The organism is Streptomyces tropicalis, assembly GCF_029269835.1.
GTDB classification, from domain to species: domain Bacteria; phylum Actinomycetota; class Actinomycetes; order Streptomycetales; family Streptomycetaceae; genus Streptomyces; species Streptomyces tropicalis.
Map to the genome: position 1 here is coordinate 1 of NZ_JARJBB010000021.1, position 98,359 is coordinate 98,359.

The following is a 98,359-nucleotide window of genomic DNA, read 5'->3' on the forward strand; positions in this document are numbered from 1 at the left end:
CTTTTGGCACGCTGTTGAGTTCTCAAGGAACGGACGCTTCCTTTGTACTCACCCTCTCGGGCTTTCCTCCGGGCGCTTCCCTTCGGTCTTGCGTTTCCGACTCTATCAGATCTTTCCGATCCGATTTTCTCGGTGCTTTCCAGGTTCCCGCTTCCGCGTTTCCCTTTCCAGCGGTTCCGACTTTATCAGTATTTCCGCGGCTCCCTGACCACCGTCCTGCGGGCATGCAGAAGACGATCCCGGGATAGGATCTACGACAAGTTGGTTGCTGCCAGGCCAAGAACACGAGACTGTGTCACTCGGTGTGAGGCAGGAGTACGACAGTACACGGGGTAGCGGAGCGGGTGCAAATCGCTGGCAGATGTGGTCTAGACCACCATTCATGCGTTCTCGTGCGAACCCGCACTTAACGTGACATACGCTGCTGCTCAGCGCGCCGTCCACGGGCACGGAGCGACGGCAGCCCGTACATCTCCATCACTGGGAGGCTTCCCATGACCACCGTGACGTCCCCGCTCGCCGGCCGAGCCATCGGACTGGCGGCAGTGCCGGACCCCGTCTTCTCCGGGGCCATGGTCGGCCCCGGGACCGCGATCGACCCGGTGCGTGAGCCCTCCGAGGCCGTCGCCCCCGTCGATGGAGTCATCGTTTCGCTGCACCCCCACGCCTTCGTCGTCGTCGACGGCGAGGGCCACGGTGTGCTCACCCACCTCGGTATCGACACCGTGCAGCTCAACGGCGAGGGCTTCGAACTGCTCGTGAACAAGGGCGACACCGTGGCGCGCGGGCAGGCCGTGGTGCGCTGGAACCCGTCCGCCGTCGAGGCCGCAGGCAAGTCGCCCGTGTGCCCGGTCGTCGCGCTGGAGGCCACCGCCGAGTGCCTCGCCGAACTCCGGACCGACGGCGACGTGAAGGCCGGCGACAGCCTCTTCCTCTGGAACTGACACCGGCGCCGTCCCAGGACGGCGGCCGGGACAACCATCACGGCGGCTGCTGCCGCCGCACTAGCGGAGACGGGTGAGATGGACACAACGCTGCGAGGCGTCGGTGTGAGCCACGGGGTGGCGATCGGCGAGGTTCGGCACATGGGGACGGCGGTGCTCGAACCGCCGGCCAAGCAGATCCCGGAGCAGGACGCGGAGCGTGAGCAGGGACGTGCCCGCAAGGCCGTGGGGGCGGTGGCGGCCGATCTGACCGCGCGCGGCAACCTCGCCGGCGGTGAGGCCCAGGCGGTGCTCGAGGCGCAGGCCATGATGGCCCAGGACCCGGAACTGATCGCCGACGTGGACCGCCGCATCGCGGTCGGCAGCACGGCGGAGCGCGCCGTCTACGACGCGTTCGCCGCGTACCGGGATCTGCTCGCGGGTGCCGGTGAGTACCTCGCGGGCCGGGTCGCCGACCTCGACGACGTGCGGAACCGTATCGTCGCGCGACTGCTCGGTGTGCCCATGCCGGGCGTGCCGGACAGCGACGAGCCGTACGTCCTGGTCGCGCGGGACCTGGCGCCGGCCGACACGGCACTGCTGGACCCGGCCCTGGTGCTCGGCTTCGTCACCGAGGAGGGCGGTCCGACGAGCCACAGCGCGATCCTGGCGCGGGCGCTCGGAGTACCGGCCGTGGTGGCGCTGCCGGGCGCGGGTGAGCTGGCCGAGGGCACGGTGATCGCCGTGGACGGCAGCACCGGCGAGATCTTCGTGAACCCGAGCGAGGAGAAGAAGGCCCGGATGGAGGCCGCGGCCGCGGAGCGCCGGGCGGCGCTGGCGGCGTCGATCGGTCCGGGCGCCACCTCGGACGGGCACAAGGTGCCGCTGCTCGCCAATGTCGGGGGCCCGTCGGACGTGGCGGCGGCGGTCGAGGCCGGTGCGGAGGGTGTCGGTCTGTTCCGGACCGAGTTCCTCTTCCTGGACGACAGCAAGAGCGCTCCTTCCGAGCAGAAGCAGGTCGAGGCGTACCGGCAGGTGCTGGAGGCCTTCCCCGAGGGCCGGGTGGTCGTGCGGGTGCTGGACGCGGGTGCGGACAAGCCGCTGGACTTCCTGACGCCGGCCGACGAACCGAACCCGGCACTCGGTGTCCGGGGTCTGCGCACCCTGCTGGACCACCCGGAGGTGCTGCGCACCCAGTTGACGGCGCTGGCCAAGGCCGCCGAGGGCCTGCCCGTCTATCTCGAGGTCATGGCCCCGATGGTCGCGGACCGCATCGACGCGAAGGCGTTCGCCGACGCGTGCCGTGAGGCGGGGCTGCGGGCCAAGTTCGGTGCGATGGTCGAGATCCCGTCGGCCGCGCTGCGAGCGCGTTCGATCCTGCAGGAGGTCGAGTTCCTCTCGCTGGGGACGAACGACCTGGCGCAGTACACGTTCGCCGCCGACCGGCAGGTGGGCGCGGTGGCCCGGCTGCAGGATCCGTGGCAGCCGGCGCTGCTGGACCTGGTCGCCCTGGCCGCCGAGTCGGCCAAGGCCGAGGGCAAGAGCTGCGGCGTGTGCGGCGAGGCCGCCTCCGATCCGCTCCTGGCGTGTGTGCTGGCCGGCCTGGGGGTCACCTCCCTGTCCATGGGGGCCGCGTCGATTCCGTACGTCCGGACGGCCCTGGCGAAGTACACGCTCGCGCAGTGCGAGCGGGCCGCGGCGGCCGCGCGGGCGGCGGACAGTGCCGATGAGGCCCGTCACGCCGCTCACGCGGTGCTGTCCGGGGAGTAGCCGGTCCGGCCCGGTCGGCCGGCGTCGGCCGTGGCTCCGGGGGGCGCTCCACCTGCGGGTGAAGCGCCCCCTTCGGCGTTCAGCGGCGATGTCCCGGTGCCGGTCCGTCGTCACCGAGGTCGGGCGGCGCTCCGTAGTCGACTCCCGGCTCCGGGGAGATGGGGTCGCCGGTTTCGACGTCGGTGCAGTAGGCGTCGAAGACCTCGCCGGCGGTGAGGGGGGCGAGGGCGTCGCCGCGCAGGCGCCAGCCGTAGACGCGGTCGGGGATGCCCGGGGTGCTGGCGCGCAGGACGAGTCCGCCGGGGCTGGAGGTGGCGAGGCCGAGCGCGAGGACGGTGGTGAACTCGAGGACTTCGGCTTCGTCGAGCTGGGCGGTCCTGGTGGCCTCCGTGTCCGCGTGCAGCACGGCCAGCAGGCTCTCGGGGGTGCTCCGGATGCTGCACACCAGGTGTCGTTCGCCGGGCGGCGCGGTGGCGAGGATGCGGGTGAGCAGGTCGGAGGCTCGGGTGAAGGCGGCGCGGCCGATGTCCTCGCCGCAGGCCGCGCACGGTCCGAGGCGGGTGAGGAGGGTGGCGGCGTACTCCCAGGTGGCCTGGCGGACCGCCTCGTCGACGAGGTCGGGGACGATCTCGCCGAGGGGGCGTCCGTCGTAGGGGAGGTTGGGGCCGGTGGCCGCGAGTTCGGCGGTGTAGCGGCTGCGGCTGGCCGGAGTGTCGGGGTCGAGGCCGGTGCCGGCGCAGAACGCGGCGAACTCCTCGGGGTCGAAGAGGGCGACCGTGGTGTGGCCGCCCTGGGCCGCGCGGGTCCGTAGCAGGGCCTCCACCTGCTGGAGGTAGGCGGTGTGGTCGTCGAAGGTGAAGCTGCGGTAGCGCCGCATGGTGCGGAAGTCCTGGTCGTCGGTCAGCAGGCCGATGGTGCAGGCGATTTCGCGGCGCAGGACGCGTCGCATGGCCAGGTGGTCGGTGTGCGCCATGTTTCCCCCTGTGTGCGCAGTCGATCAATGCTCACTCACAGTAATCGGTGCCACTGACAGTGGGGTCGGGACGAGGGGGGAGCGGACCAGGCGGTGCTGGAGGAGGCAGGTCGCGCCGAGGGCGGCGCCGAAGGCGGTCCAGCCGAGGGGCCTGGTGGCGATGGCCGCGTGAGGGCGAGGGGGCCGATGCTGCGTTGGGCCGACTGGGCCAGTCCGTGCACGCCGAGGTAGGCGCCCTGGGCGGTGTCGGGTGCGAGGGCGGCGGAGGGTTCCCAGGAGAGGGTGGCGTGGAGCATCTCGGCGAGAGTGAACAGGACGGCGGGGCCTTCTCCGCGGCGCGCCGACGCGCTGCTCGACGTGCTGGAGGACCACCCCGAGGTGCTGGTCGTGGAGAACGACCACGCCTCCGCGGTGACGCAGGCGCCGCTGCGGCCCCTGTATGCCGGGGGGGCCGGCGCGATGGGTGCACGTGCGGACGGCGAGCAAGTTCCTGGGAGCGGACCTGCGGTGGGCCGCGGCCGCCTGCGACGCCACGACGCTGTCCCGGCACGACGGCCGCCTGCTGCCGGCGTCGGGCTGGATGAGCCATCTGCTGCAGGAGACGGTGCACGGGCTGCTGACGGACCCGGTCACGCGCGCGACGCCGTCGCGTGCCCGCGAGGCGTACATGCTGCGGCGGTCCGCGCTCCTGGGCGAGCTGGCTGCGCTCGGGATCCCCGCGCACGGGGCGAGCGGGCTGAACGTGCGGGTGCCGGTGGCGGACGAGTCCGCGGTGGTCAACGGGCTGCGGTCGTACGGCTGGTGGGTGGCCGCCGGGGCCCGGTTCGGGCTGGTGTCGGGGCCGGGGGCGCGGATCTCCGTGGCCGACCTGGAGCCGGCCGACGCGGCACGGCTGGCCTCGGACTTCGCCGCGGTCCTGGGCGAGTCCGAGGCCACCTACGGCGGCTGAGCCCGCCTCAGGCGCGCTTGCGGGCCAGGTCCTCGTAGAGGCGGAGCAGTTCGAGGTCGTCGATCGAGCCGGGGTTGACCGCCTTCTCCAGGGGGGTGCCCTGCAGGAGACGCTTGACCGGGACCTCGATGCGCTTTCCGGTCAGGGTGTGCGGGATGCCCGGGACCTCGATGACCTCGTCGGGCACATGGCGCGGGGAGAGCTGCTCGCGGATGGCCTGCTTGATGCGGCCCAGCAGCGCGTCGTCGAGGGCGGCGTCCGGGGCGAGGTGCACGAAGAGCGGCATCCAGTAGCCGCCGTCGGCCTGTTCGATGCCGACGACGAGGGACTCCTTGATCTCCGGGAGCCGTTCGACGACCTCGTAGATGTCCGCGGAGCCCATCCGCACGCCCTGGCGGTTGAGCGTGGAGTCGGAGCGGCCGTGGATGACGACCGAGCCGCGGGAGGTGAGTGTGATCCAGTCGCCGTGCCGCCACACGCCGGGGTACATGGCGAAGTAGCTGTCGTGGTAGCGGCTGCCGTCGGGGTCGTTCCAGAAGTGGATCGGCATCGACGGCATGGGGTTGGTGACGACCAGCTCGCCCACTTCGTCGACCAGCGGCTTCCCGCTGGGGTCCCAGGACTGCAGGTCGGTGCCGAGGCAGGGCGCCTGGAGCTCGCCGATGTGGACGGGCAGGGTCGGCACCGCTCCCGCGAAGCAGGAGCAGACGTCGGTGCCGCCGCTGACGGAGGCGATCCACAGGTCGTCGCGGACCTCGTCGTGCAGCCACTGGAAGCCGTCCGGGGGCAGCGGGGAGCCGGTGGTGGCGACGCACTGGATCCGGGACAGGTCGAAGTCGCGCGACGGGTGGACGTCCGCCTTGCGGCAGGCCATCACGTACGCCGCGGAGGTGCCGTAGAGCGTGGCCCCGGTGCGTTCCGCGACCCGCCACTGGGCGCCTGTGTCGGGGAAGCCGGGGCTGCCGTCGTACAGCACGATCGTCGTGCCGGTGAGGAGACCGGAGACGAGGAAGTTCCACATCATCCAGCCGGTCGAGGTGTACCAGAAGAAACGGTCCTCGGGGCCGAGGTCGCAGTGCAGGCCGAGCTGCTTCAGGTGTTCGACGAGGATGCCGCCCTGGGACTGGACGATGGCCTTGGGCAGGCCCGTCGTGCCGGAGGAGTACAGCACCCACAGCGGGTGGTCGAAGGGCACCGCCTCGAAGACGGGGGCCGTGTCCGCCGAGGTGAGGGCCGACCACTCCAGGACGCCGTCGGGCGCCTCGGTGCCGAGGAGCGGGATGTGGACGACCGCGCGCAGGGTGGGCAGCTCGCGGCGCAGTTCCGCGACGACGTCCCGGCGGTCGTGCTCCTTGCCGCCGTAGCGGTAGCCGTCGACGGTGAACAGGACCACCGGTTCGACCTGCTGGAAGCGGTCGAGGACGCTGCGGGCGCCGAAGTCGGGGGCGCAGGAGGTCCAGACGGCGCCGACCGCGGCGGTGGCCAGCAGCGCCACCACGGCCTGGGGGATGTTGGGCAGGTAGCCGCTGATCCGGTCCCCCGGGCGGACACCGAGGGCGCGCAGCTCGGCGGCGAGGGAGCCGACCTGGCGGCGCAGCTCGGCCCAGCTCACCGGGCGGGGGTCGTGCGTCTCGTCGACGTGCAGGAGGGCCGGTTCGTCCGGTCGGGTGGCCGCGGCACGCAGGGCGTGCTCGGCGTAGTTCAGGCTCGCGCCGGGGAACCACTCGGCTCCGGGCATCGAGCGATCGCCCAGCACGCGCGCGTAGGGGTGCGTGAACCGGACGTCGAACCACTCGGCGACGGCCGTCCAGAAGGTGTCCAGCTCGTCGACGGACCAGCGGTGCAGGGCCGCGTAGCCGCCCTGTGCCGGGGCTCCGTGGTGCTCGGCCGCCCAGGCCTGGAACCTGGTGACCTGTGCCTGGGCGATGCGTTCCGGAGTGGGCTGCCAGAGCGGCAGGGGGTTCACGGTCGACATGGGGCGGCTCCCGGACTGTGCGCGTCGTGTGCGTCGGTCGCGCACGAGCTGGGGTGTGCGCGTGACGCGGCTGACAGGGACGATGCCATGTGATCGACTTCCGCACCAGGGTGCGCCCCACATAGTCCGTGTCGTGAAGATGTGCGCGAGGCACGGGTGAACGGCAGTTGAACGAGGCCCGCGGGCGGGGCGGTCAGTGGCAGGGTGAGCAGCATGGACGGTCGTGACCTGGTGCGTTCGGTGAAGGCGGTCGGTTCCGCGGGGGCGGCGCAGACGGCGCGGGCCGTACGGGCCGCCTGGCGCAGGCGGCGTGCCGACGCCAGAGCGCTGCCCTCCCGGGGTGCGGAGCGGGCACGGGTGCCGGGCGCGGTGCGGAGCGCGGAACCGGGGCCGGGCGGCGGCCTGGTCCGTTTCGACCGCTCGGAGCTGCGGATCGCCGTCACCGCGAGCGGGGCCGTGTTCTGGGGCTGGGACGGGGCCGCGCCCGAACCGTCGTACGCGCTGGCGGGCCGCTGCCCCGAGCCGGACCCCCGCGCGGTGCTCGAGCCGGACAAGGACGGCGGCTGGCGGGTGGTGGCCGAGCGGGTGACGGTCACGGTGTCGCGGCACGGTGCGGTCGCGGTGTGCACGCCTGGCGGTGTGCCGCTGCGCCGGGACGCGCCTCCACGCTGGTGGGAGCCGGCCGGCGGGGGCCCGGCGCGCTGGGTGCAGCGGTCGGAGGTGGCGGCGGACGCACGGTTCTTCGGCCTGGGCGGCCGGGCCTCGGGGCCGCGCCTGCGGGACGGCTCGTACCGCTTGTGGAACACCGCACCCGGGCTCGCCTCCGGTACCGGGGACGACACGCTCTCCCTCACCATGCCCGTACAGCTGGTGGTGGCGGACGCGGGGACACACCTGGTGTTCCACGACAGCACATGGGACGGCACGGTGCTGCTGCGGGAGGGCGCGGAGGGCGCCGGGTCGGGTCACGACCGGCCCGGGACGGCCGAGGTGCGGATGGACGGAGGCCCGCTGCGGTGCTGGGTCGCGGTGGGCACCCCCGCGCGCGTGCTGCTCACCTGGGCCTCGCTCACCGGGGCTGCCGCGCTGCCGCCGGCCTGGGCGCTGGGGCACCACCACGCGCGGTGGGACTTCGGCAGCGAGCATGAGGTGCGCCGGATCGTCGTGGGCTATCAGGAGCGTGATCTGCCGCTGGACGCGGTGCACCTGGCGGGCGACCACCTCCACGAGCACCGCGCGTTCACCGTCGACCACGACCGCTATCCCAAGCTGCCGGTGCTCGCCGACGAGCTGCGCCGGGACGGGATCCGGCTGGTGTCGGCCGTCGCCCCGGCCGTCGCGGGCGGAGCCGTCCACGCTGCGGGGACCGCGGCGGACGCCTTCGTGCGCGACGCCGCCGGGGAGGTCGTGCGGGGCGTGGTGCGGGCCGGCGAGGCGGCGTTCCCGGACTTCACGCACGCGCGCGTGCGCGCGTGGTGGGGCGGTCTGTACGAGGAGCTGCGGTCGCAAGGGTTCTCCGGGTTCTGGCACGACGGGAACGAGCCGACGTCGTGCGCCGCCTTCGGCGAGCAGACGCTGCCCCGCTCGGCGCGGCACGCCCTGGACGGCAGTGGAGGGGACCACCGCGAGGCCCACAACGTGTACGCCCTCTGCATGGCGCGCGCCGCCCATGAGGGGCTGCGCGGGCAGGACGCCGGGGAACGGCCGTTCCTGATGTCCCGCTCCGGGTGGGCCGGACTGCAGCGCTACGGCGGAGCCTGGTCGGGGGGCGTGGTCACCGGCTGGCCGGGGCTGCGGGCGTCGCTGTCGCTGGTGGTGGGGCTCGGGCTGTGCGGGGTGCCGTACTCGGGGCCGGACGTGGGCGGGTTCGACGGCGTTCCCTCGCCGGAGCTGTATCTGCGCTGGTTCCAGCTCGGTGCCCACCTGCCGCTGTTCCGCACCTACGCGGGCCCGCGGGCGGGTCGCAGGGAGCCGTGGGAGTTCGGGCCGGAGGTGCTGGGGCACGCGCGCGTGGCGCTCGCCGGGCGTCGGCGGCTGCTGCCGTACCTCCTGACGCTGGCGCATCTGGCGCGGCGTACGGGGGCGCCCTATGTGCGGCCGGTGTGGTGGGGTGCGCCGGAGGACCGGGCCCTGAGGGACTGCGAGGACGCCTTCCTGCTGGGTGACGCGCTGCTGGTGGCGCCGGTGCTCGAACCCGGGGTGGAGCGGCGGGCGGTCCGGCTGCCGGGGGGACGCTGGTACGACACGGCGACGGGCCGCGCCCACGAGGGGCCGGGGCGGGTCGTGGTGGACGCTCCGCTGTCACGGATACCCGTCCTGGCACGGGCGGGGGCGGTCATACCCGTGCACGGCGAGGACGGCGGGCTGGAGCTGGAGGTGTGGGCGCCCGAGGCGGGGCGCACCGGTGGCGGCCTGGTGGTGGCGGACCCGGGCGACGGCCCGGACGAGCCGGACTTCGAGCGGTACACGGTCCGCTGGGAGGGCGGACGTGTGGTGGTGCGGAGCGAGGGGGAGGACGGTGCGGCGGTGCCGCCGCACCGGCTGCGCGTCCGCGGCACCGGGGAGGGCTGAGCTCAGGTGTAGCGGCCGTCGAACCAGGCGCGGACCGCCACGGTGTGCAGCGGGAAGGCGAGTTCCTCCGGCCGGCGCAGCAGGTGCCAGCCCTCTGTCTCGTCGGTGGCCGTGGACCGCGGCAGGCTTTCCGCCGGGCGTTCGGGCAGCATGCCGAAGAGGATGAGGTGCCCGTCGGGCGAGCTGAGGGCGTCGGCGAGCCGCACGTCGCGGCTCTGCGCTGCGATGCCGGTCTCCTCCGCGAGCTCGCGGACGACGGCGTCGCGCCAGTCCTCGCGGTCGTCGACGTAGCCGCCGGGCAGTGCGGTGCCCCCGCGCGCAGGAGCGATGGTGCGGGTGATCACGACGAGGCCGGTACCCCGGGCGTCGTACGCGGGCTGGAGGGCCACGGCCACCGGAAGGGGGTTGCGGTAGGCCACCGCTCCGCAGGCCGGACAGGTACGGGGCCAGCTCGCGACGCCGGTCCCGTAGGGCGCTCCGCAGCTCGAACAGTGTGAGCCCGGTACGGAGTTGACTGCTGAGTGATGGATTTCGGACACGCGCGGACTGTATCCGATCACCGGAGTCACGTCCCTGCGTTCGCCGCAGGAGCGCCCCGCCCGGACCTCAGTGCCCGCGGGTCAGGGACTTCCGGGAGACCGGGAAGTCGAAGGAGGTGTCGGGGTAGGGCTCAGGCTTGTAGGTGTAGTGCCACCACTCCTCGGCCAGGTTCACGAACCCCAGGTTCTCCAGGGTGCTCTTCAGCAGCAGCCGGTTGGCGCGCTGCCTGCCCCGGATACGCGGGTCGAGGGTGTGGGCGAGGGTGTCGAAGCAGTCGAAGCCGGTGCCCATGTCGATGGAGTTGTCCGGAAAGCGTTGCTCCTTGGGCGCGAAGCAGGGAACGAGCGGCGTGCCCGGGACGTAGGGGCGGGTGGGCCGGGCGGGGAGCCGGACGAGGGTGAGGTCCATGGTCGAGCCGCGGCTGTGTCCGGACTTCTCGGCGATGTAGCCGTCGGCGAACAGCCGGGTCTTGTCGACGCCGGGGTAGAACTCGCCCTTCATGTCCTGGTCGTCGAGGTCCTGGGCCCAGCGCACGAAATGGTCGACGGCACGTTGGGGGCGGTAGCAGTCGTAGACCTTGAGGGTGTAGCCCCGGCGCAGCAGGCGCTGCTGTGCGCGGTGCAGCGCGAGCGCGGCGGGCCGGGTGAGGATGCACATGGGCTGTTCGTAGCCGTCGATGCGTTCGCCGACGAAGTTGTGCGGGGTGAAGTAGCGGATCTCCTGGAGGATGGTCGGATCGACGCTGCTCAGCGCGACGAAGTCCGCCGGCGCCTTGGGCTCGGGTGCGGCACGTGGGGCGGCGGAGGCATCGGTGACGGTTCCGGTGACGGCCAGCAGGGCGGCGACGGCGGTGATCAGGCCGCGCACGGCACGGGAGATACGTGTCATGCCCCCTGCATCTATCAGGATCGGCGGCGCGGGGGAAGAACCGGTCCGCCGAAGGGGCGCACGCCGCGGTACCGGGGGCCCGCGACGGCAGCGCGTCGAGGGGCACCGACCATCGCCGTCACGCTGTGTGAACGTTCGGGAACTATGACGGAGCGCGCGGCGTTGATCGCTGTGAACGGGGGCCGCCTGTCGCCGAAGCCGTCGGCGACCTTGACGCTCCCTGTGTCCGGGTGAACACTTCCCGTGTTGTCCGGCCGAGCGGGGTGGCTGCCGTCGGCCGCACGGGACGCACACCTCCGCACGCGCAGGGAGCACCGGGGCCGCACTCCCCTCGGGCCGGGCCCAGGAGCCGCCATGAGCAACGCCGTAGCCCCGCCGGGGCACCGGGTCATCGCGCGCAGTTTCCGGACCTAGTGGTCCAAACTGTTACCACCGAGGGCCCGGCGGCCTCACCCGGCCCCACCGTCCGGTGCCCTCTCCCCCGCCCACGACGAGCCCGTGCCGGACGGCCCGGGCGCTCCGCCCCCTGTCCCCGGCGCGACCACGGAGATCACCGCACCGATCGTGCGTCGACCACACCTCATCCTTCTGACCTCGCCCACCAAGGGGTAGCCATGACGGACAAAGCCGAGAAGTACGTGGCCGCAATCGACCAGGGCACCACCTCCAGCCGCTGCATCGTCTTCGATCACAGCGGCTCCATCGTCGCCGTGGACCAGCGCGAGCACCGCCAGATCTTCCCCAAGCCGGGCTGGGTGGAGCACGACGCCACGGAGATCTGGTCGAAGGTGCAGGCCGTGGTCGCGGGCGCGATCGCGAAGGCGGGGCTGCGCGCCGACCAGCTCAGCGCACTGGGCATCACCAACCAGCGCGAGACGACGGTGCTCTGGGACCGCGCCACCGGCAAACCCGTCCACAACGCGATCGTCTGGCAGGACACGCGCACCTCGGCCCTCTGCCACGAACTGGGCGGCTCCGACGGGCAGGACCGGTTCCGGGAGCAGACCGGACTGCCGCTGGCCAGCTACTTCTCCGGGCCGAAGACCGCCTGGCTGCTGGACAACGTCCCCGGACTGCGCGACCGCGCCGAGCGCGGCGAGATCGCCTTCGGCACGATCGACTCCTGGCTCATCTGGAACCTCACCGGCGGCACCTCCGGCGGACGCCACGTCACGGACGTCACCAACGCCGGGCGCACCATGCTGATGAACCTGGAGACCCTCCAGTGGGATCCGGCCATCCTCGCCGCCATGAACGTCCCGGAGGTGATGCTGCCCGAGATCAGGTCCTCCTCCGAGGTGTACGGCACCGCCGTCGGCCGGCTCAACGGCGTGCCCGTGGCCTCCGCGCTCGGCGACCAGCAGGCGGCCGTGTTCGGGCAGGCGTGCTATGACGTGGGCGACGCCAAGAACACCTACGGCACCGGCAGCTTCCTGCTGCTGAACACCGGCAACCGCCCGGTGCCCTCCAAGAGCGGGCTGCTCACCACCATGGGCTACAAGATCGGTGACGAGGCGCCGGTCTACTGCCTGGAAGGCGCCATCGCCATCACGGGCGCCCTGGTGCAGTGGTTCCGCGACCAGCTCGGCATCATCCGCTCCGCGGACGAGATCGAGTCGCTGGCCGGGAGCGTCGAGGACAACGGCGGCGCGTACATCGTGCCCGCCTTCTCCGGCCTGTTCGCGCCGTACTGGCGCTCGGACGCACGCGGCGTGATCACGGGTCTGACGCGGTACGTCACCAAGGCGCACCTGGCGCGGGCGGTACTGGAGGCCACCAGCTGGCAGACCCGCGAGGTCGTGGACGCGATGTTCCAGGACTCGGGGGTCGAGCTGACGACCCTGAAGGTCGACGGCGGCATGACGAAGAACAACCTGCTCATGCAGCACCAGGCGGACGTCCTGGGCGTCCCGGCGATCCGCCCCCGGGTCTCGGAGACCACCTGCCTCGGCGCGGCGTACGCGGCCGGTCTCGCCACCGGGGTGTGGGACGGCCTGGACGAACTGAAGTCGCACTGGCAGAAGGACGCCGAGTGGACGCCCTCCATGGAGCCCTCGGTACGGGACCGGGAGTACCGCAACTGGAAGAAGGCCGTGGAGAAGAGCTTCGGCTGGCTGGAGGACGGGGACGAGTAGCCGGCCCCGCGCCCGGCGGCCCCGTCTGTCCGGCGGCCCGGAGGGGCCTGAGCCGCCGGAGGGGCGCGGGTCGTGCGCCGGGGTCAGATGGCCACGGTCCGGCGCCGGCCGGAGGCCCGGGCCATCGCGTGCTGGACGACGCCCACGAGGACCTCCTTCACCGACCCTCGGTCCCGGGCGTCGCACAGCACCACCGGGGTGCCGTCGTCCAGGTCGAGGGCGCGCCGGACGTCGTCCACGGGATGGCGGGCGGCGTCCTCGAAGCAGTTGACGGCGACCAGGAAGGGGATGTCGCGCCGCTCGAAGTAGTCGATGGCGGCGAAGCAGTCCTCCAGGCGGCGGGTGTCGGCCAGCACCACGGCGCCGAGCGCGCCCTCGGACAGCTCGTCCCACATGAACCAGAAGCGCTCCTGCCCGGGGGTCCCGAAGAGGTAGAGCACCAGGTCCTCGCGGAGCGTGATGCGGCCGAAGTCCATGGCCACGGTCGTGGTGTGCTTGGCCTCGACGCCGGAGAGGTCGTCGACGGGACGGCCCACCTCGGTCAGCAGCTCCTCGGTGCGCAGCGGCCTGATCTCGCTGACCGCGGCGACCAGGGTCGTCTTGCCCACGCCGAAGCCGCCGGCCACCAGGATCTTGAGCGTGACGGGCTCGGTCGCGGGCTTGCCACGCTCAGAACGGCCGAAGATCATCGGTCTCTACTCCTGCTCGGTGTGGTTCGGGCGACGGAGGGCCGTAGCCCCCGCCGCCGGGTGTCTCGACGACGAGTACGTCGCCCGGGGCGACGTCCGCGGCATCGCTTCCGGCCAGTTCCTCGACGGTGCCGTCGGCACGCAGCACACGGTTGGCACCCAGCGCGCCGGGCTCGCCGCCGGCCATGCCGTACGGCGCCACCCTGCGGTGCTGCGACAGCGTGGAGACGGTCATGGGTTCGAGGAACCGGATCCGGCGGACCGCGCCGTCACCACCCCGCCAACGCCCGGCGCCCCCGCTGCCGTGCCGCACGGCGAACTCCTCGAGCCGGACGGGCAGCCGCCATTCGAGGACCTCGGGGTCGGTGAGCCGGGAGTTGGTCATGTGGGTCTGGACGACGTCCGCGCCGGGGAAGCCGTCGCCCGCGCCGGACCCGGAGGCGACGGTTTCGTAGTACTGGTGGTGCTCGTTGCCGAAGGTGACGTTGTTCATCGTCCCGGAGCCCTCGGCCTGGACGCCGAGCGCCGCGTACAGCGCACCGGTGACCGCCTGGGAGGTCTCCACGTTCCCGGCCACCACGGCGGCCGGCGGTGCCGGGCTGAGCATCGAGCCGGGCGGCACGACGACGGTGAGGGGGCGCAGACAGCCGTCGTTGAGCGGGATGTCGTCGGCGACGAGGGTCCGGAAGACGTACAGGACGGCCGCGTTGACCACGGAGAAGGGGGCGTTGAAGTTGGTGGTCAGCTGCGCGGAGGTACCGGTGAAGTCGAGCGTCGCCGCACGGCGGTCGCGGTCCACCCGGACGCGGACGCGGATGACGGCGCCCGCGTCCGTCTCGTAGGCGTACTCGCCGTCGTCGAGAGCGTCGATGACGCGGCGGACGGCTTCCTCGGCGTTGTCCTGGACGTGCCGCATGTAGGCCTGGACGGCGTCGAGGCCGAAGTCGCCGATCATGCGGCCGACCTCGTCGACGCCCTTCTGGTTGGCGGCGATCTGGGCGCGCAGGTCGGCGAGGTTGGTGTCCGGGTTGCGGGAGGGGTAGGGCGCCTCGGTGAGCAGCCGGCGGGTCTCCGCCTCCCGGAACCGGCCGTCCTCGGCGAGGAGCCAGTTGTCGAAGAGGACGCCCTCCTCGTCGATGGTGATGCTGCGCGCGGGCATGGAGCCGGGGGCGATGCCGCCGATCTCGGCATGGTGGCCGCGCGAGGCGACGTAGAACAGGAGGCGGTCACCCTCCGTGCCGAAGACCGGGGTGATGACGGTGACGTCCGGGAGGTGCGTCCCGCCGTGGTACGGGTCGTTGACGGCGTAGGTGTCGCCGGGGCGCATCGTGGCGCCCCGGCGCCGGACGACCTCCTTGACACTGGTGCCCATCGACCCCAGGTGCACGGGGATGTGCGGGGCGTTGGCCACCAGGTTTCCGTCAGGGTCGAACAGGGCGCAGGAGAAGTCCAGGCGTTCCTTGATGTTGACCGACTGGGCGGTGGACTCCAGGCGGGCGCCCATCTGCTCGGCGATGGACATGAACAGGTTGTTGAAGACCTCCAGGAGCACCGGATCCGCCTGGGTGCTCGCACGGGAACTCTGCGTGACCACCGCGCGTTCCATGAGCAGATGCCCGCCGTCGGTGGCGGCGGCCCGCCAGCCGTCGTCGATGACGGTGGTCGCGCCGTCCTCCGTGATGATCGCGGGGCCGGTGACGCTCTCGCCGGGAGGGAGTTCCTCGCGGTGGTGCAGGGGGACCTCGCGCCAGACGCCGCCGGTGTGGAGGCGGACGGGCTCGGGGCCGGTGCGTCGTTCGGCGCGGCCGGGCGGGCAGGGGGCGAGGGCGGAGAGATCGGGGGGTGCGGTGAGGCCGGTGGCTTCCACGGAGAGGGCTTCGACGACGACGGGGCGGTCGAGGGTGAAGGAGTACGTGGCGCGATGACGTTCTTCGAAGGAGTGGCGCATGCCGTCGGGGTCGGTGAGGTCGACGGTGAGGGGAGTGTCCGTGCCGTCGTAGCGCAGCTGGGCCCGCCGGGCGACGCGGATGCTCTCACCGGGCACGTCCTCGGCGAGGAGTTCGGCGCGGGCCGCGCTCTCCAGGTCCTCCGCGGTCTTCAGCACGCCCGGCATGGAGACGGGTTCCAGGGGTGCCTCGACGGACTGCTCCCGCATGGCGGTGGTGTCGGCGAGCCCGATGCCGAGGGCGGACAGCACGCCGGCCATGGGCGGCACGAGGACGGTGCGGATGCCGAGTGCGTCGGCGACCTTGCACGCGTGCTGCCCGCCGGCCCCGCCGAAGGTGGTCAGGGCGTACCGGGTCACGTCGTGGCCCTTCTGCACGGAGATCCGCTTCACGGCGTTGGCGATGTTGGCGACGGCGATCCTGAGGTAGCCCTCGGCGACCTGCTCGGGGGTGCGGTCGTCGCCGGTTCCGGCGCGGATGTCGCGGGCGAGGTCGGTGAAGCGCTCGCGGACGACGGCCGCATCGAGCGGCTCGTCGGCTCCGGGTCCGAAGACGTGCGGGAAGTGCGCGGGCTGGATCCGGCCGAGCATGAGGTTGGCGTCGGTGACGGTGAGCGGTCCGCCTCCCCGGTAGCAGGCGGGGCCCGGGACCGCGCCTGCGGAGTCGGGGCCGACGCGGTACCGGGAGCCGTCGAAGTGGAGGACGGAGCCGCCGCCGGCGGCGACCGTGTGGATGTCGAGCATGGGGGCCCGCAGCCGCACCCCGGCGATCCGGGTGGTGAAGACCCGTTCGTAGGCGCCCGCGAAGTGGGACACGTCGGTGGACGTGCCGCCCATGTCGAAGCCGATGACGCGGTCGAAGCCGGCGAGCTCGGACATGCGGGCCATGCCGACGATGCCGCCGGCGGGCCCGGACAGGACGGCGTCCTTCCCGCGGAACTGCCCGGCCTCGGCGAGTCCGCCGTTGGACTGCATGAACATCAGGCGCACCCCGGGCAGTTCGTCGGCGACCTGCTGGACGTAGCGGCGCAGCACCGGGGAGAGGTAGGCGTCGACGACGGCGGTGTCGCCGCGCGGGACGAGTTTCATCAGCGGGCTGACCTCGCTGGACAGCGAGATCTGAGGGAATCCGATGCGGGCCGCCAGTTCACCGACGGCCTGCTCGTGCCCGGGGTGGAGGTGGCTGTGCAGGCACACCACCGCGACGGCGCGGATTCCGTCGTCGTAGGCCTCCTGCAGCGGGCCGGTGAGCGCGTCCAGGTCGGGGGCGCGCAGGACGGTGCCGTCCGCGGCGATGCGCTCGTCGATCTCCACCACGCGCTCGTGGAGCAGTTCCGGCAGTTCGATGCGGCGGGCGAAGATGTGGGGGCGGTTCTGGTAGGCGATGCGCAGCGCGTCGCGGAAGCCGCGGGTGATCAGGAGGAGAGTGCGCTCCCCGGTGCGTTCCAGCAGGGCGTTGGTGGCGACCGTGGTGCCCATGCGGACGGCCTCGATCGGCTCCCCGGAGCCGTCGAGGAGGGCGCGCACACCGGCCACGGCCGCGTCGGCGTAGTGGGCCGGGTCGTCGGACAGCAGTTTGTGCGTGACCAGGCCGCCGTCCGGACGTCTGGCGACGATGTCGGTGAAGGTGCCGCCCCGGTCGACCCAGAACTGCCAGCCTGTCACGTCAGTACCCCGCTTCCGCGCCGCTCACAGCGCCCGCAGGCCGTTGATCACGTCGCGCAGAATACTCTCGTCGGGCAGCTCCGCCGGGGGCACCGGGCGGTTCACATGGACGTACCGCTGGTCCACGAGGTCTCCGACGAGCACCCGCACCACGCCCACGGGCAGGTCCAGCTCCGCGGCGAGTTCGGCGACCGACTGGGCGGTGCCGCGGCACAGCCGGACGATGTCCACGTGCTCCGGCGACAGGGTGTGGTCCGTCTCCGGATCGTCCACGTGGGGTTCCGCCACGACGACCGCGATCAGGTCGAGCCGGTGCTGGGCCGCATGGGTGGTGCGGCCCCGAGTCATGGCGTAGGGCCGGACCACCGGTCCGGCCTCGTCGTCGAACCAGTGGCTGCGCGCCTGACCGTCTCCGCTCATGCCATCTCACTACCCGCCTGCGGGCACGTCGGTGCGCGGGGCGGCACCCAGATGGACGCCGACCCGCTTCACGAGCAGGGTCATCTCGTAGGCGACCAGGCCGACGTCGGAGTCGGCGTCGGAGAGCACCGCGAGACAGCTTCCGTCACCTGCGGCGGTCACGAACAGGAAGGCCTCGTCGAGCTCCACGACGGTCTGCCGGACGCTGCCCGCCTCGAAATGGCGGCCGACGCCCTTGGCGAGGCTGTGGAAGCCGGACGCGACGGCGGCGAGATGTTCGCTGTCCTCGCGGGTCAGGTCCCTGGACACTCCGGTCGGCAGGCCGTCGCCGGAGAGCACGAGAGCCTTGCGGATACTGGCGACCCGGTCCACGAGATCGTCGAGGAGCCAGTTGAGCGTTCCCTGGCCGGTCGGTGTCTGGCCGGTGGCCTTCGGTGCGGTCATCGACCGTCCCCCTTAGTCGTTCCTTGTGCTGTGCCGTTCTGGGCGTCGTGGCCCTCGGCGTTCTCGTCACGGCCACGCTGCCAGCCGCGCTGGAGCGAGGCCATCCGGCTGCGTACCTCGTCGGCGTCGCGGTCGGCGAGGTCGGACCGGGTCTCGGTGCGCTGCTCGGAGTCCTGTTTCAGCTGCGGGGCGAGGCTCGCCTGCCGCACACGGCGGGGCAGTGCTCCCGCCGTGGCGGTGGGCGCGCCGGATGCGGCGTCGGGGCTGACCGCAGCGGTGTCCGGGGTGCCGGCCTCCGGAGCGGGCCTGCGGGTGCGCTGCGGCAGTGCGGGCAGTTGCTCCGGCTGCCGGCCGCCGGAGCGGGCGGCGTCCCCGGAGCGCTCACCGGGTGCGGTGGCGCGGCCGAGGGGCGATGCGCCGCGGCGGCGGGACGGCAGCGGTGCGGCTGCCTCCGGCCCGGAGTGGCGGAGGTCCGCCCGGTCCGCCCGGTCCTCGTCGGCCGGCTCCTCACGCCGGGGGCGCTGGTCGCCGACGGGGCGGCCGTGGGAGCTGACCAGCTTCGGCGTCCGGCGCGGGGACGGCGGGACGGGGGCGCCACGGTCCTCGTCCGCGGGCTCGGGGGCGCCGGGCAGGTCGGTGGGACGGGGCTCGCCGCCGGGGCGGTGCGCGGGGTCCGCGCCGTCGGACGTGCTCCGGGTGCGGCGCGGGCGGAAGAGACCTCCGCGTTCGCTCTCCGGGTCGTCCAGGGCTCCGGGGAAGTCCGTGAGGGCGTCCAGGTCGACGGCGGGTTCCAGCTCCACGGGGCCGTCCAGCAGGGACGTCGGCAGTCCGGGGAGGCGCACGGGCGACTGTGTGAGGGCGGCGCGGCGGTGGGCGTCACGCTCGGCCGGTGTGCCGGCCCGGTCCCGGTCCAGGCGGAAGCCGAGGCCGTTGGTGTCGGGGACGTCGTCGGTCAGGAGCGTGTCGGGGACGAAGACGACCGCGGTGGTGCCGCCGTACGGGGAGGGCTGCAGGGAGACCCGGACGTTCTGCCGCTGGGCAAGACGACTGACGACGAAGAGGCCGAGCCGGTCGGTGTCGGAGAGCTCGAACTCGGGGGTCTCCGCGAGGCGGAGGTTGGCGTCGAGCAGTGCCTCGGCGGCCATGCCGAGGCCCCGGTCGTGGATCTCCAGGGTGAAGCCGTTGGCGACGTGCGCGCCGACGACCTGCACGGCCGTGTGCGGCGGGGAGAACACCGTGGCGTTCTCCAGGAGTTCGGCGACGAGGTGGGTGAGGTCGGCGACGGCCGGGCCGGTGACCGCGATGCGCGGGAGCCGGCGGACCTCGACACGTTCGTAGTCCTCGACCTCCGCGACGGCCGCGCGGACGACGTCCATCAGCTGCACCGGTTTGCGCCACTGCCGGGACGGCGCGGCACCGGAGAGGATGACCAGGCCCTCGGCATGGCGGCGCATGCGCGTGGTGAGGTGGTCGAGGCGGAAGAGGTCGGCGAGTTCCTCGGTGTCCTCGGTCCGGCGTTCCATGGTGTCGAGGAGCGTGAGCTGCTTGTGCAGCAGGACCTGGCTGCGGCGGGCGAGGTTGACGAAGACCTCGGACACACCGGCACGCAGTTCGGCCTGTTTGACGGCGGCTTCGACGGCGGCACGCTGGAGGGTGTTCAGGGCCTGCCCGACTTCGCCGATCTCGTTCTTGTCGTACTCCAGGCGCGGTGCCTCGGTCTCGACGTCGACCTCCTCGCCGGCGGAGAGGCGGCGCATCACGCTGGGCAGGCGGACACCGGACGCCTCGTGGGCCTCCAGCCGCAGCTGCCTGAGGTCGCGGATGAGGCTCCGGGCGATGCGCACGGACAGGAAGAGCGAGACCACGAGCGCGACCAGGCCGAGGGCGCCGGCGACGGCGGCCTGGAGGATGACGTTCATGGCCACCGGGCGCACGCGGTGCTGCTGGCGGTCGTTCGCCTGGTCGTCGAGGTCGCGCAGTTCGTCGAGCGCGTTCCCGGCGGCGGTGTCCCAGCTCCGGGCGGTCACCTCCAGGTGCGTGCCCGTGCGGGCGGAGGTCACGGCGCGCTCGGCGGCGCGCAGCGGTGCGGTGGTGGCGCCCTTCCAGAAGCGGTCGTAGCGGTCGCCCTCGGCGGCGGGCAGCAGCGGCAGGCTGATGTCGTACAGGAGGGTGCGCTGGGCGACGAGGTCGGAGATCTCGTGGGCCTCGGTGCGGGAGACCTTCCCGACGACGAGGGCCGAGCCGAGCAGGGCGTCCTCGCGGGAGAGCAGTTCCCGGGCCCGGGAGACGTTGACGAGGCCGCGGGACTGTTCCTCCAGCTCCACGTCGTCGACGCCGTGCAGTCCGGCGAGCAGCGTGTAGCAGGGTTCGACCAGGCGGTTGTAGAGGTCGAAGGCCTGGGCCCGGGTGAGGGTGCCTCCGGACACGCTTCGGCGCAGGGCGGCGGTGCCGTCGAGGGCGTCCAGGACCGCGGTGAGGTGATCGCGGTCGGCGTCGTCCAGTCCGGCGCGGGGGCTGGACCGTGCGGCGTTGCGCCGCATCGCGGCGATGGCTCCGTCGGCGACGGCCCGGGTGCGGCGGAGCGCGGTGAGGGCGTCGGAGGCGCGGGGGTCGGCGAGGTAGACGAGGGTCTGGCGGCGTTCCTGCTGGAGCGCGCGGACGGTGTCCTCGGCGGGGTAGCCGATCTTCTCCACCACGTCGGTGACCTGGAACAGGCGGGTCGCCTCGCGTCCGGTGATCACGGTGGCGAAGGCCCAGACCGCGGTGAGGGACAGCAGCGGCACGAGCAGAAGCGCCACGATCTTCCTGCGGATGGATTTCCCGCGAAAGCGCATGGCCTCCCCCAGCTCGACCCCCTCCGACGGGGGGTACACCTGTGCGTCAACAAACGGCGCGAGCCTACTACCGACACGCAGATAAACCGAAGACCTGTCCGGAGGCAGAACTTCCGCATCGACGACAGGAGATGGCGAGTTGTCGGGGAATTGCGGGAGATGATCGCCGGAATCGGAGGGCACCGGCCCTGCCGGAACGGCTCGTCCGACCGGGACGGTTGGCCGAAATTTTTCGCCGACAGGGAATCTTCGGGGCGCCTCGTTCGTCCTGCTCCATGGGAAATGAGGGCGGAATCGGCCGCTGAGGCCGTGTCCCGCACCTGGGGCGGCGTAAAGCGGCGCGAGCAGGGCAGCCAGAGGGGAGCCGGTTCTTCGGACACCGGGGCCGAGCGGTCTGCTGGCGGTGGGGAGTGACACGTTGATGGGCACGGCGGGGCGGCGCGAGTCGGTCGTGGACAGCGGAACGGCGTACGGGAGGAGAACGGGCCAGCGGACGGCGCATGAGGCGCAGGATCCCGCTCCGGCCGGAGCAGCGGTGGCCGGGGCCGTGAGGGCCCGACAGCAGCCCTCCTGCCGGCCGTTGTGGGTCGAGGAGCCCGCCGGGCGGTCGCGGCTGCCGGATCCGGTGCGGGTCGCGGCGGTGCGGGCGGTGCTGATCATCTCGGTGACGCTCATCCAGGCGGTGACGGCGTTCCTGTGCACGATGGCGGGATCGTGGCTGGCGTTCCCGATGGTGCTGAGCAGCGTCGCCAGCACGGTGGTGGCCACCTGGTCCGTGCTGGACGTGTGGGTGACCCGTCAGGTCTGGAGCCAGCGCCACGGCGTGGTGTCCGCACCGAGCAGCACGGCCCGGGCGCTGCGGCGGGAGCGCCGGAGGGTCCGGCGGCAGGAGCGGGCCGTCGAGCGCACGCAGGAGCGCATACGCCGGCGCGGCGGCCGGGGTCAGCTGTCGCATCCCTGACCGGGCGCGCCGCGCGGACGCGTTCGCTTGCGAACCCGGCCACTCCGGCCCCGGCCGGCCCGGACTCCGCCCGGTCCGCCCCGGCACACGGGCGGGCCCGGGACGGCGGACGGGATCCGGGACGGAGGCCGACAGCCGGCGCGGCGCCTACGAGCCGCTCGGCACGGGCCGCTTGAACATCCGCGTGGCAGTGATCTCGCTGTGCACGGCCTCACCGGCGGACGGCTCGGAGGGCAGGCCGGGGCGCAGGTGCTCCTCCACGCTGATGTACTTCAGGCCCGCCCGGAGGTCGGCGTCGTTGCGCAGCCGGATGACCAGCGGGAACTCCGCGAGCGCCGTCGTGTCGAACAGCCCGGTGGTGTAGAGCAGCTGGACGCCGAGGGCGTCGGACACGGCCCGCTGGAGCTCCAGCAGATAGGTGGCGTTGGCGCGGCCGATGGGGTTGTCGAGGAACAGGGTGCCCGCGTGCCGGTGCCTGTCGCGGCCGCGGTCGTTGGACCGCAGGGCCGCCATCGTGCAGTACAGGGCGATGGCGGCGGTGAGCAGCTGGCCGCCGGAGAACACGTCGCCCATCTGCCCCACCGGGACGCGTTCGGCGCGCAGCACGGCGTCCGGCTTCAGGATCTCCACGGCCACGCCGCGCGGCTGGAGGGCGGCGGCCACGCCCCGCAGCAGCAGCGACATGCCGTCGCGCCGCAGGTCGGAGTTCTTCTTCAGGGCGGAGCGGGTCGCCTCGTCGACGACCTCGCCGAGCCGTTCCGTGAGGCTGGCCTGGTCGGGCTCCTCGAAGCGGATCCGGAGGAATTCCTGCCCGGACCACTCGCCCAGCCCCTCGGGCAGGCGGGACAGCCGCTGTGCGGAGCGCAGGGTGGCGAGCGCCGACTCGACCAGTCCGCGCAGCCGGTCCACGATCGAGTCGCGGTTGCGTTCCAGCTGCGCCAGCTCGTCGGTGAGGACGCGCAGCCGGGGCGCGAAGGCGTCCGCCCACTTCTGCGCGTGGTCGGGCAGCGCGGACGCGGGCAGCTCGCGGATCTGCTGCCGGGCAGGGGTGCGGACCTGCTCGTAGCGGGTGGCGTTGGCGTGGCGGACGAGGACGTCGCTCGCCTCCCGGACGCCGGCCTCGGCGGCGGACAGGTCGGCGGCGCAGCCGCGCAGTGAGCGGCGCGCCTCCGCGGCCGTGTGCCGGGCCTCCTCCGTGCTGCCCGGGTACGGCTCCGGCTCCTCCCGGTCCTCGTCGGCGGCGTGCTCGCGCAGCAGGTCGCGGAGCATGGCGGCGATCTCGTCGAAGCCGCCGGCCGCGTCCTCGGCGGCCCGGTGCTCCTGGAGGAGCGCGGTGTGCGCCTCGCGGGCCCGGTCCAGCGCCTCGGTGCGGGAGGTGAGTTCGGCGGTGGCCGTGCGCAGCAGCGTCTGCGCGTGCTCGGCGTCGCGCGGCAGCAGGTCCCCGGGCAGGTCGGTGTGGGCCTCGGCGTCCTCGGGCGCCAGCCGTTCGGCCTCGCCGCGCAGCCGGCCGAGCTGCTCGCTGGCGGTGGACATCCGGGTCTCCAGGAGCTGGACGAGCTCCTCGGCGCGGGCGGCGGCGGCCTGGCGGGACGGCCCGTCGGAGCCGTCCGGCGACTCGAGCAGCTGCTCGGCCCGGGTGCGGACCTTGTTGCTGAGCCGGTCCAGCTCGGCGCGGGCGGCGCTCTCGTCGCTCTCCGCGTGGGCCTGCTCGGCCCGCAGATCGGCCCCGACGCCGACCTTCTCGTACAGCTGGGACGCGGCGCGGTAGGCCTCGCGGAGTGCGGGCAGCGACGCCTTCGGCGCCTCCTCCGCGGACTCCGGTACGTCGTCGGGCGCACCGGCGATCTCGGACCGCTCGGCGCGCAGGGCGCGTGCGGTGCGGCGGGCGTCGTCGGCGGCGCGCTGGGCGGCGCGCCGGTCCTCGTCGGCAGCCCTGGCCCGGTCCAGGCAGGCCTGGGCGCGGGCCTCGGACTCGGCCGCCTCGTCGGCGAGTTCACGCAGTTTGACCTGCCAGCCGGCGCGCTCGCGCAGCCGGAAGGCGAGCCCGGCGAGGGCGTCGGCGGCGCGCCGGGCACGCTGTGCGGCCTCCTGGCGTTCGTCGCGGGCCTGCGCGGCCTCGGCGGCCGTCTCGTCGGACTCGGCCCGTACGGTCCGCGCCTCGGCCAGCTCGGCCTCGGCCTCCTCGGCGAAGGCGCGCGCGTCCTGGGCGGCCAGGGCGAGTTCGGCGAGCCGTCCGGCGGGGCAGCCGGTGCGCCAGGACGCCAGCCGCGCGGCGAGTTCGCGGTCCTTGCCGAGGCGGGTCGCGCGGGTGCGGATGGCGGTGTCGCGTTCGGCCGCCCGGGCGCGCAGTGCCTGACGCTCCTCGTCGGCTGCGTGCTCGTCGTGCATGGCCGGGTTAGGCGGGACGAGGAAGACGTCGCCGGGAGCGGTGTCGGCGGCCGGGGTCGGGGCCAGCAGAGCGGCCGCGGTACCGACGGCGACGGCGGACCGGGGCAGCAGGGCCGCCTCGGCGAGGGCCGCGCGGGCGCGGGCGTGGGTGTCGGGGTCGGTGATGACGACGCCGTCGACGAGTTCGGGCCGGGCCGCGAGGACGCGGGCGTGGTCGGCCGGGTCGACGGCCTGGGCGAGGTAGCGCCAGCCGGGCAGCGCGGGGATGCCGTGCTCGCCGAGGAACTCGACGGTGGCCAGCACGTCCGGGCCGGGCGGCAGCAGCCCGCCGTCGCCGAGCGCGCCGAGGATCCGGGCGTCGTCGGCGGCGGCCGTCCGCAGCTCGAACAGCTGCCGCTCGGCGGTGGAGACGGCGTCGTCGAGGAGGCCGCGCAGTTCGTCGGCCCAGCGGTCGAGGTCCTCGGGGGTGAGGGGGCCGGCGAGGGCCGGTACGGCAAGGTCGCCGGCAGGGTCCTCCGGTCCGTCTCCGTCCGCGTCCTCGGGGGCGGAACCGTCGCGGTCCGGTGCCGCGCCCCGGGATCCCAGGGGCCCGTCGGAGCCGGTCCGGGGGGCGGGCACTCCGGCCCGGCCCGGGGCGGCGGTGGCGGTGGCGGCCGGCAGGCTCAGCAGTTCCGCGAGGCGTTCCTCGGCGGCCAGTGCTCCGGCGGTGCGGTGCTCCGCCTCGTGGGCCCGCTCGGCGGACGCGGCCGCGTCCGCGGCGCGGGCCGCGGTGAGTTCGGCGCGGGATTCGGCGGAGGCCGCTTCCCGGGCGTGCTCGGTGGTCTTCCGCGCGGCTTCGCGGGCGGTGTCCCAGGCGGCGACGGCCGTCTTCTCGGCGTCGCTGGCGGCGAGGGCGGCGCGGGCCGGGTCGGCGTCGGGGGCGCTGTCGTCGAGCCAGCCGGCGCGGACGGCCTCGGTGGTCTCCTGCTCGACCTCGGCGAGCCGCTGGCGCAGGTGGCCGGTCTCGCTGCGGGCGCGCTGCGCCTCGGTGGCCGCCGCGGTGGAGTCGCGGTACGCGGCCTCGCCGGCCTCCTGGAGTCCGGCCGAGCGCTCCTCCTCCTCGTTGGCGAGGCTCTCGGCCCGTCCGGCGGCGGCGTGCAGGGCCCGCACGAGGTCCACGGCGGCCCGGGCGCGGGCGGCGAGCGCCGGGGCGGCGTCCCGCTCGGCCTCCTGGATCGCGGCGGAGACCCGGGCGGCGCGGTCGGCGGCGGCGCGGTGGCGCAGCACGACCTCGGCGGCCTGCCAGGCGGAGTGCAGGGTGCGCGCGTCGGCCAGCTCACGCTTCTGCGCGGCGGCGGACTTCTCGGCGGCGGCGAGTGCCAGGGAGGCGTGCCGGTAGGCCAGTTCGGCGGAGACGAGGGCGCTGCGCTCGCGGGCGCCCTCGGAGTGGGTGGCGGCGTAGGCGGCGGCGGTGACGCGCTGGGCGAGGTCGCCGGCCCGCACCCGCTCCTGGACGGCGCGGGCGGACAGCCGCCGGGCCAGGGTGCGGGTGCGCCGCTCGGCTCCGGCGTGGACGTCGCGCGCGCGGCTGCGGGCCGCGGTGGCCTCGACGATCCGTCCGAGGAGGTCCACCGAGCCGGCGGTGAAGTCGCGTTCGGCGATGAGTTCGGCGCGGCGGCCGAGTTTGCTGCCGAAGCCGCCGACGAGGTCGGCGAGGCCGTCGGTGTCGCGGGTGTCGGTGACGGCGCGCAGCAGCAGGTCGGCGAAGTCGGAGTCCTTCTTCACCGCGAACAGGCCGGCCGCCTCGCCCTCGTCGGCGTTCATCTCGCGCTGGTAGCGGAAGAGTTCGGGGTCGAGGCCGAGGTCGCCGAGGTGCTCGGTCCAGCGCTCGTGGATCTCCTCCCAGTGCACCTCCAGGTGCGGGTAGGTCCTGCCGGCCTCGGTGAGGGCGTCGCGGAAGCCCTTCATGGTGCGGCGGCGGCCCCGGGCGCCGGACCGGCCCTCGGCGGCCGGGCGGACGGCGGTGCCCTCGGCGACGGGGAGGTTGTCCAGGCTGAGGCCGGGACCGGGCCGGAAGGAGTACCAGGCTTCGGCGAACTTGCGCGGGTCGTTGGACACCTGGCGTCCGCGCCACTCGCTCACCTTGCCGACGACGACGCACTCGCCGGTCTGCACGTGCTGCCATTCGAGCGCCACGTGCCCGCAGTCGTCGGCCAGGAGGAACTTGCGCAGCACGCCGGAGCTAGCGCCGCCGAGCGTGTTGCGGTGGCCGGGCAGCATGACGGAGAAGATCAGCTTGAGCAGGACGGACTTGCCGCCGCCGTTCTCCAGGAAGAGCACGCCGGCGGGCGCCGGGCGGCGCGGCGGGCCGACCGGCTCCTCCTGGAAGAACTCCGCCTGGGCGGGCGCCGGGTCGGGCACGGGTTCGCCCACTCCTCGCAGGTCAAGCACGGTGTCGGCGTAGCGCGCACCGGCGGGCCCGATGGAGTGGAGGCGGACCCGGGACAGCTCGTACATGGCGGACTCTCGTCAGTCTTCTTGCGGTTCGGCGGTTCGGCGGTGGGCGGGGCGGCTCAGGAGTGGAACGGCAGCCCCGCGTCGGCAACCAGGTCCAGGTCGTCGGTCTCCTCGGCGGGCAGCAGGCTGGCCGTGCCGTCGGTGACGGGGACGACGCCGAGGTCGAGGAGCTCGGCCAGGGCGGCGCTGCTCGCCATGTCGCGGACCTGGAGCTGGTAGCGCGCGGTGGTGCGGTAGGTGCCGCCGCCGTCGTCGCCGGTGCGCTGGAGGAATCCGGAGTCGGTGAGGAAGCCGACGGCCTTGGCCACGATGCCGGTGGTGGAGGCGGCGGGACGGCGGGCGTCCTTGGTGGCGCCGGTCGCGCTGCGCCGGGCCCAGATCCGCCAGGCGGCCTCGAGTCCGGGGGCGTCGGTGACCGGGTCGGTGTTCTCGCCCTGCTCGGCGGCCCGCTCCTCCAGCCGGCGGCATGCCTGGCGGACGAAGGCGTCGACGCCGTTGACGCTGACGCGGCCGATGTAGCCGTCGTCGGCGAGGTCCTCGGGGCGCGGGAACGCCAGCGTGGCGACGGCGAGATGGGCGAGGCCGTGCAGGAACCGGTCACCCGAGTCGGCGGCGGTGCGGCGCGCGTAGTCGCCCATGCGGACGGCGAACACCGAGTCCTCGGCGGCCGCCACCGCCATGCCCGCGCGCGGGGACACCTCCAGGACGACCAAGCCGAGGCCGGCGGCGACGGCGTCGGCGAGCCGCGCGAACGCGGGGTCCTCGCGGTGGCGGCGCAGCAGCTCGGCGTACTCCTGGTCGCGTGCGGGCTGCAGTCTGGGCTGCAGGCCGAAGGCGACGAGCCGGGCCGCGTCGGCAGCGTCGGCGGGCGTGACGGCGGCGGCCGACGGCGCGGCGGCGGGCTCGGGCTCGCTCCACTCGGCGTGCTCGGTCACGGCGGGGACTCCTCGGGTGGGGGGCGGTCGTGGGAAGGGGCGGCTCCGGAGGGGCCGATGTCTGCGGGGGCGTGGGCGGCGGGCCGGGCGGTCGCGCCCGGGCCGCCGGGTGCCGGCGGCGGCCCGGTCACACGGCCTCCGTGCGGCCGGCCGCCATGCCGGCCGCGTCCAGCAGGGCCGTCCCGACCACGAGGTCGGCACCGCCGAACTCGGCGTCGTCCAGGTCGGTCCCGTCGTCCACGGCGAACAACAGCCGCTGCTCGCCCTGGCGGTAGGCCGTGCCGACCGGGGGGCTCGCCGCGTGCACGGCCAGCAGGGCGACCAGGTAGGGCAGGTCGGGGTCCTTGCGCCGGGCCTCGGCGAGAAGGCCCGACAGACGCCGCGGGGCGTCCGCCGGGAGGTCCAGCAGCTCCGTCGCGGCCGCGAGCTGCTCCTCGCTGAACCGGCTGTCGTCCGGCGTGGCGATCAGGTCGGGCTCGGGCATCTCGGCGCCGAGGTGCTCGCGCTCCACGGGCGGCGTCAGGAGTATGTCGACGAGGTCGCCGATCCGTACGGACACCGGCGTGCGCAGACCCGTCCCGCGGGCGAAGAAGACGTCCGTGACGCGGGTCGCCCGCTCCAGCGGCAGCGGCAGCGTGGGGGCGAGCAGATGGCCGTAGAGGTCGGTGCCGGAGGTGGTCAGGGGGGCGGAGAAGGCCTGCCGGTCCTGCTCGGCGCGGAACAGCGGGCCGGCCTCCAGCAGGCGGGACTGGAGCTGGGTGTGCCGGCGGATGCAGTCCTTGACGATGTCGACCAGCTCGGCGGCGCGCCGCTTGTTCTCCGGGTCCTCGGACTCGTCGCGGGCCTTGCGGATGTTGGTGAGGATCGCGTTCTCGTGGCGGTAGCGGTCGGCGACGTGGTCGAGGGCCTCGGTGATCATGTCGGGGACGGCGTGCAGCCAGTCCACCGCCCGGACGTTGCGCCGGGTGGCGTCGAGGGCGCGACGCAGGGTCTCGGAGTACTGCACGGTGCGGTAGCGGGCCTGCTCGGCGGCGAGTTGGGCGTCGGCGAGGCGGCCGCGGCTGACGAGCACCTCGAGTTTGACCTCGGCGGCGATCTGCGCGCTGGTCACGTCGGTGTCGAGGGCGCCGACGAGGACGTTGACCGCTTCGTCCGTGGTCCTCAGGTAGACGCTGCCCCCGGGGCCGGGGACCTCCTCGACGAGCTTGAAGTCGTAGTCCCGGCGGACGTAGCTGCCGTCGGGCGCGAAGGTGCCGTAGACGGCGCGGAATCCGCGGTCGACGCTGCCGACGTTGATCAGGTTCTCCAGGACCCAGCGGGCCACGCGCTCGTGCTCGGCGGCGGGCCGCTGCGGAGCCTGTGCGTGGACGCGCGGGACGAGGCGGGCGACGACCTGGTCGTGGTCGGCGCCGGTGTCGAAGTCCATGTGGAGGGTGACCAGGTCGATGGCGGCGAGCGCCACCTCGGCCATGCCGTACACCGAGTACTCGCCGGCGAGGTTGGCCTTGCGTGCGTCGAGGTCGTGCAGCGGCGCCGTGCAGGCGAGCGCGCGCAGCCGCCGCGCCAGCCCCTCGTCGGCGGCCGGCCCCGGGGCGGGGCGCACCGCCGCGCTGAGCTGGGGCGGAACACGGTCCGTCGATGCAGGCGAAGTCACGGTGCACAGACTAGGTCCTCCGTCCGACAACCACCCAAACGACGCAGACGCGGCCCCGGTGCCCGGGCCGGTCAGTGCCGCAGGGCCGTGTCGAGCTGGTGGCGGAGCGCGTCGAGCCGGCTGCGCCCGGGGCTGAAGACCGGCATCTGCCGCACGATGCCGCGCACGGCGGGGCCGGCGGTGGCGATCGCCCGGCGGATCTCCGCGTCGCCGACGCGGGTGTCGCCGCCCGCCACGAGCTCCGCCGCACGGGCGGCCTGCATCGCCGGTCCGAGGGCGTGCTTGGCCTGGTGGGGGGTGGCCAGCGGGTGGATGTAGGGGGCCGCCGCCGCGTAGCCCGCGGCGCGGGCGGCCGCGGTCGCGGCCGGATCCCCCACCTCCCGGGCGGCGGCGAGGGCCGCGAGGGCGAGCGGGCGCAGCGGCCCGATCCGCAGCTCCGCGCGCGCGTAGGCGCGGATGCCGTCGAGGGCCTCGCGGGGGCGGGTGTCGCCGGGGGCCCTCTCCTCGAACAGTGCCAGCGCCCGCGCGGCGCAGTCGGCGGCCCACGCCCCCAGCCGGCGGCGGTCCTCCTCGCTGATCATCACCTCGTCCACCCGCACATCCTGCCGGTTCCGGCCCGCGCCGTCACCGAGGCGCGGCGTTCCCCCCGGGGGCCGGGCCCGGCTCGCACGTCCCGATCCCGTCCGCGTCGGACGTCCCGATCCCGTCCGCCCCGGACGGACCGATCCCTACCTCCGCCTCAGGCGTCCCGATCCCGTCCCGCTCGGGCGTCTCAGGCGTCCTGGCCCACCCGCCGCCGGTACACCTCGACCACGCGGTCGAGCGAGTCGTCGAGGTAGACGGTGAGGACGTGTTCGGCCTCGTCGCGGTCGCCGGCCCGGAGCGCGTCGAGGAGTTGGCGGTTGCGGACGAGGTACGGCTCGTGCAGCCGCCGCGGGTCGTCCACGACGTGGAAGGCGAGCCGGAGTTCGGCGAAGACGCTGCGCATCAGCTCGTCGGTGCGGTCGCTGCCGGCCAGCGCGACCAGTTCCCGGTGGAAGTGGATGTTGGCGGTGCCCAGCTCTTTCCAGTCACCTTCGCGGGACGCCCGCTGCCCCTCGGCGACGGCCTGTTCGAGGCCGTCCACGGCGTAGGGCGGCTCGCCCAGCCCGCGCACCACGGCGCACTCCACCAGGCGGCGGGTGCGGTAGATGTCCTCGACGTCCTCGACGGTGAGCACCCGCACGAACACGCCGCGGTTCAGTTCGTGCACGAGGAGCCGCTCGTGGGTGAGCAGCCGGAACGCCTCGCGCAGTGTGTTCCGCGACACACCGAGTGCCCCGCCGATGCCGTCCTCGGACAGCCGGGTGCCGGGCGGGAAGAACCCGTCGGCGATCCGGCTGCGGAGGATGTCCGACACGCGCTCGGCGGTGCTGGTGCGGCCCAGCAGGGCCCGGTCGCCGGCCAGTCCCGTCAGCTCCTCTGCCATGCCCGGAATTCAATCGTAGAGAGGGGATCGAATCAACAGGGGTATTGAAGGATCGTTCAACGATCCTCTACCTTGCTGCGCATGGCTCCGCCTCCCCCACGTCCGGCGGCGCCGCGAAGCTCGGTACGGCCCGGCTCGACTCCCCGCACCCTCCCGTCCCCCCGAAGCGAGGTGCCCATGAGCACGACCCCGACCCCTCCGCCTCAGGCCACGGCCTCCGGTACCCCCGCCCCGCAGGGCGAACATCCCGGCGACGACGGCGCGCTGGGCTGGCTGCGGGCGCTGGACCCGCGGGGCCGCCGCGCCTTTGCGGGAGCCTTCGGCGGCTACGCCCTCGACTCCTACGACTACTTCACGCTGCCGCTGAGCATGGTCGCGCTGTCGGCGTACTTCGGCCTGGACGACGGACGGACGGGGCTCTTCACCACCGTCACACTGGTCGTCTCGGCGGTCGGCGGGGCGCTCGCGGGCATGGTCGCGGACCGGGTCGGCCGGGTCCGGGCGCTGCTGGTCACCGTGATCACCTACGCGGTGTTCACCGTGGCCTGCGGTTTCGCGCCCAACTACGAGACGCTGCTGGTCTTCCGCGCACTGCAGGGCCTCGGGTTCGGCGGCGAGTGGGCGGTCGGCGCCATCCTCGTCGCCGAGTACGCGAGCGCCCGGCACCGGGGCCGCACACTCGGCGCGGTCCAGAGTTCCTGGGCGATCGGCTGGGCGCTGGCCGCGATCGTCTACACCCTGGTGTTCTCCTTCGTCGGCGCCGACCTGGCCTGGCGCGTGATGTTCTGGACGGGCGCGCTGCCCGCCCTGTTCGTGCTGTGGGTGCGACGCCGGGTGCACGACGCCCCGGAGGCGGCGGCCGCGCGCGAACAGAGCACCGAGAAGGGGTCGTTCGCCGCCATCTTCAGGCCGGGCACGGCGGACTCGCCGGGCCTGCTGCGCACCACGGTCTTCGCGAGCCTGCTCTCCACCGGCGTCCAGGGCGGCTACTACACCCTGGCGACCTGGGTGCCCACCTACCTGAAGACCGAGCGGGGCCTGTCGGTCGTGGGCACCGGCTCCTACCTCACCCTCCTCATCTCCGGCGCGTTCATCGGCTACCTGGCCGGCGGCTACCTCACCGACCTGCTCGGCCGGCGGCGCACCATCTGGCTCTTCGCCCTGCTGTCCGCGGTCTGCGTCCTCGCGTACGCGAACATCCCGAGCGGCGCCAACACGCTGCTGCTGGTGCTGGGTTTCCCCCTCGGCTTCTGCATGTCGGCCATCTTCAGCGGCTTCGGCTCCTACCTGAGCGAGCTGTACCCGACGGCGGTCCGCGGCACCGGCCAGGGCTTCACGTACAACACCGGCCGCGCCGTGGGCGCCGTCTTCCCGACCGTGGTCGGCTTCCTCGCCGGGAGCTGGGGCGTGGGGGGCGCGCTGGTCTTCGGCGCCCTGGGGTACGCCCTCGCGGCGCTCGCCCTGCTCGGGCTGCCCGAGACGCGCGGGAAGGAACTGGCGTGAGCGCCCCGGACCTGACCGACCGGCGGGACCCGGAGGGCCGGGCCCGGGCCTCCGGCCCGCGCGTCCCGGCGGCCCGCGGAGAGTCGGCCGGGCACCCGGACCCGGTTCCGGCCGGCGCGCCCGCTCCGGGTCCGGCGGGGGACCGCCCGGTCGTGCTCGCCGACGCGCACGCGCGCGCGTGGAGCCCGGCCGCGGCCCGCGCCCGCTTCCGCGCGGGGCTGACCGGCCCCACGGCCGGAGTCGCGGCCGGCCACACCCAGGTGAACCTGATCTCGGTCCCGGCCGACTGGGCGTACGAGATGCTGCTGTTCTGCCAGCGCAACCCCAAGCCCTGCCCGGTCCTCGACGTCACCGACGCCGGATCCTGGAGCACGGTCCTGGCCGAGGGCGCCGACCTGCGCACCGATCTGCCGCGCTACCGGGTGTGGCGGGACGGCGAGCTGGTGGACGAACCGACGGACGTGCGCGGCCACTGGCGCGGCGACCTGGTCTCCTTCCTGCTCGGGTGCAGCTTCACCTTCGAGTGGGCGCTGTCCGGGGCGGGCGTGCCGATCCGCCACGTCGAGCAGGGCCGCAACGTGCCCATGTACGTGACGAGCCGTCAGTGCCGCCCCGCCGGACGGCTGCACGGGCCGCTGGTCGTGTCGATGCGCCCGGTGCCGCCGGAGCACCTCGCGGCGGCCATCCGGGAGAGCAGCCTGCTCCCGGCGGTGCACGGCAGCCCCGTGCACTGCGGCGACCCCTCGGGCCTGGGCGTCGCGGACCTCTCCCGCCCCGACTTCGGCGACGCGGTGGACGCCGAGCCCGACGACATCCCGGTGTTCTGGGCCTGCGGGGTCACCCCGCAGGCGGCGGTCATGGCCTCCCGGCCGCCCTTCGCCATCACCCACGCACCGGGGCAGATGTTCCTGACCGACGCCCGCGACGAGCAGTACCGCGTCGCCTGAGGAGAGACCCGAGGGACCCATGACCTCGATCGACCTGAACGCCGACCTCGGCGAGGGCTTCGGCCGCTGGACGCTGACCGACGACGAGCGGCTGCTGTCCGTCGTCACCAGCGCCAATGTGGCGTGCGGCTTCCACGCGGGCGACGCCGTCACCATGCAGCGGGTGTGCGAGCTGGCGGCCGGCCGCGGCGTACGCGTCGGCGCGCAGGTCTCCTACCGGGACCTCGCCGGATTCGGGCGGCGCGCGATGGACGTGCCGCCCGCCGAGCTGGCGGCCGAGGTGGCCTACCAGATCGGCGCCCTGGAGGTCTTCGCCCGGGCGGCGGGCACGCGCGTGTCGTACGTCAAGCCGCACGGCGCGCTCTACAACCGGGTGGTGCACGACCAGGAGCAGGCCGAGGCCGTCGTCGCGGGGGTGCGCCTGGCCGGCGCGGCGCTGCCGGTGCTCGGGCTGCCCGGCTCCCGGTTGCTGGAGCGGGCCGCCGAGGCCGGACTCCCCGCCGTCACCGAGGCGTTCGCGGACCGCGCCTACACCGACGGCGGCACCCTCGTGCCGCGCGGCCGGGACGGCGCGGTGGTCACCGACGCGGAGGCCGTCGTGGAGCGCTCGCTGGGTCTGGCGCACACCGGGCAGGTCGTGTCGCACACCGGCGCGCCGGTCGCGGTGCGGGCCCGCTCGCTGTGCCTGCACGGCGACACCCCGGGCGCGGTGGAGCTGGCACGGCGCGTCCGGGAGCGCCTGACGGCGTCCGGGGTGCGGGTGGAGGCCTTCGCATGAGGGCACTGCCCGTCGGCGAGCGGGCCCTGCTCCTGGAGGTCGCCTCGGGCGAGGAGGCGCAGTCCCTGCATGCGGAGTTGGTGCGCCGCCGCGCGGAGGGCCTGCTGAGCGCCGCCGAGATCGTGCCGGCGGCGCGCACGGTCCTCCTCGACGGCCTCGCCGACCCGGCGCGGCTGGCCCGCGAACTGACGTCGTGGCGGGTGCCGCCGGTGCCGCCGCGCGAGGAGCGGGTCGTCGAACTCCCCGTGCGTTACGACGGCCCGGACCTCGACGCCGTCGCCGCCGCCTGGGACGTCACCGCCCGGGAGGCGGCCCGCCTGCACGCGGCCACCGAGTTCCGCGTCGCCTTCTGCGGGTTCGCCCCCGGCTTCGGCTACCTCACCGGGCTGCCCGCGCACCGCCACGTACCGCGCCGCGCCACTCCGCGCACCGCCGTCCCGGCCGGCTCGGTGGCGCTCGCGGGCCCGTACACCGGGGTCTACCCGCGCTCCTCGCCGGGCGGCTGGCAGCTGATCGGCACCACCGACGCGGTGCTGTGGCACCACGCGCGCGTGCCCGCCGCGCTGCTCTCGCCCGGCACCCGGGTGCGCTTCGTACCGGAGGGCGCCGGATGACGGACCACGCCTTCTGTGTCGTGCGCGCCGGGGCGCTCACCACCGTCCAGGACGAGGGCCGCCCCGGCCACGCCCACCTCGGTGTCCCCCGCTCGGGGGCGCTGGACGCCCCGGCCGCCGCACTCGTGAACCGGCTGGTCGGCAATGCGCCCGGCGCCGCCGTGCTGGAGACCACCCTCAGCGGCTGTGCGCTGCGCCCCCGTTCGGAGGTGACCGTGGCGGTCGGCGGCGCGCCCTGCCCCGTGACGGTGGACGGCCGGGCGGTGGCCTGGGGCGCGCCGGTACGGGTGCCGGGCGGGGCCCTGCTCGACGTGGGCCCGGCCTCCGCAGGAGTGCGCGCCTACGTGGGCGTGTCGGGCGGGGTCGCCGTCGAGCCGGTGCTCGGCAGCCGCTCCACCGACCTGCTGTCGGGACTGGGTCCGGCGCCGCTCACCGACGGGGCCGTGCTGCCGCTGGGGCCTCCGGCCGGTGTCCCCGCGCGCGTGGACGGTGCTCCGCAGCCGCGCCCGCCCGCGGAGCTGGTGCTGCGGGTGGCGCTCGGGCCGCGCGACGACTGGTTCGCCCCGGCGGCCCTGCGCGTCTTCACCCGGGGCACCTACCGGGTGTCGTCGGCGAGCAACCGTATCGGACTGCGCACCGAGGGCCCCGCCCTGGAGCGCGCCCGCACCGGCGAACTGCCCAGCGAGGGCATGGTGCTGGGAGCGGTGCAGGTCCCGCCCGACGGCCGCCCGGTGGTGTTCCTGGCCGACCATCCGACGACCGGGGGCTACCCCGTGATCGGGGTCGTGCGCACCGCCGACCTCGCGGCCGCGGCGCAGGCGGTGCCGGGCACGCCACTGCGCTTCGTGCCGGCGGGGCGCCGCTGAGGACACGGGCGGCGCCGGTGGACGTCCCCGGGCCGCACCCGGCACGGCGTGGACACGGGCCGCGTCCGCCCGCCCGGTTGCCCGTGTGCCCGGTTGCCGGCCCGCCCGTCCGCCCGCGGCCGGCATCCGTGCCTGAGAGCGACGCCCGACGGACCGCGCCCCGCGCGCGGAGCCGCCCGCGGCCGGGATCCGCGGGTCCGGCACGGGCACTGCGCGGGCGCGGAGCCCACCCGCACGTGCCCGGCGGCCTCGCGCAGGCCGGGCGTCGACCGCACCCCGTACGCGTCGAGCGGCGCACATCGGACGGCGCGGGTCCGGGATGCGGCCCGGCACCGGGCGGCCGGCACGGGCGGACGAGGACCGCATGCGACGCGCCCCGCACCCCCGTACGCCGAAGGCCGCACGGAAGCCGGCCATGCCCCCGTTCGCCCCGGCCGCCTGCACCCGGCGTGCGCGGCACCGCACCGCCCCGCCGAGACCCCCGCGCCCCGCACGGCCGGGCCCCCGCAGCCACCGTCCAGGCAGCGCACCGCTGTGTCCGTGCCCGGTCACGCCGCCCTGGGTCCGGCGGGCTCCGGCAGGGACAGGGCGGCCAGGGCCGCGGACGCGGCGGCGGACGCCCTCAGGTCGAGGCGGGAACTGGTCCCGCGGGCCCGGTGGCGCAGTTCGTCGGCGGCCAGGGTGAGCAGATGCGGCAGCAGGTCGGTGCAGCGGCGGGCCACCCAGCCGGTACCCGCCGTGGCCAGCCACCTCAGGCTCGCCGCCCGGGTGGGCGCCGGGAACTCGGGGTCGGCCGAGGGCGCGGGACCGGTCGCCAGGCCGGCCCCGGCGAGCAGGGCGTGGAAGTGGACCGCGAGCCGGCGGTGCCCGCGCTCGCCGGGGTGGAGCCGGTCGGCGCTCCACATCGCACGGTCGGCGACCCACTCCCCCGCGTCGGCGTGCAGGTGCACCGCGCCGTACCGGTCGGACAGGGCGTGCACGACGGCGTTGACCGCGCGCTGCCGCCGTGCCAGGGGGAGGGCCAGCGCTCCGGGCAGGCCGAGCATCGCGCCCGGGTCGGGCAGGCATGCCGTGAGCAGGACGGCGCCCTGTCCGGCGAGTGCCGCGTAGACCCGGTCGAGCCGGGCGGCCACGGCCTGGATGTCGAAGGTGCGGCGCAGCGTGTCGTTGACGCCGACGACCACGGACGCGAGGTCCGGGCGCAGGGTGAGGGCGGCGGGCAACTGCCGCTCCCCGACGTCGCCGCTCTGGGCGCCGCTGACGGCCAGGTTGGTGAACTCCACCGGCCCCGGGGCGAGTCCGCCGGACAGCAGGGCGGCCCAGCCCCGCCACCCGTCGCCCGCGGGGTCGCCCACCCCCTCGGTCAGCGAGTCGCCGAGGGCGACGAACCGGACGGGTCTCATGCCACGCCCTGCCGCACGGTGCGGGCGGCGGGCAGCGGCGCGTCGTGGGCGCCGAGGAACGCCTCCACGGAGGCGGCCCATCCGAAGCACTCGGCACGCGCGCGTGCCGCCTCGCGCCGCCCGTGCTCCGGCCGGTCCAGCAGCGACTCCACGGCGTCCGCGAAGGCCGCGCCGTGGTCGGCGGCGACCGCGCCGGCCGGTCCGACGACCTCCGGCAGCGCCGAGGAGGCGCTCGCCACGACGGGTGTGCCGCAGGCCATCGCCTCCAGCGCGGCGAGCCCGAAGGTCTCGGCGGGCCCCGGTGCCAGGCACACGTCCGCGGAGGCCTGCAGGGCGCCCAGCAACTCGCGGTCGGCGACATGGCCGAGGAAGCGGACCGGCAGCCCCTGCTCGCCGGCGCGCTGCTCCAGGCGGGCCCGCAGCGGGCCGTCGCCGGCGACCACCAGCACCGCGGGCCGCCCGCGGCGCCGCAGTGCCGCCAGCGCGTCGAGCGCCGTCCCGGGCCGCTTCTCCACGGACAGCCGCGAGCACATCACCAGCAGCGTCTCGCCGGTACGGGCGTGCCGGGCCCGCAGGGCGCCGTCCCGCAGCGCGGGGTGGCGGGCCGCGAGGTCGACGCCGAGCGGGGCGCGCACGACGTTGCGCGCCCCGATGCGCACGAACTCGCGCTCGGCGAACTCGGTGGTGCACACGACGCGCGCGTAGGTGTGCGCGGTACGGGTGTTGAGGGCGTCGGCGGTCCGGCGCGACAGGCCCTCGGGCAGGCCCCAGGTGCGCAGGACGCCGTCGGCCGTCTCGTGGGACACCATCGCGGCCGGGACCCGCGCCCGCCGGGCCCACACCCCGGTCCATCGCAGCGTGGTGCGGTCGGAGACCTCCAGGCGGTCCGGGCCGAGCTCCTCCAGCAGGGCGGTCAGGCGGCGGCGGTCGGTGAGGACGCGGTATCCGCCGGTGCCCGGCAGCAGGCGTCCGGGCAGCGTGAGCACGCGGCCCTGGTCGGTCTCCCGGTCGGAGTACCGGTCGGCGGGCACGACCAGGACCGGTTCGTGGCCGGCCGCCCGGTAGCCGCGGCCCAGTTCGCGCAGGGCGGTGCGCAGGCCGCCGGAGGTGGGGGCGACGAAGTTGGCGAGGCGGACGATGCGCAGGGAGCCGTTCATGCGGCCACCGCCGTCCGCCGGCCGGCGAGGACGTCCTCGTAGTGGGCGATGAGCTGGTCACCGACGGCCGCCCAGGTGCGGTCCTCGACGGCGGCGCGGGCCGCGGTGCCGAACGCGCTCCGCAGGGCTGGGTCCGCGATCAGGGCGGCGACGGCGTCGCGGACCGCGTCCGCGTCGTGCGGCGGGACGAGGAAGCCGGTGCGGCCGTGGCCGACCAGGTCGATCGGGCCGCCCGCGGCGGGTGCCACGACGGGCACTCCGCTGGCCATGGCCTCCTGCACGGTCTGGCAGAAGGTCTCGAACGGGCCGGTGTGCGCGAAGACGTCCAACGAGGCGAAGACGCGGGCGAGTTCCTCGCCGGTGCGGCGGCCGAGGAAGACGGCTCCGGGCAGGGAGTCGGTCAGTCCGGGCAGGCTCGGGCCGTCCCCGACCACCACGACGCGCACGCCGGGCAGCCGGCAGACGCCGGCGAGGAGTTCGACGTGCTTCTCCGGGGCGAGCCGGCCGACGTAGCCGACGAGCAGTTCCCCGTCGGGGGCGAGTTCGCGGCGGAGCGCCTCGTCACGGTGGCCGGGGCGGAAGCGGACGGTGTCCACGCCACGGCGCCACAGTCTGACCCGGGGCACGCCGTGCGCCTCGAGGTCGTCCCGGGCGGCGCTGGAGGGGGCGAGGGTGAGGTCGGCGGCGGCGTGGACGGAGCGGATGCGGCGCCATGCGGCCGCCTCGCCCGCGCCCATGTAGGTGCGGGCGTAGCCGGCCAGGTCGGTCTGGTAGACGGCCACGGCGGGGATGCCGAGCCGGGTGGCGGCGGCCATGCCGCGGACGCCGAGCACGAAGGGCCCCGCCAGGTGGACGACGTCGGCGCGGTGCTCGGTGAGCGCCGCGGCGACGCGCCGGCTGGGCAGGGCGACCCGGACCTGGGGGTAGCCGGGGAGGGGCAGGGAGGGGACCCGGACGACGGGACAGGGCGCCGGGGCGTCGGGTTCCGCTCCGGCGGCGCTCGCCGGGGCGACGACGAGGGGAGCGTGACCGCGCTCGACGAGGTGCCGGGCGGTCTGGAGCGCGCAGTGGGCCACGCCGTTCACATCGGGGGGAAAGGATTCGGTCACGATGACGACTCGCATACCGGTGTTCTCGCCGTACCGGACGTGGCCGCGTCAACGTCGATCTTTCCGGACGGGGAACGCCCCGTGAGCGTTGTGCTGCCCGACCGGGCGAGTCGGCCCGCGTCCACGTACTCCTGACGCCCGGGTCGCCGCCCGTTCACGCGGGGCGGTGCGGGCCCGCCCGCCGGCCCCTCGACGCGGGCCCGGTCCGGACGTTCGGTCGAGCGCGCCCCGGCGCCTGGGCCGGTCCCCCGGGCGGGCGCGGCGACACGCGCCCTCAACGGGCCCGCCCGACGCCCGGCGCGTTCCGCACTCACCCCGCGCGGGCGACCGGAGTCAGCCCGGCCGGCGGGCCCGCCCTCGCGTGAGCGGGCGCCCCCGCTCACGCGAGGGGCACGTCCGGCCCGATCCGGCTGCGTACGGCCGTCTGCACCTCGGCCTCCTCCGCCGGATCCGCCGCGAGGCGGCGGAGCCGGTCCACCACACGGGCGTCGCCCGTCTCGGCGTGCCGGGCGGCGAGTTCGCGGGTGGTCTCCTCGCAGTCCCAGAGGCACTCGACGGCGAAGCCGGCGGCGAAGGACGGATCGGTGGCGGCGAGGGCGCGGGCGGCCCGGCCGCGCAGATGGGAGGAGGCGGTCTCGCGGTAGACGTGGCGCAGGACCGGGGCGGCACAGGTGATGCCGAGGCGTCCGGTGCCGTCGACCAGGGTCCACAGGGTGGCGGCGTCGGGCCCCTCGCTCCGTACGGCGTCCCGGAGCGCGGCGAGGACGGCGTCGCGGTCCCGGGTGCCGCCGCGACAGGCCAGGACGCGTCCGGCGGCGGCGCCCAGCGGATCGGGCCGGCGGGCCCAGCCGCGGGCCCGTTCGACGGCGGCGGAGCCGCGCATCCGCTCGAAGGCGTCGACCGCGGCCTCCACCACGGCGCCGGAGCCGTCGGCGAACGCGGCCTCGATCAGGTCGAGGGCGCCGGGGTCGTCGCAGTCGGCGAGATAGCGCAGGGCGGTGCAGCGGGCTCCGTCGTCGCCCAGGCGGGCGGCCCGGATGATCTCGGGCCGGTCCTCGGGGCCGGCGACGGCGACCAGGCAGCGGGCGGCGGGGACGTGCAGGGCGGCGCCCCGTTCGAGGCCCTGCCGGGCCCACTCGAACACGGCCTGCACGCTCCAGCCGGGGCGGGGCCCGGTGGGGCGCATCTGCCGCTGCCAGCGGTCGAAGCAGCCGGCCTCGTGAGCGGTGCGCACCCGGCTGGCGATCGCCTCGCGCGGGTCCTCGGCCCACAGCCGCCACGGCCGCGGTTCGAAGGCGTCGCGCACGGTGGCGGCCAGTTCGGCGTCGCCCTCGGCGTCGGCCGGGAAGCGGGCGAGGACGGGTGCCGCGAGGGCGCGCAGCGCGGTGTCGTCGTCGCGCAGCGCCAGCTCGTCCAGGGCCCAGGCCCAGTTCGAGCCGGTGGCGGCGTACCGCCGCAGCAGGGCGAGCGCGTCGGCCCTGCCGTAGGAGGCGAGATGGCCGAGCACGGCGAGCGCGAGGCCGGTGCGCGACTCGTCGGTGTCGAGGACGTCCTCGGGGTCGAAGAGGTGCGCCTCGACGGCGTCCAGCCCTCCGTGGAGGTCGAGGAAGAGCCGGGCGTAGTAGAGGGAGCGGTTCTCCACCTGCCAGTCGTGGCGGGGGTCGTGGAGCACGCAGTGCTCGAGGGCCGCGAGCGCTTCGGCGCGCGGGGCGGTGAGCGCGTGCAGCGTGCCGTCGCCGCGGCCCCGCTGGAGCAGGCCGAGCAGCGTGCCGCTGGGCGCTATGACCGGATCGAACATGGGAAGATGCCTCACATCAAGCGTCGACGCAACCGGGGAACACGCACTACCTGGCCGCGTGACGACACGTCGGGGCGCCCGCCGACTTCTGCTTGCTGTAGACCATCTTCCTCTGCCTCTCGTTGGTGGCCCGTGCGGACCGCATCACGGCCCGCGCGGTGCGGCACCACCTGCCCGGCCGTCGCGTCCGTGAATCACGACGTCATGATGACCCGGGCCGTGGGCTGCCGCGACCGAAATTTCCGGCGGCCTGTTACCGCCTCCCCCGTTTTCCGTGCCGTGACTGGTCAGAGGGGCCGTCCTCGTGGTGCACGGCCCCCGGGTTCAGTGCTCGCCGAAGAGTTCCAGCAGTTCCGTGCGGGCGAACATGCGGGCCGTGTCGACGGCCGACGGCGTGCCCGCGTGGGGGTCCGCGCCGGCTTCCAGGAGCGCCTTGATGACGTCCTGCTCGTCCTTGAAGACCGCTCCGGCGAGGGGGGTCTGCCCCCGGTCGTTGACGCGGTCGGCGTCGGCGCCGCGGGCCAGGAGGGCGCGGACCGCGTCGGCGTGGCCGTGGTAGGCGGCGAGCATCACGAGGCAGTCGCCGCGGTCGTTGGTCAGGCCGGCCGGGACGCCCGCGTCCACGTAGGCCACGAGTGCCTCGGTCCGGCCCCGGCGGGCCAGATCGAAGACCTTCGTCGCCAGCTCCACGACCTCGGGGTCGGGGGCTTCACTCATCGGCCGGACCGCCTCTCACTGCGAGCGCTGGGACCGGTCGTCCGTGGGTCCGGACGCCGGGGTCTTGAGGGGAGCAAGCGTACGGCGCGAGCGGTGCGCGTCCGTACGGGTGAACCGCCAGCGTACTGGCTCGTGCGGCACATGCCGCAGGGCGGCCGAGGTAGAGATCATGACAGACACGGGCTGCCGGACGGCTGCCGTCGCGCGGACCCCACCGGGTCCACCGGACGGGTTAAATCAGGCGAAATTCACCCGTTTGCACCTTTTATCCTATAGATACATGCTGTGATGATGGAAGAACTCAGGGTGACTGTCCCCTCTGACACCGGGAGCCCTCACATGATCCTCTCCATCTCCGGCGTGGTGCTGCTCGGCACCGTCGTCTTCATCTTCTTCCGCAAGGACGGACTGAAGCCCTCGCACGCGTGCACGTCGATGCTGTTCGGCTTCTACCTGTCCAGCACGGCCATCGCCCCGAGCATCAAGGCGGGCGGCGAGAGCCTGGCCAGCCTGCTCGGCGGCATGAGGTTCTGACGCCTCCCGTCCCGCCCGCCCGCACACCCAGGAGGCAGCAGTGGCCCGGCGCCCCCTCCCCCGCATTCTCAGCACAGGCAGCGCCCAGCTCGCCCGGAGCCGTGAGCTGGCCCGGACGGCGGCCGACGGGGCCACCGACGTCCTCCATCCGCTCATCACCCTCACGCGTGGTCTGCGCCGGCTGGCCTCCGCCGGACGGCGCAGATGGGCGGACACCCCCAAGGACCGGCGGGGGCCAGTGCTGTTCCTGGTCGCCTCGGTGATCCTCGTGGTGGCACTGGTGCCGTACGGCCCCCTGCTCGCCGCCGCCGTCCTGATGGGCGCGGCCGCCTGGCACGGACGCGACCGCGCCGCCCCGGAGCCGGACGGCCCCGACGAGTCCCACGTCGAGCGGCTGCGGTCGCTGTTCGAGGCCCTGGTCCCGTACTTCGCCGCCGCCGAGGACCCGGCGCCGCTCTACGCCCACGGCGGCGAGTGGGAGAAGGCGTTCCCGTCCTACGAGTTCGACGACACGGGCCGGCTGTCCCGCCTGCTGGTCCGCTACCCTGCGTACTTCACCGACGGCGAGCCCGAGTCCCGGTCCCGGATCGAGCAGCTGCTGACCGCGAAGTGCGGGCGCGGCCGCGAGTACCTCTTCGCCTGGCACGAGGAGAGCAACGAGCTGGCGGTGACCGTCCTCGCCCCGCTGCCGACCGACATCGCCGCCCAGCGGTTCGTCACCGCGCCGGGCGAGACGGTGCTCGGCTTCACGGACCCGCACGAGGTGCAGCGCACGCTCCCCCTCACCTACGGCGAGGAGCAGCGCGACGTGCCGCCCGTCGTCTGGCGGACCGGGCTGCGCTCCACCGAGCCGCACCTGCTGGCGATGGGCCAGCCCGGTAGCGGCACCTCCACCCTCCTGCGGTCCGTCGCGCTCCAGGCGCTCCGGCACGGCGACGTGCTCGTCGTCGACGGCGGCGGCACCGGCGAGTACACCTGCCTGACCGGCCGGGACGGCGTGCTGGCGGTCGAGTGCGGGCTGGCCGGGGTGCTGGCCAGCCTGGAGTGGGCCGCGACCGAGACCGAGCGGCGGCTGCTCTCCGTCAACCGGGCCCGCCAGGCCGGCCATCCACCGCCGGAGGACACCAAACGGCCGCTGTGGCTGCTGCTCGACCGGCCCACCGCCTTCACGCATCTGGCCGGGGCGGACGGCCGCAAGGACCCGCAGGCGCTGCTCCAGGTACCGCTGCGCCACGGCCGCGCGGTCGGCGTCACGGTCGTGGTGGCCGACCAGTTCGACCACGCGGACGCGCTCGGCGAGGCGGTGCGGCAGCACACCCGCGCGCGGGTGGTGCTCGGCCCCGCCACGGCCGAGCAGCTCAAGGCGGTCCTGGGCGCTCCGCCGCACACGACGCCCCTCTCCGCGGTCCCGCCGGGGCGGGGCTACGCCCGGCTGGGCACGGGCGCCGTGCACCGCCTCCAGGTCCCCGCGACCCCCGACCCGTACGACGACGCGACGAGCGACGCGCATCGGCAGGCCGTGCTGGACCTGCTGCCGCCGCGGACGACGCCGGCCGACGGGGAGACGGTGCCCGAGCCCGCGGTGGACATGACGAAGACGGCGGTTCCGGAGCCCTCGTAGGCCCTGCCCCGCCGGTGCGCCCGGCCGGGCCCCCGTCCCGGGGTCCGGCCGGGCGCGCCGGTGTCAGGCCACGAAGGTGCGGGGTGTCTCACCGCCGCCGGACAGTCCGCTCTCCACCAGCCGGGAGGCCGCCGCCAGCCGGACCGCCGCCTCGTCGGCCACCGCTCCCCCGACGGTGAACGGCAGGCGCACGTACCCCTCGAAGGCGCCGTCGACACCGAAGCGCGGGCCGGACGGGACGCGCACCCCGACCCGCTCGCCCGCCTCGGCGAGCCGCGAGCCGGACAGGCCGCCGGTGCGCACCCACAGGGTGAGTCCGCCGGCGGGCACCTCGAACTGCCAGTCGGGCAGCTCCCGCCGCACGGCCGCGACCAGCGCGTCCCGGTTCTCCCGGGCCTGCTCGCGGCGGATCCGCACCGCCTCCTCCCAGCCGCCGGTGCTGAAGAGCCAGTTGACGGCGAGCTGTTCCAGGACGGGGGTGCCGAGGTCGGCGTAGGCCCGCGCGGCGACGAGGCTGCGGATCACGTCGGGGGCCGCCCGGACCCAGCCGATGCGCATGCCGGCCCAGAAGGCCTTGCTGGCCGATCCGACCGTGATGACCGTGGACCCGGCGGGGTCGAACCCGCACACCGGCCCCGGCATCCGCAGCTCCGGGTCCAGGTGCAGCTCGCTCATGGTCTCGTCGACGACGAGCACGGTCCCCGCCGAGCGGGCCGCTTCGACCAGGCGGCGCCGCTGGTCCTCGTCGGCGAGCGCGCCGGTCGGGTTGTGGAAGTCGGCGACGACGTAGGCGAGCCGGGGCGCGGCCTCGCGCAGCACCTGGCGCCAGCGGTCGAGATCCCAGCCGCCGAGGCCCTCGGCCATTGCCACCGGCACCAGCCGGGCGCCCGCCTCCCGCATCAGCTGGAGGATGTTGGCGTAGCTCGGCGACTCCACGGCGATGCGCTCGCCGCGGCCGCCGAACAGATGGCAGATGGCGTCGATGGCGCCCATGGCCCCGGTGGTGACCATGATCTGCTCGGGCATGGTGGGGATGCCCCGGGCGGTGTACCGCTCGGCGATCATCGCCCGCAGCGCGGGCAGTCCGGCCGGATAGTCGCCGTGGGTGTGGGCGTACGGCGGCAGTTCCTCCAGGGCGCCCTGGACGGCCCGGGTGAGCCAGGGCTCCGGGGCCGGGAGGGCGGCGCAGCCGAGGTCGATCACCGAGCCCAGCGCCTCCGGCGGGAGCGGTTCGAGGCCCCGCGCGGGCAGCGGGTTGCCCGCCGGCACCGCGGTCCAGCTGCCCGCCCCGCGCCGGGACTCCAGGAAGCCCTCGGTGCGCAGCGCCTCGTAGGCGGCGGCGACGGTGGTGCGGCTGACGGACAGGGCGACGGCCAGCTCCCGCTCGGCGGGCAGCCGGGCCGCCACCGGCACCCGGCCCTCGAGCACCAGGAGCCGGATCCCGTCGGCCAGCGCACGGTAGGCGGGAGGGCGGCGGGCCCCGGGGCCCGCCGGGCGGTCCTGCTGCGAGTTGAGCAGCCGCGCGAGCTGGGTGGCACCCATCGCCGAGGTCCACTGCCCCATGTCTACCAGTCCACCTTCCCCGAATTGGCCCTGGATGGCTTCTCGCCTCAAGCCACAGAGTGTCATGCACCAGGCCACTACCACCACCCAGGGGGCTCACTGTGTCCATACGGCACCGGTTCGACAGGCTCGGCCGGCTCGGTCCACGGCTGATCCGGCTCTACGCGGGCCTCTCGCTGTACGGCGCCAGCTCCGCCCTGCTCGTCGCGGCGGGTCTCGGCCTGGGGCCGTGGAACGTCCTGCACCAGGGCCTGGCCGAGCTGACCGGCCTGACGATCGGCACGGTGTCGATCGTGGTGGGGGCGGCGGTGCTGCTGCTGTGGATCCCGCTGCGCCAGCGGCCGGGCCTCGGCACGGTGTCGAACGTCCTGGTGGTCGGCCTCGCGATGGACGGCACCCTCGCCCTGCTGCCGGCGGTGCACTCCCTGCTCGTGCGGGTGCCCCTGCTCGCGGCGGGCGTGGTCCTCAACGGCGCGGCCACCGGCCTCTACATCGGCGCGCGCCTCGGCCCGGGCCCCCGGGACGGCCTGATGACCGGGCTGCACCGGCGCACCGGGCACTCGATCCGCCTGATGCGCACCGCCCTGGAGGTCGCGGTGGTCTCCGTCGGCTTCACGCTCGGCGGCACCGTCGGGATCGGCACGGTGCTCTACGCGGTCGCCATCGGCCCGCTGGCCCAGTTCTTCCTGCGGGTGTTCGACGTCCCGGCGGCATCCGAGGGCAGCACCGTCGTTGCCACCGGGACACCCGCCCGGGCGATACTGCGTCGGTGAGCACCCTCGTACGCCACCCCTACCTGGACCATCCGGGCCCGCTGGCCTTCGCCCACCGCGGCGGGGCCGCCGACGGACTCGAGAACACCGCGGCGCAGTTCCGCCGCGCGCTCGCGCTGGGCTACCGCTACCTGGAGACCGACGTGCACGCGACGGCGGACGGCCGGCTCGTCGCCTTCCACGATCCGACCCTGGACCGGGTGACCGACGGCGCGGGCCGGATCGCGGACCTGCCGTGGGAGACCGTGGCGCAGGCCCGCGTCGGCGGCCGGGAGCCGGTGCCGCTCCTCGAGGAACTGCTGGAGACCTTCCCCGGCGCGCGCTGGAACGTGGACGTGAAGGCGGAGCCCGCGCTCCGGCCGCTGCTGGAGCTGATCGAGCGGGCGGACGCGTGGGACCGGGTCTGCGTCGGCTCGTTCTCCGAGGCGCGCGTGGCCCGGGCGCAGCGGCTGGCCGGCCCCCGCCTGGCCACCTCGTACGGCGTGCGCGGGGTGCTGGGGCTGCGGCTGCGCTCCTGGGGGCTGCCCGTCGCGGCGCGCCGCTCGGCCGTCGCCGCGCAGGTCCCGGTCGCGCAGTCCGGGGTCCCGGTGGTGGACGCGCGGTTCGTGCGCGCCGCCCATGCGCGGGGACTGCAGGTGCACGTCTGGACGGTCAACGAGCCCGAACCGATGCACCGGCTCCTGGACCTCGGGGTCGATGGCATCATGACCGACCACATCGACACGTTGCGCGCGGTGCTCCAGCAGCGGGGCGTCTGGGCCTGAGGCCAGGCCCCGGCCGGCGGCGGGCGCACTCAGGCGGGGAAGAGGGGGCACGGGTGGGCACCGGCACCGTGCGGGCACAGGGGGCGGACGAGGCCGCCGAGCGGCGGCGCGAGCAGCGCGGCTGGTACTTCTACGACTGGGCGTGCTCGGTCTACTCCACGAGCGTGCTGACGGTGTTCCTCGGCCCCTACCTCACCTCGGTGGCCGAGTCGGCGGCGGACCCGGAGGGGTTCGTGCACCCGCTGGGCGTCCCGGTGCGGGCGGGGTCGTTCTTCGCGTACTGCGTCTCGGCGTCCGTGGTGCTGGCGATCGTCCTGATGCCGGTCGCCGGCGCGGCGGCCGACCGCACCGGCCGGCGCAAGCCGCTGCTGGCGGCCGCCGCGTACACCGGCGCCACCGCGACCACCGGCCTGTTCCTCCTGGACGGGCACCGCTACCTGCTGGGCGGCGCCCTGCTGATCGTCGCCAACGCCTCCGTGGCCGTGTCGATGGTGCTCTACAACTCCTACCTCCCGCAGATCGCCCCGCCCGAGGAGCGCGACGCGGTGTCCTCCCGCGGCTGGGCCTTCGGCTACGCCGCCGGGTCCCTGGTGCTGGTCGGCGACCTGGTGCTGTTCACCGCGCACGACTCCTTCGGGCTCACGGAGGGAGAGGCGGTGCGGATCTGCCTCGCCTCGGCCGGTCTGTGGTGGGGGGCCTTCACGCTCGTGCCGCTGCGGCGGCTGAGGGACCGGCTCCGGACGCCCGCGGCGGCCCCGGCGCACGGCTGGCGGCAACTGGCGGCGACCCTGCGCGACATGCGGGGCAAGCCGCTGACCCTGGCGTTCCTGCTCGCCTACCTCGTCTACAACGACGGCATCCAGACGGTGATCTCCCAGGCGTCGGTCTACGGCTCCGAGGAGCTGGGCCTGAGCCAGTCGACCCTCATCGCGGCGGTGCTGATGGTGCAGGTGCTGGCGGTGGCGGGGGCGCTCGGGATGGGCCGGCTGGCCCGTCGGTACGGGGCGCAGCGCACGGTCCTGGGATCGCTGGTCGCCTGGACGCTCACCCTGGGCGCCGGATACTTCCTGCCCGCCGGGGCGCCGGTGGGGTTCTTCGCACTGGCCGCCTGCATCGGGCTGGTCCTCGGCGGCAGCCAGGCGCTCTCCCGCTCGCTGTTCTCGCACATGGTCCCGCCCGGCAAGGAGGCCGAGTACTTCTCCGCGTACGAGATGAGCGACCGGGGCATGAGCTGGCTCGGGCCGCTGCTGTTCGGCCTCACCTATCAGGTGACGGGCAGCTATCGTGACGCGATCATCTCTTTGGTGGTCTTCTTCGCCGTCGGATTCGTCCTGCTCGCCCGGGTTCCGGTACGGCGTGCGATCGGCGACGCGGGGAATCCGGTCCCTGATCGGATTTAGCACTCGAGACGAAAGGGCGGTAGTGTACGCGTTTGGCCCGCCAGGCGTACCGTTACTGCGCGTCAAAGATGCCGAAACGCTGGGTGACATCTACTAGTAGATGTGACAAACCGGGCGCCGGTGGGTACTGCACTGGTTGACAAGGCTGCGGCTACGACGGCGACGCATGGCCCGGAACGGGACTTCGGGACGGGAATCTTTACCGCCGACCGGACGTTGACCGGATGACGACGACAGCGACACCTGTCCTGTGGGCGACAAGCCCGGGAGGCACGATTCATGAGTGAGCGAGCTCTTCGCGGCACGCGCCTCGTGGTGACCAGCTACGAGACCGACCGCGGTATCGACCTGGCTCCACGCCAGGCCGTGGAGTACGCATGCGAGAAGGGGCACCGCTTCGAGATGCCCTTCTCGGTCGAGGCGGAGATCCCGCCGGAGTGGGAGTGCAAGGTCTGTGGGGCCCCGGCGCTTCTGGTGGACGGCGACGGCCCTGAGGAGAAGAAGGGCAAGCCCGCGCGTACCCACTGGGACATGCTGATGGAGCGGCGCACCCGCGAGGAACTCGAGGAAGTCCTCGAGGAGCGCCTGGCGGTGCTGCGCTCCGGCGCGATGAACATCGCCGTCCATCCCCGGGACAGCCGCAAGTCGGCCTAGCCCCGGAGGGGCGGCCGGTCCGCCGCACGCCCCATGACCGCGGGCGCCGTACGTGCACGACGTACGGCGCCCGCGGTCTTTGCGTGTGCCGGGAGAGCGCCGCCGGAGCCCGGTGGGTGGCACCGGCCGTCAGCGGTTCAGCGGCGGGTACTGCTCCCGGGGCGGGTCCGCGGGAGCGTCCCGGACGACCTCGCCCTGGACGACCTTGCCGTCCGGGCGGTGCATGCGGGCCTGCTGGAAGACGTCTCCGAAGCTGCCCGGCGCGGCCGCGCGCAGTCGGCTCTCGACCGTCCGCTCCGTAAGGCGGCCGACGGCCCCGCGCACCGGGGGGATCAGCAGGAGCAGGCCGGCCAGGTCCGAGAGCAGGCCGGGAAGGATCAGCAGGAGGCCGGCCAGCATGGTCAGGCCGCTGCCGCCGCCCTCGGCCGGGGTGCCGCCGCGCTGCACCGCCTCGCTCAGTCTGCGGAAGGCGCGCCGCCCGGCCCGCTTGACCACGCCCGCACCCAGCACGGCCCCGGCGAGCAGCAGCAGGAGGACGGTGAGGCCGCCCGCCCGGTCCGCGACCAGCGTGAGCAGCCAGATCTCCAGCACCAGCCACACGGCCACGCCCAGCGGCAGGTACCGGCTCGGGCGGGAGCGCCGGGGCGGACGGGCTGAGTGCGGGCTGGTCGGAGCGCCTGTCGTCATGCTCCCAGTGTGCCTGGACCGGTCTCAGCGCGGGATAAGCGGGCACGAACGGGCCGCCCCACCGGGAAGTCGCTGGGGCGGGTCCGCACAGTCCCGCCCGCGTCGCGACGCCCGGCACGCTCCATCGAGGTCTTCGAGTCAGGAGCACCCTCTCCTCGCCGCACCGGCCGAAAGCCCGAATACGCCCCGTACGAAGGCATCCGACCGGCACTCCCCCGAGTTCTTCGAGCAGGGAGGACCCCCAGAGCACGCTCCGGGCGCCGCGGCGCCCGCCCTGCGGGCGAACGACGCGGCTTTGCGGACACGCCCTAGCGGCGGGTGCGTCCGCCGCGGCCGGTGAGCCTGGTCACCCGCTCCCCCACGCCCCAGGACGTGACCCGCCACAGCGCCTCGACCACGATGTCGCGGCTCATCTTGGAGTCGCCGAGCTCCCGCTCGACGAAGGTGATCGGGACCTCCACCACGTGGAAACCGGCCCGCACGGCCCGCCGGGCGAGGTCGACCTGGAAGCAGTAGCCCTGGGAGGCCACGTCCGCCAGCCCGAGGCCCTCGAGGGTCTCGCGGCGGAAGGCGCGGTAGCCGCCGGTGATGTCCCGGAGGGGAACGTCGAGCATCAGCCGCGAGTAGGTGCTGCCGCCGCGCGAGAGGAACTCGCGCGACTTCGGCCAGTTCACCACCCGGCCGCCCGGCACCCAGCGGGACCCCAGCACCAGGTCGGCGCCCTTGAGCGCGGTCAGCAGCCGGGGCAGCTCCTCCGGCTGGTGGGAGCCGTCGGCGTCCATCTCGACCAGAACGCCGTAGTCGCGCTCCAGGCCCCAGCGGAAGCCCGCGAGGTAGGCGGCGCCGAGGCCCTCCTTGCCCTTGCGGTGCAGCACGTGGACCTGTGCGTCCTCGGCCGCCAGCTCGTCGGCGATCTTGCCGGTGCCGTCGGGGCTGTTGTCGTCGGCCACGAGGACGTGCGCCTCGGGCACGGCCTGCCGCACCCGGCCGATGATGGCCTTGACGTTCTCGGCCTCGTTGTAGGTCGGAATGATCACCAGGGCCGTGCCGAGCGGGCCGTGGTTGCGCTCCCCGGGCTGTGCCGCGCGGGTGCCGTCGCCGTCGTTCACTGCTGCCCCTTCTGTCCGTCTCAGGGGACCACCATAATGGCCGCGGCCTGCGAGGACGTGACGGCACGTTCGTACCGCGGTGTCGATTGGGCAAGAGCGGAGTAAGGCCGCCCTTTTGGGACGTTCCGCGGAGTCCGGGGAACCGGCCGTCCTGCGGATGGGGGCCCGGCGCCCTTCGGGCCGACCTGGGACCCGCTGGCTGCGGACCGACCGAAAGCCGTTGTCTACTGAGCGTCCGGGCCCCACCCGGGTCACACCTTGCCGACCGTCCGAAACGTTCCCCCGCCGACGCGGGCGCTGAGCCTGGCTCCCGGTGGCGGTGACCCGGTGCGGCACACCGTCCCTGACCCAGCGGCGCTGCGACGCGTGCACGGAAGTTCCGCGGCCGGGCGTCCGGTGGTGGACCCGGCAGAACCTACCGGCCTTCCGCCACACCCTGTCAACAGCCGCTTGAACTGCGAAAACACCGAGCCGGGAGGCTGGAGCCCCGAGGATGCGCAGGTCGCGCGACGGGACGGCGGGCGGCCGCGGCCAGCGTGTCGCCCCCGGAGATCACTCGCCCGGCCGTACGAAGACGGTCCGTCCGCCGACGACCGTGCGCAGGCAGACGGGCAGGTCGCGGCCCGGGGTGAGATCCGGCAGGCCGGGGGTGCCGGAGCGCGGGTCGGTCGACCAGCGGGCCACCCGGTCGTCCGGGGCCTGCACGACGAGCTCGCCGGTCCGCCACACGGCGTAGTCCGCGGGGGCCCCCGGCACGAGCACGCCCGCGTCGTCGCGGCCGGCGGCCCGCCAGCCGCCGCGGGTGTGGGCGGTGAACGCGGCCCGGACGGAGACCCGGTGCTCCGGGGTGCGGTGGAAGGCCGCCGCCCGGACCGTGCCCCAGGGGTCGAGCGGGGTGACGGGGCTGTCCGAGCCGAAGGCCAGCGGGACGCCGGCGCGCAGCAGGGCCGCGAAGGGATTCAGGGTGGCCGCCCGCTCCGCGCCGAGGCGCTCGGCGTACATGCCGTCCGGGCCGCCCCACAGGGCGTCGAAGGCCGGCTGCACGGAGGCCGTGAGGCCCAGCTCGGCGAAGGCGGCCACGGCCTCGGGGGTGAGCATCTCGGCGTGCTCGATCCGGTGCCGGGCGGCCCGGATGCGGGCCGTGCCCACCTTGTCGGCGGCGGCGCGCACGCCCTCGACGACGGCGGTCAGCGCGGCGTCGCCGATGGCGTGGAAGCCCGCCTGGAGACCGGCCTCCGTGCAGGCGACGACGTGGGCGGCGACGGCGTCCGCGTCCAGGTAGGCGGTGCCGCTGTGGCCGGCGTCCGCGTAGGCGCCGTGCAGGCAGGCCGTGTGCGAGCCGATGGAGCCGTCGGCGAAGAGGTCGCCGGCCGCTCCCCGGGCGCCCAGCTCGCGGGCCCGGGCGATGCCCTCCTCGCCCGCCTCGGCCCAGTAGCCGACGACCCGCGGGCCCGGCTCCTCGGCGGCGAGCGCGAGCAGGCCGGCGAGGTCGTCGGCGGAGGAGATGTCCGGTCCGGCGCACTCGTGCACCGAGCCGATGCCGAGGGAGGCCGCACGGGCCAGGGCGGCCCGCTGCGCGGCGGCGCGCCGGGCGGGGGTGACGGCGGCGAACGCGGCGGCGCGCACGGCGTGGTGGGCGTCGGCGGTGAGCGGTCCCTCGCCGCCCGCGGCCGCCCCCGGGACGAGGTCGAGCAGTGCCGTGGTGACGACCGCGGAGTGGACGTCGATCCGGCTGAGGTAGAGGGGGCGGTGGCCGGTGGCCTCGTCGAGCTCGGCGCGCGTGGGCGGACGGCCCCCGGGCCAGCGGGCCGCGTCCCAGCCGTGGCCGAGCAGGACGCGGTCGTGCGGGCGGGCCGCGGCGAACTCCCGCACCGCCGCGAGGGCCGCGGCCAGCGACGGGGCGCCGGACAGGTCCAGGCCGGTCAGCGCGAGCCCCGTGGCCGTGGCGTGGACGTGCGCGTCGGTGAAGGCCGGGGTGACCAGGGCGCCGTCCAGGTCGACCACCTCGTCGACTCCGTCGGCGAAGGCGTCGGCGGCGCCCTCCGAGCCGACCCAGGCCACGTGACCCGCCTCGACGACCATCGCCGTGGCGAACGGGTCGGCGGGGCTGTGGACCTCCCCGCGGCGGAGGAGGACGGTCTGGGGCTCGGCGGTGCGCTCACTCATGGGGAACAGTCTCGCCCCTGCCCGGGACGGCCGGGCACGCAGGTCGATCAGATGCGCGGCGGGCGCGCCTCGTAGGGGGTCGACAGCACCACCGTGGTGCGGGTGGAGACGCCGGCCAGGGACCGCAGCCGGGCCAGCAGCTCCTCCAGCTCGTGCGGGGTGCCGACGCGCACCTTGAGGATGTAGTTCTCGTCCCCGGCGACGCTGTGGCAGGCCTCGATCTCGGGCACGCCGCCCAGGCGGTCGGCGATGTCGTCGGGGGCGCTGGGGTCGAACGGCTTCACCGAGATGAAGGCGGTCATGGGCAGTCCCACCGCCTCCGGGTCGACCACCGCGGCATAGCCGCGGATGACGCCGCGCTGTTCCAGCCGCCGCACCCGCTGGTGCACGGCCGACGTGGACAGGCCCGTGGCCTTGCCCAGGTCGGTGTAGCTCATCCGCCCGTCCTTGACGAGCAGCTGCACGATCTGTCGGTCCAGCTCCTCCATGACGCAAGAACCTACAGGGCCGGTGATCTCCCCGGACACACGGCGGCCCGGTTCGCCGCCGGTGGACGGGGCCCGGGCGGGCCCCGAGCGGGCCGCCCGGGGGTGCGGTGGCGCCGCCGCAGCCACCCCCACCGACCCCATGTGACGAAGGCCACACGTTCGGAGCAGTCTCCGGGATGTCCCCGTGATTACGTCCGAGACCCGGAGGGAAGTGCTTGCTGTGGTCGAGGCCGCAGTGCCTTCACGGCCCAGCCTTAGGGGGAGAATCCCATGCACAGTCTCAAGCGCCCTGGTCGATCCGTGCCCAAGCGGCAGCAGCCGGTCGCCGAGCCCCAGCCGGAGGGCGTCGAACGCGACGTCCTCGACGACGTGGACGGCGACGAGCTCGACGCCTACGACACCTTCGAGATGTACCGGGTGATCTGCCCGGACTGCGCGCAGCCCATCGCCCTGCTGGCGGACGAGGACGTCCTGCCGGAGCACGCGCTGTGCGCCTCGCCGTGGAACCCGTTCGGGCTGTCGGTGTGCACCGGCACCGGCCGCCGTGCCGCCGAAGCCCGGCCGGCGGACGAGTCCTTCGAGCCCCAGGAGCAGGACACCGCCCTGCTCCTGACGCTGCCTCAGGGCCTGGACTGGCGGATGCAGCCCTTCTCGCACGTCGGCGGCCCGGGCTCGCGCCCGATGCGTATGCCGGTGATGCGCCGGGCCGCCTGAGCCGCCCCGCGTCCCTCCCGTACTCCCGGTCCGCACCGCGGCACGCTGCACGCCGTGGCGCGGTTCGGCGTGCCCGGACCGGGGCCCCGGTGCCTCCGGCTCCCCCGTGCGGCGGACCCATGGGACGCACGGCCGATTCCATCCGCCGGTGACCCGGGCGCCCGCGCGCGCGTTGAGCCGGGTATGACTCCCCCGAACACGACCGGGCGTCAACGCCTCATCTTCGTGCCGCCGCCCGCAGAATCGGTTCCGCCGCCTCCGCAGCCGCAGGACCCGCCGATCTACCGCGACCTGATGCGCGCCTGGGCGGACGGGGGCCGCACCCTGCCGGGGCGCCACGACCCGGAATGGGCACGGCTGGCGGCGCCTCCGGCCGGGGCGCGGTCGCTCAGCGGGTCTCCGGACCCGCTAGGTGACGGGCGATGACCATCCGCTGGATCTGGTTGGTGCCCTCGACGATCTGCAGGACCTTGGCCTCGCGCATGTAGCGCTCCGCCGGGAAGTCCGCCGTGTAGCCGTAACCGCCGAGCACCTGCACGGCATCGGTGGTGACCTTCATCGCGGTGTCGGTGCAGAACAGCTTGGCCATGGCCGCCTGGCGGGCGAACGGCCGCCCCGCGTCGCGCAACCGGGCCGCGGCGAGGTAGAGCGCCCGGCCCGCCTCGACCTGGGTCGCCATGTCCGCCAGCAGGAAGCGCAGCCCCTGGAAGTCCGAGATGGGGCGCCCGAACTGCTGCCGGCCGGCCGCGTAGGCCACCGCCTCGTCCAGGGCGGCCTGGGCGACGCCTATCGCGCAGGCCGCGATGCCGAGCCGGCCGGAGTCGAGGGCGGACAGGGCGATGGCGAAGCCCTGCCCCTCCTCGCCCACGCGCCGCTCGTCGGGCACGCGCACCCCGTCGAGGTGGATCTGCGCGGTCGGCGAGCCCTTCAGGCCCATCTTCCGCTCCGGCGCCGCGGCACTGAGGCCCTCCGCGTCGCCGGGCACCAGGAAGGCGGTGATCCCGCGCGCGCCGGCCTCGCCGGTGCGGGCCATCACCGTGTAGAAGTCGGCGATCCCGCCGTGCGTGATCCACGCCTTGGTGCCGGTGAGCACCCAGTCGCCGCCGTCCCGGACCGCCCTGGTGCGCAGCGAGGCGGCGTCGGAGCCGGAGGAGGGCTCGGACAGGGCGTACGCGCCGAGCAGTCCGCCGGTGAGCATCGCGGGCAGGTGCTCGACCTGCTGCTGCTTGGTGCCGTACGTGGCGAGCCCGTAGGCGGCGAGGGTGTGCACGCTCAGACCGAGGCCGACGGTGAGCCGGACCGCTGCCAGCTCCTCGAGCACCTGGAGGTAGACCTCGTAGGGCTGCTCGCCGCCGCCGTACTCGGCGTCGTAGGGCAGGCCGAGCAGGCCCGCCTCCGAGAGCAGGGCGAAGACCTCGCGGGGGAAGCGTCCGGCGTCCTCCTCCTCGGCCGCCTTCGGGGCGATCTCACGCTGCGCGATGTCGCGGACGAGTGAGATCAGATCCCGGGCCTCGTCCGTGGGCAGTTGCCGGTCCACCGGCTGCGGGGCGCGGTCGGGCATGGCGACGCTCTCCTCCCTGTGTCGGGCACGTCGGCGGACGCGCGCCTTGGGTGGAGGCGGCTCCGCCGGGTCGTTCTGGGGACCAGCCGGCGGAGGCTTCTCCGGGTCTCGGAAGCGGCTGACCAGCGGCTGTGCGCTGAGTATGCCCGATTGCGGACACGGAGTCACCAGTTAACGACCGCTTACTTCGGATAAGGATTCACATCATCCCACCGACTCGTGCCCGCGGCCCGTCCAGGGGGTCCGGCCGGGGTGCGGGGTACGGCGGGAGGCGTGCCCGCGGGAGGGGGCGGGCGCCGCTCAGGCGCCGCGGCAGGCGGCGGAGGGGGCCGGGTGGGAGGGGTCCATCTCCCCGACCGCCCGCAGCGCGCCGCCCAGCGTCTTCACGAGCAGGTCGCGCATGGTCTCGCGGGAGAGCCCGGGGCGGTCGATCCAGTCGAGCGTGGCGCCCTCGACGCTGCACACCCAGCTGAGCAGGCCCATCCGGGCCAGCGGGGCGATGGCGGTGCGCCCGTACGCGCCCTCGGCGATGGTCGCGACGATCGCCTCGCGCACCCCGTCCCGGACGGCGTGCACCTCGGCGTCGAAGCCGACGCCGCCGCTGACGATGGTGCGGAAGGCGGCCTGGTTGTGCTCGGCGTAGCGGAGGTAGCCGTCGATGGTGCGCTGCACCCGGTCGACCGGGGGCAGCGCGGCGCCGCCGGCCGCGAAGGCGACCAGGTCGGCCACCGAGTCCTCGATGATCGCCAGGTAGTAGCCGCGCTTGGAGTGGAAGTAGTAGTAGATCAGGCCCTTGGCGACGTGGGCCTGGCGGGCGATGTCGTCCATGGACAGCGCGTCGTAGGAGGTGTCGGCGAACAGCGTGCGCCCGATGGCGATGAGTTCGGCGCGGCGGGCCAGGGAGCGCTGGGTGCCCCGCACCCGGGTCGGAGTACCGGCGGACGCGCGGGCTCGGGGGACGACGGCGTCGCGCTGATGACTCGTGTTCACTTCAGGCCTGTCTCCAACTGGCGGCGGGACAACCGCAGTATGGCAGGCCGGTATGCCTCAGGTCACAGCAGTCCGAGCCGGGTGACGAGCATCGCGGTCACCACGACGAGGACCCATCCCAGGACGTGCTCCAGGTGCCGGGGTCCGTCGCCCTTGGGGCCGCCGGTGCGGACGCGGGCGGCGGTGGCTGACTGTGCGGTCATGGTCTCTCGCAGTGGTCCTCGGGTGCTGACTGGACTTCCCCGCCCCCGCTCCCCACCTTGCCATCGCCGGCGGCCGCAGCGGCGGAGAGCTTGGTCACAGGCGGGGTCCGGTCCCGGCCCAGGTGGAGCACCGGGGCCGGGGCCGTGTCCCGCTTCAGCGCACGCCGACCGCGGCGAGTGCCTGGCGCCGGCGGGCATCGGGAACGGCCGGGAAGTACAGGTAGCAGATGCCGCCGCTGCCGGAGACGGTCTGGCCCGAGGCGTTGTGGCGCTTCGTCCTGAGCCAGACGTTCTCGAACTCGCGGCGGCGGTAGACCCGCCGGACCGCCGAGTCGGCGGGTGCGGCCGGGTCGTTGGCGATCACGTCGCCGTCCGCGGTGAAGCCGACGACCGCCATCAGATGCCCGGCGGTCCCGTAACCGGCGCCGGTCAGTTCGGTCTTGAGGAAGGACTGGGAGGTCATGGCCGGGACCCCGGCCGCGATCAGGGTCTCCAGGTCGGTCAGCGAGCCGAGCCGGGTGACCACGCCCTGCAGGCCGGTGAAGGTGGCCGCGTAGGCGGCGTTGAAGGGCCAGTTGCCGCAGCCCGCGTACTGGTAGTCGTAGGTGTACCGGGCGGCGTTGCAGACCTGCGGGTCGGCGTACGAGGGGTCGACCCAGGCCAGTTGCGCCGCGGTGAGGCGGCCGCCCCAGTACTCGACGGCCATCTGCGTGGAGGTGGGGCTGCACCAGGCCTCGCCCCCGTTGTCGTACTGCGGGTACTGCCCGGCGTGGATCTCCTGCGAGTAGCGCGGGACGGCCAGTTCCCCGGACGCGCCGGGCGTGGAGGCCGGGACGGTGAAGCGGTCCGGGACGTCGGAGACCATGGCGCCCGCCCGCCACACCGTGGGGGTGAGCTTCGTGCCGGGCCTGCGGTACAGGGTGAGGCGCAGGCGGTACGCGGCCAGCCGCAGCCCCGAGGCCGGGGTGTCGATCGCGAAGGTGTCGGTGCCGATGCTGCTGCGGCCGTCGCCCTGCCCGTCGACGGAGGTCCGCCGGATGTCCTGGTCCCCGGCGGCCCAGCGGCCCATCACGTACCAGGGGGTGTCCGTACCGTCGGAGTACGTGCCCCTCAGCTCCACCTGGAGCCAGGTGCCTGCCGGGGTGTGCGCGTTCCAGGAGGCGACCGCCTCGGTACCGGGGACCGGGGGCCGGTGCACGGGCGAGGTCCAGGTGGCGTAGTCCCAGGTCGCGGTCCGGCCGGTGTGCGGGTCGGTGTAGCCGGTGCTGCCCGCGGGGGCGGCGATCACGATGCCGGCCCGCTCGCCGGCGGCGGGGGCGGTGCCCCGGGATTCGCCGCCGCGCCAGTCGGCGGCGGTGGTCCAGCCGCGGTAGTCGACCCGGCGGGCCGGGGCGCGGCCGCCGCGGTGGGTCCCGGCCCGCACGTCGGGATCGGTGTGCGGGACGCCGGCGGCGGCCGCCGGGGCCGCGCCGCCGGCGGCCGTGGCGGTCGCCGCAGCGGCGACCGCGGCGGCCAGGACGGTGCGGCGGGTCGGCTGTTCGGCTCTGCTCATGGGTGGGAGACCCCCAGTGTCCGAGTCGGGGCGGGTCCGTGCACGGCAATGGGCCCACTATGGCCGCGGCGACCGGCCGCGGCCAGCACTTCGGCCTGCGCCACGCCCACCAATATTGGTCTCCGCCACTGGCGTGACCCGGGGGAACGCGCCCCGACCGGACGGGGTGTCAGACGACGTCCATGGCGGCGACCTCGTCGGGGCCGCCGTAGCTGACCGGGCCCTGGAAGCGGCGGCGGGCGGTGGCGAACCACCACACCGTGGCCACGATCAGGACGACCGCCAGGGCGATCGGGGCGTAGTTGAAGGAGTCCACGGTGATGGGCGAGGCCTGCGGCAGCATGAAGAGCACGCTGCTGAGCAGGATCCACGTCACGGCCACGACGCCGACGGGGCGGCCCCAGCGGCCCAGGTGCCACGGGCCGGGCCGGAATTCGCCGCCCAGGCGCAGCCGGAGCAGGATCGGCACCGCGTAGGCGAGGAAGAGCCCGACGACGTTGACGCTCACGATGGCGGTGAAGGCGGTGTGCGACCACCAGCCGGGGAGCACCAGCACCACCGAGCAGGCCACTGCCAGCCAGACGGCCTTGACGGGCGTGCGGGTCCGCGGGGAGACCGAGTGCCACCAGCGGGAGCCGGGCATCGCACCGTCCCGGGAGAACGCGAAGATCTGCCGGGTGTTGCTGGTGAGGTTGGCCAGGCCGCAGAAGAGCATGGCCCCGACCACGATCAGCAGCAGCGCCTCGGCGGCGCCGGTGCCGAGGGCGTCGATGAGGATCCGCACGGGCGGCGCGTCGGCGCTCGCGACCTTGTCGTAGTCGCCGATGCTGTGGACGAGGGCGAGCATCAGGATCAGCCCGGTCAGCGCCGACCAGCCGATGGCGCGGACGATGCCCCGGGGGGCGTTGACGGTGGCCCGGACCGTCTCCTCCGACATGTGGAAGCTGCCGTCGAAGCCGGTGAACGTCCAGCTGGTGACGAGCAGGCCGAGCATGCCGCCGTAAAGCCCGTTCGTGAAACCGGTGTTGTTCGCGAAATGCGTGACGAAGGACGCCGGCTGGTGGTGGTCGGGGACCGCGACGAGCGCGGTCACGATCACGACGAGTCCGATCAGCAGCCACCAGACGGAGATCCGGTTCAGCACGGCGACCAGGTGGACCGTGTAGGTGTTGGCCAGGCCCTGGAGCACGATGATCACGGCGGTGATGAGCACCGTCTGGTGGGTGGTCGGGCGGTACGAGGTCCACTGCAGGGCGAGGAACGCCTGGACGAAGGTGGCGGCGGCGTAGCCCGTGGCGGCGGTGCCGCCGACCTGACCGACGAAGTTCAGCCAGCCGGTGAACCACGACCAGGCGCCGCGGTGCCGGCGGGCGAGTTTGCCGGCGGAGAAATACAGCGCGCCGCTCGTCGGATAGGCCGAGGCGACCTCTCCCATCGCGGCGCCGACGAACAGCACCATGACGGACACCCCGATCCAGCCGAACACGAGAATCCGGGGGCCGCCCGCGTTCATGCCGAATCCGAAGGACGAGAAAATACCCGAGATGATGTTGATGATGGTGAAGGAGATGGCGAAATTGTCGAATGCCTGGAAACGCCGTGTGAGTTTTCTGGGATAACCCATCGCGTGCAGGGTCGCGTCGTCGTCGAGCGCGCTCGGGTCCGCGGCGCCGGCGTCGGGGGTGCCGGGTACCGATATCCGTTCGGACACGGGTCGACCTTCCTCTCGGTGGGGTGGGGCGAGGGTCAGGGGGCGCCGGGCACGGGCAGGCCGCAGGCGCGGCGGGCCCGGGAGAGCTGCTCGGCGGGGTCGCCGAAGACGCACCAGGGCATGCGGGAGGCGTAGGGGCCCATCGCGGTGAACACCGCGCGGGCCTCGAACTCGCGCCGGGCCATCACGAGCGCATGGGCGAGGTAGGCGAGGTCGAGGACGGGGGTGAAGCGGTGCCCGGCGGCCGCGGGCAGCCAGTTCTGGTAGATCGCGAGTGCGGTGGAGCGCCACTGCGGCTGTTCCCAGACGCGGTCGGCGAGCAGCTGGGTGGGGTTGTAGCTCTCCACCAGCGCGACCAGGGGCAGCAGGCGCAGCGGGGAGTCGGCGGGGGCGCGCTGGCTCAGGAAGGCGGCGACGTCCCAGGCGGCGTTGACGGAGCCGCCGTGGCGGGTGAAGAAGCAGGCGAGGAAGCGGTGGTGGGCCTCGCGGTGCCAGGGGTCGAGGGAGAGGACGTGGGAGAAGAGGCGCCAGGGGCCGGGCGGCGCGGTGAGCAGGCCGTGCGGTGCGGGGTCGCGCAGCCGGTGCAGCCGGGCCATGGAGAGCCGGGCCACCCAGGGCGTGGGGTCCGCGGGGTCGAGGGCGGAGGCGCGGTCGCAGGCGGAGAGGGCGATGCGTTCCAGGGTGCGGGCGCGGTCGTCGCGGGCGTCGCCGGCGCGCAGGGCGCGGAGCACGGCGACGCGGGCCCATAAGAGTGCGGCCTCGGCTACGGGCTCCTCGGCCAGCCAGCGTTCGGAGAGGTCGGAGTCGGCCGCCTCCGAGGCCAGGACCAGGGAGCGGTGGGCGCGCAGGCCGTGGTCGCCGCGTGTCTCGGTGAGGGCCTCGCGGGCGCTCCCCCAGCGACCGGCCCGCAGATCGACGCACACGCTCGCCAGGTCCCGGTCGTCGGCCGCCGGATGCCACACGTACTGACCCTCGAACAGCCCCGCGGCCATCTTCCCCATTCCGTCCCCGTACGACGCCTCGCAGATGCGCAGGAGGCACTTTACTCACCACGGAGCACAACCGGAACGCAGATTTCGGCATAGTGGGCCGGGATTGGCCGACCAATAGCGTGACGCGACGGGCTCCTCACCTTGGATCCCACCGATGGTTCAATATGGCACTATTTATCGGCGCTCACGATCGCCCGCCGGACGGCACCTATCATGGTCCCCGGAAATGTGCCACCGTCCGTCACCTCACCGGGAACCGCCATTCACGCCCTCGCCGCCCGCCTGCGCACCCTGACGCCCTCCTGCGGGCCGGTGCGCCTGATCGGCGTCGACGGGCACGCCGGCTCGGGCAAGTCGACCTTCGCGGCCCGGCTGGCCGCGGAACTCGGCGGCGCCCCGGTGCTGCACCTGGACGACGTCGCCCGCCACGAGGAGCTCTTCGCGTGGGACCGGCGCCTGGTGGCGGACGTGCTCGACCCGCTGGCCCGGGGCGCGGCGGGCCGCTACGCCCCCTACGACTGGCACGCCCGGCGCTCCGGGCCCGTCCGCACGCTGAGCCCGGTCCCCGTGATCCTGGTCGAGGGCGTGGGCGCAGGCCGCCGCGCACTGCGCCCCTTCCTCGCCCGGCTGCTGTGGATGGAGATGCCCCGCGAGGCGGCCTGGGAGCGGGGGCGGTCCCGGGACGGGGCGGAGCAGCGGGACTTCTGGGACGGATGGGTCCGGGCGGAGCGCCGGCACTTCGCCGAGGACCCCTCACGACCGTTCGCGGACCTTCTGGTACGGCAGGTGCGCGAGGGGTACGAGGTGCTCCCGGGACCCGGCGGGACGCCCGGAAGCGACCAGAGCGTCACTCACGGTCACGACCCGTCGGCAATGTGCTGAACCTGTGAAAACCCGTGCGGGGGAACTTCTCCGGCTCCTTCAACTCCGCTTGACCGGCGGGCCGTACAGGTCTTACGTTCTCAATGTGCGGTCCGATGGGACCGCCGACAGGACGCGAGGCCCCCGGTTGTTCCCCCGTGATCGGGGGCTTCGTTCTGCCCTTCTTCCGCTTTCCGGACGCCGCACGGCTCCGTTCGCTCACCCTCGGTGACCGCGCCCCGCGCGCCCCCCGTCCGCTCCCACCTCGCCGAAGGGCCTGTACGGCACCCTTCGGCAGACAGCGGTGCCGCAGGTACGATGCCCCGGAGCGACCTTCGAACAGCGGTGTCGCGCACCGGCAACTCGGTTCCACTGCACAGCGGTTCAGTATCGGCAGCCGCCGGGCGACGGTTCGGGGGCGCCCGTTGGGCCTGATCCACCTGACACCCTGACCTACGGGGGCACGGTTTGTGGGGGACGTGATGGACTTCGGCAGGCGGGGCCCCGAGGCTCCGGCCGACCTCGCGTGGCTGCGAGGCGTGGACGCCTACACGATGGGCGCCTATCCGCAGGCGGAGGAGGAGTTCCGCACCGCGGTGCGGATGGACCCGGGGATGGCCGACGGCTGGCTCGGGCTGCACGCGCTGCGCGTCGACACGACGACCGCGCTGCTGCGCATGTTCCGCCACCGCGAGCGCTTCGGGGAGCAGCGCGCCCGCCACCGCCGCACCCTCAACTCCTGGTACTGGCTGGGCTGGTGGGTGCAGCCGGTGCTGGAGAGCCCCCGGGACCTGCTGCTCGCGCACGCCTCGCACTGGCTGGACGGGCGCCATGTGCCCGAGCTGGACCGGGCGCTGGCCGGCCTGCCGCCGGTGGACACCGACGCCCAGGTCCGCTTCCTGCACGCCTGCCGGGCCTATCTGGTCAAGGACTGGGAGCAGCTCGTCCGGCACACCGACCCGCTCCTGGACGACGCCCTGCTCGGCATCGAGGCCGGGCTGTTCGGCGGCATGGCCCGGGTCCGGCTGGAGACGTACGGGCAGGCCGAGCCGCTGCTGTCGGCCGCGCTGATGCGGTGCCGCAGCGAGCAGCCCCAGCGCAAGGAGCTGCGGTACTGGCTGGCGCGGGCGCACGAGGGCACCGGGCGCAGCGCGGCGGCGCTGCCGCTGTACCGGGCGGTGCACCGGATCGATCCGGCGTTCATGGACACCTCGGCCCGGCTGGCGGCGATCGCCGAGGGCGACGGCTACGACGACACCGCCGACCTGGCGGCCATCGCGCTGGCCGGCTTCGGCCAGGACGCGGTCGACGGCCCGGACGCCCTGGACCCGCTGTTCGGCGCGGAGGGCCGCGACCTGCGGATCCCCGAGCCCGATCCGCCGGTGGCGGGCGGCCTGCCCTCGATCGTCGACCCGGCGGTGCGCGAGCGGACCGCGGTCCCCCCGCAGCCGGTGCCCACCGGGCCCACCGACGCCGTGTTGCTCGAAGAAGCGCTGGCCGAACTCGAGCGCATGGTGGGGCTGGAGCCGGTGAAGCGTCAGGTCAAGGCGCTGTCGGCACAGCTGAACATGGCCCGGCTGCGCGCCGGGCAGGGGCTGCCGGTCCAGCCGCCGAAACGCCACTTCGTCTTCTCCGGCCCCTCGGGCACCGGCAAGACCACGGTCGCCCGGATCCTCGGCCGGGTCTTCTACGCGCTCGGCCTGCTCGGCGGCGACCACCTGGTGGAGGCCCAGCGGGCGGACCTGGTCGGCGAGTACCTCGGCCAGACCGCCGTGAAGGCCAACGAGCTCATCGACTCGGCCATCGGCGGCGTCCTCTTCGTCGACGAGGCGTACTCCCTGTCCAACTCCGGGTACAGCAAGGGCGACGCGTACGGCGACGAGGCGCTGCAGGTGCTGCTGAAGCGCGCCGAGGACAACCGCGACCACCTCGTGGTGATCCTGGCGGGCTACCCCGAGGGCATGGACCGCCTGCTGGCCGCCAACCCCGGGCTGTCCTCCCGTTTCACCACCCGGGTCGACTTCCCGTCGTACCGGCCGCCGGAGCTCACCGAGATCGGCAGGGTGCTCGCCGGGGAGAACGGCGACGTGTGGGACGAGGAGGCGCTGGACGAGCTGCGCTCCATCGCCGGGCACGTGGTCGACCAGGGCTGGATCGACGAGCTGGGCAACGGGCGGTTCCTGCGGACCCTGTACGAGAAGAGCTGCGCCTACCGGGACCTGCGGCTGTCGGTGTACCCGGGCGATCTGTCCCGGGACGACCTGGCGACGCTGCGGCTGCCGGACCTGATGCAGGCGTACGGAGAGGTGCTGTCGGGGCGGGGACCGCAGGATCCGTCGGCGCCGTGACGGATCCCGCGGCCGGACCGCCGGCGTCCGGTCGCCGGACTCCCGCCGTCCGTGCGGAGCGTGGGAGTCCGGCGACCGGGCCTACGTGGCCAGGACCTGCTCGGGCTCGGCGTCGGCGCGCGGCTCGGTGAGCCGCACCTCGGGCGCCACCCGGTGGGCCGGGTCGCGGACCTCGCCGACCAGCAGCTCCAGCACGTCCTCCAGGGCCACCAGGCCCAGGACGCGGCCGGAGCCGTCGGCCACCTGGGCCAGATGGGTCGCCGCCCGCCGCATGACGGTGAGCACGTCGTCCAGCGGCAGCTCGGACCGGAGCGTCGTCATCGGCCGCCATATCCGCTGCGGCACCGCCCGGTCGGAGTCCTCCACGTCCAGCACGTCCTTGACGTGGAGGTAGCCCATGAAGGCGCCGGTCTCCGCGGCGACCGGGAAGCGGGAGTAGCCGGTGCGCGCGGTCAGGGCGACGATCTCGCCCGGGGTGACCGACGGACCGACGGTCACCAGCGCCTCGCGCCGCAGCAGCACGTCCGTGACCGGGCGGGAGCCCAGCTCCAGCGCGTCCTCCAGGCGCTCCTGCTCCTCGGGGGCGAGGAGACCGGCCTGCCCGGCGTCCTCGACCAGGCGGTTCAGCTGCTCGCTGGTGAAGACGGCCTCGACCTCGTCCTTGGGGTCGACGCGGAACAGCCGCAGGATGCCCTGCGCGCACGCCCCGAGCGCCACCGTGATCGGCCGGCACAGCCGGGCGAAGGCGACCAGGCCCGGGCCGAGCCAGAGCGCGGCCTTCTCCGGCGCGGCCATCGCCAGGTTCTTCGGGACCATCTCGCCGATGACGAGGTGGAAGAAGACCACGGCCGCGAGCGCGATGACGTAGCCGAGGGGGTGGACGACCCCGTCGGGCAGGTGGAGCCGGGTGAACAGCGGCTCCAGCAGGTGGGCCACCGTCGGCTCGGCCACCGCCCCCAGCGTCAGGGAGCACACGGTGATGCCGAACTGGGCGGCGGCCATCATCTGCGGCAGCCGCTCCAGACCGTGCAGCACCTGCCGGGCGCGGGCGGTGCCCAGCGGCTCGATCTGGCTGCGGCGGACGGAGACGAGCGCGAACTCGGCGCCCACGAAGAAGCCGTTGGCGAGGACCAGCAGCGCGGCGAGGAGGAGTTGGAGCGCGCTCATCGGACGGCCTCCACGACGGCCGCGACGGTGTCCACCGCGGAAGAGGTGCGCACCAGGCGGACCCGCTCGGCGCGGTAGTGCCCGACCTGCCGCACGGACAGCCGCCAGCCGGGCAGCTCGGCCCGGTCGCCGGGGGCCGGGATGCGGCCGAGCAGGTCGGCGACCAGTCCCGCGACCGTCTCGTACGGGCCCTCGGGCACCTCCAGGCCGATGCGCAGCAGCAGGTCGACCCGGCAGCTGCCGTCGACGTCCCAGGCGGGCCTGCCGTCCTCCGGCGGGACCGCGGCGAGCTCGGGCACGTCCTTGGCGTCGTGCTCGTCGCGGACCTCGCCGACGATCTCCTCGACGATGTCCTCCAGCGTCACCACGCCCGCCGTGCCGCCGTACTCGTCGACGACGACGGCGATGGGCTGCTCGCTGCGCAGCTGCGCCAGGAGCGGCTGGACCGGCAGCGTCTCGGGGACCAGCAGGGCGGGGCGGGCGATGCGGCCGGCGGGGACCCGCAGCCGCTGGTGGACCGGGACCGCCAGCGCGTCCTTGAGGTGCACCATCCCGACGACCTCGTCGATCTTCTCCTGGTAGACGGGGAAGCGGGACAGGCCGGTGGCGCGGGTGAGGTTGACCACGTCCTCGGCGGTCGCCGAGGACTGCAGGGCACTGACCTTCACGCGCGGGGTCATGACGTGCTGCGCGGTCAGGTCGCCCAGGGACAGGGTCCGCACGAACAGGTCGGCCGTGTCCTGCTCCAGGGCTCCGGCCTGCGCCGAGTGGCGGGCCAGGGAAACCAGCTCGCCGGGGGTGCGGGCGGAGGCCAGTTCCTCGGCCGGTTCGACGCCGAGTGCCCGGACCAGCCGATTGGCGACCGTGTTCAGCGCGGCGATCACCGGGCGGAACAGGCGCGCGAAGCGGTGCTGCGGGCCGGCCACGAAGCGGGCGACCTGCAACGGCCGCGAGACCGCCCAGTTCTTGGGCACGAGCTCGCCGAGCACCATCTGGATCGCCGAGGCGAGCAGCATGCCCACCACGACGGCGACCCCGGACACGGCGCCCTCGGGGACGCCGACGGCGCTGAACGGGCCGCGCAGCAGCTCGGCCAGGGCCGGTTCGGCGAGCATGCCGACGACCAGGGAGGTGATGGTGATGCCGAGCTGGGTCCCGGAGAGCTGGAAGGACAGCTCCTTGAGGGACTCCACGACCCTGGACGCGCGCCGGTCGCCCTGGGCGGCGGCCTGCTCGGCCTCCGGGCGCTCGACGGTCACCAGGCCGAATTCGGCGGCCACGAAGAAGCCGTTGGCCAGGATCAGGAGGAAGGCCGCTCCGAGGAGCAGCAGGGGGATGGTCATGATGCCGCCGCCTCCGCGTGCACGCGGACCGCACGGGTGCGGTCCGCGCTATATCGGCAGGGGGCGGCGCAGGTACTGCAGGACGATCCGTCCATCGCCGGGGGAAGTCACTCCTCGGATAGCAGGAGCCCCCGGCACCGGTCGGAGCACAGGGGCGGGGGCGCGGTGGACGCGTCCTCCCCCACCAGATTAATCAAGACAGCCGCCGATGCGGCAGGGCGGACACCGTCGAGTCAGCCGCGGGGGCCCTCCGGGGACCGCTCGGGGTCCCCGGCGGAGCGCGCCGCGACGAGCGCGCGCAGGGCCCGCGCGTCGGCGATGGCGCGGTCCCGGGCGATGCCCGGCTGAATGCCCAGCACGGGCAGGCTGGTGCCGTCGCTGAGGTCGAGGAAGACCCACGGGTCGCCGGGGCGGAGGTTCACGTGGAGGATCTCCGCCCAGGCCAGCCGGCGCCGGGACGTGATGTTCACCACGGTGACGCCCGTGTCGTCGGCGAGGACCCTCGGCCGGGCGAGCATCAGCAGCACTCCGCCGAGGAGTGCCCCGGTGAGGACGAAGCTGGCGCGCTCGCCGGCGTTGAGGGTCTCCAGCATCATCCCGACGGCCGACACGACCACGAAGATCGCGACCGCGGCGGTGACCAGGACCGCGCGGGTGCGGGCCGGCCGGAAGGTGACGGGGAGGGCGGGCAGGTCGGACATCGCGGGGCGCCCCCTCAGAGGCGGCAGGCGTGGATGGCCGTGGTCAGGATGGCCCGCGCACCGATGGCGTACAGGTCGTCCATGATCCGCTGGGCCTCCTTGGCGGGCACCATCGCGCGGACGGCGACCCAGCCCTCGTTGTGCAGCGGGGAGACGGTCGGCGACTCCAGGCCCGGGGTCAGCGCGACGGCCTTCTCCAGCTGCTCGACCCGGCAGTCGTAGTCCATCATCACGTAGGTCCGGGCCACCAGGACGCCCTGGAGGCGGCGCAGGAACTGCTGGACCTTGGGTTCCTCCCGGTCGGCGCCGGTGCGGCGGACGACGATGGCCTCGGACTTCATGATCGGGTCGCCGAAGACCTCCAGGCCCGCGTTGCGCAGCGAGGTGCCGGTCTCCACGACGTCGGCGATGACCTCGGCGACGCCCAGCTCGATGGCGGTCTCCACGGCGCCGTCGAGGTGGACGACGGAGGCGTCGATGCCGTGGTCGGCGAGGTGCTTGGCGACGATGCCCTCGTAGGAGGTGGCCACGGTCCGGCCGTTCAGGTCCGCGACGGCCCCTGCCGTGCCCGGCTTGCCGGCGTAGCGGAAGGTGGAGCGGGCGAAGCCGAGGGCGAGGATCTCCTCCGCGTTGGCACCGGAGTCGATGAGCAGGTCGCGCCCGGTGATGCCGATGTCCAGACGGCCGGAGGAGACGTAGATCGCGATGTCGCGGGGGCGGAGGTAGAAGAACTCGACCTCGTTCTCCGGGTCGACGATGCGCAGTTCCTTGGACTCGCGGCGCTGCTGGTAGCCGGCCTCATGCAGCATGTCCGCCGCAGGGCCGGAGAGTGAACCCTTGTTGGGGACGGCGATGCGCAGCATGAGGGCGGCTTCCTTTGCTTCGTGCGGTACGGCGGTTCGGTGCGGGAGGGCTCAGAGGTGGGCGTAGACGTCGTCCAGGGAGATGCCGCGGGCGACCATCATCACCTGGACGTGGTAGAGCAGCTGCGAGATCTCCTCGGCCGCCGCGTCCTTGCCCTCGTACTCGGCGGCCATCCAGACCTCGGCGGCCTCCTCGACGACCTTCTTGCCGATGGCATGGACGCCCTGGCCCACCAGTTCGGCGGTGCGGGAGGTGGCGGGATCGCCGTGGGCGGCCTTGTGCTGGAGCTCGGTGAAGAGCCCCTCGAACGTCTTCTTGGACATGGTGGTCCCCACCCTACGCGGTCCGGCCGACTCCTCAGCGCCAGGGTTCGGACACCGAGCGGAGCGTGGCCGCGGTCGCCACCGCCGCCGTAACCGCCTCGTGGCCCTTGTCCTCGGAGGAGCCCTCGATGCCGGCCCGGTCCAGGGCCTGCTCCTCGGTGTCGCAGGTGAGCACGCCGAAGCCGATGGGGACGCCGGTCTCGACCGAGACCTGGGTCAGGCCCTGCGTGACGCCCTGGCACACGTAGTCGAAGTGGGGGGTGCCGCCCCGGATGACGACGCCGAGCGCGACGATCGCGTCGTAGCCGCGTCCGGCGAGGACCTTGGCCACCACCGGGAGCTCGAAGCTGCCGGGGACCCTGAGCAGGGTCGGCTCGTCGATTCCCAGCTCGTGCAGGGCGCGCAGGGCGCCGTCCACCAGACCGTCCATCACCTTGTCGTGCCACTGCGCCGCGACGACGGCGACCCTGAGGTCCCCGACGTTCCGGACGGACAGTTCCGGTGCACCCTTGCCGCTCACGTGTCTCCTCCGTGCTGTTTCTCTACTGGTTGCCGCAGGCGGACACGGCAGTCGTGTCCAGCCAGGGCAGGTCGTGCCCCATCCGGTCCCGCTTGGTGCGCAGGTAGCGGAGGTTGTGCTCGCCCGCCTGGACGGGCATCGGCTCGCGCCCGGTGACCCGCAGGCCGTGGCGCAGCAGCGCGTCGGTCTTGTCGGGGTTGTTGGTCATCAGGCGGACGCTGCGGACGCCGAGGTCGCGCAGGATCTGCGCACCGGCACCGTAGTCACGGGCGTCGGCGGGCAGGCCGAGTTCGAGGTTGGCGTCGAGGGTGTCGCGGCCGCGCTCCTGGAGCTCGTAGGCGCGCAGCTTGGACATCAGGCCGATGCCGCGCCCCTCGTGGCCGCGCAGGTACACCACCACTCCCCTGCCCTCGGCCCGGACGCGCTCCAGGGAGGCGTCGAGCTGGGGGCCGCAGTCGCAGCGCTGGGAGCCGAAGACGTCGCCGGTGAGGCACTCGGAGTGGATGCGCACCACGACGTCCTCGCCGTCCCCGATGTCGCCGTGCACCAGCGCCACGTGCTCGACGCCGTCGGCGGTGGAGCGGTAGCCGTGGGCGGTGAAGGTGCCGTGCGCCGTGGGCAGGCGGACCACGGCCTCGGGGCGGACGACGGGCTCGCCCGGGTCCACGGGCTCCTCCTCGCGCGCGGCCGGGAGTTCGGCCGCGCGGCGATGGGCGATCAGGTCCTCGATGGAGACGATGGTCAGGCCGTGCTTGCGGGCGAAGGGGATCAGCTCGGGCAGGCGCAGCATGCGGCCGTCCTCGCCGGCGATCTCCACGATCGCACCGGCCGGGCGCAGCCCCGCGAGGCGGGCGAGGTCGACGGCGGCCTCGGTGTGGCCGTTGCGGACCAGGACGCCGCCGGGCCGGGCGCGCAGCGGGAAGATGTGGCCGGGGCGGACGAGGTCGCCGGGCTCGGCCGCGCCGCCGGCCAGCAGCCGGAGCGTGGTGGCGCGGTCGGCGGCGGAGATGCCGGTGGTGACGCCGTGGGCGGCGGAGGCGTCGACGGAGACGGTGAAGGCGGTCTTCATCGACTCGGTGTTGTCCTCGACCATCTGCGGCAGCTGCAGCCGGTCGAGCTCGTCGCCCTCCATGGGAGCGCAGATCAGACCGCGGCACTCGCTCATCATGAACGCGACGATCTCGGGGGTCGCCTTCTCGGCGGCGACGACGAGGTCGCCCTCGTTCTCGCGGTCCTCGTCGTCGACGACCACGACCGGGCGCCCGGCGGCGATGTCGGCGACGGCCTGCTCGATGGGGTCCAGCGCGAGGTCCTCGATGTTGTCCGTGCTGTACAGGACGTGCGGGGCCGCGGTCTCCGGCGCCCCGGGCAGGGTGGCGGCGGAAGAGGGGTGGGCGCTCATGCGGGCGCTCCTTCCAGGACGGGCTGCGGGGTCCGGCGGGAGCGCAGCCACCAGTCGCGCATGCCCCACAGGACGAGCGCGCCGTAGAGGACGTAGACGAAGCCGGAGAAGGCGAAGCCGTTGGCGAAGTTGAGGGGGACGCCGACGACGTCGACGAGCAGCCAGGCGAACCAGAACTCGACCATGCCGCGCGCCTGGGCGTACATGGCGACGACAGTGCCGACGAAGATGTACGCGTCGGGCCAGGGGTCCCAGGACAGCGCCGGGTACGCCTGGAAGAGCTCCGCGACGGCGACGGTGCCGACGGCGGCCGCGCCGAGCATGGCCGCCCGCTCGCGCCAGGTCGCGAAGCGCACGGCGACGTGTCCGTCGGCGGCCTGCCCCGCGCCGCGCTTCCACTGCCACCAGCCGTAGACCGCCACGACCATGACGACGACCTGCTTGCCGGCACTGCCGGACAGGTGGGCGGTGGCGAAGGCGGCGAACAGGATCAGCCCGGACAGGAACTGGGTGGGCCAGCTCCACAGGGAGCGGCGCCAGCCGAACGCCAGGCCGGCCAGGCCGACGACGTTGCCGATCATGTCCGACCACTTGATGTGCTGGCCGAGGACGGTGAAGGCCTCGGAGTTGAGCCAGTTCACCGGGTGCCCCCCTGACCGGCCAGCAGCCGCTCGACGTACTTCGCGACGATGTCCACCTCGAGGTTGACCGGGTCGCCGGGCTGCTTGAGGCCGAGGGTGGTCAGGGCGAGCGTGGTGGGGATCAGGCTGACCGTGAAGTGGTCGGCGCCGGCCTCGACGACGGTGAGGCTGATGCCGTCGACGGTGATGGAGCCCTTCTCGACGACGTAGCGCGCGAGGTCCGCGGGCAGGGAGATCCGGACGACCTCCCAGTGCTCGGAGGGGGTGCGCTCCAGGACGGTGCCGGTGCCGTCGACGTGGCCCTGCACGATGTGCCCGCCGAGGCGCGCGCCGACCGCGGTGGGGCGCTCCAGGTTCACCCGGGAGCCGGTGGCGAGGGCGCCGAGGCTGGAGCGCAGAAGGGTCTCCGCCATGACGTCGGCGGTGAACTCGTCGCCCTCGTGCTCGACGACGGTGAGACAGACCCCGTTCACGGCGATGGAGTCGCCGTGCCGGGCTCCCTCGGTGACGACGGGGCCGCGGAGCCGGAAGCGGGCGGCGTCGCCGAGGTCCTCGACGGCGGTGACCTCGCCCAGCTCTTCGACGATTCCGGTGAACACTTCCCGGGTCCTCCTGCCTCATTCGGGCACGGACTCCGGGGCTGTCGATGACGACAGAGAACACGAGCGGCACACCGGGGACGACGCCGGACGGGACCCTGTCCCGGTGGACGGGTCCAGACGACGGCGTGCACGGATGCCCGCTCGCCGCGCACTGCCTCCCATCCGGACTTTAACCGTCGGTCCAGGAATTCCACCTGGTCAACCGGCCGCTGGAAGCGGCCGGGTCGCGGACTGTAACCGCCGGTTCGGACTTTCACCGACCCCGGAGTGCGCTGCTTCTGGTACAGAGCCAGTGTGCCACGCCCCACCGACGGACCGACAGGTGCCGCCTGTGGAGTGGCTCACAGGACCGGAGTCGGTCGGGCGGAGAGGGCCCGGCTGCGGGCAAGGGCCGTCGTCACCGCCGCCGGACCGGTCTGCGCGGGCCTCGTGCGCGGAGCGGGCCCCTCCCGACCCTAAATGGACTAGACCATATGGGTCAACGGGTGTGCGGACCGTCGGCGGACCGTTCGGCGGGGTGAACTCGAGGCGACCGCCGCGGAGTTCACACACGAGCCCCGCCCTGCGTCCGCCGCGGGCCGCGCCGGGAGCCGGCACGGGGTGCCGGGTCCGCCGGGCCCACGCCTCGTCAGATGCCCGGCGGGGCGAACAGTTCCTCCTGGGCGCGGTCGCGGGCCGTGAGGAGGGCGCCGCGCAGGACGGCGCCGCCGCCCAGGGCACCGGGGCGGACCTCCGTGGGCAGGGGTGACATCCGGCGGATCCGCTCGGCCACGCGGGCGGCGAGCTGCTCCCCGCCGGCCTGCCCGACCTCGCCGCCCAGCACCACGCATCCCGGGTCGAGCACGGCCACCACCGAGGCCGCGCCGAGCGCGAGCCCGTCGGCGAGCGCGTCGAGGAACGGTCCGGCGCCGGCGGGCCCGGTGCCCTCAGCGGCCGCGGTCGCGGCCGAGCGCACCAGGCCGGCGACGAGGGGCCCGCGCGCGGCCCCGCCGGCGGCAGCGGGCGGCGCGGCCGGGACCCGCAGACCGTGCTCCCGGGCCAGCCGGAGCACCGCCTCGGCCCCCGCCAGGGAGTGGAAGCCGCCCGCGCAGTCCGTCGCCGAGGGGAGCGTGCCGGTGCCCGGGACCGGCAGGAAGCCGATCTCCCCGGTGCCGCCGGAGGCGCCCCGGCGCAGGGCGCCGTCCAGGACCACGGCCGCGCCGACGCCGTGGCCCAGCCACAGCAGGACGAAGGTGTCCCGGTCCCGCGCGGCGCCGGCCCGCTGCTCGGCGAGCGCGGCGAGATTGGTCTCGTTCTCGACGATGACACGGGCCTGCGGGAGCCTCGCCTGCACCGCGGCGACCAATCGGCGGTGCCACTCGGGCAGGCCGGTGGTGTCCCGCAGTTCACCGGAGACCGGGTCGACCAGCCCCGGGGCTCCGATGCCGACGGTGTGCAGCCGCCGCGCGCCCGCCTCCTCGGCGGTGCGCTCCACCAGCGCCACCGCCCGCTCCACCGCGAGGCCGGTGCCCGTGCCGCCGCCGATCGGCACGGACGCCTCCGCGAGGACCCGCCCGAGCAGGTCGGCGACGGTCACGGAGACGCTCTCGGTGCGCACGTCGAGCGCGGCCAGGTGGGCCCGGTCGGCGACGATCCCGTACAGCCGGGCGTTCGGGCCGCGCCGCTGCTCCCGCGCCTCGCCGACCACCGCGATCAGGCCGGAGGCCGTGAGGCGTTCGACCAGGTCGGCGACGGTCGGCCGGGACAGACCGGTCAGCTGCTTCAACTGCCCTGCCGTCAGCGGCCCTTCCTGCTGCATCAGCCGCAGCGCGAGCCGGTCGTTGAGGGCTCGGGCGGTGCTCGGGGATGCGGGCATGGCGGGAATCCTCCCAGATCGGCCGGGGCGCTCCACCGTGCGGGCGCTCACCTCTATTTATCAGGCAGGGTTCCTGATAGTTTACGGCGGCACGCTGGACACCGGACAGCCGGGAGGGGCCCGACGATGAGTGAAGTGGTCCACGAACAGCGGCAGGTGCGGCGCGCCCGGTACGCGGTGGCGGCCGTCTTCGCCGTGCACGGCGCCGTCACCGGCTCCTTCGCCACCCGCGTGCCGTGGATCCAGGAGCACGCCGGGGCCGGCCCCGGACAGCTCGGCCTCGCCCTGGCCTTCCCGGCGCTCGGCGCGTCGCTCGCCATGCCCCTGGCCGGCGGTCTCAGCCACCGCTTCGGCACCCGCAACGCCCTGCGCGGGCTGCTCGCCCTGTGGACGCTCTCGCTGGTGCTGCCCTCCCTCGCCCCGAACCTCCCCGCCCTGTGCCTGGCGCTGTTCGTCTACGGCGCCACCTCGGGCCTCTCCGACGTCGCGATGAACGCGCTCGGCGTGGAGGTCGAGAACCGGCTCGACCGGTCGATCATGTCCGGGCTGCACGGCATGTGGAGCACGGGCGTCCTGGCCGGGTCGGCGGCGGGCACGCTCGCCGCGCACCTGGGCTCGGACGCCCGGCTGCACCACGCCCTGGCCGCCGGGGTCCTCACCGTGCTGGGACTGACGGCCTGCACCTGGGTGCTGGACCTCCGTCCCGCCGCGGAGGAGGACCCGCCGCCGCGGTTCGCGCTGCCGCCGCGCTCGGCGCTGCTGATCGGGGCGATCGGGTTCTGCGCGGTGTTCGCGGAGGGCGCGAGCCTGGACTGGTCGGCGGTCTACCTGCGGGACCGGCTGGAGAGTTCGGCCGGTCTCGCGGCGGCCTGCACCACCGGCTTCACGCTGACCATGGCCGCGGCGCGGATCGCGGGCGACCGGGTGGTGGACCGGTTCGGCGCGGTGCGCACGGTCCGGGCCGGGGGCGTCGTCGCCGCCCTCGGGGGCCTGCTCGTCGTTCTCGCGGGCCACCCGGCACTGGCCATGACCGGCTTCTCCCTGATGGGCCTCGGCATCGCCGTCGTCGTGCCGCTGTGCTTCGCCGCGGCGGGCCGCAGCGGTCCGAACCCCAGCCAGGCCATCGCGGGCGTGGCGGCCATCACGTACACCTCGGGGCTGGTCGCGCCGGGCGCGATCGGGGGCCTGGCCCAGGCGACCAGTCTCGTGGTGTCCTTCGCCCTGGTGACCGTGCTGACCTGCGGTCTCGCCGTCTTCGCCGGGGTGCTGCGGGCCGGCGACCGGGACCGGCCGAAGGTCAGTCCGCAGGCCGCAGCAGTGCCCGGCCCGCGGTCCTGAACTCCTCGCTCCAGGGCGCGGGCCGCAGCGTCGCCGCGTCCAGCCGGACCAGGACGCGGGTGCCGCGGGCGAAGGTCTGCGCGCCGTCCACCGAACAGAAGCGGAAGCCGTAGGTGAGGCCGGTGGTGCCGAGCCGCTCCAGCCACAGGTGGACGGCGTACGGGCCGGGCCGGGTCACCGGGGCCTCGTAGGTGATGCGCAGTTCCTTGACCGCGTTGCAGGCGTCCCCGGCCGCCGCCCAGTCGCCCTCGAAGCGGAACCCGTGCTCCTGCCACAGTGCCGCCCAGGCCCGCTCGACCATCAGGGGGTAGCGGGCGTTGTGGAGCAGCCCGAGGGCGTCGAGGTCGTCGAAGTGGACGGCGACGGGGATCAGCCGCCCGTACGGCAGGGCGGGCGCGGTCGGGGCTTCGGCGGTCACGGCGGGGCTCCTGGGTGTCACGGGTGCTGCGGTCGCGGGGCTCCCCATCCTAAGCGGACGCTCAGTACCGCACTGCGGAGCGGGATGCACTGGTCACGTGCATGACCAGCATGCAGCGGGCGGACCGCGTGGACGTGGGACCGCCTGGTAGCGGCGACAATGGTCCGGACCGTCTTCACGTACAGAGAAAGCGATACCCCACCATGGACCTCGGCGTGCGCTGGAAGCTGCACGGTGACGGGCGGACGCCCGCACCGGGAGCGGTGGTGCGGCCCGACGAACGGCTCTCCTGGCCCCGAACCGTCGGGCTCGGCGCCCAGCACGTCGTGGCCATGTTCGGCGCGTCCTTCGTGGCCCCCGTGCTCATGGGCCTGAACCCCAACCTCGCGATCATGATGTCCGGCATCGCGACCGTGATCTTCCTGCTCGCCACCCGCGGCCGGGTGCCCAGCTACCTGGGCTGCTCGCTGTCCTTCGTGGGCGTGGCCGCGGTCATCCGCGCACAGGGCGGCACCAGTGCGACGGTGACCGGCGCGGTGTTCGTGGTCGGCGTCGCGCTGTTCCTGATCGGGCTCGCCGTGCAGCGGTTCGGCGCGCGGATCATCCACGCCGCGATGCCGCCGATCGTCACCGGTGCGGTGGTCATGCTGATCGGCTTCAACCTCGCCCCCGTCACCGCGTCCACCTACTGGCCGCAGGACCAGTGGACGGCCCTGCTGGTGATGGTCTTCACCGCGCTGGCCGTGGTCTGCCTGCGCGGCTTCTGGTCCCGCATCGCGATCTTCCTGGGCCTGGTCTTCGGCTACGCCCTGTCCTGGGTGTGCGACCGCGTCTTCGGCAAGATCCACTCCGTGGACGCGAGCGGCAAGGTCACCGACCACTGGCGCCTGGACCTGTCCGGGGTGGGCAAGGCCGACTGGATCGGACTGCCCTCGTTCCACGGCCCGTCCTTCCAGTGGTCGGCGATCCTGGTGGCGCTGCCCGTGGTCATCGCCCTCGTCGCGGAGAACGCCGGGCACGTCAAGGCCGTCGGCGAGATGACCGGCGACCCGCTGGACGACAAGCTGGGCACCGCCATCTCCGCGGACGGCGTGGCCTCGATGCTGTCGACGGCCGTGGGCGGCCCGCCCAACACCACCTACTCCGAGAACATCGGCGTGATGGCCGCGACCCGGGTGTACTCGACGGCCGCCTACTGGGCGGCCGCGGGCTTCGCGCTGCTCTTCGGCGTCTGCCCGAAGTTCGGTGCCGTGGTGGCCGCGATCCCGGGCGGCGTCCTCGGCGGCATCACCGTGATCCTCTACGGCATGATCGGCCTGCTCGGCGCGCAGATCTGGACGAACGCCCGGGTGGACCTGCGTAATCCGCTCAACCTGGTGCCGGCCGCCGCGGGCATCATCATCGGCGTCGGCAACGTCAGCCTGAAGTTCTCCGGCACCTTCTCGCTGAGCGGGATCGCGCTGGGCACACTGGTCGTCATCATCGGTTACCACGCGCTGCGCGCCCTCGCGCCCGCGCACCTCAAGCAGCAGCAGCCGCTGCTGGACGAGGGCACGTCGTCCTACGACGAGAACGCCACCGGGACCACGCCGGCCACGGACCCCGAGACCCGCGGATAGCAAGGCAGCACGCCCTCCCCCGGGCGGGTTTCCCCCGTTCCGGGGAAGCGCCGGGCCCGTCGGCCCGCGGACCGGTGCGGGCCTGGGACGCTGCCCCCATGGGGCAATCGGCACACCTCGCCGGCCGCGCCGGTACCGCGGACGACACGGACCGCGTGGACCGCGTGGACGCGGTCGTCGCCCGGATGCGGGAGCTGGACGCGGAACTCCCGGCACGCGACGGGATCGCGGTGTTCAACCGTGTCTACCTCGCCGTCACCGAGGAGGTCGCCCGGGGGCTGTCCGCGGGCCGGTTCACGGATTCCCGGGCCGCGGCCGACCTCGACGTCCGGTTCGCCCGGCGGTACCTCACCGCGGTCGACCGGGAGGCCGGGCAGGACCTCCCGCCGGCCTGCTGGCGGCCGCTGTTCCAGTTCCGCCGGCATCCCGGGGTGCGCCCGCTGCAGTTCGCGCTGGCGGGCATCAACGCGCACATCGGCCACGACCTGGCGCTCGCCGTCGTCGACACCTGCCGGGCGCTGGACTGCGACCCCGCAGACCTCGAGGGCGACTTCGACCGGGTCGGCGACCTCCTCGTCTCCCTGGAGGAACGCATCCGGGAGGACCTGATGCCGGGTCCCGACCTGCTCCAGATCGCCGACCCGCTCACCCACCTGCTCGGCTCGTGGAGCCTGGAACGGGCCCGGGACGCCACCTGGTCGGCGGCCCGGGCGCTGTGGGCGCTGCGGCGGCTGCCCGACGTGGCCGGGGAGTTCGCCGAACGGCTGGACGCCGCGGTCGGCTTCGCCGGGCGGATCCTCCTCACGCCGCTGCCGGACTGAGCCGGGCCGGGCGTTCCGGCCGGGCGGCGGCGCGCCCGGCCGGGGCGCTCAGTCCTCGGGGAGCTCGACGGGTGCTATCTCGTCGTAGACGTCGCCCGGGCCGGGGTTGGTCGGGTCGGTCTCGCCGCCGAGGTGGTGCATCACGCCCCAGACCGCGTTGAGCGCGGTCTGGACGGCGCCCTCGGCCCAGCCCGCCGTCCAGGAGATGTCGTCGCCGGCGAGGAACAGGCCCCGCTTGTCCTCGGGCAGCCGGTCCTGCACGAAGTGCGTGAACAGGCGCCGCTGGTAGCGGTAGTGGCCCGGCAGGTTGGCCTTGAACGCGCCCATGAAGTAGGGCTCGTTCTCCCAGGAGACGGTCACCGGGTTGCCGATGACGTGCTTCCTGATGTCGACATTCGGGTAGATCTCGCCGAGCGACTTCAGCATGACCTCCATCCGCTCGTTCGCGGACAGCGGCAGCCACTTCAGGCTGTCGTCGCACCAGGTGTACGACAGGCAGATCACGGCCGGCCTGTCGGGGCCGTCGTCCAGCAGGTAGGTGCCGCGGGTCATGCGGTCGGTGAGCGTCATCGACATGACGTCCCGTCCGGTCGGATTTCCCCTGTCGTCGACGGCCTTGTCCCGCCAGAACGGCCGGTCCACGGGCACGAACAGCTTGGAGGACTCCATGTAGTGGGTCCGCTCCATCGCCGTCCAGTGGTCGATGGGGAAGAGCGCGTCGTCGCAGTCGATCTTGGACAGCAGCATCCAGGACTGCGCGGTGAAGACGGCCGCGCGGTAGGTGCGGATGTCGCCGTCCGCGTCGGTGACCGTGATGCGGTTGCCCGCGGTGCGGTGCAGCCGGGTCACGGCCGGCCGGGGCTCGCCGGCCGGGTGCAGCGTCTCCAGGGAGGTGCCGTACGGCCAGTGGACGATCTTCCCCGGCGCGCGCTCCCACAGGCGCAGGGGCAGCTGCTGCGAGCCGCCGACGATGCCGCGGTGGTGGTCGTCGGCCTCGGTGTAGACGACGCGCAGGATCTCCAGGATGGAGTTCGGGAAGTCGGTGTCCCAGCCGCCCGTGCCGAAGCCGACCTGGCCGAAGATCTCGCGGTGCCGGAAGGACTTGAAGGCGTCGGAGTCGCAGAGGAAGCCGTAGAAGGTCTGGTTGTCGAGCTTCTCCACCAGCCGGGCCCAGATCTCGCGGATGCGGGGCACGTCCCGGGTCCGCAGGGCGCGGTTCATGTCGGAGAAGTCGGCGCCCTCCTCCAGGCAGCGGTTCCAGGCGTCGGCCACGTCCCGGTAGACCTGCGGCAGGTCGGCGGCGGTCTCGGCGTAGTGCGACTCGCCCTTGAGGTCGACGACGGTGGACGGGGTGGCCTCCGCCAGCGGGTTGGGGAAGGGCCGGGTCTCCAGGCCCACCAGGTCGATGTAGTGCTGCAGGGCGGTGGAGGAGGGCGGGAAGCGCATCGCGCCCATCTCGGCGGTCAGCGCGGGGTCGCAGCCCTCGAAGCCGACGGTGCGCAGCCGGCCGCCGATCCGGTCGGCCTCGTAGACGACGGGCTTGAGGCCCATCTTCATCAGCTCGTAGGCGGCGACGATGCCGGACAGGCCGCCGCCGATGACGGCGACCTCGGTGCCGTGCTCGGTCGCCGGGACCTGGCCGAGGCCCGCCGGGTGGGCGAGGAAGTCGTCGTACGCGTAGGGGAAGTCCGGGCCGAACATGGTGATCGGCGGCTGCTGTGCGTCGGTGTGCTCGACGGCGTTGGGCACCGTGGACGTCATGGGGTACGGACTCCTTGCGCGGAACTTCGGGGACTTCGGGGGAGGTGGAGGCGGCGGGCGGGGCCGCCGGGTCAGACGAGGGACCCGTAGAGACCGGGGCGCCGGTCCGCCAGATACGGGTTGGCCGCGCGGGAGGCGGCGAGGAGGGCGGGGTCGGCGTCGGCGAGGACGAGTTCCTCGGCACGGCCGGCGCGGGTGCGGGCGACCCCGTCGGGTCCGGCGAGCGTGGACAGTCCGACGAACTCGAACTCGCCCTCCTGGCCGACCCGGTTGACGTAGGCGACGTACATCTGGTTCTCGAAGGCCCGGACGGGCACCACGGACTCGGCCACGAACTGGAACGGGTGCATCTGCGCGGTGGGCACCAGGAGGAGGTCGGTCCCGGCCAGCGCGTGGGCGCGGACGTTCTCCGGGAACTCCACGTCGTAGCAGATCATCAGGCCGACCGTGAGGCCGTTCAGCTCGGCCTGCACGACCGGCTGCCCGCCCGGGGTGAACTGGTCGCGCTCGAAGCCGCCGAAGAGGTGGGTCTTGCGGTAGTTCGCGAGGCGGGTGCCGTCGGCGGCGATCAGCTGGGCGGAGTTGAAGACGGTGTCGCCGGACCGCTCCGGGTAGCCGTACGCGATCGCCAGGCCGTGCCGGGACGCGGTGCCGGCGACGGCGGCCGCGGAGTCCCCGTCGGCGGGCTCGGCGAGGCGGCCGACGCCGTCGCCGATCGCGTACCCGGTGAGGAACATCTCCGGTGCGACCAGCAGTCCGGCGCCCGCGGCGGCGGCGCGGCCCGCGGCCTCGTCGAGGACCTGGAGGTTCTCGGCGACCGAGCCGGGGCGGCCGGAGCTCTGGAGCAGGGCGGTGCGCATGCGGGGTCCTCACCGGTGACGGAGGGTTCGGGGGGTCGCATAGACCGTACGGTCGGCGCGCTCGCACGGACAAGCGGGAGCCGTTGCACGCCGGTGCACGGATCGTTGCGTCCGCGGCGGGCGCGGCGGCGATTCGTTGCGCACCGCGGCCGCCGGGCCCCGCCGCCCCCTCCGGTTCAGCCGCGGCCCGGCACCGTGAAGGTGGTGACGACGGCCGCGTGGTCCGACGGCCAGGTGTTCGCGGCCACGTCCGGCCAGGGGCGCGGGGTGCCGCGGACGAGCGTGCGGGAGTCGCGCACGGTCAGGCCGCGGTGCAGGACGTAGTCGATGCGGTCCTGCGGTTCGGGGCGGCCGCTGCCGTCCTCGTGCACCGGGTGGATCGGCGACCAGGTGGAGCCGGGGGCGGCCTCGGGGTCGGGGTGGGCGTCACGGTAGGAGTCCTGGAAGCCCGCCGCCTCGGCCGCCCGGGTCACCGGCCACGCCGCGTCGCCGCGGTCCAGGTGGGAGGGGCAGTTGAAGTCGCCGACGAGGACGACCGGCACGTACGGGTCGCCCTCGTCGTCGATCCGCCGCAGCGCCTGCTGCATCTGGGCGAGCCGCACCTCCTCGCGGGCGGCCAGGTCGTCCGCGCCGAGCCCGTCGAAGGCCGCGTCGTAAGGGCCGTAGGGGGTGTAGTGCAGGTGGGCCGTCCAGACGTCGACCTCGCGGTCCGGGGCGATCCGGATGCGGACCCCGCCCGCGCCGTAGAAGCCGACGGCGGGGTCGCCGAGGCGGGCGGTGATCGGGTGGCGGCTGAGGATGCCGAGGTTCTCCCCGGCCCGGTGGTGGTGCCAGCCGAGGGCCGCCGCCAGTTCGCCGGCCGCGGTGCCGCCGGTCTCCTGGAGTCCGACGACGTCCGCGCCGGTCTCCAGGACGGCCTCGACCTGCTTGGCCCGGTGGCCGTCGACCGGGGTGCCGCCGAGCCAGAGGTTCCAGCTCATGACGCGGAGTTCGCAGGCGGCCAGGGTGGTCAGCTCCTCGGGGGTGACACCGGCCAGGGTGGCGCGCACGGTGCGGCCGGGTGCCGGGTCGATCGGGGCCAGCGACGGCACGGCCAGGACCGCGCATCCGGCGGCCTCGGCCGAGCGGACGCCGGTGGGAGTGTCCTCCACGGCGACGCAGGCGGTCGGGTCGACGCCGAGGGCGCGGCAGGCGGCGAGGTAGGGGTCGGGCGCGGGCTTGGTGCGGTCGGTGTCGTCGGCGGTGACGGAGACGGCGAACCGGCCGGGGCCGAGCGCGGCGAGCACCGTGTCGGCGACGGCCCGCGGGGACGCGGTGACCAGGGCGGTGGGGACGCCCGCGCGGGCCAGGGCGTCGAGCAGCTCCAGGGCTCCGGGGCGGGGCACGGCGCCCGCGCGCACCCGGTCGGCGAACTCACGGTGCAGCGCGCGGGCGGTGCCGGCGTGCGGGCGGCCGGTCGCCGCGGCGAGCCACCGGGCGGTGTGCTCGACCGGTCGGCCGAGCACCTCCGGCTGGTCGGCCTCGGTCAGGGCGCGGCCGGCGACGTGCTCCACCGCGTCCCACCACAGCCGCTCGGTGTCGACGAGCGTGCCGTCCATGTCGAACAGGACGGCCTGGAGCGGGAGCCGGGGGTGGGGGGTCACGTTTCTCTCTCTCACGGAAGGCGGGCGGTCACGTCCGGGCGGTGCGCTCGGCGACCAGGACCGGCCGTTCGGGCAGGGACACGTCCACGGGGGCGCCGGCGCCGAGTCCGGCGGCCTCGGACGCGGGCAGGTCTGCCTTGACCTCGGTGCCGTCGGCGAGCCGGGCGGTGATCCGGACGGTCGCGCCGAGGAAGGCGGTGGCGACGACGCGGGCGGTGCCGTCCTCGTCGGCCCGCACCCGCAGGGCCTCCGGACGGACCAGCACGTCCACGTCGCGGGCGGCGGGCGGCGGGCCGTCGACCGGCAGCCGCCGGCCGAGGACCTCGACCCGGTCCTGGTCCAGCCGGCCCGGGATCCGGCTCATCGTGCCGACGAACTCGGCGACGAAGGGGCCGGCCGGGCGGCCGTACAGCTCGGCGGGCGCGGCGCACTGCTCGAGCCGGCCGGCGCGCAGCACGGCGACGCGGTCGGCGACGGACAGCGCCTCCTCCTGGTCGTGGGTGACGAACAGGGTGGTGATGCCGAGCTCCTGCTGGAGCCGGCGGATCTCCTCGCGCAGGGTCAGCCGGACCTGGGCGTCGAGCGCCGACAGCGGCTCGTCGAGCAGCAGGACGCGCGGGCGCAGGGCGAGCGCGCGGGCCAGCGCCACGCGCTGCTGCTGACCGCCGGAGAGCTGGTGCGGGAAGCGGTCGCCGCGGTCCGACAGGCCGACCAGGTCCAGCAGTTCGGCGGCCCGCTTCCGGCGCGCGGCGGCACGGACCCGGCGCATGCGCAGCCCGAAGGCGACGTTGTCGAGGGCGTCGAGATGCGGAAAGAGGCTGTACGACTGGAAGACCATCCCGGCGTCGCGGCGGTGGGCGGGGACGGCCGTCACGTCGCGGCCGTCGACGAGCACCTCACCGGAGTCGGGGTGCTCGAAGCCGGCGAGCATGCGCAGCGCGGTGGTCTTGCCGCAGCCGGAGGGGCCGAGCAGGGCCAGGAACTCCCCCGGCCGCACGGCGAGGTCGAGTCCGTCGAGGGCGACGGTCGAGCCGAACCTCCGGTGCAGGGAGCGGAGTTCGACGGTGGCGGCCTGCACGTCGGCGGCCTTCTCAGCGGTGGTGACAGTCATGGTTCATCCCCGGGACGAAGCGGTTCGGGTGCGTCCGCCGGCACCGGCGAGCGCGAGGAGCAGGGCCCAGGTGACGAGCAGGCTGAGCACGGAGACGGCGACGGAGAGCTGGGCCTGCTCGCCGCCGACGGCCACGATCCAGACGGCGAAGGGCCTGAAGCCCAGGAGCTGCGCCACGGTGAACTCGCCGAGCACCAGTGCCAGGGTGAGGAAGGCGGCGTTCAGCAGGGCCCCGCGGAGATTGGGCAGGACGGCGCGCAGCAGGGCCTGCGTCCATCCCGCCCCGCAGCTGCGGGCCGCCTCGACGAGGGTGCGGACGTCGATCGCGCCGAGGCCGGCGTCCAGTGCCCGGTACACGAACGGCAGCGCCATCACGACGTAGGCGAGGACGAGCACCACGGGGAAGTCCGGGTTCTGGACGGCCACGAAGGTCTGGAACAGCGGGGTGCGGGACAAATGGTCGGGGCCCCACTTGAGCACGGTCGCGATACCCGCGACGAAGGCGATCGGCGGGACGACCAGCGGCAGCGAGCACACCACCTCCACGACGGCCCGCAGCCGGGGCGCGCCGAGCCGGAGCGCCACCACGGCGGGCACCGTCAGCAGCAGGACCAGGGCGATGGTGGCGGCGGCCAGTTCCAGCGACAGCAGCAGGCTGGAGCCGAAGCCGTCGGTGGAGACGATCTGCCGGTAGGCGTCGAAGGTGACGCCCCGGCCGGGCACGTCGACGGTGAAGACCACCGACGCGGCGAGCGGGACCAGGAAGTACAGCGCGGCGAGGCCGAGCACGGCCCCCCGCCACACGTTCAGGCGAGCCATCGCGCACTCCGGCGTTGCAGGGGCAGGTAGACGGCCATGACCAGGCCCGCCACCAGGACCATGTCGAGGCTGAGGGCGAGTGCCACGTTCTCCTGTCCGACGAGCACGTTGCCGGAGAGGGCGTCGGCGATCTGGAGGGTGACCAGCGGGACCGCGCTGCCCACCATGGCCGCGGCGGTGGCGTAGGCGGCGAAGGCGCTGCCGAAGAGCAGGACCAGGCCGCCGAGCAGGGACGGCGCGAGGACGGGGAGGGCGACGTGCCGCCAGTACTGGGCGGTGGTGGCGCCGTTGTTGCGGGCGGCCTCGCGCCACTGGGTGCGCAGGCCGTCCAGGGCGGGGGTGATGGTGAGGACCATCAGCGGGATCAGGAAGTACAGGTAGACGATCACCAGGCCCCAGAAGCTGTACAGGTCCCAGCCCCGGTCGGCCAGGCCCAGGTGCCGGGTGAGCACGCCCGCGTTGCCGAGGGTGGCGACGAAGGCGAAGGCGAGGGGGACGCCGCCGAAGTTGGCGAGGACGCCGGAGGCGGTGAGCACGGCCTCGCGCAGCGCGCGGAAGCGGGAGGTGACGACGGCCTGCGCGAGGGGCAGGCCGAGCAGGGCCCCGAGGACGGCGGAGAGGGCGGACAGTTTGACGCTGCCCACCAGGGCGGTGAGGTAGGCGCCCTGCAGGGAGGCGGCCAGGTTGGCGGTGCTGTAGGACGTGGCGCCGGTGGCCTGGTCGGTGACGGTGAAGGCGCCGTCGAGCATGGCGAGGGCGGGCAGTCCGAACGCGAGCACGGTGAAGGCGAGCAGCGGGACGGCGGCGAGCCAGCCCGGGGCACGGCGCCGCCGCCCGGTGCGGGCGGCGGGCACCGTGCCGGCCCGTGTGTCGAGGGCGGTGGTCATCCGGAGACGGCCTTCCCCCAGCCCTCAGCGATGGCCGCCTTGGCCTTGCTCTGCTGGGCCTCGGCCGGGAAGGACGGGGTTCCGGCGACCGGCGGGAGCTTCGCGGCGGCGGCCTTGTCGAGGGTGCCGGCCTTCTCCAGGGCGGACATCAGCGCGGGCCGCGCGTGGCCCTTGAGCCACAGGTTCTGGCCCTCGGCGCTGTAGAGGTACTCCTGCCACAGTCGGGCGGCGGCCGGGTGGGGGGCGTCCTTGGTGACGGCCTGGGAGTAGTACTGGGCGTAGACGCCGTCGGCGGGGACGGCGACCTTCCAGTCGACGCCCTTGGACGTGAACTCGTCGGCGTAGCCGGCGTTCAGGTAGTCCCAGTCGATACTGATCGGCGTCTCGCCCTTCTCGACGGTGGCCGGGGTGGACTCGACGGGCGTGTAGTTGCCGTTCTTCTTCAGCTGGGCGAAGAAGTCCAGGCCGGGCCGGACGTCGTCGAAGCTGCCGCCGTTCGCGAGCGCGGCCGCGTAGACGCCGCCGAAGGCGGAGCCGGACTTGGTGGGGTTGCCGTTGAGGGCGACCTGGCCCTTGTACTGGGGCTTCAGCAGGTCCTTGAAGGTGGTGGGGCACTGCTTGACGCGGTGGGCGTCGCAGCCGATGGAGATGTAGCCGCCGTAGTCGTTGTACCAGCGGGCCTGCGGATCCTTCTGCGCGGCGGGGATGCCGGCGTATCCGGCCACCTTGTAGGGCGCGAGCAGGCCCTGCTGGGCGGCGCTGAGCGCGAAGGAGCTGCCGAGGTCGAGGACGTCGGGGGCGCGGTCCTGGCCCTTGCGGGAGGTGACGGCGTTGATCTCGTCCTGGCTGGAGCCGTCCGGGTTCTCGACGTCGACCTTGATGCCGTACTTCTTCTGGAAGCCGTCGATGAGGGCGCCGTAGTTCGCCCAGTCGCGGGGCAGCGCGATGGCGTGCAGGGTGCCCTCCTTGCGGGCCGCCTTCACCAGCGCGTCCATGCCGCCGAGGTCTGCGGCGGAGGTGGCGGTGGCGGCGTTCTTGCCTCCCGCGGTGGTCGACGCGTTGTCGGGAGCGGCGCCGCAGGCGCTCAGGGCGAGCGCGGCGAGGACGGCGAGGGAGCCGCTCAGGACGGTCGTTCTCGGCAGGGACACGGTCACGGTCTCTCCAGGGGTGCGCACGGGGGAGTGAGGCAGTGCGGACAACTTGTCTGAACAAGTTGACCCCAGTACGCCCGGCGCCGATGTCCTTGCCGTGAACACGGGCGAAACCCTGCACCCCTTTCGCCTGCACAGTCCGGACCGGCGGCGGACCCGCTGCGATGTCGATTAGGCTGCTCACGCTGTGCACAGCCGCCGACTCGGAGGGGAAGCATGACGGCGCGACACGAGGAGATCGCAGAAGCCCTGCGGCGCGCGATCGACCGCGAGGAGTACACCGTCGGCAGCCGGCTGCCCCCGGAGACCGAGCTCGCCGCGCACTACGGCGTCTCGCGCGGCACGGTTCGCCAGGCCGTGGCGGCCCTGACCGCCGAGGGACTGATCGGCTCCCGTCAGGGGGCCCGGCGCGTGGTGCTGGCCGGCCGCCGCAGCCAGAGCTTCGCCGAGCTGCGCAGCTTCGCCCAGTGGGCGCGCGCGATGGGGCGGGAGGCGACCGGCCGGGTGGTGGCGCAGGAGTTCCGGCCGGCGACCGAGGAGGACGCCCTGCGGCTGCACCTGCGCGAGCGCACCCCGGTGCTGCACGTGCTGCGGGTGCGTGGTCTGGACGGGGAGCCGGTGCTGCTGGAGCGGACCGTGTACGCCGACTGGATCGCGCCCGCCGTCGCGCCGATCGAGCCGGGCTGCCCCTCCGTCACCCAGCGGCTCCACGAGAGCACCGGCCTGGTCTTCGCCTACGGGGAGCACGTGATCGACGCGGTCGCGGCGGGCGCCCGGGACGCCCACCTGCTCGGTGTGCGGCGCACCAGTCCGCTGCTGCGGGTCCGCCGGGTGACGACCACGCGCGAGGGCCGCCCGGTGGAGTGGTCGGACGACCGCTACCGCTCGGACGCCGTGAGCTTCACCGTGCACAACTCGATCGGGAACAACGCACTGGCCCGCACCACGGCGGACGGCTGACGCGGGGTCCCGGCCGAGGGAGCGGCCCTACGTCGGCGATCCCGAGGAGAACCGCCTCAGCAGCGGCGACAGCACCAGCACGGACTTGGTGCGCTCCACGAACGGCTCCCCCGCGATCCGCTCAAGGACGCGTTCGAAGTGCCGCATGTCGGCGGCGAAGACCTGGGCCACGGCGTCCGCCTCCCCGGTGACCGTGGACGCGGCCACGACCTCCTGGTAGCGCTCCAGGCCCCGCTGGATGGTCTCCGGCGAGGTGTTGCGCCGGCAGTAGATCTCGACGAACCCCTCGGTCTCCCAGCCGAGCGCCGCGGGGTCGACCCGGACGGTGAAGCCGGTGATGGCTCCGGTGGCGCGCAGCCGGTCCACACGCCGTTTGACGGCCGGAGCGGACAGGCCGACCAGCTGCCCGATGTCCGCGTAGGAGCGGCGGGCGTCCTCGGCGAGGGCGTGCACGATGCGTTCGTCGAGATCGTTCAGCACAGGGGTGGTTCACTTCTTCGGTTCGGTCACGTCGCTGCCGCCGGCGAGCACCCGGCGGCCCGGGCCGTCGCACGCCGCGGGACCGGAGCGCCGGCAGCCGTACACGAAGTAGACCACGCGCCGGGGGCGGACGATCTCCGACGGCCCCCGCCGCTCCCCGGGGATGGGTGCCGGAGGGGGCCGCGGCAGAGGCCGTCCGGGCCGGTCAGCTCCAGCTGGCGTGGAGCGGCTTGCCCTCGGCGTAGCCGGCGGCGGACTGGACGCCGACGACGGCCTTCTCGGCGAACTCCTCCAGCGACCCGGCACCGGCGTAGGTGCAGGACGAGCGGACGCCCGCGATGATCGAGTCGATCAGGTCCTCCACCCCCGGACGGACCGGGTCGAGGAACATGCGGGAGGTGGAGATGCCCTCCTCGAACAGCGCCTTGCGGGCGCGGTCGTAGGACGACTCCTCGGAGGTGCGGTTGCGCACCGCGCGGGCGGAGGCCATGCCGAAGGACTCCTTGTAGAGCCGCCCGTTCGCGTCCTGCTGGAGGTCGCCCGGCGACTCGTAGGTGCCCGCGAACCAGGAGCCGATCATCACGTTGGACGCGCCGGCGGCGAGGGCCATCGCCACGTCGCGCGGGTGGCGGACGCCGCCGTCGGCCCACACGTGCTTGCCGTACGTGCGGGCCTCGGCCGCGCACTCCAGCACCGCGGAGAACTGCGGGCGGCCGACGCCGGTCATCATGCGGGTGGTGCACATGGCGCCGGGGCCGACCCCGACCTTGATGATGTCCGCCCCCGCCCCGACGAGGTCCCTGACGCCCTCGGCGGACACGATGTTGCCCGCGGCCACCGGCACCTGCGGGTCGAGGCCGCGGACCAGCCGGACCGCCGAGATCATCGACTCCTGGTGGCCGTGCGCGGTGTCGATCACGAGCGTGTCCACGCCCGCGTCGAGGAGCTGCTTGGCCTTCCCGGCGACGTCGCCGTTGATGCCCACGGCGGCGGCGACGCGCAGCCGGCCGCCCGCGTCGGTGGCCGGCGTGTACAGGGTGGCGCGCAGAGCGCCCTTGCGGGTGAGGATGCCGGCGAGCCGGCCGTCCTTGTCGACGGCCGGGGCGTAGCGCCGGTTGGCGGCGTCGAGGGTGTGGAAGGCCTCGCGCGGGTCGATGTCCGCGTCCAGCAGGAGCAGGTCCCTGGACATGACCAGTTCGAGCTGGGTGAAGCGGTCGACCCCGGTCAGGTCCTGGTCGGTGACGACACCGACGGGCCGGTGGTCCCCGTCCACGACGACACCGGCGTTGTGGGCGCGCTTGGGCAGCAGCGCCAGCGCGTCCGCGACCGTCTGGTGCGGGGCGAGCACGATGGGCGTGTCGAGGACGTGGTGACGGCTCTTCACCCAGGAGATCACGTCGGTGACGACGTCGATCGGGATGTCCTGCGGGACGACGACCAGACCGCCGCGACGGGCCACGGTCTCGGCCATGCGGCGGCCGGCGATCGCGGTCATGTTGGCGACGACGAGCGGGATCGTGGTGCCCGTGCCGTCCGGGGAACTCAGGTCCACGCCCTGACGCGAGCCGACCGCGGAGCGGCTCGGCACCATGAAGACATCGTCGTACGTCAGGTCGTAGGCGGGCCGGATGTCATTGAGGAAACGCACGTGCTGCACATCCCAGTCGATCTCAAGGCGGCCCCCCGACAGGTCAGCCAGGGGGGAAGGAGCACGTACTTCATTGTCCCATGGGGACCGTAATGTCATGCACGGTCGAATCATCCAGGCCGGTCGCCGGGCCCCTGGGAGGAACCTCCAAGGGCGAGCGCCACGGCCAGCGCGGGGGTGGTGTCCACCGCCTGCGCGAAGACCTCCCGGGCCGTCTCCCACTCCCCCGGCCGCTCCTGTGCGTACCGCTGCCAGCCCCGTACGACGAGGAGCAGCCCGCTGTCGGCCGCCGCGGCCGGCCACACGCCGGCGTCGGAGAGGCTGTCGGCGAGCGCGTCCCAGTTCCGGCCGAACCAGTCGGGCAGGGACAGGGCGCGGGCGCACCGGTCCATCAGTCCGGCCTTGTCCGTGACACCGTCGAGGTCCAGCACGACCAGGTGCAGACCGGCCAGGTCTTCCGTCATCTCAGCACCGCCCGGAACGAGTTGTAGTGGTCGTCGGTGTAGTAGATCTCGTGGCCGCCCCCGGTGACGATCCGCCGGGCCCCGCGGTCGTGCGAGCCCGGCGTCGGCACGGTGAACTCGTGGTAGTACCCACGGCTCTGCGGGGGCAGCCGGTGCTCGATGTTGCCGAAGACGGCGCCGTCCTTGGCGTACGGGTAGGGGCCGCCCCGGTCGATGAGGGCGAGGGTCCGCCGGGCCTCGGCGGGCAGCCGCGCGGCGGGCACGGTGGGCAGGGTGCGGGCCCGGGACGGGGTGGAGGCCCCCGGGGCGGCACCGGTGCCGGGCCCGGCGGGCGCCCCGGTCGGGGCGCATCCCGTCAGGGCGACGGCGAGGCAGACGAGGAGCCCGGCGAGCAGACGGGCCACGGAGCGCGAGGGCATGGGGCCGATGCTGTCACGGCAGCGCCCGCCGCACCCGCGGTCCGCCGGCACCGGGCGGAGTCCGGCGCGGCCCGCGGGGGCGCCGGGCGGGCGGGGCGGCGTGTGCACGGGCTCCGCGGGCGCCGTCCGGCCCGCACCGGTGCCGCTCGGGGCACCGGTGGCGGTCCCGGGCCGATCCCCGTGCGGGTGCCGGCCCCGGGCAGGGAGCCGTCCCGGGGCGTCCGGTCCCGGACGGGACCGCTGGGGCCTCCGGCCCGCGCCGGCGCCCCTCGGGGCGCCGGTGGCCGTGCCGGTCGGCAGGCCGCACCCGCGACGCCCCGGGTACGGCACCCGGTCAGGCACCGTCCGGGTCGGCCCGGCTCAGCGCCGGCCGCGGGGCCGGTCCCGCGGTCATCAGGTAGTCCGCGGCCGAGGTGTCCGTGACCAGGCTGGTGACCAGCCCGGACCGCAGCACCGCGTCGATCGCCGACGCCTTGCGCTGACCGCCCGCGATCGCCACGACCTCGGGGATCCGGCGCAGCTGGTCGGCCTTGACCGTGATGCACCGCTCCCCCAGGTCGCGCCCGATCCGCCGGCCCTCCGCGTCGAAGAGGTGCGCGGCCATCTCGGCCGCGACGCCGAGGGAGGCGTAGTGCGCGCGCTCGTCCTCGCTGAGCATGTCGTGCACCGTGGAGATGCCCGGCTCCCAGGAGCCGATGGACACACACGCGACCGTGACCTTGTCGAAGTACTCGAAGGCCCGCGCGATGCCCGTCTGGTGGCGCAGCGCCGTCGCGGTGGCCGCGTCCGGCAGCAGCATCGGCGCGTAGATGGGGTGGGCGTCGCCGCCCGACACCTGGGCGGCCCGGCGCACGGCCTCCACCGAGCCGCGCTCGGAGGTACCGGCGTCGTACACGCCCGTCAGCTGCACCACGGTGCACGGCGGCAGCCGGTCGAGCGCGGCCGCCATGTGGATGGTGGACCGGCCCCACGCCAGCCCGAGCACGTCCCCCTCGTCGACCAGCTCGCCGAGCAGGTCGGCCGCGACCTCGCCGAGGTTCTCGGGGTCGGGGGTCTCCTCCGCCTCGACCGGGGACTCGACCACGACGGCGTGCCGGAGGCCGTAGCGGGCGCGGAGCGCGTCGGAGCGCTCGGCGTCCAGCTCGGCCGGGACCCGGATCTCGATACGCACGAGATCCCGCTCGAGGGCTGTCTCCAGGACCCGGGCCACCTTGAAGCGGCTGACGCCGAACTCCTCCGCGATCTGGATCTTGGACTTGCCCTCGAGGTAGAAGCGGCGGGCCATGGCCGCCGCCTGCACCAGCTCAGCGGGTCCCATCCGCATGGCTGACCGGCCCGCCGACATACCCGACACGGCGATCTCCTCACTGCTGTTCACACTCTGGATTCGCCGTTCATCCTTGCAGATCCGGCGCACTCGATCAGCCCTGCTGGGAGCCGTTCACGTAGCTGTGGCTCAGTGGTCGCACGCCCAGGATGCCCGGGCGGCGGCCGTTTCCGCCTGAGCACGCAGTGCGCGGACCGCCTCGGAGGGGTCCTGGGCCCCGTACACCGCGGATCCGGCGACGAACACGTCGGCGCCCGCGTCCGCACACCGCTCGATGGTCGAGGCCGAGACGCCGCCGTCGACCTGGAGCCACAGTTCCAGGCCGTGCTTCCTGATCAGCTCCCTGGTACGGCGGATCTTGGGCAGCATGATGTCGAGGAACGACTGCCCGCCGAAGCCCGGCTCCACGGTCATGATCAGGAGCATGTCCAGCTCGGGGAGCAGGTCCTCGTAGGGCTCGATCGGCGTGGCGGGCTTCAGCGCCATGGACGCCCGCGCGCCCTTGGCCCGGATCTCGCGGGCGAGCCGCACCGGGGCGCCGGCCGCCTCGACGTGGAAGGTGACCGAGGAGGCACCCGCCTCGACGTACTGCGGCGCCCACCGGTCGGCGTCCTCGATCATCAGGTGGCAGTCCAGCGGGGTGTCCGTCGCCCGCGCCAGGGACTCCACGACCGGCACGCCGAGCGTGAGGTTCGGGACGAAGTGGTTGTCCATGACGTCGACATGGAGCCAGTCCGCGCCGTCGACCGCCTTCGCCTCCTCGGCGAGACGCGCGAAGTCGGCGGACAGGATGCTGGGGTTGATCTGCACGGCCATGACCCAAGCCTGCCATGCCCGAGCCGGGTTGGTCGCTCCGGTACCCCGGCTCCACCGCCGGGGGCCCCTTGCCGGACCGCGCCGCGGCTGCCCGCCGCTCCGGCGCGAAGCCCCGGCGCGACGGCTTCGGAGCCCCGGCCCGGGCGTTCCCACCGGGCAACCGCGGCGTTACCGCGGGCTGTGCTTCCGGGCCCGGCCCGGAGGGCACCCCGGGAGGCCGCGGGGTCCGGCGCGGACGGCGCTCCGGGCACCCCGGGGCAGCCTGCGGGGCCGGGCTCCTCACCTGCGCCGGCGCGGGCACGGGCGGGCGCACCGGACCGCGCGCTCGGATCGCGTGACGCTCCGGGCACGCGGTCCGGGCGAGTCCTTCCGGCGGTGCGCCGGTCCGACGGCGCATGGGGGTCGGCCCAGGTGATGGGTGTCGGCTCCGGCATCGTGGTCACCAGGACGGGCCGGCCGCCATGCTCGGCGAGGACGGTGACGGGCTGGCTCCCCCATGCAGCTCGACGAGGGCCACGATCGCGTTCCCCCTCCGTGCGGACGCAGCGCCGCTGTCACCCGGACCCGAGTGTGAGGATGCTGTGGGTGACAGGGAACAGGGCTTCCGGCTCACGGGGAGGGTTCCTACCCTCCGGTGCCCATGACAACAGAACACGCGCAACGGCCCGAGGGGTACGACGGACACAGCCGCAGAGGCTTCCTGACGGCGACGGGGGGAGCGATCGCCGGAGTCGTCGGCGGGGGAACGGCCGGCGCCTTAGGGACGGCGGGCAGCGCTGCCGCGGCCTCCTCCGGCAAGCGCGTCGCCGTCCTGGGCGGCGGAGTCTCCGGCCTCAGCGCCGCCCACGAACTCGCCGAACGCGGCTACGAGGTCACGGTCCACGAGTACTACGACACCCTCGGCGGCAAGGCCCGCTCCATGGACGTCCCCGGGACCGGAACGGGCGGCCGCAGGCCACTTCCCGGCGAGCACGGCTTCCGCTTCTTCCCCGGCTTCTACCGGAACCTGCCGGACACCATGCGCCGCATCCCCTTCCCCGGCAACGCGAACGGCGTGCACGGCAACCTCCGCAGCGGCACGGAGGCGTTGTTCGCGCGCGGCTCGGGACGCCCGGACCTGCACTTCCCGCTCCGCCGGGTCGCCACCCCGCCCGCCCCCGGCGACATCACCCCGTCCTGGATCCGCGACCAGGTCCTCTCGGTGCTGGACCTCGCCACTCGCCTGCCCGCCGACGAGGCCGCGTACTTCGCCGACCGCGTCCTGGTCCACCTCACCAGTTGCGACGCCCGCCGCGAGGGCCAGTGGGAGAAGGTCGCATGGTGGGACTTCATCCGGGCCGGCGAGATGAGCCGCGAGTATCAGGTCCTCCTCGGCATCGGCCAGACCCGCAACCTCGTCGCCACCCGCGCCGAGGTCGCCTCCACCCGGACCGTCGGCCGCGTCATCATCGAGGCCCTCCTGCTGTGGGGCCTGCTCGGCCGCGGCATGGACGGCGACGCGGACGTCGACCGGGTGCTGAACGCGCCGACCAGCGAGGCGTGGATCGACCCGTGGGAGACGCATCTGCGCTCCCTGGGCGTCGAGTTCGTGCTCGGCACCGAGGTCCGGGAGGTGGTGTACGGCGGCGGCCGGGTGACCGGTGTACGGGTGGCGGCGCGCGACGGCAGCCGGCGACGCACCATCACCGCCGACCACTACGTCTCCGCCCTCCCGGTCGAGCACGCGCGCGTGACCTGGGGCCCGGCCCTGCGGGCCGCCGATCCGCAGCTCGGGCGGTGCGGCGCGCTGAGGACGGACTGGATGACCGGCGTGATGTTCTACCTGCGCACGCCCACCCCCGTCGTGCACGGCCACATCAACTGCCTCGACTCACCGTGGGCGGTCACCGGAATCGGCCAGTCCCAGTTCTGGGACGTACGGGACTTCGCGCGCGACTACGGGGACGGGCGGGCCCACGAGTGCCTGTCCACGATCATCTCCGAGTGGGACAGGCCCGGCATCCTGTACGGCAAGACGGCCCGCGAGTGCACCAAGGACGAGATCGTCGCCGAGCTGTGGGCCCAGCTGAAGGACGGGCTGAACGACTCCGGCAAGGCGACGCTCAGGGACGAGGACCGGCTCGGCTGGTTCATGGACCCGGCGGTGACGGGCCTCGGCGGCCCCGACCCGCAGAACCGCGAACAGCTCCTCATCCACCCCACCGGCACCCTCTACCACCGCCCGTCGGCGAGGACGGCGGTGCCGAACTTCTTCCTCGCGGGCGACTACGTCCGTACGGACGTGGACCTGGCGACCATGGAGGGCGCCAACGAGTCCGCGCGACGCGCCGTCAACGCACTGCTGGACGCGGACGATTCGGGCGCCGAGCGGTGTCACGTCCGGGAGTTGTTCCGGCCTCCGGAGATGGAGCCCCTGAAGCGGGTCGACGAGGTGCGCTACCGGCTGGGACTGCCCAACACCTTCGACCTGGGGTAGCGACCCGGCGCCGAGCCGTGCCGCAGGGGCCGCGGCCCCGAGCGGCTGCGGCCCTTCGATCGGAACGGCGCGGTGCTGCCGGGTCGTCCGCACCGCGCCGGACGCGGGTCGTACGACAGCGGCTTCCGCCCGCACGCATCGTCGCCGTGCGTGGCCCGGCTGTCCGCGCCTGCCGCCGACCCCCTCGTCGGCGCCGCTCGGGCCGGCAGACCGTCACGCGGCTCGGTTCGGGCGGCTCGGGTCGCCCCACCGTGCCGGTCGCCCCACCGTGCCGGCCCGCGGAGCGGTCACGGCACCGTCGACGTGAAAGCAGCGTGCGAAGGGCGAACCGACAGGTGCGACGGATCAGCCCGTGCGGCGGATCAGGGACAGATACATCGCGTCGGTGCCGTGCAGATGCGGCCAGAGCTGCACGTCCGGTCCCTCGCCGAGGGCCGGGACGCCGGGCAGCAGCGGGCGCGCGTCGATCCGTTCCGTCTCCGGGAACTGCTTGATCACGTCGGTGACCACCGCCCGGGTCTCCGCGAGGTGCGGCGAGCAGGTCGCGTAGCCGACGACCCCGCCGACCCGCACGGACTCCAGGGCGATGCGCAGCAGCCCGCGCTGCAGCGGCGCGAAGCCGTCCAGGTCCTCCGGCCGGCGCCGCCAGCGCGCCTCGGGGCGCCGGCGCAGCGCCCCGAGCCCGGTGCACGGCACGTCGACCAGCACCCGGTCGAAGCTGCCCGGCCGCCAGGCCGGACGGGTCCCGTCGGCCGCGACGACCTGGCAGGGCCCCGGGTTACCGGCGAGTGCCTGCGCCACCAGCCCGGCGCGGTGCGGCTGCTTCTCCGAGGCGAGCAGGAACGCCCCGCGCTCCGCGGCGAGCGCCGCGAGCAGGGCGGCCTTGCCGCCGGGTCCGGCGCACGCGTCGAGCCACCGCTCGTCCGGGCCGTCCAGGGGCGCGTGGGCGAGGGCGAGCGCCACGAGCTGGCTGCCCTCGTCCTGCACGCCCGCCCGGCCCTCGCGCACGGCGTCGACGGCACCCGGCTCGCCGCCCTCGGTGAGCCGCACGGCGTACGGGGACCAGCGCCCCGGCACCGCCGCCTCCTCGCGCAGCAGCTCCTCGGTGGCGGCACGTCCCGGCCGGGCCACCAGCGTCACCTCGGGCCGCTCGTTGTCGGCCTCCAGCAGGTCCTCGATGCCCGCCCGGCCGCCGCCGAGCGAGTCCCACAGCGCGGACACGACCCAGCGCGGGTGGGAGTGCACGACGGCCAGATGGTCCTCGGGGTCGTCGTCGTAGGGCGGGGCGACCTGCTCCAGCCAGGCGTCGAGGTCCTGGTGTGCGACCTTGCGCAGCACGGCGTTGACGAACTTGGCCCGGCCGTCGCCGAGCACCACCCGGGCCAGCTCGACGGAGGCCGACACGGCGGCGTGCGTCGGGATGCGGGTGCCGAGGAGCTGGTGGGCGCCGAGGCTGAGCACGTCGAGGACCGGCGGGTCGACCTCGCGCAGCGGCCGGTCCACGCAGGCGGACAGGATCGCGTCGTAGGTCCCCTGCCGGCGCAGCGTGCCGTAGACGAGCTCGGTCGCGAGCGCCGCGTCCCGCCCGTCGAAGCCGCCGTTCTCGCGGGCCTTGCGCAGCAGCGGCGGCAGCACGAGGTTGGCGTAGGCGTCCCGCTCGTCCACGGCGCGCAGCGCCTCGAAGGCGAGGATGCGGACGGGGTCCTTCTGGGGCCGGCGGTAGGGCTTGGCAGGCCTGCGCGGCCGCCGCGAGGTGTCGCTCACGAAAAAGGTGCTCCGGATGTCTGGGTGCGGTGCTCCCAGCCTACGTCCCGCCCCGGGCGCCCCGGTCCGGGCGTCACCCGCCGAGGGTCTCGCCCTCCGCGATGCGCGCCCCGCGCGCCCAGTCGGCGGCCCGCATCGGCTTCTTGCCCTGGGCCTGCACCCACAGCAGCTCCACCGCGTACGAGCCGGTACCCACGTGGACACTGTTCTTCCCGGCGGACAGGGCGCCGGGGGCCAGGTCGGTCCGGCCGGGCACGGGGACGGCCTGCACCAGCTTCAGCCGCTCGCCGCGGAACGTGGTCCAGGCGCCGGGGGCGGGGGTGCAGCCGCGGATCACCCGGTCGACGCGCAGGGCGGGGGCGGTCCACTCGACCCGGGCGTCCTCCACGGTGATCTTCGGCGCGAGGGTGATCCCGTCCGCGGGCTGCGGCACGGCCTCCACGGTGCCGTCCTCGATGCCGTCCATGGTCGCCGCGAGCAGCCCGGCACCGGCGAAGGCGAGCCGGGTGAGCAGGTCGCCGCTGGTGTCGTTGGGGCGGACCTGCTCCGTGACGGTCCCGTAGACCGGGCCGGAGTCGAGGCCCTCCTCGATCAGGAAGGTGGAGGCGCCGGTGATCTCGTCGCCCGCCATCACGGCGTGCTGCACGGGTGCGGCACCGCGCCAGGCGGGCAGCAGCGAGAAGTGCAGGTTGACCCAGCCGCGGGCGGGGACGTCCAGGGCCACCCGGGGCAGCAGGGCGCCGTAGGCGACGACGGGGCAGCAGTCGGGCGCGATCTCCCGCAGCCGCTCCAGGAAGTCGGGGTCCCGGGGCCTGGCCGGCTTGAGCACCTCGATGCCGGCCTCCTCGGCCCGCTCGGCGACGGGGCTCGCGATCAGCCTGCGCCCGCGTCCGGCCGGCGCGTCGGGCCGCGTGACGACGGCGGCCACCTCGTGCCGCCCGGAGGCGATCAGGGCGTCCAGGGCGGGAACGGCGACCTCGGGGGTGCCGGCGAAGACGAGCTTCATGGGCGGACGTTGGCCTCTCGGGCGGGGACGGGCGGCGGGCGGCGCACCCGTCGGTGACCATGGGTGACCATGGGATTCTATGACCACGGCCCCGGCTGCGGCCGCGCCGGGCGGGACCGGCGTGCGACCGCCGGCGGCGTGCCGGCGGGCCCCACCACCGGCCGCGACCAGCGACGACGGCCGGCTCGGCGCGCACCGGACCCCCGGGGGCGTACGCATATGCCCTTGCGCCCCCCGTGCGTGACCCGTGGACGGCCCACGCGTTGGTCAAGGAAGAGTTGACCACACCGGGCCGTCCGTGCGGCCCGGTTCCTCATCAACGCCGGTTCGAGAGGCTTGTTCATGGCCGACCACGCAACCCACGACGCCCAGGCCCGCGCCAGCCTTCACCTGCTGGTCCGGGACATCGAGCGGGTCCGCCGGCAGGTGGACGCACTGCGCACGCTCACCGCCCAGCTGGGGAACGTCTACCGCCCGCGCCGCTCCGGCCCCTCCACGGGCTTCGTGGTCTACGGCCGCGCCCCCGCCCCGACGGTGCGCCTCGCCCAGGAGCTGCGGGACAGCGTCGAGACGCTGGTGACGGCCGCCGTGGACTTCGACCGCTCGCTGGGCTTCTCGTGGGACGCGGTCGGCTCCGCCCTCGGGGTGACCAAGCAGGCCGTGCACCGCCGGTACGGTGCGCGCCGGGCCGCCGCCCAGGCCGAGGCCGACACCGAGCGGGCCCCGGAGCCGACGGCCACCCACCCGGTCAACGTGGGCGGTCCGGTGCCGGCCGTCCCGACGGTCCCCGCGGCCCGCTCCATGCCGACCCAGCCGACGGCCGGCAGCCCGGTCCTGCGCGAGGACGTCCGCCCGACCGCCTTCCCCGGCCCGCGCAACGGCTGACGCGGCCGCCTCGCCCCGGGTCGTGTCGTCGGACTCCCGTCCGCCTCCGGCGGGCGCGACTC

At 74.3% G+C, this 98,359-nt stretch carries 83 protein-coding genes and 1 riboswitch; of the genes, 27 read left to right on the forward strand and 56 right to left on the reverse strand.

The features are described 5' to 3' along the window. Positions 1-494 precede the first annotated feature (494 nt). Entirely contained in the window at positions 495-944 is a 450-nt protein-coding gene (locus tag P3H78_RS27610; protein WP_276111889.1) for a PTS sugar transporter subunit IIA, read from the forward strand. 78 nt (positions 945-1,022) lie between these two features. Continuing rightward, positions 1,023-2,693 (forward strand): phosphoenolpyruvate--protein phosphotransferase, encoded by a 1,671-nt coding sequence (ptsP, locus tag P3H78_RS27615; protein WP_276111890.1) that lies wholly within the window; start codon positions 1,023-1,025, stop codon positions 2,691-2,693. Positions 2,694-2,772: 79 nt separating this feature from the next. On the opposite strand, the gene P3H78_RS27620 is transcribed toward ptsP, so the two are convergent. Then, positions 2,773-3,666 carry a DUF8829 domain-containing protein gene (locus P3H78_RS27620; protein WP_276111891.1) on the reverse strand — a complete coding sequence of 298 codons (894 nt, stop codon included), beginning with the start codon at positions 3,664-3,666 and terminating at the stop codon, positions 2,773-2,775. Positions 3,667-4,135: 469 nt separating this feature from the next. On the opposite strand from P3H78_RS27620, the gene P3H78_RS27625 reads away from it, so the two are divergent. Beyond that, positions 4,136-4,615, forward strand: coding sequence for a transcriptional regulator domain-containing protein (locus P3H78_RS27625; protein ID WP_276111892.1), 480 nt, complete (start codon positions 4,136-4,138; stop codon positions 4,613-4,615). A 7-nt stretch (positions 4,616-4,622) separates the two neighbouring features. Here the strand turns inward: P3H78_RS27625 and P3H78_RS27630 are convergent, their stop codons facing one another. Further along, the gene (locus P3H78_RS27630; protein WP_276111893.1) at positions 4,623-6,590 is read right to left on the reverse strand and encodes an acetoacetate--CoA ligase; all 1,968 of its coding nucleotides are present in this window, start codon (positions 6,588-6,590) and stop codon (positions 4,623-4,625) included. A gap of 213 nt (positions 6,591-6,803) precedes the next feature. On the opposite strand from P3H78_RS27630, the gene P3H78_RS27635 reads away from it, so the two are divergent. Then, positions 6,804-9,161, forward strand: a complete 2,358-nt coding sequence (locus P3H78_RS27635; protein WP_276111894.1) for a glycoside hydrolase family 31 protein — start codon at positions 6,804-6,806, stop codon at positions 9,159-9,161. A 2-nt stretch (positions 9,162-9,163) separates the two neighbouring features. Here P3H78_RS27635 and P3H78_RS27640 read toward each other — a convergent pair whose 3' ends face one another. After that, positions 9,164-9,700: an NUDIX domain-containing protein gene (locus P3H78_RS27640; RefSeq protein ID WP_276111895.1), complete on the reverse strand. Its 537-nt coding sequence runs from the start codon at positions 9,698-9,700 to the stop codon at positions 9,164-9,166. A gap of 67 nt (positions 9,701-9,767) precedes the next feature. After that, entirely contained in the window at positions 9,768-10,589 is an 822-nt protein-coding gene (locus P3H78_RS27645) for a M15 family metallopeptidase (RefSeq protein ID WP_276111896.1), read from the reverse strand. Between the two features lie 614 nt (positions 10,590-11,203). Between P3H78_RS27645 and glpK the strand changes: the two genes are divergently transcribed. Continuing rightward, positions 11,204-12,724 (forward strand): glycerol kinase GlpK, encoded by a 1,521-nt coding sequence (glpK, locus tag P3H78_RS27650; RefSeq protein ID WP_276111897.1) that lies wholly within the window; start codon positions 11,204-11,206, stop codon positions 12,722-12,724. Between the two features lie 83 nt (positions 12,725-12,807). On the opposite strand, the gene P3H78_RS27655 is transcribed toward glpK, so the two are convergent. From P3H78_RS27655 to P3H78_RS27675, 5 genes are read right to left on the reverse strand one after another with little or no spacing between them, the layout of a single operon-like run. Further along, entirely contained in the window at positions 12,808-13,413 is a 606-nt protein-coding gene (locus P3H78_RS27655) for a GTP-binding protein (protein WP_276111898.1), read from the reverse strand. After that, a complete protein-coding gene (locus P3H78_RS27660; protein ID WP_276111899.1) occupies positions 13,394-17,023 on the reverse strand; it encodes a hydantoinase B/oxoprolinase family protein in 3,630 nt (1,209 codons plus the stop codon). The genes P3H78_RS27655 and P3H78_RS27660 overlap by 20 nt, the downstream gene beginning before the upstream one ends. A 24-nt stretch (positions 17,024-17,047) precedes the next feature. Beyond that, the gene (locus tag P3H78_RS27665; protein WP_276111900.1) at positions 17,048-17,443 is read right to left on the reverse strand and encodes a DUF742 domain-containing protein; all 396 of its coding nucleotides are present in this window, start codon (positions 17,441-17,443) and stop codon (positions 17,048-17,050) included. Positions 17,444-17,452: 9 nt separating this feature from the next. Further along, positions 17,453-17,887, reverse strand: a complete 435-nt coding sequence (locus P3H78_RS27670; protein WP_276111901.1) for a roadblock/LC7 domain-containing protein — start codon at positions 17,885-17,887, stop codon at positions 17,453-17,455. Continuing rightward, positions 17,884-20,721, reverse strand: a complete 2,838-nt coding sequence (locus tag P3H78_RS27675) for a sensor histidine kinase (RefSeq protein WP_276111902.1) — start codon at positions 20,719-20,721, stop codon at positions 17,884-17,886. The genes P3H78_RS27670 and P3H78_RS27675 overlap by 4 nt, the downstream gene beginning before the upstream one ends. 403 nt (positions 20,722-21,124) lie before the next feature. Here P3H78_RS27675 and P3H78_RS27680 point away from each other — a divergent pair, with 403 nt between their 5' ends. Further along, positions 21,125-21,682: a hypothetical protein gene (locus tag P3H78_RS27680; RefSeq protein WP_438828051.1), complete on the forward strand. Its 558-nt coding sequence runs from the start codon at positions 21,125-21,127 to the stop codon at positions 21,680-21,682. A 147-nt stretch (positions 21,683-21,829) separates the two neighbouring features. Here the strand turns inward: P3H78_RS27680 and P3H78_RS27685 are convergent, their stop codons facing one another. From P3H78_RS27685 to P3H78_RS27705, 5 genes are all read right to left on the reverse strand, one after another. Beyond that, a complete protein-coding gene (locus P3H78_RS27685; RefSeq protein WP_276111904.1) occupies positions 21,830-26,566 on the reverse strand; it encodes a hypothetical protein in 4,737 nt (1,578 codons plus the stop codon). 56 nt (positions 26,567-26,622) lie between these two features. Continuing rightward, a complete protein-coding gene (locus P3H78_RS27690) occupies positions 26,623-27,501 on the reverse strand; it encodes a hypothetical protein (RefSeq protein WP_276111905.1) in 879 nt (292 codons plus the stop codon). Positions 27,502-27,628: 127 nt separating this feature from the next. After that, positions 27,629-29,155, reverse strand: coding sequence for a hypothetical protein (locus P3H78_RS27695; RefSeq protein ID WP_276111906.1), 1,527 nt, complete (start codon positions 29,153-29,155; stop codon positions 27,629-27,631). A gap of 71 nt (positions 29,156-29,226) precedes the next feature. Then, complete coding sequence (locus P3H78_RS27700; RefSeq protein WP_276111907.1) at positions 29,227-29,748, reverse strand: putative immunity protein; 522 nt, start codon at positions 29,746-29,748, stop codon at positions 29,227-29,229. Between the two features lie 179 nt (positions 29,749-29,927). Next, on the reverse strand, positions 29,928-30,623 hold the full coding sequence (locus tag P3H78_RS27705) for a GntR family transcriptional regulator (protein WP_276111908.1): 696 nt from the start codon (positions 30,621-30,623) through the stop codon (positions 29,928-29,930). 177 nt (positions 30,624-30,800) lie between these two features. Here P3H78_RS27705 and P3H78_RS27710 point away from each other — a divergent pair, with 177 nt between their 5' ends. The 5 genes from P3H78_RS27710 (at position 30,801) to P3H78_RS27730 (ending at position 35,331) form a co-directional block, all read left to right on the forward strand. After that, entirely contained in the window at positions 30,801-32,126 is a 1,326-nt protein-coding gene (locus P3H78_RS27710) for an MFS transporter (protein ID WP_276111909.1), read from the forward strand. A gap of 152 nt (positions 32,127-32,278) precedes the next feature. Continuing rightward, complete coding sequence (locus P3H78_RS27715) at positions 32,279-33,073, forward strand: putative hydro-lyase (protein ID WP_276111965.1); 795 nt, start codon at positions 32,279-32,281, stop codon at positions 33,071-33,073. 19 nt (positions 33,074-33,092) lie between these two features. After that, the gene (locus P3H78_RS27720; protein WP_276111910.1) at positions 33,093-33,851 is read left to right on the forward strand and encodes a LamB/YcsF family protein; all 759 of its coding nucleotides are present in this window, start codon (positions 33,093-33,095) and stop codon (positions 33,849-33,851) included. After that, complete coding sequence (locus P3H78_RS27725) at positions 33,848-34,465, forward strand: 5-oxoprolinase subunit B family protein (protein ID WP_276111911.1); 618 nt, start codon at positions 33,848-33,850, stop codon at positions 34,463-34,465. Before P3H78_RS27720 ends, P3H78_RS27725 begins: the two co-directional genes overlap by 4 nt. Further along, positions 34,462-35,331: a 5-oxoprolinase subunit C family protein gene (locus tag P3H78_RS27730; protein ID WP_276111912.1), complete on the forward strand. Its 870-nt coding sequence runs from the start codon at positions 34,462-34,464 to the stop codon at positions 35,329-35,331. Before P3H78_RS27725 ends, P3H78_RS27730 begins: the two co-directional genes overlap by 4 nt. 548 nt (positions 35,332-35,879) lie before the next feature. Here the strand turns inward: P3H78_RS27730 and P3H78_RS27735 are convergent. The 5 genes from P3H78_RS27735 to P3H78_RS27755 all read right to left on the reverse strand — a co-directional run bounded on the left by P3H78_RS27735 (position 35,880) and on the right by P3H78_RS27755 (position 41,515). Then, positions 35,880-36,734, reverse strand: a complete 855-nt coding sequence (locus tag P3H78_RS27735) for an SGNH/GDSL hydrolase family protein (RefSeq protein ID WP_276111913.1) — start codon at positions 36,732-36,734, stop codon at positions 35,880-35,882. Further along, complete coding sequence (locus P3H78_RS27740) at positions 36,731-37,891, reverse strand: glycosyltransferase (RefSeq protein ID WP_276111914.1); 1,161 nt, start codon at positions 37,889-37,891, stop codon at positions 36,731-36,733. Before P3H78_RS27740 ends, P3H78_RS27735 begins: the two co-directional genes overlap by 4 nt. Then, positions 37,888-39,015 carry a glycosyltransferase family 4 protein gene (locus P3H78_RS27745; protein ID WP_276111915.1) on the reverse strand — a complete coding sequence of 376 codons (1,128 nt, stop codon included), beginning with the start codon at positions 39,013-39,015 and terminating at the stop codon, positions 37,888-37,890. Before P3H78_RS27745 ends, P3H78_RS27740 begins: the two co-directional genes overlap by 4 nt. Positions 39,016-39,379: 364 nt before the next feature. Further along, on the reverse strand, positions 39,380-40,798 hold the full coding sequence (locus tag P3H78_RS27750; protein ID WP_276111916.1) for a HEAT repeat domain-containing protein: 1,419 nt from the start codon (positions 40,796-40,798) through the stop codon (positions 39,380-39,382). 324 nt (positions 40,799-41,122) lie between these two features. Continuing rightward, positions 41,123-41,515 (reverse strand): ankyrin repeat domain-containing protein, encoded by a 393-nt coding sequence (locus P3H78_RS27755; RefSeq protein WP_276111917.1) that lies wholly within the window; start codon positions 41,513-41,515, stop codon positions 41,123-41,125. A 339-nt stretch (positions 41,516-41,854) separates the two neighbouring features. Between P3H78_RS27755 and P3H78_RS27760 the strand changes: the two genes are divergently transcribed. Together P3H78_RS27760 and P3H78_RS27765 are read left to right on the forward strand one after the other, a co-directional pair. Then, entirely contained in the window at positions 41,855-42,049 is a 195-nt protein-coding gene (locus P3H78_RS27760; protein WP_276111918.1) for a hypothetical protein, read from the forward strand. A gap of 40 nt (positions 42,050-42,089) precedes the next feature. After that, a complete protein-coding gene (locus tag P3H78_RS27765) occupies positions 42,090-43,670 on the forward strand; it encodes a P-loop NTPase family protein (protein WP_276111919.1) in 1,581 nt (526 codons plus the stop codon). Positions 43,671-43,733: 63 nt separating this feature from the next. Here P3H78_RS27765 and P3H78_RS27770 read toward each other — a convergent pair whose 3' ends face one another. Beyond that, positions 43,734-45,233, reverse strand: coding sequence for an SCO1417 family PLP biosynthesis transcription factor (locus P3H78_RS27770; RefSeq protein WP_276111920.1), 1,500 nt, complete (start codon positions 45,231-45,233; stop codon positions 43,734-43,736). Positions 45,234-45,334: 101 nt separating this feature from the next. On the opposite strand from P3H78_RS27770, the gene yczE reads away from it, so the two are divergent. The 4 genes from yczE to P3H78_RS27790 all read left to right on the forward strand — a co-directional run bounded on the left by yczE (position 45,335) and on the right by P3H78_RS27790 (position 48,824). Next, positions 45,335-46,006 (forward strand): membrane protein YczE, encoded by a 672-nt coding sequence (yczE, locus tag P3H78_RS27775; RefSeq protein ID WP_276111921.1) that lies wholly within the window; start codon positions 45,335-45,337, stop codon positions 46,004-46,006. Further along, positions 46,003-46,770, forward strand: coding sequence for a glycerophosphodiester phosphodiesterase family protein (locus P3H78_RS27780; RefSeq protein WP_276111922.1), 768 nt, complete (start codon positions 46,003-46,005; stop codon positions 46,768-46,770). Before yczE ends, P3H78_RS27780 begins: the two co-directional genes overlap by 4 nt. Positions 46,771-46,823: 53 nt before the next feature. Then, positions 46,824-48,170, forward strand: a complete 1,347-nt coding sequence (locus P3H78_RS27785; RefSeq protein WP_276111923.1) for an MFS transporter — start codon at positions 46,824-46,826, stop codon at positions 48,168-48,170. Positions 48,171-48,449: 279 nt separating this feature from the next. Further along, complete coding sequence (locus P3H78_RS27790) at positions 48,450-48,824, forward strand: RNA polymerase-binding protein RbpA (RefSeq protein ID WP_071364377.1); 375 nt, start codon at positions 48,450-48,452, stop codon at positions 48,822-48,824. A gap of 129 nt (positions 48,825-48,953) precedes the next feature. Here the strand turns inward: P3H78_RS27790 and fxsA are convergent, their stop codons facing one another. The 4 genes from fxsA to P3H78_RS27810 form a co-directional block, all read right to left on the reverse strand. Continuing rightward, positions 48,954-49,511 carry an FxsA family membrane protein gene (fxsA, locus tag P3H78_RS27795; protein WP_276111924.1) on the reverse strand — a complete coding sequence of 186 codons (558 nt, stop codon included), beginning with the start codon at positions 49,509-49,511 and terminating at the stop codon, positions 48,954-48,956. A gap of 308 nt (positions 49,512-49,819) precedes the next feature. After that, entirely contained in the window at positions 49,820-50,620 is an 801-nt protein-coding gene (locus P3H78_RS27800; protein ID WP_276111925.1) for a polyprenol monophosphomannose synthase, read from the reverse strand. Between the two features lie 552 nt (positions 50,621-51,172). Then, a complete protein-coding gene (locus tag P3H78_RS27805) occupies positions 51,173-52,786 on the reverse strand; it encodes an amidohydrolase (protein WP_276111926.1) in 1,614 nt (537 codons plus the stop codon). 47 nt (positions 52,787-52,833) lie between these two features. After that, a complete protein-coding gene (locus P3H78_RS27810; RefSeq protein ID WP_276111927.1) occupies positions 52,834-53,274 on the reverse strand; it encodes an Lrp/AsnC family transcriptional regulator in 441 nt (146 codons plus the stop codon). Positions 53,275-53,544: 270 nt separating this feature from the next. Between P3H78_RS27810 and P3H78_RS27815 the strand changes: the two genes are divergently transcribed. Together P3H78_RS27815 and P3H78_RS33595 are read left to right on the forward strand one after the other, a co-directional pair. Then, positions 53,545-53,988, forward strand: coding sequence for a hypothetical protein (locus tag P3H78_RS27815; protein ID WP_276111928.1), 444 nt, complete (start codon positions 53,545-53,547; stop codon positions 53,986-53,988). A 183-nt stretch (positions 53,989-54,171) separates the two neighbouring features. Further along, the gene (locus P3H78_RS33595; RefSeq protein WP_438828052.1) at positions 54,172-54,414 is read left to right on the forward strand and encodes a hypothetical protein; all 243 of its coding nucleotides are present in this window, start codon (positions 54,172-54,174) and stop codon (positions 54,412-54,414) included. Here the strand turns inward: P3H78_RS33595 and P3H78_RS27820 are convergent. The 6 genes from P3H78_RS27820 to P3H78_RS27845 form a co-directional block, all read right to left on the reverse strand. Then, positions 54,377-55,549: an acyl-CoA dehydrogenase gene (locus tag P3H78_RS27820; RefSeq protein ID WP_276111929.1), complete on the reverse strand. Its 1,173-nt coding sequence runs from the start codon at positions 55,547-55,549 to the stop codon at positions 54,377-54,379. The genes P3H78_RS33595 and P3H78_RS27820 overlap by 38 nt on opposite strands. 300 nt (positions 55,550-55,849) lie before the next feature. Beyond that, positions 55,850-56,539, reverse strand: a complete 690-nt coding sequence (locus P3H78_RS27825; protein ID WP_438828053.1) for a TetR/AcrR family transcriptional regulator — start codon at positions 56,537-56,539, stop codon at positions 55,850-55,852. A gap of 62 nt (positions 56,540-56,601) precedes the next feature. After that, complete coding sequence (locus P3H78_RS27830; RefSeq protein WP_276111930.1) at positions 56,602-56,742, reverse strand: SCO1431 family membrane protein; 141 nt, start codon at positions 56,740-56,742, stop codon at positions 56,602-56,604. Positions 56,743-56,896: 154 nt separating this feature from the next. Beyond that, positions 56,897-58,294 carry a C39 family peptidase gene (locus P3H78_RS27835; RefSeq protein ID WP_276111931.1) on the reverse strand — a complete coding sequence of 466 codons (1,398 nt, stop codon included), beginning with the start codon at positions 58,292-58,294 and terminating at the stop codon, positions 56,897-56,899. A 169-nt stretch (positions 58,295-58,463) separates the two neighbouring features. Further along, positions 58,464-60,005 (reverse strand): amino acid permease, encoded by a 1,542-nt coding sequence (locus tag P3H78_RS27840; protein WP_438828054.1) that lies wholly within the window; start codon positions 60,003-60,005, stop codon positions 58,464-58,466. A gap of 35 nt (positions 60,006-60,040) precedes the next feature. Beyond that, complete coding sequence (locus tag P3H78_RS27845) at positions 60,041-60,997, reverse strand: hypothetical protein (protein WP_276111968.1); 957 nt, start codon at positions 60,995-60,997, stop codon at positions 60,041-60,043. A gap of 213 nt (positions 60,998-61,210) precedes the next feature. On the opposite strand from P3H78_RS27845, the gene P3H78_RS27850 reads away from it, so the two are divergent. After that, positions 61,211-61,879, forward strand: coding sequence for a uridine kinase family protein (locus P3H78_RS27850; RefSeq protein ID WP_276111932.1), 669 nt, complete (start codon positions 61,211-61,213; stop codon positions 61,877-61,879). Positions 61,880-62,340: 461 nt separating this feature from the next. Beyond that, positions 62,341-64,206, forward strand: a complete 1,866-nt coding sequence (locus P3H78_RS27855) for an AAA family ATPase (RefSeq protein WP_276111933.1) — start codon at positions 62,341-62,343, stop codon at positions 64,204-64,206. Between the two features lie 81 nt (positions 64,207-64,287). On the opposite strand, the gene P3H78_RS27860 is transcribed toward P3H78_RS27855, so the two are convergent. The 10 genes from P3H78_RS27860 to P3H78_RS27905 all read right to left on the reverse strand — a co-directional run bounded on the left by P3H78_RS27860 (position 64,288) and on the right by P3H78_RS27905 (position 73,624). Beyond that, positions 64,288-65,373 carry a hemolysin family protein gene (locus tag P3H78_RS27860; RefSeq protein WP_276111934.1) on the reverse strand — a complete coding sequence of 362 codons (1,086 nt, stop codon included), beginning with the start codon at positions 65,371-65,373 and terminating at the stop codon, positions 64,288-64,290. Continuing rightward, entirely contained in the window at positions 65,370-66,716 is a 1,347-nt protein-coding gene (locus P3H78_RS27865) for a hemolysin family protein (protein WP_276111935.1), read from the reverse strand. Before P3H78_RS27865 ends, P3H78_RS27860 begins: the two co-directional genes overlap by 4 nt. A 233-nt stretch (positions 66,717-66,949) precedes the next feature. Then, the gene (locus P3H78_RS27870; RefSeq protein WP_276111936.1) at positions 66,950-67,417 is read right to left on the reverse strand and encodes a PH domain-containing protein; all 468 of its coding nucleotides are present in this window, start codon (positions 67,415-67,417) and stop codon (positions 66,950-66,952) included. A gap of 14 nt (positions 67,418-67,431) precedes the next feature. Next, the gene (gene hisG, locus P3H78_RS27875) at positions 67,432-68,280 is read right to left on the reverse strand and encodes an ATP phosphoribosyltransferase (RefSeq protein WP_276111937.1); all 849 of its coding nucleotides are present in this window, start codon (positions 68,278-68,280) and stop codon (positions 67,432-67,434) included. Positions 68,281-68,331: 51 nt separating this feature from the next. Beyond that, on the reverse strand, positions 68,332-68,604 hold the full coding sequence (locus tag P3H78_RS27880; RefSeq protein ID WP_276111938.1) for a phosphoribosyl-ATP diphosphatase: 273 nt from the start codon (positions 68,602-68,604) through the stop codon (positions 68,332-68,334). A gap of 34 nt (positions 68,605-68,638) precedes the next feature. Further along, positions 68,639-69,124, reverse strand: coding sequence for a 6,7-dimethyl-8-ribityllumazine synthase (ribH, locus tag P3H78_RS27885; protein WP_276111939.1), 486 nt, complete (start codon positions 69,122-69,124; stop codon positions 68,639-68,641). Positions 69,125-69,146: 22 nt separating this feature from the next. After that, a complete protein-coding gene (locus tag P3H78_RS27890) occupies positions 69,147-70,526 on the reverse strand; it encodes a bifunctional 3,4-dihydroxy-2-butanone-4-phosphate synthase/GTP cyclohydrolase II (RefSeq protein WP_276111940.1) in 1,380 nt (459 codons plus the stop codon). Further along, positions 70,523-71,167, reverse strand: coding sequence for a nicotinamide riboside transporter PnuC (gene pnuC, locus P3H78_RS27895; RefSeq protein WP_276111941.1), 645 nt, complete (start codon positions 71,165-71,167; stop codon positions 70,523-70,525). The genes P3H78_RS27890 and pnuC overlap by 4 nt, the downstream gene beginning before the upstream one ends. Next, entirely contained in the window at positions 71,164-71,766 is a 603-nt protein-coding gene (locus tag P3H78_RS27900) for a riboflavin synthase (RefSeq protein WP_276111942.1), read from the reverse strand. Before P3H78_RS27900 ends, pnuC begins: the two co-directional genes overlap by 4 nt. 147 nt (positions 71,767-71,913) lie before the next feature. After that, a riboswitch (FMN riboswitch) is annotated at positions 71,914-72,044 on the reverse strand. A gap of 353 nt (positions 72,045-72,397) precedes the next feature. Further along, on the reverse strand, positions 72,398-73,624 hold the full coding sequence (locus P3H78_RS27905; protein WP_276111943.1) for an ROK family transcriptional regulator: 1,227 nt from the start codon (positions 73,622-73,624) through the stop codon (positions 72,398-72,400). 126 nt (positions 73,625-73,750) lie between these two features. On the opposite strand from P3H78_RS27905, the gene P3H78_RS27910 reads away from it, so the two are divergent. Then, entirely contained in the window at positions 73,751-74,962 is a 1,212-nt protein-coding gene (locus P3H78_RS27910) for an MFS transporter (protein WP_276111944.1), read from the forward strand. On the opposite strand, the gene P3H78_RS27915 is transcribed toward P3H78_RS27910, so the two are convergent. Then, on the reverse strand, positions 74,922-75,380 hold the full coding sequence (locus P3H78_RS27915; RefSeq protein WP_276111945.1) for an acyl-CoA thioesterase: 459 nt from the start codon (positions 75,378-75,380) through the stop codon (positions 74,922-74,924). The genes P3H78_RS27910 and P3H78_RS27915 overlap by 41 nt on opposite strands. A gap of 203 nt (positions 75,381-75,583) precedes the next feature. On the opposite strand from P3H78_RS27915, the gene P3H78_RS27920 reads away from it, so the two are divergent. Beyond that, positions 75,584-76,999 carry a uracil-xanthine permease family protein gene (locus P3H78_RS27920; protein ID WP_276111946.1) on the forward strand — a complete coding sequence of 472 codons (1,416 nt, stop codon included), beginning with the start codon at positions 75,584-75,586 and terminating at the stop codon, positions 76,997-76,999. Between the two features lie 98 nt (positions 77,000-77,097). After that, complete coding sequence (locus tag P3H78_RS27925; RefSeq protein WP_438828055.1) at positions 77,098-77,820, forward strand: DUF5995 family protein; 723 nt, start codon at positions 77,098-77,100, stop codon at positions 77,818-77,820. 48 nt (positions 77,821-77,868) lie between these two features. Here the strand turns inward: P3H78_RS27925 and P3H78_RS27930 are convergent, their stop codons facing one another. The 7 genes from P3H78_RS27930 to P3H78_RS27960 form a co-directional block, all read right to left on the reverse strand. Beyond that, the gene (locus P3H78_RS27930) at positions 77,869-79,581 is read right to left on the reverse strand and encodes a flavin monoamine oxidase family protein (protein ID WP_276111947.1); all 1,713 of its coding nucleotides are present in this window, start codon (positions 79,579-79,581) and stop codon (positions 77,869-77,871) included. 71 nt (positions 79,582-79,652) lie between these two features. After that, positions 79,653-80,441, reverse strand: a complete 789-nt coding sequence (locus P3H78_RS27935) for a carbon-nitrogen hydrolase family protein (RefSeq protein ID WP_276111948.1) — start codon at positions 80,439-80,441, stop codon at positions 79,653-79,655. 176 nt (positions 80,442-80,617) lie between these two features. Beyond that, positions 80,618-82,084, reverse strand: a complete 1,467-nt coding sequence (locus tag P3H78_RS27940; protein ID WP_276111949.1) for an HAD-IA family hydrolase — start codon at positions 82,082-82,084, stop codon at positions 80,618-80,620. 28 nt (positions 82,085-82,112) lie between these two features. After that, a complete protein-coding gene (locus P3H78_RS27945) occupies positions 82,113-83,195 on the reverse strand; it encodes an ABC transporter ATP-binding protein (RefSeq protein WP_276111950.1) in 1,083 nt (360 codons plus the stop codon). Between the two features lie 3 nt (positions 83,196-83,198). Further along, a complete protein-coding gene (locus P3H78_RS27950; protein WP_276111951.1) occupies positions 83,199-84,014 on the reverse strand; it encodes an ABC transporter permease in 816 nt (271 codons plus the stop codon). Continuing rightward, positions 84,002-84,901, reverse strand: coding sequence for an ABC transporter permease (locus P3H78_RS27955; protein WP_276111952.1), 900 nt, complete (start codon positions 84,899-84,901; stop codon positions 84,002-84,004). Before P3H78_RS27955 ends, P3H78_RS27950 begins: the two co-directional genes overlap by 13 nt. Beyond that, positions 84,898-86,055, reverse strand: coding sequence for an ABC transporter substrate-binding protein (locus P3H78_RS27960; protein WP_276111953.1), 1,158 nt, complete (start codon positions 86,053-86,055; stop codon positions 84,898-84,900). Before P3H78_RS27960 ends, P3H78_RS27955 begins: the two co-directional genes overlap by 4 nt. A 213-nt stretch (positions 86,056-86,268) precedes the next feature. On the opposite strand from P3H78_RS27960, the gene P3H78_RS27965 reads away from it, so the two are divergent. Continuing rightward, a complete protein-coding gene (locus P3H78_RS27965; protein WP_276111954.1) occupies positions 86,269-87,012 on the forward strand; it encodes a GntR family transcriptional regulator in 744 nt (247 codons plus the stop codon). Between the two features lie 27 nt (positions 87,013-87,039). Here P3H78_RS27965 and P3H78_RS27970 read toward each other — a convergent pair whose 3' ends face one another. The 6 genes from P3H78_RS27970 to rpe all read right to left on the reverse strand — a co-directional run bounded on the left by P3H78_RS27970 (position 87,040) and on the right by rpe (position 92,166). Beyond that, complete coding sequence (locus tag P3H78_RS27970; protein ID WP_276111955.1) at positions 87,040-87,492, reverse strand: Lrp/AsnC family transcriptional regulator; 453 nt, start codon at positions 87,490-87,492, stop codon at positions 87,040-87,042. Between the two features lie 205 nt (positions 87,493-87,697). After that, entirely contained in the window at positions 87,698-89,140 is a 1,443-nt protein-coding gene (locus P3H78_RS27975) for a GuaB1 family IMP dehydrogenase-related protein (RefSeq protein WP_276111956.1), read from the reverse strand. A gap of 110 nt (positions 89,141-89,250) precedes the next feature. Further along, positions 89,251-89,604, reverse strand: coding sequence for a barstar family protein (locus tag P3H78_RS27980; RefSeq protein WP_276111957.1), 354 nt, complete (start codon positions 89,602-89,604; stop codon positions 89,251-89,253). Continuing rightward, positions 89,601-90,023, reverse strand: a complete 423-nt coding sequence (locus tag P3H78_RS27985) for a guanyl-specific ribonuclease (RefSeq protein ID WP_276111958.1) — start codon at positions 90,021-90,023, stop codon at positions 89,601-89,603. The genes P3H78_RS27980 and P3H78_RS27985 overlap by 4 nt, the downstream gene beginning before the upstream one ends. Before the next feature lie 334 nt (positions 90,024-90,357). Next, positions 90,358-91,401 carry a sugar-binding transcriptional regulator gene (locus P3H78_RS27990; protein WP_276111959.1) on the reverse strand — a complete coding sequence of 348 codons (1,044 nt, stop codon included), beginning with the start codon at positions 91,399-91,401 and terminating at the stop codon, positions 90,358-90,360. Between the two features lie 78 nt (positions 91,402-91,479). Next, positions 91,480-92,166: a ribulose-phosphate 3-epimerase gene (rpe, locus tag P3H78_RS27995; protein WP_276111960.1), complete on the reverse strand. Its 687-nt coding sequence runs from the start codon at positions 92,164-92,166 to the stop codon at positions 91,480-91,482. 640 nt (positions 92,167-92,806) lie between these two features. On the opposite strand from rpe, the gene P3H78_RS28000 reads away from it, so the two are divergent. Further along, positions 92,807-94,642, forward strand: coding sequence for a hydroxysqualene dehydroxylase (locus tag P3H78_RS28000; RefSeq protein WP_276111961.1), 1,836 nt, complete (start codon positions 92,807-92,809; stop codon positions 94,640-94,642). Between the two features lie 345 nt (positions 94,643-94,987). Here the strand turns inward: P3H78_RS28000 and P3H78_RS28005 are convergent, their stop codons facing one another. Together P3H78_RS28005 and fmt are read right to left on the reverse strand one after the other, a co-directional pair. Then, entirely contained in the window at positions 94,988-96,406 is a 1,419-nt protein-coding gene (locus P3H78_RS28005; RefSeq protein WP_276111962.1) for an RsmB/NOP family class I SAM-dependent RNA methyltransferase, read from the reverse strand. Between the two features lie 73 nt (positions 96,407-96,479). Further along, positions 96,480-97,412, reverse strand: coding sequence for a methionyl-tRNA formyltransferase (gene fmt, locus P3H78_RS28010; RefSeq protein ID WP_276111963.1), 933 nt, complete (start codon positions 97,410-97,412; stop codon positions 96,480-96,482). 342 nt (positions 97,413-97,754) lie between these two features. Here fmt and P3H78_RS28015 point away from each other — a divergent pair, with 342 nt between their 5' ends. After that, positions 97,755-98,297, forward strand: a complete 543-nt coding sequence (locus tag P3H78_RS28015) for a hypothetical protein (protein WP_276111964.1) — start codon at positions 97,755-97,757, stop codon at positions 98,295-98,297. The last annotated feature ends 62 nt before the right edge of the window (positions 98,298-98,359 follow it).

Coding starts and splice junctions, on each gene's coding strand:
- P3H78_RS27610 (WP_276111889.1), top strand. CDS start 495: ATGACCACCGTGACGTCCCCGCTCGCCGGCCGAGCCATCGGACTGGCG.
- ptsP (WP_276111890.1), top strand. CDS start 1,023: ATGGACACAACGCTGCGAGGCGTCGGTGTGAGCCACGGGGTGGCGATC.
- P3H78_RS27620 (WP_276111891.1), bottom strand. CDS start 3,666: ATGGCGCACACCGACCACCTGGCCATGCGACGCGTCCTGCGCCGCGAA.
- P3H78_RS27630 (WP_276111893.1), bottom strand. CDS start 6,590: ATGTCGACCGTGAACCCCCTGCCGCTCTGGCAGCCCACTCCGGAACGC.
- P3H78_RS27635 (WP_276111894.1), top strand. CDS start 6,804: ATGGACGGTCGTGACCTGGTGCGTTCGGTGAAGGCGGTCGGTTCCGCG.
- P3H78_RS27645 (WP_276111896.1), bottom strand. CDS start 10,589: ATGACACGTATCTCCCGTGCCGTGCGCGGCCTGATCACCGCCGTCGCC.
- glpK (WP_276111897.1), top strand. CDS start 11,204: ATGACGGACAAAGCCGAGAAGTACGTGGCCGCAATCGACCAGGGCACC.
- P3H78_RS27655 (WP_276111898.1), bottom strand. CDS start 13,413: ATGATCTTCGGCCGTTCTGAGCGTGGCAAGCCCGCGACCGAGCCCGTC.
- P3H78_RS27665 (WP_276111900.1), bottom strand. CDS start 17,443: ATGAGCGGAGACGGTCAGGCGCGCAGCCACTGGTTCGACGACGAGGCC.
- P3H78_RS27670 (WP_276111901.1), bottom strand. CDS start 17,887: ATGACCGCACCGAAGGCCACCGGCCAGACACCGACCGGCCAGGGAACG.
- P3H78_RS27675 (WP_276111902.1), bottom strand. CDS start 20,721: ATGCGCTTTCGCGGGAAATCCATCCGCAGGAAGATCGTGGCGCTTCTG.
- P3H78_RS27685 (WP_276111904.1), bottom strand. CDS start 26,566: ATGTACGAGCTGTCCCGGGTCCGCCTCCACTCCATCGGGCCCGCCGGT.
- P3H78_RS27705 (WP_276111908.1), bottom strand. CDS start 30,623: ATGGCAGAGGAGCTGACGGGACTGGCCGGCGACCGGGCCCTGCTGGGC.
- P3H78_RS27710 (WP_276111909.1), top strand. CDS start 30,801: ATGAGCACGACCCCGACCCCTCCGCCTCAGGCCACGGCCTCCGGTACC.
- P3H78_RS27720 (WP_276111910.1), top strand. CDS start 33,093: ATGACCTCGATCGACCTGAACGCCGACCTCGGCGAGGGCTTCGGCCGC.
- P3H78_RS27725 (WP_276111911.1), top strand. CDS start 33,848: ATGAGGGCACTGCCCGTCGGCGAGCGGGCCCTGCTCCTGGAGGTCGCC.
- P3H78_RS27730 (WP_276111912.1), top strand. CDS start 34,462: ATGACGGACCACGCCTTCTGTGTCGTGCGCGCCGGGGCGCTCACCACC.
- P3H78_RS27735 (WP_276111913.1), bottom strand. CDS start 36,734: ATGAGACCCGTCCGGTTCGTCGCCCTCGGCGACTCGCTGACCGAGGGG.
- P3H78_RS27740 (WP_276111914.1), bottom strand. CDS start 37,891: ATGAACGGCTCCCTGCGCATCGTCCGCCTCGCCAACTTCGTCGCCCCC.
- P3H78_RS27745 (WP_276111915.1), bottom strand. CDS start 39,015: ATGCGAGTCGTCATCGTGACCGAATCCTTTCCCCCCGATGTGAACGGC.
- P3H78_RS27750 (WP_276111916.1), bottom strand. CDS start 40,798: ATGTTCGATCCGGTCATAGCGCCCAGCGGCACGCTGCTCGGCCTGCTC.
- P3H78_RS27755 (WP_276111917.1), bottom strand. CDS start 41,515: ATGAGTGAAGCCCCCGACCCCGAGGTCGTGGAGCTGGCGACGAAGGTC.
- P3H78_RS27760 (WP_276111918.1), top strand. CDS start 41,855: ATGATCCTCTCCATCTCCGGCGTGGTGCTGCTCGGCACCGTCGTCTTC.
- P3H78_RS27770 (WP_276111920.1), bottom strand. CDS start 45,233: ATGGGGCAGTGGACCTCGGCGATGGGTGCCACCCAGCTCGCGCGGCTG.
- P3H78_RS27790 (WP_071364377.1), top strand. CDS start 48,450: ATGAGTGAGCGAGCTCTTCGCGGCACGCGCCTCGTGGTGACCAGCTAC.
- fxsA (WP_276111924.1), bottom strand. CDS start 49,511: ATGACGACAGGCGCTCCGACCAGCCCGCACTCAGCCCGTCCGCCCCGG.
- P3H78_RS27805 (WP_276111926.1), bottom strand. CDS start 52,786: ATGAGTGAGCGCACCGCCGAGCCCCAGACCGTCCTCCTCCGCCGCGGG.
- P3H78_RS27810 (WP_276111927.1), bottom strand. CDS start 53,274: ATGGAGGAGCTGGACCGACAGATCGTGCAGCTGCTCGTCAAGGACGGG.
- P3H78_RS27815 (WP_276111928.1), top strand. CDS start 53,545: ATGCACAGTCTCAAGCGCCCTGGTCGATCCGTGCCCAAGCGGCAGCAG.
- P3H78_RS33595 (WP_438828052.1), top strand. CDS start 54,172: ATGACTCCCCCGAACACGACCGGGCGTCAACGCCTCATCTTCGTGCCG.
- P3H78_RS27820 (WP_276111929.1), bottom strand. CDS start 55,549: ATGCCCGACCGCGCCCCGCAGCCGGTGGACCGGCAACTGCCCACGGAC.
- P3H78_RS27830 (WP_276111930.1), bottom strand. CDS start 56,742: ATGACCGCACAGTCAGCCACCGCCGCCCGCGTCCGCACCGGCGGCCCC.
- P3H78_RS27835 (WP_276111931.1), bottom strand. CDS start 58,294: ATGAGCAGAGCCGAACAGCCGACCCGCCGCACCGTCCTGGCCGCCGCG.
- P3H78_RS27845 (WP_276111968.1), bottom strand. CDS start 60,997: ATGGCCGCGGGGCTGTTCGAGGGTCAGTACGTGTGGCATCCGGCGGCC.
- P3H78_RS27850 (WP_276111932.1), top strand. CDS start 61,211: ATGGTCCCCGGAAATGTGCCACCGTCCGTCACCTCACCGGGAACCGCC.
- P3H78_RS27855 (WP_276111933.1), top strand. CDS start 62,341: ATGGACTTCGGCAGGCGGGGCCCCGAGGCTCCGGCCGACCTCGCGTGG.
- P3H78_RS27860 (WP_276111934.1), bottom strand. CDS start 65,373: ATGAGCGCGCTCCAACTCCTCCTCGCCGCGCTGCTGGTCCTCGCCAAC.
- P3H78_RS27865 (WP_276111935.1), bottom strand. CDS start 66,716: ATGACCATCCCCCTGCTGCTCCTCGGAGCGGCCTTCCTCCTGATCCTG.
- P3H78_RS27870 (WP_276111936.1), bottom strand. CDS start 67,417: ATGTCCGACCTGCCCGCCCTCCCCGTCACCTTCCGGCCGGCCCGCACC.
- hisG (WP_276111937.1), bottom strand. CDS start 68,280: ATGCTGCGCATCGCCGTCCCCAACAAGGGTTCACTCTCCGGCCCTGCG.
- P3H78_RS27880 (WP_276111938.1), bottom strand. CDS start 68,604: ATGTCCAAGAAGACGTTCGAGGGGCTCTTCACCGAGCTCCAGCACAAG.
- P3H78_RS27890 (WP_276111940.1), bottom strand. CDS start 70,526: ATGAGCGCCCACCCCTCTTCCGCCGCCACCCTGCCCGGGGCGCCGGAG.
- P3H78_RS27905 (WP_276111943.1), bottom strand. CDS start 73,624: ATGCCCGCATCCCCGAGCACCGCCCGAGCCCTCAACGACCGGCTCGCG.
- P3H78_RS27910 (WP_276111944.1), top strand. CDS start 73,751: ATGAGTGAAGTGGTCCACGAACAGCGGCAGGTGCGGCGCGCCCGGTAC.
- P3H78_RS27920 (WP_276111946.1), top strand. CDS start 75,584: ATGGACCTCGGCGTGCGCTGGAAGCTGCACGGTGACGGGCGGACGCCC.
- P3H78_RS27925 (WP_438828055.1), top strand. CDS start 77,098: ATGGGGCAATCGGCACACCTCGCCGGCCGCGCCGGTACCGCGGACGAC.
- P3H78_RS27930 (WP_276111947.1), bottom strand. CDS start 79,581: ATGACGTCCACGGTGCCCAACGCCGTCGAGCACACCGACGCACAGCAG.
- P3H78_RS27935 (WP_276111948.1), bottom strand. CDS start 80,441: ATGCGCACCGCCCTGCTCCAGAGCTCCGGCCGCCCCGGCTCGGTCGCC.
- P3H78_RS27945 (WP_276111950.1), bottom strand. CDS start 83,195: ATGACTGTCACCACCGCTGAGAAGGCCGCCGACGTGCAGGCCGCCACC.
- P3H78_RS27950 (WP_276111951.1), bottom strand. CDS start 84,014: ATGGCTCGCCTGAACGTGTGGCGGGGGGCCGTGCTCGGCCTCGCCGCG.
- P3H78_RS27955 (WP_276111952.1), bottom strand. CDS start 84,901: ATGACCACCGCCCTCGACACACGGGCCGGCACGGTGCCCGCCGCCCGC.
- P3H78_RS27965 (WP_276111954.1), top strand. CDS start 86,269: ATGACGGCGCGACACGAGGAGATCGCAGAAGCCCTGCGGCGCGCGATC.
- P3H78_RS27980 (WP_276111957.1), bottom strand. CDS start 89,604: ATGACGGAAGACCTGGCCGGTCTGCACCTGGTCGTGCTGGACCTCGAC.
- P3H78_RS27985 (WP_276111958.1), bottom strand. CDS start 90,023: ATGCCCTCGCGCTCCGTGGCCCGTCTGCTCGCCGGGCTCCTCGTCTGC.
- rpe (WP_276111960.1), bottom strand. CDS start 92,166: ATGGCCGTGCAGATCAACCCCAGCATCCTGTCCGCCGACTTCGCGCGT.
- P3H78_RS28000 (WP_276111961.1), top strand. CDS start 92,807: ATGACAACAGAACACGCGCAACGGCCCGAGGGGTACGACGGACACAGC.
- fmt (WP_276111963.1), bottom strand. CDS start 97,412: ATGAAGCTCGTCTTCGCCGGCACCCCCGAGGTCGCCGTTCCCGCCCTG.
- P3H78_RS28015 (WP_276111964.1), top strand. CDS start 97,755: ATGGCCGACCACGCAACCCACGACGCCCAGGCCCGCGCCAGCCTTCAC.